General features: G+C 67.8%; 107 protein-coding genes and 2 tRNA genes (1 of these 109 running past the window's edge). 42 read left to right on the top strand and 67 right to left on the bottom strand.

Annotation, left to right across the window (positions count from 1 at the left end):
• Window positions 1-565, top strand: partial view of a class I SAM-dependent methyltransferase gene (locus D3H34_RS03355; protein ID WP_434057673.1) — the 3' portion only. The gene continues 209 nt to the left of window position 1, outside the view; 565 of the gene's 774 nt are visible here — the last part of the coding sequence; its start codon lies off the left edge, out of view; it ends in the stop codon at window positions 563-565.
• A gap of 55 nt (window positions 566-620) precedes the next feature.
• A complete protein-coding gene (rnhA, locus tag D3H34_RS03350) occupies window positions 621-1,070 on the top strand; it encodes a ribonuclease HI (RefSeq protein WP_056580165.1) in 450 nt (149 codons plus the stop codon).
• 13 nt (window positions 1,071-1,083) lie between these two features.
• On the opposite strand, the gene moeA is transcribed toward rnhA, so the two are convergent.
• The 4 genes from moeA to D3H34_RS03330 are packed head-to-tail and all read right to left on the bottom strand — an operon-like array spanning window position 1,084 to window position 5,537.
• Window positions 1,084-2,397 (bottom strand): molybdopterin molybdotransferase MoeA, encoded by a 1,314-nt coding sequence (gene moeA, locus D3H34_RS03345; protein ID WP_119552036.1) that lies wholly within the window; start codon window positions 2,395-2,397, stop codon window positions 1,084-1,086.
• Window positions 2,394-3,026: a molybdenum cofactor guanylyltransferase MobA gene (mobA, locus tag D3H34_RS03340; protein ID WP_286185413.1), complete on the bottom strand. Its 633-nt coding sequence runs from the start codon at window positions 3,024-3,026 to the stop codon at window positions 2,394-2,396. The genes moeA and mobA overlap by 4 nt, the downstream gene beginning before the upstream one ends.
• 23 nt (window positions 3,027-3,049) lie before the next feature.
• Window positions 3,050-4,189 carry a GTP 3',8-cyclase MoaA gene (moaA, locus tag D3H34_RS03335; protein WP_119552034.1) on the bottom strand — a complete coding sequence of 380 codons (1,140 nt, stop codon included), beginning with the start codon at window positions 4,187-4,189 and terminating at the stop codon, window positions 3,050-3,052.
• Between the two features lie 58 nt (window positions 4,190-4,247).
• Window positions 4,248-5,537 carry a serine hydrolase domain-containing protein gene (locus D3H34_RS03330; protein WP_119552033.1) on the bottom strand — a complete coding sequence of 430 codons (1,290 nt, stop codon included), beginning with the start codon at window positions 5,535-5,537 and terminating at the stop codon, window positions 4,248-4,250.
• A gap of 250 nt (window positions 5,538-5,787) precedes the next feature.
• Between D3H34_RS03330 and D3H34_RS03325 the strand changes: the two genes are divergently transcribed.
• Both D3H34_RS03325 and D3H34_RS03320 read left to right on the top strand, forming a co-directional pair.
• Window positions 5,788-6,423, top strand: coding sequence for a superoxide dismutase (locus D3H34_RS03325; protein WP_119552032.1), 636 nt, complete (start codon window positions 5,788-5,790; stop codon window positions 6,421-6,423).
• A 22-nt stretch (window positions 6,424-6,445) separates the two neighbouring features.
• Window positions 6,446-7,369, top strand: a complete 924-nt coding sequence (locus tag D3H34_RS03320) for a ZIP family metal transporter (protein WP_286185412.1) — start codon at window positions 6,446-6,448, stop codon at window positions 7,367-7,369.
• A gap of 121 nt (window positions 7,370-7,490) precedes the next feature.
• Here the strand turns inward: D3H34_RS03320 and D3H34_RS03310 are convergent, their stop codons facing one another.
• Together D3H34_RS03310 and D3H34_RS03305 are read right to left on the bottom strand one after the other, a co-directional pair.
• Complete coding sequence (locus D3H34_RS03310; protein ID WP_119552031.1) at window positions 7,491-8,924, bottom strand: aldehyde dehydrogenase family protein; 1,434 nt, start codon at window positions 8,922-8,924, stop codon at window positions 7,491-7,493.
• Window positions 8,925-8,979: 55 nt separating this feature from the next.
• A complete protein-coding gene (locus D3H34_RS03305) occupies window positions 8,980-9,537 on the bottom strand; it encodes a peroxiredoxin (protein ID WP_119552030.1) in 558 nt (185 codons plus the stop codon).
• Between the two features lie 124 nt (window positions 9,538-9,661).
• Here D3H34_RS03305 and D3H34_RS03300 point away from each other — a divergent pair, with 124 nt between their 5' ends.
• The 8 genes from D3H34_RS03300 to D3H34_RS03265 all read left to right on the top strand — a co-directional run bounded on the left by D3H34_RS03300 (window position 9,662) and on the right by D3H34_RS03265 (window position 17,225).
• Window positions 9,662-11,224, top strand: a complete 1,563-nt coding sequence (locus tag D3H34_RS03300) for a phospholipase D family protein (protein WP_119552029.1) — start codon at window positions 9,662-9,664, stop codon at window positions 11,222-11,224.
• A 9-nt stretch (window positions 11,225-11,233) separates the two neighbouring features.
• Window positions 11,234-12,019 carry a sterol desaturase family protein gene (locus D3H34_RS03295; protein ID WP_119552028.1) on the top strand — a complete coding sequence of 262 codons (786 nt, stop codon included), beginning with the start codon at window positions 11,234-11,236 and terminating at the stop codon, window positions 12,017-12,019.
• Window positions 12,000-12,956: a fatty acid desaturase family protein gene (locus D3H34_RS03290; RefSeq protein WP_119552027.1), complete on the top strand. Its 957-nt coding sequence runs from the start codon at window positions 12,000-12,002 to the stop codon at window positions 12,954-12,956. The genes D3H34_RS03295 and D3H34_RS03290 overlap by 20 nt, the downstream gene beginning before the upstream one ends.
• A gap of 4 nt (window positions 12,957-12,960) precedes the next feature.
• Entirely contained in the window at window positions 12,961-14,889 is a 1,929-nt protein-coding gene (locus D3H34_RS03285; RefSeq protein ID WP_119552026.1) for a StlD/DarB family beta-ketosynthase, read from the top strand.
• Entirely contained in the window at window positions 14,873-15,784 is a 912-nt protein-coding gene (locus D3H34_RS03280) for a DUF6999 family protein (RefSeq protein ID WP_119552025.1), read from the top strand. Before D3H34_RS03285 ends, D3H34_RS03280 begins: the two co-directional genes overlap by 17 nt.
• Before the next feature lie 17 nt (window positions 15,785-15,801).
• Window positions 15,802-16,152 (top strand): hypothetical protein, encoded by a 351-nt coding sequence (locus tag D3H34_RS03275; protein WP_119552024.1) that lies wholly within the window; start codon window positions 15,802-15,804, stop codon window positions 16,150-16,152.
• Between the two features lie 4 nt (window positions 16,153-16,156).
• Entirely contained in the window at window positions 16,157-16,405 is a 249-nt protein-coding gene (locus D3H34_RS03270) for a hypothetical protein (RefSeq protein WP_056580179.1), read from the top strand.
• A gap of 250 nt (window positions 16,406-16,655) precedes the next feature.
• The gene (locus D3H34_RS03265) at window positions 16,656-17,225 is read left to right on the top strand and encodes a hypothetical protein (protein WP_286185411.1); all 570 of its coding nucleotides are present in this window, start codon (window positions 16,656-16,658) and stop codon (window positions 17,223-17,225) included.
• A 12-nt stretch (window positions 17,226-17,237) separates the two neighbouring features.
• Here the strand turns inward: D3H34_RS03265 and D3H34_RS03260 are convergent, their stop codons facing one another.
• Window positions 17,238-18,074 carry a metal-dependent hydrolase gene (locus D3H34_RS03260; RefSeq protein WP_119552022.1) on the bottom strand — a complete coding sequence of 279 codons (837 nt, stop codon included), beginning with the start codon at window positions 18,072-18,074 and terminating at the stop codon, window positions 17,238-17,240.
• A 120-nt stretch (window positions 18,075-18,194) separates the two neighbouring features.
• Between D3H34_RS03260 and D3H34_RS03255 the strand changes: the two genes are divergently transcribed.
• Complete coding sequence (locus D3H34_RS03255; RefSeq protein WP_119552021.1) at window positions 18,195-18,833, top strand: TetR/AcrR family transcriptional regulator; 639 nt, start codon at window positions 18,195-18,197, stop codon at window positions 18,831-18,833.
• Here D3H34_RS03255 and D3H34_RS03250 read toward each other — a convergent pair.
• The 7 genes from D3H34_RS03250 to D3H34_RS03220 all read right to left on the bottom strand — a co-directional run bounded on the left by D3H34_RS03250 (window position 18,830) and on the right by D3H34_RS03220 (window position 27,316).
• Window positions 18,830-19,984 (bottom strand): ABC transporter permease, encoded by a 1,155-nt coding sequence (locus D3H34_RS03250; protein ID WP_119552020.1) that lies wholly within the window; start codon window positions 19,982-19,984, stop codon window positions 18,830-18,832. The genes D3H34_RS03255 and D3H34_RS03250 overlap by 4 nt on opposite strands.
• Complete coding sequence (locus D3H34_RS03245) at window positions 19,984-21,168, bottom strand: ABC transporter permease (protein ID WP_119552019.1); 1,185 nt, start codon at window positions 21,166-21,168, stop codon at window positions 19,984-19,986. The genes D3H34_RS03250 and D3H34_RS03245 overlap by 1 nt, the downstream gene beginning before the upstream one ends.
• 13 nt (window positions 21,169-21,181) lie before the next feature.
• On the bottom strand, window positions 21,182-22,168 hold the full coding sequence (locus D3H34_RS03240) for an HlyD family secretion protein (protein WP_119552018.1): 987 nt from the start codon (window positions 22,166-22,168) through the stop codon (window positions 21,182-21,184).
• Between the two features lie 2 nt (window positions 22,169-22,170).
• Window positions 22,171-23,625: a TolC family protein gene (locus tag D3H34_RS03235; RefSeq protein ID WP_286185409.1), complete on the bottom strand. Its 1,455-nt coding sequence runs from the start codon at window positions 23,623-23,625 to the stop codon at window positions 22,171-22,173.
• Window positions 23,625-24,356 (bottom strand): MerR family transcriptional regulator, encoded by a 732-nt coding sequence (locus D3H34_RS03230; protein WP_119552017.1) that lies wholly within the window; start codon window positions 24,354-24,356, stop codon window positions 23,625-23,627. The genes D3H34_RS03235 and D3H34_RS03230 overlap by 1 nt, the downstream gene beginning before the upstream one ends.
• Before the next feature lie 73 nt (window positions 24,357-24,429).
• Complete coding sequence (locus tag D3H34_RS03225) at window positions 24,430-24,798, bottom strand: nuclear transport factor 2 family protein (RefSeq protein ID WP_119552016.1); 369 nt, start codon at window positions 24,796-24,798, stop codon at window positions 24,430-24,432.
• A 1-nt stretch (window position 24,799) separates the two neighbouring features.
• A complete protein-coding gene (locus tag D3H34_RS03220; protein ID WP_119552237.1) occupies window positions 24,800-27,316 on the bottom strand; it encodes a sodium-translocating pyrophosphatase in 2,517 nt (838 codons plus the stop codon).
• A 254-nt stretch (window positions 27,317-27,570) separates the two neighbouring features.
• On the opposite strand from D3H34_RS03220, the gene ppa reads away from it, so the two are divergent.
• Window positions 27,571-28,098: an inorganic diphosphatase gene (ppa, locus tag D3H34_RS03215; RefSeq protein WP_007834256.1), complete on the top strand. Its 528-nt coding sequence runs from the start codon at window positions 27,571-27,573 to the stop codon at window positions 28,096-28,098.
• A gap of 49 nt (window positions 28,099-28,147) precedes the next feature.
• Here ppa and D3H34_RS03210 read toward each other — a convergent pair whose 3' ends face one another.
• Together D3H34_RS03210 and D3H34_RS03205 are read right to left on the bottom strand one after the other, a co-directional pair.
• Complete coding sequence (locus D3H34_RS03210; RefSeq protein ID WP_119552015.1) at window positions 28,148-28,900, bottom strand: hypothetical protein; 753 nt, start codon at window positions 28,898-28,900, stop codon at window positions 28,148-28,150.
• 74 nt (window positions 28,901-28,974) lie between these two features.
• The gene (locus D3H34_RS03205) at window positions 28,975-30,210 is read right to left on the bottom strand and encodes a GNAT family N-acetyltransferase (RefSeq protein WP_119552014.1); all 1,236 of its coding nucleotides are present in this window, start codon (window positions 30,208-30,210) and stop codon (window positions 28,975-28,977) included.
• A gap of 19 nt (window positions 30,211-30,229) precedes the next feature.
• Between D3H34_RS03205 and D3H34_RS03200 the strand changes: the two genes are divergently transcribed.
• Both D3H34_RS03200 and D3H34_RS03195 read left to right on the top strand, forming a co-directional pair.
• On the top strand, window positions 30,230-31,927 hold the full coding sequence (locus tag D3H34_RS03200) for an NAD+ synthase (protein ID WP_119552013.1): 1,698 nt from the start codon (window positions 30,230-30,232) through the stop codon (window positions 31,925-31,927).
• Entirely contained in the window at window positions 31,924-32,262 is a 339-nt protein-coding gene (locus tag D3H34_RS03195) for a P-II family nitrogen regulator (protein WP_056580191.1), read from the top strand. The genes D3H34_RS03200 and D3H34_RS03195 overlap by 4 nt, the downstream gene beginning before the upstream one ends.
• A 125-nt stretch (window positions 32,263-32,387) precedes the next feature.
• On the opposite strand, the gene D3H34_RS03190 is transcribed toward D3H34_RS03195, so the two are convergent.
• The 6 genes from D3H34_RS03190 to D3H34_RS03165 are packed head-to-tail and all read right to left on the bottom strand — an operon-like array spanning window position 32,388 to window position 35,847.
• Window positions 32,388-32,978 (bottom strand): LOG family protein, encoded by a 591-nt coding sequence (locus D3H34_RS03190; protein ID WP_119552012.1) that lies wholly within the window; start codon window positions 32,976-32,978, stop codon window positions 32,388-32,390.
• 31 nt (window positions 32,979-33,009) lie between these two features.
• Window positions 33,010-33,408 carry a diacylglycerol kinase gene (locus D3H34_RS03185; RefSeq protein WP_119552011.1) on the bottom strand — a complete coding sequence of 133 codons (399 nt, stop codon included), beginning with the start codon at window positions 33,406-33,408 and terminating at the stop codon, window positions 33,010-33,012.
• Window positions 33,405-33,971 carry an RDD family protein gene (locus tag D3H34_RS03180; RefSeq protein WP_119552010.1) on the bottom strand — a complete coding sequence of 189 codons (567 nt, stop codon included), beginning with the start codon at window positions 33,969-33,971 and terminating at the stop codon, window positions 33,405-33,407. The genes D3H34_RS03185 and D3H34_RS03180 overlap by 4 nt, the downstream gene beginning before the upstream one ends.
• A gap of 12 nt (window positions 33,972-33,983) precedes the next feature.
• Window positions 33,984-34,841, bottom strand: a complete 858-nt coding sequence (locus D3H34_RS03175) for a DUF3106 domain-containing protein (protein ID WP_119552009.1) — start codon at window positions 34,839-34,841, stop codon at window positions 33,984-33,986.
• A gap of 17 nt (window positions 34,842-34,858) precedes the next feature.
• Complete coding sequence (locus D3H34_RS03170; RefSeq protein WP_119552008.1) at window positions 34,859-35,284, bottom strand: DUF3619 family protein; 426 nt, start codon at window positions 35,282-35,284, stop codon at window positions 34,859-34,861.
• Entirely contained in the window at window positions 35,281-35,847 is a 567-nt protein-coding gene (locus D3H34_RS03165) for an RNA polymerase sigma factor (protein ID WP_062478063.1), read from the bottom strand. Before D3H34_RS03165 ends, D3H34_RS03170 begins: the two co-directional genes overlap by 4 nt.
• Before the next feature lie 284 nt (window positions 35,848-36,131).
• On the opposite strand from D3H34_RS03165, the gene D3H34_RS03160 reads away from it, so the two are divergent.
• The 7 genes from D3H34_RS03160 (at window position 36,132) to D3H34_RS03130 (ending at window position 45,508) form a co-directional block, all read left to right on the top strand.
• Entirely contained in the window at window positions 36,132-37,916 is a 1,785-nt protein-coding gene (locus D3H34_RS03160) for an acetolactate synthase 3 catalytic subunit (protein ID WP_119552236.1), read from the top strand.
• A gap of 131 nt (window positions 37,917-38,047) precedes the next feature.
• Window positions 38,048-38,539: an acetolactate synthase small subunit gene (gene ilvN / locus D3H34_RS03155; protein WP_062478068.1), complete on the top strand. Its 492-nt coding sequence runs from the start codon at window positions 38,048-38,050 to the stop codon at window positions 38,537-38,539.
• Window positions 38,540-38,687: 148 nt separating this feature from the next.
• Window positions 38,688-39,704 carry a ketol-acid reductoisomerase gene (gene ilvC, locus D3H34_RS03150; RefSeq protein ID WP_119552007.1) on the top strand — a complete coding sequence of 339 codons (1,017 nt, stop codon included), beginning with the start codon at window positions 38,688-38,690 and terminating at the stop codon, window positions 39,702-39,704.
• Between the two features lie 194 nt (window positions 39,705-39,898).
• Entirely contained in the window at window positions 39,899-40,723 is an 825-nt protein-coding gene (pssA, locus tag D3H34_RS03145) for a CDP-diacylglycerol--serine O-phosphatidyltransferase (protein ID WP_119552006.1), read from the top strand.
• Window positions 40,724-40,931: 208 nt separating this feature from the next.
• Window positions 40,932-42,635, top strand: coding sequence for a 2-isopropylmalate synthase (leuA, locus tag D3H34_RS03140; protein WP_119552005.1), 1,704 nt, complete (start codon window positions 40,932-40,934; stop codon window positions 42,633-42,635).
• 53 nt (window positions 42,636-42,688) lie between these two features.
• The gene (locus D3H34_RS03135; protein WP_119552004.1) at window positions 42,689-44,227 is read left to right on the top strand and encodes a 2-isopropylmalate synthase; all 1,539 of its coding nucleotides are present in this window, start codon (window positions 42,689-42,691) and stop codon (window positions 44,225-44,227) included.
• 117 nt (window positions 44,228-44,344) lie between these two features.
• Window positions 44,345-45,508, top strand: coding sequence for a serine hydrolase (locus D3H34_RS03130; RefSeq protein WP_119552003.1), 1,164 nt, complete (start codon window positions 44,345-44,347; stop codon window positions 45,506-45,508).
• A 101-nt stretch (window positions 45,509-45,609) separates the two neighbouring features.
• Here D3H34_RS03130 and D3H34_RS03125 read toward each other — a convergent pair whose 3' ends face one another.
• Genes D3H34_RS03125 through aat form a run of 3 tightly spaced genes read right to left on the bottom strand, consistent with a single transcriptional unit; the run spans window position 45,610 to window position 47,982 of the window.
• The gene (locus tag D3H34_RS03125; RefSeq protein ID WP_119552002.1) at window positions 45,610-46,440 is read right to left on the bottom strand and encodes an IclR family transcriptional regulator; all 831 of its coding nucleotides are present in this window, start codon (window positions 46,438-46,440) and stop codon (window positions 45,610-45,612) included.
• A 30-nt stretch (window positions 46,441-46,470) separates the two neighbouring features.
• Window positions 46,471-47,220, bottom strand: a complete 750-nt coding sequence (locus D3H34_RS03120; protein WP_119552001.1) for an arginyltransferase — start codon at window positions 47,218-47,220, stop codon at window positions 46,471-46,473.
• A gap of 6 nt (window positions 47,221-47,226) precedes the next feature.
• A complete protein-coding gene (gene aat / locus D3H34_RS03115; protein WP_119552000.1) occupies window positions 47,227-47,982 on the bottom strand; it encodes a leucyl/phenylalanyl-tRNA--protein transferase in 756 nt (251 codons plus the stop codon).
• A 227-nt stretch (window positions 47,983-48,209) separates the two neighbouring features.
• Between aat and D3H34_RS03110 the strand changes: the two genes are divergently transcribed.
• From D3H34_RS03110 to D3H34_RS03090, 5 genes are read left to right on the top strand one after another with little or no spacing between them, the layout of a single operon-like run.
• A complete protein-coding gene (locus D3H34_RS03110) occupies window positions 48,210-50,540 on the top strand; it encodes a xanthine dehydrogenase family protein molybdopterin-binding subunit (RefSeq protein ID WP_119551999.1) in 2,331 nt (776 codons plus the stop codon).
• 39 nt (window positions 50,541-50,579) lie between these two features.
• Entirely contained in the window at window positions 50,580-51,494 is a 915-nt protein-coding gene (locus tag D3H34_RS03105; RefSeq protein ID WP_119551998.1) for a helix-turn-helix domain-containing protein, read from the top strand.
• Entirely contained in the window at window positions 51,473-51,832 is a 360-nt protein-coding gene (locus D3H34_RS03100) for a VOC family protein (RefSeq protein WP_119551997.1), read from the top strand. Before D3H34_RS03105 ends, D3H34_RS03100 begins: the two co-directional genes overlap by 22 nt.
• Window positions 51,833-51,851: 19 nt before the next feature.
• Window positions 51,852-52,259: an SRPBCC family protein gene (locus D3H34_RS03095; protein ID WP_119551996.1), complete on the top strand. Its 408-nt coding sequence runs from the start codon at window positions 51,852-51,854 to the stop codon at window positions 52,257-52,259.
• Complete coding sequence (locus tag D3H34_RS03090) at window positions 52,256-52,705, top strand: nuclear transport factor 2 family protein (protein WP_119551995.1); 450 nt, start codon at window positions 52,256-52,258, stop codon at window positions 52,703-52,705. The genes D3H34_RS03095 and D3H34_RS03090 overlap by 4 nt, the downstream gene beginning before the upstream one ends.
• Here the strand turns inward: D3H34_RS03090 and pobA are convergent.
• The gene (pobA, locus tag D3H34_RS03085) at window positions 52,675-53,856 is read right to left on the bottom strand and encodes a 4-hydroxybenzoate 3-monooxygenase (RefSeq protein ID WP_119552235.1); all 1,182 of its coding nucleotides are present in this window, start codon (window positions 53,854-53,856) and stop codon (window positions 52,675-52,677) included. The genes D3H34_RS03090 and pobA overlap by 31 nt on opposite strands.
• 132 nt (window positions 53,857-53,988) lie before the next feature.
• On the opposite strand from pobA, the gene D3H34_RS03080 reads away from it, so the two are divergent.
• The 5 genes from D3H34_RS03080 to D3H34_RS03060 all read left to right on the top strand — a co-directional run bounded on the left by D3H34_RS03080 (window position 53,989) and on the right by D3H34_RS03060 (window position 58,835).
• Complete coding sequence (locus D3H34_RS03080) at window positions 53,989-54,759, top strand: IclR family transcriptional regulator domain-containing protein (RefSeq protein WP_119551994.1); 771 nt, start codon at window positions 53,989-53,991, stop codon at window positions 54,757-54,759.
• Window positions 54,760-54,819: 60 nt separating this feature from the next.
• Window positions 54,820-55,479 carry a response regulator gene (locus D3H34_RS03075; protein ID WP_119551993.1) on the top strand — a complete coding sequence of 220 codons (660 nt, stop codon included), beginning with the start codon at window positions 54,820-54,822 and terminating at the stop codon, window positions 55,477-55,479.
• Window positions 55,480-55,487: 8 nt separating this feature from the next.
• Window positions 55,488-56,840 carry an ATP-binding protein gene (locus tag D3H34_RS03070; protein ID WP_434057672.1) on the top strand — a complete coding sequence of 451 codons (1,353 nt, stop codon included), beginning with the start codon at window positions 55,488-55,490 and terminating at the stop codon, window positions 56,838-56,840.
• 77 nt (window positions 56,841-56,917) lie between these two features.
• Window positions 56,918-58,402 (top strand): DegQ family serine endoprotease, encoded by a 1,485-nt coding sequence (locus D3H34_RS03065; protein WP_119551991.1) that lies wholly within the window; start codon window positions 56,918-56,920, stop codon window positions 58,400-58,402.
• Window positions 58,403-58,532: 130 nt separating this feature from the next.
• The gene (locus D3H34_RS03060) at window positions 58,533-58,835 is read left to right on the top strand and encodes a hypothetical protein (protein WP_119551990.1); all 303 of its coding nucleotides are present in this window, start codon (window positions 58,533-58,535) and stop codon (window positions 58,833-58,835) included.
• A gap of 12 nt (window positions 58,836-58,847) precedes the next feature.
• Here D3H34_RS03060 and D3H34_RS03055 read toward each other — a convergent pair whose 3' ends face one another.
• The 3 genes from D3H34_RS03055 to D3H34_RS03045 form a co-directional block, all read right to left on the bottom strand.
• Window positions 58,848-60,737, bottom strand: coding sequence for a sensor histidine kinase (locus D3H34_RS03055; RefSeq protein ID WP_286185407.1), 1,890 nt, complete (start codon window positions 60,735-60,737; stop codon window positions 58,848-58,850).
• A gap of 4 nt (window positions 60,738-60,741) precedes the next feature.
• Window positions 60,742-61,380 carry a response regulator gene (locus D3H34_RS03050; protein WP_119551988.1) on the bottom strand — a complete coding sequence of 213 codons (639 nt, stop codon included), beginning with the start codon at window positions 61,378-61,380 and terminating at the stop codon, window positions 60,742-60,744.
• A 108-nt stretch (window positions 61,381-61,488) separates the two neighbouring features.
• Entirely contained in the window at window positions 61,489-62,466 is a 978-nt protein-coding gene (locus D3H34_RS03045) for a helix-turn-helix transcriptional regulator (protein ID WP_119551987.1), read from the bottom strand.
• Between the two features lie 90 nt (window positions 62,467-62,556).
• Here D3H34_RS03045 and D3H34_RS03040 point away from each other — a divergent pair, with 90 nt between their 5' ends.
• Window positions 62,557-62,961, top strand: coding sequence for a GFA family protein (locus D3H34_RS03040; protein WP_119551986.1), 405 nt, complete (start codon window positions 62,557-62,559; stop codon window positions 62,959-62,961).
• 15 nt (window positions 62,962-62,976) lie between these two features.
• Here the strand turns inward: D3H34_RS03040 and D3H34_RS03035 are convergent, their stop codons facing one another.
• From D3H34_RS03035 to D3H34_RS03015, 5 genes are read right to left on the bottom strand one after another with little or no spacing between them, the layout of a single operon-like run.
• A complete protein-coding gene (locus D3H34_RS03035; RefSeq protein ID WP_119551985.1) occupies window positions 62,977-63,666 on the bottom strand; it encodes a substrate-binding domain-containing protein in 690 nt (229 codons plus the stop codon).
• A gap of 15 nt (window positions 63,667-63,681) precedes the next feature.
• Complete coding sequence (locus D3H34_RS03030) at window positions 63,682-64,656, bottom strand: Bug family tripartite tricarboxylate transporter substrate binding protein (RefSeq protein ID WP_119551984.1); 975 nt, start codon at window positions 64,654-64,656, stop codon at window positions 63,682-63,684.
• Window positions 64,653-65,972 carry a gallate dioxygenase gene (locus D3H34_RS03025; RefSeq protein ID WP_119551983.1) on the bottom strand — a complete coding sequence of 440 codons (1,320 nt, stop codon included), beginning with the start codon at window positions 65,970-65,972 and terminating at the stop codon, window positions 64,653-64,655. Before D3H34_RS03025 ends, D3H34_RS03030 begins: the two co-directional genes overlap by 4 nt.
• A gap of 15 nt (window positions 65,973-65,987) precedes the next feature.
• The gene (gene ligK / locus D3H34_RS03020; protein ID WP_119551982.1) at window positions 65,988-66,683 is read right to left on the bottom strand and encodes a 4-carboxy-4-hydroxy-2-oxoadipate aldolase/oxaloacetate decarboxylase; all 696 of its coding nucleotides are present in this window, start codon (window positions 66,681-66,683) and stop codon (window positions 65,988-65,990) included.
• Window positions 66,684-66,685: 2 nt separating this feature from the next.
• Complete coding sequence (locus D3H34_RS03015) at window positions 66,686-67,714, bottom strand: amidohydrolase family protein (protein ID WP_119551981.1); 1,029 nt, start codon at window positions 67,712-67,714, stop codon at window positions 66,686-66,688.
• Window positions 67,715-67,907: 193 nt separating this feature from the next.
• Between D3H34_RS03015 and D3H34_RS03010 the strand changes: the two genes are divergently transcribed.
• Window positions 67,908-69,185 carry a LysR family transcriptional regulator gene (locus D3H34_RS03010; protein ID WP_286185406.1) on the top strand — a complete coding sequence of 426 codons (1,278 nt, stop codon included), beginning with the start codon at window positions 67,908-67,910 and terminating at the stop codon, window positions 69,183-69,185.
• Between the two features lie 52 nt (window positions 69,186-69,237).
• Window positions 69,238-69,651 (top strand): PaaI family thioesterase, encoded by a 414-nt coding sequence (locus D3H34_RS03005; RefSeq protein WP_167481110.1) that lies wholly within the window; start codon window positions 69,238-69,240, stop codon window positions 69,649-69,651.
• On the opposite strand, the gene D3H34_RS03000 is transcribed toward D3H34_RS03005, so the two are convergent.
• The 3 genes from D3H34_RS03000 to D3H34_RS02990 are packed head-to-tail and all read right to left on the bottom strand — an operon-like array spanning window position 69,648 to window position 72,020.
• Window positions 69,648-70,184: a GrpB family protein gene (locus tag D3H34_RS03000; RefSeq protein ID WP_119551978.1), complete on the bottom strand. Its 537-nt coding sequence runs from the start codon at window positions 70,182-70,184 to the stop codon at window positions 69,648-69,650. The two genes, D3H34_RS03005 and D3H34_RS03000, sit on opposite strands and share 4 nt — an antisense overlap.
• 30 nt (window positions 70,185-70,214) lie before the next feature.
• On the bottom strand, window positions 70,215-71,087 hold the full coding sequence (locus D3H34_RS02995) for an alpha/beta fold hydrolase (protein WP_119551977.1): 873 nt from the start codon (window positions 71,085-71,087) through the stop codon (window positions 70,215-70,217).
• Window positions 71,088-71,117: 30 nt separating this feature from the next.
• Window positions 71,118-72,020: a LysR family transcriptional regulator gene (locus D3H34_RS02990; RefSeq protein ID WP_119551976.1), complete on the bottom strand. Its 903-nt coding sequence runs from the start codon at window positions 72,018-72,020 to the stop codon at window positions 71,118-71,120.
• Between the two features lie 127 nt (window positions 72,021-72,147).
• Here D3H34_RS02990 and D3H34_RS02985 point away from each other — a divergent pair, with 127 nt between their 5' ends.
• Window positions 72,148-73,161, top strand: a complete 1,014-nt coding sequence (locus D3H34_RS02985) for a zinc-dependent alcohol dehydrogenase family protein (RefSeq protein ID WP_119551975.1) — start codon at window positions 72,148-72,150, stop codon at window positions 73,159-73,161.
• Window positions 73,162-73,179: 18 nt separating this feature from the next.
• On the opposite strand, the gene D3H34_RS02980 is transcribed toward D3H34_RS02985, so the two are convergent.
• A complete protein-coding gene (locus D3H34_RS02980; RefSeq protein ID WP_119551974.1) occupies window positions 73,180-74,256 on the bottom strand; it encodes an MBL fold metallo-hydrolase in 1,077 nt (358 codons plus the stop codon).
• Between the two features lie 81 nt (window positions 74,257-74,337).
• Window positions 74,338-75,225, bottom strand: coding sequence for a CsgG/HfaB family protein (locus D3H34_RS02975; protein ID WP_119551973.1), 888 nt, complete (start codon window positions 75,223-75,225; stop codon window positions 74,338-74,340).
• 179 nt (window positions 75,226-75,404) lie between these two features.
• Between D3H34_RS02975 and D3H34_RS02970 the strand changes: the two genes are divergently transcribed.
• A complete protein-coding gene (locus D3H34_RS02970) occupies window positions 75,405-75,635 on the top strand; it encodes a hypothetical protein (RefSeq protein ID WP_119551972.1) in 231 nt (76 codons plus the stop codon).
• A 48-nt stretch (window positions 75,636-75,683) separates the two neighbouring features.
• Here D3H34_RS02970 and D3H34_RS02965 read toward each other — a convergent pair whose 3' ends face one another.
• The 9 genes from D3H34_RS02965 to D3H34_RS02925 form a co-directional block, all read right to left on the bottom strand.
• A complete protein-coding gene (locus tag D3H34_RS02965) occupies window positions 75,684-76,085 on the bottom strand; it encodes a GreA/GreB family elongation factor (protein ID WP_119551971.1) in 402 nt (133 codons plus the stop codon).
• Window positions 76,086-76,421: 336 nt separating this feature from the next.
• A complete protein-coding gene (locus tag D3H34_RS02960) occupies window positions 76,422-76,859 on the bottom strand; it encodes a YXWGXW repeat-containing protein (protein ID WP_119551970.1) in 438 nt (145 codons plus the stop codon).
• A 243-nt stretch (window positions 76,860-77,102) separates the two neighbouring features.
• Window positions 77,103-77,178 (bottom strand) — tRNA-Asn (locus tag D3H34_RS02955).
• A 195-nt stretch (window positions 77,179-77,373) separates the two neighbouring features.
• Window positions 77,374-77,449, bottom strand: a tRNA-Asn gene (locus tag D3H34_RS02950).
• A gap of 83 nt (window positions 77,450-77,532) precedes the next feature.
• Window positions 77,533-79,668: a TonB-dependent siderophore receptor gene (locus D3H34_RS02945; protein WP_119551969.1), complete on the bottom strand. Its 2,136-nt coding sequence runs from the start codon at window positions 79,666-79,668 to the stop codon at window positions 77,533-77,535.
• Window positions 79,665-80,621 carry a thiamine phosphate synthase gene (thiE, locus tag D3H34_RS02940; protein WP_119551968.1) on the bottom strand — a complete coding sequence of 319 codons (957 nt, stop codon included), beginning with the start codon at window positions 80,619-80,621 and terminating at the stop codon, window positions 79,665-79,667. Before thiE ends, D3H34_RS02945 begins: the two co-directional genes overlap by 4 nt.
• A gap of 5 nt (window positions 80,622-80,626) precedes the next feature.
• A complete protein-coding gene (locus tag D3H34_RS02935; protein ID WP_205736662.1) occupies window positions 80,627-81,439 on the bottom strand; it encodes a thiazole synthase in 813 nt (270 codons plus the stop codon).
• A 45-nt stretch (window positions 81,440-81,484) separates the two neighbouring features.
• Window positions 81,485-81,682, bottom strand: coding sequence for a sulfur carrier protein ThiS (thiS, locus tag D3H34_RS02930; protein WP_062472460.1), 198 nt, complete (start codon window positions 81,680-81,682; stop codon window positions 81,485-81,487).
• Between the two features lie 14 nt (window positions 81,683-81,696).
• Entirely contained in the window at window positions 81,697-82,803 is a 1,107-nt protein-coding gene (locus tag D3H34_RS02925) for an FAD-dependent oxidoreductase (RefSeq protein WP_119551966.1), read from the bottom strand.
• A gap of 35 nt (window positions 82,804-82,838) precedes the next feature.
• On the opposite strand from D3H34_RS02925, the gene thiD reads away from it, so the two are divergent.
• Window positions 82,839-83,687, top strand: a complete 849-nt coding sequence (thiD, locus tag D3H34_RS02920) for a bifunctional hydroxymethylpyrimidine kinase/phosphomethylpyrimidine kinase (protein WP_119551965.1) — start codon at window positions 82,839-82,841, stop codon at window positions 83,685-83,687.
• Here thiD and D3H34_RS02915 read toward each other — a convergent pair.
• Window positions 83,632-84,969, bottom strand: coding sequence for a purine-cytosine permease family protein (locus tag D3H34_RS02915; RefSeq protein ID WP_119551964.1), 1,338 nt, complete (start codon window positions 84,967-84,969; stop codon window positions 83,632-83,634). The two genes, thiD and D3H34_RS02915, sit on opposite strands and share 56 nt — an antisense overlap.
• Window positions 84,970-85,263: 294 nt before the next feature.
• Between D3H34_RS02915 and D3H34_RS02910 the strand changes: the two genes are divergently transcribed.
• Complete coding sequence (locus tag D3H34_RS02910; protein WP_119551963.1) at window positions 85,264-87,189, top strand: adenylate/guanylate cyclase domain-containing protein; 1,926 nt, start codon at window positions 85,264-85,266, stop codon at window positions 87,187-87,189.
• Here D3H34_RS02910 and D3H34_RS02905 read toward each other — a convergent pair.
• Entirely contained in the window at window positions 87,165-87,917 is a 753-nt protein-coding gene (locus D3H34_RS02905) for a TetR/AcrR family transcriptional regulator (protein ID WP_119551962.1), read from the bottom strand. The genes D3H34_RS02910 and D3H34_RS02905 overlap by 25 nt on opposite strands.
• A gap of 115 nt (window positions 87,918-88,032) precedes the next feature.
• On the opposite strand from D3H34_RS02905, the gene D3H34_RS02900 reads away from it, so the two are divergent.
• Entirely contained in the window at window positions 88,033-89,343 is a 1,311-nt protein-coding gene (locus D3H34_RS02900) for an aspartate aminotransferase family protein (protein WP_286185404.1), read from the top strand.
• Here D3H34_RS02900 and D3H34_RS02895 read toward each other — a convergent pair.
• From D3H34_RS02895 to D3H34_RS02855, 9 genes are all read right to left on the bottom strand, one after another.
• Entirely contained in the window at window positions 89,330-90,415 is a 1,086-nt protein-coding gene (locus D3H34_RS02895; protein ID WP_119551960.1) for an NAD(P)/FAD-dependent oxidoreductase, read from the bottom strand. The two genes, D3H34_RS02900 and D3H34_RS02895, sit on opposite strands and share 14 nt — an antisense overlap.
• Window positions 90,373-90,702 (bottom strand): ferredoxin FdxA, encoded by a 330-nt coding sequence (gene fdxA / locus D3H34_RS02890; RefSeq protein ID WP_119551959.1) that lies wholly within the window; start codon window positions 90,700-90,702, stop codon window positions 90,373-90,375. The genes D3H34_RS02895 and fdxA overlap by 43 nt, the downstream gene beginning before the upstream one ends.
• 43 nt (window positions 90,703-90,745) lie before the next feature.
• Entirely contained in the window at window positions 90,746-92,086 is a 1,341-nt protein-coding gene (locus D3H34_RS02885) for a sulfate adenylyltransferase subunit 1 (protein WP_119551958.1), read from the bottom strand.
• 114 nt (window positions 92,087-92,200) lie between these two features.
• The gene (cysD, locus tag D3H34_RS02880) at window positions 92,201-93,154 is read right to left on the bottom strand and encodes a sulfate adenylyltransferase subunit CysD (RefSeq protein WP_119551957.1); all 954 of its coding nucleotides are present in this window, start codon (window positions 93,152-93,154) and stop codon (window positions 92,201-92,203) included.
• Window positions 93,155-93,185: 31 nt separating this feature from the next.
• On the bottom strand, window positions 93,186-93,818 hold the full coding sequence (locus D3H34_RS02875) for a phosphoadenosine phosphosulfate reductase domain-containing protein (RefSeq protein ID WP_119551956.1): 633 nt from the start codon (window positions 93,816-93,818) through the stop codon (window positions 93,186-93,188).
• Between the two features lie 17 nt (window positions 93,819-93,835).
• A complete protein-coding gene (locus tag D3H34_RS02870) occupies window positions 93,836-94,231 on the bottom strand; it encodes a DUF934 domain-containing protein (RefSeq protein ID WP_119551955.1) in 396 nt (131 codons plus the stop codon).
• Window positions 94,228-96,006, bottom strand: coding sequence for a nitrite/sulfite reductase (locus D3H34_RS02865; protein WP_119551954.1), 1,779 nt, complete (start codon window positions 96,004-96,006; stop codon window positions 94,228-94,230). Before D3H34_RS02865 ends, D3H34_RS02870 begins: the two co-directional genes overlap by 4 nt.
• A gap of 263 nt (window positions 96,007-96,269) precedes the next feature.
• Entirely contained in the window at window positions 96,270-96,590 is a 321-nt protein-coding gene (locus tag D3H34_RS02860; RefSeq protein ID WP_147400366.1) for a hypothetical protein, read from the bottom strand.
• 96 nt (window positions 96,591-96,686) lie between these two features.
• The gene (locus D3H34_RS02855; RefSeq protein ID WP_119551952.1) at window positions 96,687-97,379 is read right to left on the bottom strand and encodes a response regulator transcription factor; all 693 of its coding nucleotides are present in this window, start codon (window positions 97,377-97,379) and stop codon (window positions 96,687-96,689) included.
• Between the two features lie 98 nt (window positions 97,380-97,477).
• Here D3H34_RS02855 and D3H34_RS02850 point away from each other — a divergent pair, with 98 nt between their 5' ends.
• Window positions 97,478-99,535: a sensor histidine kinase gene (locus tag D3H34_RS02850; RefSeq protein WP_119551951.1), complete on the top strand. Its 2,058-nt coding sequence runs from the start codon at window positions 97,478-97,480 to the stop codon at window positions 99,533-99,535.
• Window positions 99,536-99,547: 12 nt separating this feature from the next.
• Here the strand turns inward: D3H34_RS02850 and D3H34_RS02845 are convergent, their stop codons facing one another.
• The 8 genes from D3H34_RS02845 to D3H34_RS02810 form a co-directional block, all read right to left on the bottom strand.
• Window positions 99,548-100,369 (bottom strand): M55 family metallopeptidase, encoded by an 822-nt coding sequence (locus tag D3H34_RS02845; protein WP_119551950.1) that lies wholly within the window; start codon window positions 100,367-100,369, stop codon window positions 99,548-99,550.
• 21 nt (window positions 100,370-100,390) lie between these two features.
• Window positions 100,391-101,452, bottom strand: coding sequence for a DmpA family aminopeptidase (locus D3H34_RS02840; RefSeq protein ID WP_119551949.1), 1,062 nt, complete (start codon window positions 101,450-101,452; stop codon window positions 100,391-100,393).
• A gap of 17 nt (window positions 101,453-101,469) precedes the next feature.
• Window positions 101,470-102,396 (bottom strand): glutathione ABC transporter permease GsiD, encoded by a 927-nt coding sequence (gsiD, locus tag D3H34_RS02835; protein ID WP_119551948.1) that lies wholly within the window; start codon window positions 102,394-102,396, stop codon window positions 101,470-101,472.
• A 10-nt stretch (window positions 102,397-102,406) separates the two neighbouring features.
• Complete coding sequence (gsiC, locus tag D3H34_RS02830; RefSeq protein ID WP_119551947.1) at window positions 102,407-103,327, bottom strand: glutathione ABC transporter permease GsiC; 921 nt, start codon at window positions 103,325-103,327, stop codon at window positions 102,407-102,409.
• 80 nt (window positions 103,328-103,407) lie between these two features.
• A complete protein-coding gene (gsiB, locus tag D3H34_RS02825; protein ID WP_095745486.1) occupies window positions 103,408-104,961 on the bottom strand; it encodes a glutathione ABC transporter substrate-binding protein GsiB in 1,554 nt (517 codons plus the stop codon).
• Between the two features lie 65 nt (window positions 104,962-105,026).
• Window positions 105,027-106,904 (bottom strand): dipeptide ABC transporter ATP-binding protein, encoded by a 1,878-nt coding sequence (locus D3H34_RS02820; protein WP_119551946.1) that lies wholly within the window; start codon window positions 106,902-106,904, stop codon window positions 105,027-105,029.
• Between the two features lie 30 nt (window positions 106,905-106,934).
• Window positions 106,935-107,894 (bottom strand): isoaspartyl peptidase/L-asparaginase family protein, encoded by a 960-nt coding sequence (locus D3H34_RS02815; protein ID WP_119551945.1) that lies wholly within the window; start codon window positions 107,892-107,894, stop codon window positions 106,935-106,937.
• Window positions 107,891-108,862, bottom strand: coding sequence for a MurR/RpiR family transcriptional regulator (locus D3H34_RS02810; protein WP_119551944.1), 972 nt, complete (start codon window positions 108,860-108,862; stop codon window positions 107,891-107,893). The genes D3H34_RS02815 and D3H34_RS02810 overlap by 4 nt, the downstream gene beginning before the upstream one ends.
• Window positions 108,863-109,331: the final 469 nt, after the last annotated feature.

Here is a 109,331-nt window from a genome sequence, read left to right as displayed (position 1 = left end):
CAAGGCCACGCTGGTGACCGATTTCGCCGCCTTGCCGTTCGCGGCCAACAGCCTCGACCTCGTGGTGCTGCCGCACGCTTTGGAACTCAGTCCCGATCCGCACGCCACGCTGCGCGAGGTGGAGCGGGTGCTGGTACCCGAGGGCCGCGTGGTGATCTGCGGCCTGAACCCGACCAGCCTCTGGGGCATGCGCCAGCGGCGCGGGCAGCTCTACCGCCGGCTGGGCCTGGGCGAGACCTTCCTGCCCGAGGCCGGCGAGTTCATCGGCTACTGGCGCATGCGCGACTGGCTGAGGCTGTTGAGCTTCGAGGTCGAGTCGGGTCGCTTCGGCATCTACCGGCCGGCCGTGCGCAGCGAAGCCTGGCTGGAGCGCTCGCGCTGGATGGACGCCGCCGGCGAGCGCTGGTGGCCGATCTTCGGCGCGGCCTACTTCCTGGTGGCCGTGAAGCGGGTGCGGGGCATGCGGATGCTGAGTGCCGACTGGCGCCGCAGCGGCGCGCGGGCGACGGCGCCCGTGCCGATCGCGGGCAAGGTGCATCGCAACGGCGACCCGGGTGGCCGTTGAACGAACAGAAACAGAGATAACGCCGAGCGTTTCGGCAGAAGAAGGAAAAGTCAGTTTGAACGAAGTCGTGATCTACACCGATGGCGCGTGCAAGGGCAACCCGGGACCGGGCGGCTGGGGCGCGTGGCTCAAGTCGGGCCCCACCGAGAAAGAGCTGTTCGGCGGTGAACTCAACACCACCAACAACCGCATGGAACTCACGGCCGTGATCGAAGGCCTGGCCGCGCTCAAGCGGCCCTGCAAGGTGCTGCTGTACCTCGACAGCCAGTACGTGCGCAAGGGCATCACCGAATGGATCCGCGGCTGGAAGGCCAAGGGTTGGGTCACTGCGAGCAAGGAGCCGGTGAAGAACGTCGAACTCTGGAAGCGTCTGGACAAGCTGGTGTCCGAAGGCGGTCACCAGATCGAATGGCGCTGGGTCAAGGGCCACTCGGGCGACCCGGGCAACGAGCGGGCCGACATGCTGGCCAACAAGGGCGTGGACAAGGCCCTGGGCCGGATCTGAAGGATCCGACCGGTTAGATCAGCCCTTCGAAGATCATCACGTCGACTTCCTGGCCGGCGTCGACATGGCCTTGATCGTGGTGCAACACCACGAGCCCGTTGGCCTCGAGCATCGAACTCAGTACGCCCGAGCCCTGGTGCGCTGCCACCAGCACCTCGGGCAGCGACCCCGGCACCTGCCTCACGAAACCGCGCTGGTACTCGGTGCGGCCCGGCTTCTTTCGGATGGGGCCGGCGCTGCGTGCGCGCAGCAGCGGCGGTGGCGCTGCCGCTGCGTCGTGGCAGCCCATGAGCCGCAACAGCGCCGGCCGCACGAAGGCCAGGAAGGCGACCATGGTCGCCACCGGATTGCCCGGCAGGCCGAACAGGACTGCGGGCGTGGTCGGGGTGTCGGGGCTCGGAATGAGCCCCACCGCCAGTGGGCGTCCCGGCCGCATCGCGACCCGCCAGAAGGCCATATCGCCCAACTGCTGCATCACATCGCGCGTGTGGTCGGCCGCGCCGGCGCTCACGCCGCCGCTGGTGATGATGGCGTCCGCCTCGCGCGCGGCGCGTTGCATCGTCGCGCCCAGCGTGGCCGGATCGTCGTGCACCAGTCCGAGGTCGACCACCTCGCAGCCCAGCCGTGTGAGCAGGCCGAACAGGGTGTAGCGGTTGCTGTCGTAGACGGCGCCTTCGCGCGGCGTCTCGCCCAGGCAGAGGATTTCGTCGCCGGTCGAGAAGTACGCCACGCGCAGCCGGCGCCGCACCGTGACGCGCGACAGGCCCAGGCTCGCAATCATGCCGAGCGCGGCCGGCGACAGGCGCTCGCCGCGTCGCAGCGCCGGCTGGCCCTGCATGAGGTCTTCGCCTGCGAGGCGGCGGTTGTCGCCGCGCCGCAGCACGCGGGCCGGAAAGCAGACCTGGTCGCCGTCGACCTTGCAGAACTCCTGCGGGATCACGGTGTCGAGGCCGGCGGGCATCATCGCGCCGGTCATGATGCGCACGGCCTCTTGCGGCCCCAGCGCGCCGCGCCAGGCCGAGCCGGCCAGTGCCGTGCCCGCCACGCGCAGCGTGAGCGAATGGTCGATGGGCGCGTCGGCCGGCAGCAGGGCGCCATCGAAGGCGTAGCCGTCCATGGCCGAGTTGTCGTGCGGCGGCACGCTCACGGGCGAGACGAGGTCGTCGGCCAGCACACGGTCGAGCGCGTCGCGCAGCGTGACCTCCTCGGTGTCGGCCACGGCCAGGGGCGCCACGAGGCGGGCGAGAAAGGCGGCGACGGTGTCGACGTCGAGGTCGCCCGCGTCGTAGTCCGCGAGGTCGGCGGCAATGGCGGCGATGCGGCTCATGGGTGTTCGAGGGCCTGCAGGTCAGCCGGCGTGTTGGCGTTGAAGAAAGCGTCGGGGGCGTCGCCCGGGCGGTCGAAGGGGACGGTCACGGCGCCATGCTGCGCGGTCCATGCACCGACCTTGCGGCCGCCGTCTTCGATGAAGCACTGCAGGCTGTCGCGCAGTTCGACATGCAGCAGGCAGAACACCGGCTGGCGGCGCAGCACCGTGAGGCCGTCGGGGCCGACTTCAGGAGCGCTGGCCATGGCGATGCGGGCATGGTCCCCGCCGTCAGCCAGGGCCGCGGCCAGCCGGGCCGCCAGGTCGGGCGGAAAGCGCGGCGTGTCGCAGGGCACGGTGAGCAGCCAGGGCGTGGCGCAGTGTTCGAGCCCGCTCAGCATGCCGGCGAGCGGGCCGGGATGGTCGGGCAGGCTGTCGGCGACCACTGGCACGCCCAGTGCCTCATAGGCCGGGAAATTCCTGTTGGCATTGACCAGCACGCGGCCGACCTGAGGGCGCAGCCGTCGGACGGCATGCGCGGCCAGCGCTTCGCCCTGGAACAGCTGCAGGCCCTTGTCGATCCCACCCATGCGGGTGCCCCGGCCACCGGCCAGCACGAGGCCCGTGATGTCGGCCCGGGCGATGGCCATTGCGGCACCCATGGCTGGCGGCCTCATCCGCCGATGTAGCTCATCTCGACGCGTCGTGGCGCCGCCGCATCGGCTGGGCCGTCGTCGGGGCCGCGCAGCGCGCGCAATTCGGAATAGCGGTCGGCGCGGCCCTGCCAGATGTGGCCGATGGCGGAGGCGATGTCGTCGTCGCTGGCTGTGCCGCGCAGCAGGGGGCGCAGGTCGTGGCCGGCGTTCGCGAACAGGCACAGGTAGAGCTTGCCTTCGGTCGACAGCCGCGCGCGGCTGCAATCGTGGCAGAAGGCCTGGGTGACGCTGCTGATCACGCCGATCTCGCCGCCGCCGCCGGCGTAGGCCCAGCGCTGGGCGGTTTCGCCGGGCGTGGTGGCCTCCAGGGGCACGAGCGGAAACTCGGCCGCGATGCGCGCGATGACCTCGGCTGACGGCAGCACCTCGTCCATGCGCCAGCCGTTGGTGGCGCCCACGTCCATGTATTCGATGAAGCGCAGCACGACCTTGCCGCCGTGGTGCTCGCGGAAGTAGCGCGCCATCGGCAGGATCTCCTGCTCGTTGGTGCCGCGCTTGACCACCATGTTGACCTTGATCGGGCCCAGGCCCGCGGCCAGCGCGGCGTCGATGCCGGCCAGCACGTCGGCCACCGGAAAGTCGACGTCGTTCATGTGGCGGAACACGGCGTCGTCCAGGCTGTCCAGGCTCACCGTCACGCGCTGCAGGCCGGCGGTACGCAGGGCGGCGGCCTTGCGCCGCAGCAGCGAGCCGTTGGTGGTCAGCGTGAGTTCCAGCGGGTCGCCATCGGGGGTGCGCAGCTCGGCCAGTTGCGCGACGAGTCCCTCGATGTGCTTGCGCAGCAGCGGCTCGCCGCCGGTCAGGCGGATCTTGCGCACGCCGTGCGAGGCAAAGAGGCGCGCCAGGCGCGTGATTTCCTCGAAGCTCAGCAGGGCGCTGTGCGGCAGGTACTGGTAGTCCTTGTCGAACACGTCCTTCGGCATGCAGTAGCTGCAGCGGAAGTTGCAGCGGTCGGTCACGCTGATGCGCAGGTCGGTCAGCGGGCGGCCGAGCCGGTCGGCCAGCAAGCCGGTGGCGGGCACGGCGACGCCCGGCGCAGTCACGACGGCGTGGCCTGCCGGGGCGATCGGAATGACGGTGCTGCTGTTGTTCTTCATGGGGCGAGGCCGATTTTGCGCCATGGCCCGCGGCTGCGCGCCTGGCGGGCTACTCCGGCTACTTCAGCACCGCCGCATAGACCATGTTGCGCGTGAGGCTTCGGTAGTGGGTGCGGTACTTGGGCGACTGCAGCATCAGCACCACGAACATCTCGTTCTTCGGATCGACCCACATGTAGGTGCCGCCCGCGCCGCCCCAGTTGTACTCGCCGCCGCCGGACGGGTAGGGCGCTTCGCCGTCGTTGCGACGCACCGCGAAGCCCAGGCCGAAGCCGTAGCCCGGACCCGGCAGGTAGAGCGGGCCGGGCACGATGCCGGCGCCGGCGTTGGAGTGGTCGCTCGTCATCAGCGCCAGCGTGCGCGGGCCGAGGTAGCGCGTGCCGTCGAGCGTGCCGCCGTTGAGCAGCATCTGCAGGAAGCGCGCGTAGTCGGACGCGGTCGACACCAGCCCGCCGCCGCCCGATTCGAGCTTGCGCACGATGCGCGGGTCGTTCAGGTCGGCGCCCACGCCGAAGCTGCGGTCGTTCGCCAGCGGCTCGGCGATGCGCGGCTGGCGCGCTGGCTCGGGCACATAGTACGTGGTGTCCTTCATGCCCAGCGGGTCGAGCAGGCGCGCTTTCTCGAACTGGTAGAGCGACTGGCCCGACACCACCTCGACCAGGCGGCCCAGGATGTCGGTCGAATAGCTGTAGTCCCAGGTCGTGCCGGGCTGGTAGGCCAGCGGCAGCTTGGCCAGGCGCTGCGAGAACTCGGCGTTGTTCGGGTCGCCGGCCCCCAGGTTGGCGACGTTGTAGGCCTGCTTGACCAGCCCCGGGCCGAAGAAGCCGTAGGTCAGGCCCGAGGTGTGGCGCATGAGGTCTTGCACGGTGATCGGGCGGCGCGCGGGCACGGTCTCGAGCACGGGCTTGCCGTCGGCGCCGGGCTTCTCGACGCCGACCGTCATGCTGGCGTACTCGGGCAGGTACATCGCGACCGGGTCGTCCAGCTTCATGCGGCCGTCTTCCACCAGCATCATCGCGGCGACGGTGGTAATGGGCTTGCTCATCGAGTAGATGCGGAAGATGCCGTCGCGCGGCATCGGGGTGCCGGCGGCCGCGTCGAGCTTGCCGACGGGTTCGAACCACGCGACCTTGCCCTGGCGCGCGACCAGCAGCACTGCGCCGGGGATCTTGCCGGCGGCCACGTCGGCCTTGAGCACGTCGGTGAGCTTCTGCAGGCGCTCGCTCGACAAGCCCACGGACTCCGGCTTGGCCGTGGGCAGCGACTGGGCGGTGGCAAGCAGCGGCAGGGCGAGGCTCAGGCCGAGCAGGGCCGTGTGCAGCAGGGCGCGGCGCTTCAGGAAGGTCATGCGTGTTGTCTCCGTCGTTGAGGGAAGGATGCAACCGGGCAGACGGTCTTGACGCCGTCCGTGCGAACCGGTCGCGGGGCAGTGTATCGGTGGTTCGACCTGGGGAGGCACACGGTCGGCTGGCCGATTGGCGTCATCTATGGCGTCGATATCTTGACGCAGACAATGCGAATTACTATCATTTGACTGCCTGAGTACGCAGCACCCGCACCACGCAAAGGGCTCTCTTCAACCAAGGAGCTTCCGAACCGTGCCGTACACCCTGCCAGCCTTGCCCTATGCCTTCGATGCGCTCGAACCCCACATCGACGCGCAGACGATGGAAATCCACCACGGCAAGCATCACCAGACCTATGTGAACAACCTGAATGCGGCGCTGAAAGACACGCCGCATGCGGACACGCCGGTCGAAGCCCTCATCGCCGGTGTCGAGGAACTGCCGGAGGCGCTGCGCGCGCCGGTGCGCAACAACGGCGGCGGCCACGCCAACCACAGCCTGTTCTGGACCGTGATGGCGCCGGTGGATCAGGGCGGTGGCGGCGCCCCGAACGGTGCGCTGGCGAAGGCGATCGATGCCGACCTGGGCGGCTTCGATGCCTTCAAGGACGCCTTCACCAAGGCCGCGCTCACGCGTTTCGGCAGCGGCTGGGCCTGGCTGGTCGTCGGCGCCGACGGCAAGCTGGCGGTGGAAAGCAGCGGCAACCAGGACAGCCCGCTGATGCGCGGCATCGGCTCGGGCAAGACCCCGATCCTGGGCCTGGACGTGTGGGAGCACGCCTACTACCTGAAGTACCAGAACCGCCGCCCCGAGTACATCGCGGCCTTCTACAACGTGGTGAACTGGGCCGAGGTGGCCCGTCGCCATGCCGCCGCGACCGGCGGCTGATGACCTGCCAAGGAGCCCGCCCATGAACGACTCGCAGCAAGGCACGATCGCGACGCAGCCGCCGCGGAAGTCGCCGCGCCCGGCACGCGAATGGATCGGCTTTGCCATCGTCGCGGCCGGCGCGCTGGCGCTGGTGTCGCAGTTCTGGTCGTTCGTGCGCGCCGACCCGTTGGTGTGGAATGCACTGCTCGGTGGCTCGGTGGCGGCGCTGGCGACCGCGCTGGGCACGCTGCCGGTGCTGTTCTCGCAGAAGCTGCCCGAACGGCTGCAGGACACGCTGTTCGGCTTCGGCGCGGGCGTGATGCTCGCAGCCTGCGCGTTCTCGCTGATCATTCCCGGGCTGGACGCCGCCCGGTCGACGGGCGTCTTCGGCGGTGGCGCCTGGGCGGCCGGCGGCGTGATCGGCACGGCCATCCTGCTGGGTGGCCTGGTGTTGATGACGATGGACCGCGTGCTGCCGCACGAGCATTTCATCAAGGGTCGCGAAGGGCAGAGCGGGCGACAACTGCGCCGCACCTGGCTCTTCGTGTTCGCGATCGCGCTGCACAACGTGCCCGAAGGCCTGGCCATCGGCGTCGGCTACGCGGCCAACAACGGCGTGCGCGCCGATGCGCTCGCCACCGGGATCGCGATCCAGGACGTGCCCGAGGGGCTGGTGGTCGCCGTGGCGCTGCTGGCGGCTGGCTACAGCCGCCTGTTCGCGGTGCTGATCGGCATGGCGTCAGGGCTGGTCGAGCCGCTGGGGGCGGTGCTCGGCGCCGCAGTGGTCGGTCATTCGGCCATGCTGTTGCCTTGGGGGCTGGGCTTTGCGGCGGGGGCGATGCTGTTCGTCATCAGCCACGAGATCATTCCCGAATCGCATCGCAAGGGGCATGAGGCCTATGCGACGAGCGGGTTGATGATCGGCTTCGTGCTGATGATGCTGCTCGATACCGCGCTGGGATAAGAGAGCTCTCCCCCAGGCTTCGCGCACTTCGTGTCGCTTCGCCAACCCCCTCACCGGGGGCGACACCAGCGGCCCGGCAAAGCCGGTTCCGCGGTGTCTCTGGAAGAGCAGCCCTCCAGACTTAGCCGTGCTTGACGGCGATGGTTTTCAGCGTCGTGAAGCCGTACAACGCCTCGAAGCCCTTTTCGCGCCCGTAGCCCGACGACTTCACGCCGCCGAACGGCAACTCGACACCGCCGCCCGCGCCGTAGTTGTTGATGAACACCTGGCCGCTCTTCACGCGCCTGGCCATGCGGAACTGCCGTGCGCCGTCGGTCGTCCAGACGCCGGCCACGAGGCCGAACTGGGTCGCGTTGGCGAGCGCCACGGCTTCGTCTTCGTCGGCGAATTGCATCGCGGCGAGCACGGGGCCGAACACTTCTTCCTGGGCGAGGCGATGGTTCACGGGCACGTCGCGCAGCAGGGTTGGGGCCTGGTAGAAGCCGGTTTCGGGCGCTTCCTCGACCACCACGCCCTGCGCCACCATCGGGATGCCGGCATGTTGCGCGTCGCTCAGGAAGTCCCACACGCGCTGCTGCTGCGTCTGGCGGATCAACGGGCCGACGTCGAGGTCCATGGCGGCGGGGCCGACGCGCAGGGCTTCGAAGGCATGGCCCAGGCGCTCGAGCAGGGGCTCGTAGATGTCGCGCTGGATCAGCACGCGCGAGCCGGCCGAGCAGGTCTGGCCGGCGTTCTGCACGATGGCGTTGATGACCACCGGGATGGCCGCATCGAGGTCGGCGTCCGCGAAGATGATCTGCGGGCTCTTGCCGCCGAGTTCGAGCGTGACTGGGCAGTGCCGTTCGGCCGCCACCTGCTGGATCAGCGTGCCGATCTTCGGGCTGCCCGTGAAGCTGATGTGGTCGATGCCTTCGTGGCGCGCGAGCGCGTCGCCCACTTCATGGCCGTAGCCCGTCACGATGTTGAGCGCGCCGGCCGGGAAACCGACCTCGGCCGCCAGTTGCGCCACGCGGATCAGCGAAAGGCACGCGTCTTCGGCCGGCTTGACCACGCACACGTTGCCGGCCGCCAGGGCACCGCCCACGCTGCGCCCGAAGATCTGCATCGGGTAGTTCCACGGAATGATGTGGCCCGTGACGCCGTGCGGCTCGCGCCAGGTGAAGACGCTGTAGCCGTCCTGGTAGGGAATGGTCTCGCCGTGCAGCTTGTCGCAGGCACCGGCGTAGAACTCGAAATAGCGCACCAGTGCCACCGCGTCGGCGCGCGCCTGCTTCACGGGTTTGCCGCAGTCGCGCTGCTCGATGAGCGCGAGTTCGTCGACGTGTTCGGCGATCTTCTGCGAGAGCTTGAATAGCAGGCGACCGCGGTCGGCGGCGCTGACCTTGTGCCACACGCCCTCGAAGCAGTCGCGCGCGGCGCGCACGGCGGCGTCGATGTCTGAGGCGTTGCTGCGCTGGATTTCGTCGAAGGGCTGGCCGTCGGAAGGGTCGATGACGGGGAGGGTGCGGCCGGAGGCGGAGGGAACGTCCGCGTTGGCGATGTAGTTGAGCTGCATGGGGCGGGATTTTGCGCGAAGGCGGCCCGGCGCGTGGCGCGCGGGGCCGTCCGCCTTACTTGGCCGCCGTGGCTTTGGGCAGCGCGCGCACCGCGTTCAGCATGCGCTCGACGTGCTTGTCGGGGTTGAGGTTCTGGTAGTAGTACGCGACCTTGCCGTCGGGCGCGATCACGTACGACAGGCGGTTGGCGAAGTCGGGCCGCGTCTGCATCAGCGCGTCGAAGCCCTGGATCACGGTCTTGCCCTGGTCGGAGGCGACCGGAAAGCGGCTCTGGCAGGACTTGACCGAGAACTTGGAGAGCGTGTCGATGTCGTCGGCCGACACACCGATCACCGTGGCGCCCAGCGCGGCGAACTGGTCGACCGCTTCGGCGAAGGCGTGGGCTTCGATGGAGCAGTCGTTCGAGTCGGCTGCCGGAAAAAAGTACAGCACCACCGGCCCCTTGGCCAGCGCCTCGGCCAGCGAGTAGCGGAAGGTCTTGCCGCCGAGCGCGGCCGTGGCCGTGAACTTGGGCACGGGGTCGCCGATGTCCAGGGCGGCGTGGGCGCAGGGTACCCCGGCGGCGAGGATTGCAGCCATCCAGACGGTGCGAAAAAGGGTCGATCGGGCCATGATGCAACTCCGGGGCGAAGTGGATCGGGTTCGCAAGTGTGCTCCGAAGCGGGCTCCGATGAAACCGGCGCGCGACGGCCGGCGTACTTCAGGCAATGGCAACCACGACGAGGAGTGATTCACCATGAACGACTGGGCCCATTCCCTGCTGCGCGCGGCGCTCGCCGGCGCTCTCCTGGTTGTGCTGGGCGCCTGTGGCTCGCTGCCGCCCGCGCGCGAACGCCCGGCCGAGCACGCGGCCGTGGCCGATCCCGGCACCGCGCTGGCGAAGATCGTCGCGGCCTCGACGCCGCCCGGCGAGCACTCGGGTTTCCGGCTGATGCCGCTGGGCGTGTACTCGCTCGACGCGCGCATCCAGCTCGCGCAGCGCGCCGAGCATTCGCTGGTGGTGCAGTACTACCAGCTCGAAAACGACGCCACCGGCCGCCTGCTGCTGCGCACGCTGCGCGAGGCGGCGGCGCGCGGCGTGAAGGTGCGGGTGCTGGTGGACGACCTGTACACCGTCAAGAGCCAGAAGCTGCTGCTGGCGCTGTCCGAGACGCCCAACGTGTCGGTGCGCCTGTTCAACCCGTTCTGCTGCGCGCGCGACGGTTTTCTCTCGCGCTTCGTGGTGTCGATCTTCGACATCCACCGGCTCAACCACCGCATGCACAACAAGCTCTTCATTGCCGACGGCGCGATGGCGGTGGTGGGCGGGCGCAACATCGCCGACGAGTATTTCGTGCTGAGCGAGGCGCAGAACTTCATCGACATGGACGCGCTGGTGGTCGGCAAGGTGGTGCAGCAGCTCGAGTCGATCTTCGATGCCTACTGGAACAGCGACCAGGTCTGGCCCATCGCCGAGATCGTGCGAGGGGAGGGCGGCGCTGGTTTCGACGAGTGGGTCGGCATGGCCGGTCCGCCGCCGAAGGTCGTGCTGCCGCCCTCGGACATCCTGGGCTACGGCCCCATCGCCGAGGAACTCGACGGCGGCCGCATGGGCCTGCTGTGGGGCGAGGCGCGCGCCATCGCCGATCCGCCTTCCAAGCCCACGACCCTGACGGCCGAAGACGCCATTGCCACCAGCGTGACCATGAAGGTCTGGGCGCTGCTGCTCGACGCCAAGACCGAGGTCGACCTGACCTCGCCCTACCTCGTGCCGGGCGAGCGCGGCATGGCCGCCTTCGAGGACCTGGCCAAGCGCAAGGTCAAGCTCACGCTGCTGACCAATTCGCTTGCCGCCAACGACGAGCCGCTGGTGCACACCGGCTATGCGCGCTACCGCGAGCGCCTGCTGAAAGGCGGCGCCGACCTGTACGAGCTGAGCCCGCAGCGCACCACCGCGAGCATGCGTTTCGGCAGCTTCGGCAACTCGCTGGGCCGGCTGCATGCCAAGACCGCCGCTATCGACAGGACGCGTATCTTCGTCGGCTCGATGAATCTCGACCCGCGCTCGGCCAGCCAGAACACCGAGATGGGCGTGGTGGTCGACAACCCGCAACTCGCGCGCGAGATGCTGCGCATCATCCACGTGAGCAAGCTGCAGAATTCGTACCGGCTGCGGCTGGCGAAGGAGGGCGGCACGCTCGAATGGCTCACGAATGACGGCGAGAAGGAGCTGATCCTCACCTCGGAACCCGAGTCGGGTTTTTTCCAGCGCCTGTACAACACCCTGATCTCTCCGCTGGTGCCCGAGATGCTGTTGTAGCCTCGGGGGATGGCGCAGACCTTCACTTCTCTTTCTGCTCCGCAGGTCATGCTGTGGGGCCTGCTGTTTTTCGGCGGCATCTACCTGGGCTTCGGCGCGCTCACCTGGCTGCTCACGAAGCGCGTGCTGCCGGCGATGGGCATCGGGCGCGCGCTCGATCCCCGGCCGCTGCAGCCCGGCCAGCTTCAGCGCGAGCTGACGCAGTCGGGCGTCTCGGTGCTGATCTTCGGTTTGGGCATGGTGTTTCCGTGGGGGCTGCTGCAGCTCGGCTGGGCGCGGCTGGAGCCTGATGCGGGCTGGCGCCGGATCGGCGTGGAAATCCTCGTGCTCGCGGTATGGAACGACGTGCATTTCTGGGTCAACCACCGCCTGCTGCACACGCGCTGGCTGCGGCGCTTTCACGGCCCGCACCACCGCTCGTTCGTGACCACGCCGTGGGCCACCTACAGCTTCCATCCGATCGAGGCGCTGATGCTCGGCAACGTGATCCTGCTGCCGATGGTGCTGCACGACTTCAGCTTCTGGTCGCTGGCGTCGGTGCCGGTCTTCAGCCTGTTCTTCAATTGCGTCGGGCATTCGAATTACGACTTCGTTCCGGGCGTGTCGTACAGCCACTGGTTTGCCGCGAGCCGCCGACACCATCTGCACCATGCCGTTCACAACGGCAACTACGGTTTTCAGTTCACCTTCATGGACCGGCTGTTCCGCACGCGCATCGCGGCCGATGCGGCCCAGCCGTTGTTCCAGGCCTTTCACAAGAAGCTCGGCAAGACGCATGGCGCCACGACAGCCTGATGCACGTCGCAGCCGGCTGCCGAGGCTGCGCCACTGGCGCGACTGGCAGAGCCTTGCCTACCTCGTCGCCTTGCCCGCGTTGGCCGCGTGGCAGTGGGTGCACGGCTTCCAGGTGGTGCTGTATGCGCTGATGCTGTTCCTCACGCTCGGCATCGGCGTGATCCATCACAACCACGTGCATCTGCGCATGTGGCGCGGTCGGCGCATGAACCGGCTGACCGACTTCTGGATCACGCTGCTGCAGGGCCACCCGACCTTTGTCTTCTGGCCCGCGCATGTGGCCAACCACCATCGCCATCGGCATGGCCCGAAGGATGCGGCGCGCACCTACCGCTTCGGCGGCGACACCAACCACCTGTGGGGCTACCTGCTGCACCCCTTCCAGGCCGTGTGGGTGCTGATGCCGCTGTTCTTCGGCTGGCTCGCGAGGTTGCACCGGCACCATCGCGGCGCCTGGCGCTACTGCATGGCGCAGTACGCGCTGTGGCTGGTCAGCTGGACCGTGCTGCTGGCGATCGACTGGCGCAAGGCCTTGCTGTTCGTAATCGTGCCCCAGCTGCACGGCCTGCATTGGCTGCTGGCCACCAACTACCTGCAGCACGCGCACGCCGACGGCCGCAAGACCCCGCGCAAGGCATCCTCGCAGGAGGCGCCGCGCGATACCGCGGGTAGCCAGCTGAACTACGCGCGCAATTTCGAGGGGCTGGTGAACCCCTTGTTGTTCAACATCGGCCTGCACACCGCACACCACGAGAACCCGCATGCCCATTGGTCCGAGCTCACGCACCTGCATCGCACGCGCTACCGCGCGCAGGTGGCGCCCGCGCTCAACGAGGGCGGGCTGGTGCCGTACATGGTGCGCGTGTTCGTGCTGGGGACCGTGTGGCCGCGTTTTCGCAGCCGCTCGCTGATGCCTCCCGATTCACCCATCTCCTGAACCCATGCCCGTTTCATTCCAACGCGTGTACCTCGAAAGCGCCGGCTACTTCATGCCCGGCGAGCCTGTTCCCAACGACCGGATGGATGCCTACATCGCGCCGCTCAATCGCATGTCGGAGCGCATCAAGCGGCGCATCCTGGCCGAGAACGGCATCCTCACGCGGCATTACGCGATCGACGAGGAGGGCGTAACGCGCCACACCAACGCGCAACTGGCGGCCGGCGCGATCCGCGACTGCCTGCAGCGTGGCGGCGCCGAGCTGTCGCGCGTGTCGCTGCTGGCCAGCGGCTCCTCGGGGGGCGACACGCTGATGCCCGGCTTCGCCAACATGATCCAGGGCGAGCTGGCGGCGCAGCCGATGGAAACGCACTCGGTGCACGGCATCTGTGCGGCCGGCGTGTCGGCGATCCAGACGGCGGCGCAGGGCATCGAGCTGGGCGCGCACCGCTCGGCGCTGGCGGTGGCCAGCGAGATGCCGTCGCGCCTGTTCAAGCGCTCGCGCTTTGCTGCGCGCGGCTACGAGACGGATTTCGACTCGCACTTCCTGCGCTGGATGCTGTCCGATGGCGCCGGTGCGCTGCTGCTGTCCGACGGCACACCTGCATTGGCCGGCAAGCCGGGGCTGCGCCTCAAGCTGAAGTGGGTGCACCAGCGCGCCTTCTCGGGCGACTACCCGGTCTGCATGCAGCTGGGCCTGACGGAGAACCGCGAAGACCACGGCCGGGGCCACCTCGATTTCGGCTCATGGGCCGAGGCCGAGGCGGCCGGCGCGCTGTCGTTGCGCCAGGACATCCGCCTGCTGCCGCACCTGTTCGACATCGGCATCCATGAATACGCAGGGCTGGTGCGCGACGGTTGGGTCGATCCGAAACGGGTCGATCACTTCCTGTGCCACTACTCGTCGGAAAAATTCATCCCGGTCGTCGAAGACCTGATGGCGAAGGCCGACCTCGCGATTCCGCGCGAACGCTGGTGGAGCAACCTCGCGTGGCGCGGCAACACCGGCGCGGCATCGATCCTCGTGATGCTGGCCGAGTTCCTGCACACCAAGGCGCTGAAGCCGGGCGAGCAGATCTTCTGCTACGTGCCGGAGTCGGGGCGCTTCATGGTGGCGTACATGCTGCTCGAGGTCGAGGCTGTCGATGCGGCGCCTGTCGTGGTCGCGCCGCGTGCCGCGGCCGTCGTGCCCGACGACGACCTCGTCATCGCGCCGCCGCACGACCCGGCCGCCGCGCCCGAAGGCCTGGGCGCCTTGCTGACCGAGCTGGCCGCCATCTGGCACGACTACCGCTCGCGCGTGTGGCGCACGCCGCTGATCCGCCAGATCCGCGAGCGCCGCTTCGCCGTGCCCGACTACCTGAACTGGATGGAGCAGTGGGTGCCGCAGGTGCGTGAAGGCAGCCTGTGGATGCGCGAAGGCGCCGCGTCGCTGAGCGAGCCGTACCGCATGCTGTCGTCGCTGATCGACGTGCATGCGGGCGAGGAACAGAACGACTTCAACATCCTCTTCAGCGACTACCGCAAGGCCGGCGGCACGGTCGAGTCGATCGACGAGCTGCGCCGCAATCCGGGCGGTGAGGCGCTCAACGCCTACCTGCACGGGCTGGCCGCCACGCGCGATCCGATCGGGTTGCTGGGCGCGATCTACATCATCGAAGGCACGGGTCAGCGCATCGTGCCGGCGCTGCTGCCGCTGCTCAAGGCCAGCCTGAAGCTGCCGCCCGATGCCTTCCGCTTCCTCGAATACCACGGCCACAACGACGAGCACCATCTGAACCGCTGGCTCGCGGCGGTCGAGATGGTGATGGCCGTGGAAGGGCAGGCCCGCGCCGCCCGCCAGATCACCGACACCGCGCGTCACACGGCCGCGCTGTACCTGATGCAGTTCCAGCACATCACGGAGCGAATGAGCAATGGACAGAACGCCTGATTTCCTGACCCAGGCACACGACGAGCGCGACCCCAGTCCGTGGCTGGCGCTGTACCTCGACCAGAGCACGCCGCTGCCCGACGACGTGAAGGCCGCATGGCTGGCCGACTCGAGTTCGGCCTCGCGCCAGTACCTGCTGCCGTTCCTGCGGCCGATTGCGCGGCTGACGATCATCCTGATCCAGATCGTGAAGGTGTTCGTGCCGCGCAACTGGTCGCACTCGGTGCTGCTGCACCGCTTCCTGGCGTGGGGGCTCAAGCGCTTCGTGTCGCCCGAGGCCAACTGGCTGATCCTGCGGCACTTTCACCTCGGCTCGCAGGTGCTGGCCTTCATCGGGCGCAACTCGCCCGCGCCCGTGGGAACGTCGCCGCTGGAGCCGGCCGACATTGACGCGCTGAAGGACGAGATGTTCCTCAAGCACGACCTGAACCTGTTCAACTTCGTGATCCGGCTGAACACGGCGTTGCGCGACAAGGGGTTGGCGCTGTGCAAGGCCGAAAGCGTCGATTTCTCGATGATCAAGTCGCCGGCGCTGCGGCTCGAAGACATGCCCCAGGGCAAGCTGAATTTCCTCGACCTGCAAAGCGCCATCGAGCTGTTCACGCCGCTGTACCAGCTGATGCTGACCGACAACGATTTCTGGCGTGCGGCCAACTCGCTGCAACTGGACGAAACCATCGGCATCTACGCGGCAACGATCCTGAATGCGCCGGAGCACCTGATCCTGGTCAACAACAAGCATCCGCTGGTGCCGCTGTCGACCTTGCGGGCCGGGCACCGGCTGGTGATTCACGGGTTGTCGACCGAAATGCTTCACAGCCTGCTCCATCGCATGCGCGCGGCGCAGGAGACCGGGGCGGCAGAGACACTGGCGCGGGACCCGCCCCTTGCATAGGGGTATGCTGTCCCCACATGCAAACCATGAATACGACCCGAAATCCGTCTCCCAAGACCGATCTGGCTGTGACCCACGTGCTGGCTCAGCTGCTGGAGAGGCTCGAGCACAGCGCTGTGCCCGTCGGTGCCGAGCAGTACCGCTCGGTGGTCGAGCACCTGGTGCATGAATTCGAAGACGTCGAACCCGGCGCCGAACTGGGCCAACTGCTCGATGCCTATCCGGCCGCCTCCGAGGTCTACGAAAATATGAATTACCAGCACGCGGGCCTTTGCCGCTCCGCGCTGGACGTTTCGCTGGCGGCCGAAGGCGCGGCCAGGGAAGCGATTGCCCGCGCGATGCGCGGTGACGAACCGAACAAGGACTAGATGCATGGCCAAGGGTGAAGTGAAAACAGCAGTGGTGGCGGACGGCCTGCGCTACAAGTCGAAGGCGCCGGGCTCTCCGTTCCGCGCCTCGGCGTCGTTCAGCGGGGCCACCATGTCCTGCTTCATGTGCGGCAAGCACCGCGTGCGCTCGCAGCTGCGCACGCGCCAGGTGCTGGGCAAGTCGCAGACCGTCTGTGCGCCTTCGTGCAAGGCACTCGACGAGGCCCTCGAGGCCGAAGCGTCGTCGAGCTGAGCGGCTAGCACAACGCCGCGTCGCGTTGGCGACATGGCCTCATCGGCATGTCGTCGATTGCCTTCCATCCCGGTCGCAATCGATATACAGTTGGACACAAATGATGCAAGTAATTGCATTTGATCTAAAGTTCTAATTTGTAGCCGATGACCACACAATTCCAGCAAGAAGGCGATCGGTGCCCCGCAGCGGGCGTGGATTTTTCTCTGCGTGGAGGGCCTGAGCTGTGAACAAGCCGCGCCACGTTGTCATGCAGGTCGTCAAGCGCTCATCGGGCAGCGCGACGCACCATGTCGAATTCCTGATGGACGACAACTTTGCCGAGCGCCTGCGCCAATTGCGCTCGCTGGTGCCGCCGCTGGGCGCTCTCAACAAGCAACGCGACCTTGTGATCGACAAGGTGCGTGTGCGCCTGCCCAACGCCATCTGGCGCTCGGGCAACGAGATCGCCATCGACGGCGGGGTGGACGGCTCCTGCATCGTGATCGCGGCCGAGGGCTCGTTCAACTGCGGCGGCAAGGACCGCCGCACGCGCGAAAAACTCGTGACCTACAACTTCTCGATCGCGCGCCTGATCGAGTTGCATGGCGAGCGCCCCGAAGGCGAAACGCTCTACATCCGCGACGGCGTGTTCGCCAACGACGAACCGGCCGAATCGCCGGCCGGCCGCTGGGTGGCCTCGATGCACGAACTCGAAGTGGTGATGCGCGTGCCCGACGCACCGTCGGATTTCGACACGCTGCACGACCTCACGATGCGCGCCGACGGCCAGCCGACCCAGGCGGGCGTGCTGAGCCCGCACCGCGCCAGCATCTACTGACCGAGGCCTGCCTCAGGCCGAGGTGGCCGCCGGCGCACCCACCGGCGTGAACTGCGCGCCGTTGTCGGCCAGCCAGCGCGCCGAGAGGCTGCTGTCCTGCTGGTCGGGGTGGAAGTCGCTGCGCAGATAGAGGCGCCAGCCCGCAAGGTTGCCCCGCAGCAGCCCGCCGCGGCCCAACAGGATGCGCGCGGCGCTCTTCCAGGTGGCCCATTTCCACAATTGCTTTTCATGCCGCAGGTTGTCGACCGTCTGGCGCATCAGGTCGCCGAGGAACATCACTGTCACGCGGCGGAACCAGCGCGTGCGCCATTCGTCGGAGCCACCTGCGGCCTTGTAGATGTCGAAGGCGACGCTCTTGTGCTCCAACTCTTCCGCGCTGTGCCACAGCCACATCGTGCGCAGCCGGGGCTCGGCGCCGTCGAGGATCTCGGGGCGGGCCAGCAGCCACTCGGCGAACATCGCCGTGAAGTGCTCGGTGGCGGCCGTCACGGCCAGGGCGTGGCGCGGATCGGCGCCGTCCATCAGTTCCATGCGCTTGCTGGCGCGCGAGGTCCAGCGGTCGACCAGGCCCTGCTGGTCGAGGTGCGCGTTGAAGAGCGAATGGATGCGCCGGTGCGTGGCCTCCTGCCCGATGAAGCCGCGCACGTCGGCGCGGTAGCGCTCCTGCACCTCGGGCGGCAGCGTGGCCATGGCGTCGCGCACGGCGTCGATGAAGAACTGCTCGCCGAAGGGAAAGCTCATCGACAGGGCGTTGAAGAAGGCTGTCGAGAAGGCATCACCCCCGCACCAGTCGCGCGAAAAGGGCGGTTGCAGGTCGATCAGCAGGCGGCGGACAACGAGTTCGGTCATGGGGTGGCAATTCCTGAGGTCGTGGACACAAGCGTTGGTACAGATTCGTACCGCATGCCGCCATGGTGCAATTGTGAACTGGTACTGTCAAGTACCGAGGCGTAGGAGAATGAAACGCACATGACTGCCACCATCGACAAATCGGCCCCGTCCGGTGCCGCCGAAAGCGCGCCGAGCGAGCACTACACGCGGCTGTTGCAGGGCATGGCGCATGCCGTGGCGGCCAAGGGCTACGCCGACACCACCATCGCCGACATCGTGCGCGAGGCGGCCGTGTCGCGGCGCACGTTCTACGAGCACTTCAGCACCAAGACCGAGTGCCTGATCGCGCTGTACGAAACGGCCAGCCGGCTCGGCCTGCAGGCCGTGAGCGAGGCTTTCGACCCGGCCCAGCCCTGGCACACGCAGGTGGAGCAGGCGATGACCGCGTACATGGACTACCTCGCCCAGGACCCGGTGCTGCTGCGCACGTTGTTCGTCGAGATCCTGGGGCTGGGCCTGCCGGGCCTGGCTGCGCGGCGCCGCGTGAACGCCGAGATCGCCAACTTCATCCAGGTGGCGATCAACAGCAGCGAGTCGGGCAATACACCCGAGGTGCCCGCGGCGCACCTCAGCAGCCAGATGGCGATGACGGTGGTCGGCGGCATCAACGAACTGGTGCTGCAGGCCATCGAGCAGGACCGCGTGGGCGACCTGCGCGAGTTGGTCGCGCCGGCCACGCGGCTGGTGCGCGCGGTGGCGGCGGACAGCCGACGCTAGGCGCGTTCGGCCGCTTCGTTCTTGCGCGGCGTGGCCGCGGCCCACAGCACGAGCAGGCCCGCAACCACCATCGCCGCCAGTGTGCCCAGGTACGGCAACACGTCGTGCAGCGGCGCACCCATCTGGTTGAGCCGCAGCGAGGCCTGGATGCCCGCCGTGCTCGGGAACAGCCAGCGCAACGCCTGCAGCGGCGCGGGCAGCGCCTCGACCGGCCACGAGAAGCCGGACAGGAACGCCATCGGCAGCGCAGTGAACAGCAGCACCTGCAAGGCTCGCTCGCGGTCGCGGAACCAGCAGCCCAGCAACAGGCCGAGCACACAGATCGCGGGCACGTAGAACAGCAGCAGCACCAGCGCACCGAGCGGATTGCCGCCGCGCGGATAGTCCTGCAGGAAGAACACCCAGCCGAAATAGAACACGCCGCTCAGCACGCCGAAGCCCGACAGCGCGCCCAGCCGCCCCAGCCACGCCCCCATGCCCGCGCGCAGGCGGCGGGCCTCTGCCCAGGTGCCGGCCAGCATCGCGGTGCCCATCAGCAGCGTCTGCTGCAGGATCAGCAGCGCCACCGCCGGCACCACGTAGCTGCCGTAGCCCTCGGTCGGGTTGAACAGCGCCACCAGCTGCGTGTTGAGCGGACTGCGGCTGCGTGCCGCCTGAATGGCGCTCTGGCCGCCGGCCTGCAGCTTGCGGATCTCGACCCCGGCCGACACCGTGCCCACCGCTTCCGAGAAGCCGTACAGCACCGCCTTGTTCAGCAGCGCATACGCGCCGTTGCCTTCGATGGTGACGACCGCCGGCGTGCCGCGCAGCACGTTGCGCTTGAGATCCTGCGGCAGCAGCGCATAGCCTTCGATCTCGCCGCGCCACAGCGCCTGCTGCGCCTCGTGCACATCGGACGTGACCATGCGCACGTCCAGGCGCGGGCTGGCCATCGCGAAGCGCGCGATCTGCCGCGAGAGCCCGCTGTGGTCCTGGTCGACCACCGCCACGGGCACGCGCGTGACGGCTTGGGTGCCATAGGGCCAGGGGTAGAAGAAGCCGTAGATGATGGGCGCGAGCAGCATGATCAGCAGCACGCCTTTGTCGCGCAGCACGGCGAGCGCGGTGTCGCGCCAGGCGGCGGCGAAGCCTTGGGTGGACGTGTTGTTCATCAGCGGCCTCCCCAGGTATCGGGCGCTGCAGCCGCACGCAACAGCAGCGTGGCCGACACGGCCAGCAACATGATCGTGCCCACCACCATCCACAGCGGCGTGGCCGCCGAGTACGCCACGGGCGCGCCCATCTGCAGCTGCTCCATCTGCACGCGGATGTAGTGCGTGTAGGGCAGCAGTCCGGCCCACAGCTGCGCGAGCAAAGGCATGGCGACCAGCGGAAAGCCCACGCCGCCGAACGCGAAGGCCGGCGCCGTGATGAAGCCGGTGGCCGACAGCGCGGTGCGCAGCGAGCGCGTGAGGCTGGCCACGAAGGCGCCCAGCGCGATCGACAGCGCGAGGAACACCATCAGCGCGAACAGCGTCCATCCCACCGAACCGACCGGATGCCAGCCCCGGCCCGCCGTGATCCACAGCATGGCCGCGATGCCCACCGCCGACAGGCTCGCGAACGGCAGCATCAGCTTGCCCGCCAGCGCGGCCAGCGCCTCGTTCCAACGCGGTGCGGCGCCGAGCCAGCCGCCGAGGCTGCGGTCGCGCAGCTCGCGGCCCACGGCCCAGGCGCCGGCCGTCATCGCGAGGATGTGCAGCAGCGCCGGAATGAGCGCGGCGCCGAGAAACTGCTCGTAGTCGGTCGAGGTGTTGAAAAGCGCCACCATGCTGGCCTTGACCGGGTCCATGCTCACGCGCGCGGCCTTCATCGATTCGCCGCGCTTGTTGCGCACCGCAAGCTCGACGCCGGCCGACATCGTGGCCACGGCGGTGCGCACGTCGCGCTGGATCAGGCTCGAATGCGTGCCCAGCTGCGCGTTGTGCAGCAACACGATCTGGCCGACACGGCCCTGCTTGACGTCGCGGCTCAGGTCGCGCGGCACCTGCACCGCCGCATCGACCGCGCCGCTGGTGAGCGCGCGCTGCATCTCGGCCTCGTCGGCGTACTGTTGCGTCACGCGCAGGCCCGGCGTGGCGTCCAGGAAGCGCGTGAGCTGGCGCGAGAGGGCGGAGTGGTCCTGGTCGAGCACGCCGATCGGCAGGCGCTCGGGCAGGCCGGCCGAGAAGATCCACCAGATCAGGAACACCGCGAGCAGCGGCACCCACGAGATCATGGCCAGGTCCCAGGGGCGTGTGCGCAGCAGCGCGAATTCGCGCCGGGCGCTGGCGGTGGAAAAGCCGCGCAGGCTCATGACAGATAGGGGCTCAGTCCACCAGCACGCTCATGCCGGGGCGCGCACCCTCGATCGGCTTGAGCGGGCGGGCGCGGACCTCGAAGGTGCGCACGTCGAAGCCGGCGCCGCCGCGCGTGGCGCGCCAGGTGGCGAAGTCGGGCAGCACGCCGCTGTAGTAGACCTTGAAGCGGGCGGTGCGCCGGTCTTCGGGCAGGGCGGGCAGGCGAGCGTCGAATTCCTTGTCGAGCGCGAAGCGGGCCAGCCGGTCTTCGCGCACGTTCAGCACCACCCACTGGTCGTTCAGGTCGACCACCGTGACCACCGCCACGCCCTGCGGCGAGAGTTCGCCGACCTTGGCGAGCACCTTGGCCACTTCGCCGGCGACCGGGCTGCGCAGTTCGGTCTCGGCCTTGGCGGCCTCCACCTCGGCCACCACGCCGGCCACCTGCCGCGCCTGCGCGCTGGCGGCGGCCTTGTCCTCGGGGCGGGCGCCGGTGCGCGCCATGTCGTACTGGGCCTTGGCCGCCACAGCGGCGTCGCGCGAGGCCTTCCAGTTGGCCTCGGCCTCGTCGCGCTTCTGGTCGGCCACGAGGCCGTCGCGCGCCAGGCCGTCGACACGGCGGAATGAGGTCTGCGCGAGCTGTGCGGCGGTTTCGGCGCGCTGCCATTGCATGCGCGCCATTTCGATCTCTTGCGGGCGGGCGCCGTTCTGCGCCTTGTCGGCCACGGCCTGCGCGGCCTGTTCGGCGGCGGTGGCCTGCGCGAGCTTGGCGCGCACCTCGGGGCTGTCCATGCGCACCAGCAGGGCGCCGGCCTGGATGCGATCGCCTTCCTTCACCGCCACTTCGGCGATGCGCGCCGTGACCTTGCCGGCCACGTCGGTTTCGCGCGCTTCCATCTGGCCCTGGAACACCTCGGGCGCTGGCTGGGCGGCGCGCCAGAAGCCCCAGACGAGCAGCACCAGCACGAGCAATGCAGCGGCGATGGCGATCAGTTTTCGGGTCTTGGCACTCATCATGGTCAGTTCACCTTCACGTCGGCGCGCGCGATGTAGTCGGAAAAAGTCTCGGACAGGCCCGCGCTCTCGAGCAGTTGCGCGAGCGCCTGCACGTAGTCGTTGGCGGCCTGCGCGCGTTCGGTCAGCACCTTGGCCTGGTTGGTCTCGGCGTCGATCAGGTCGAGCGTGGTGCTGGTGCCTTCGCGCAGCCCGGCGGTGCGCAGCTTGACCACCTCCTGCGCGAGTTCGACCGAGGCTTTCATCTCGAGGTACTGGCGGCGCGCGTTGTCCAGCGCGCGCCAGTTGCGTTCGACCAGCAGCGAGATGTCGCTGCGCGCCTGCAGGTCGGTGCGCTCGGCCTGTTCGACCTGCTTGTGCGAGGCGGCCGACAAGGCATTGCGGTCGACCGAGTCGTACAGCGTCCAGCGAACGCCGAGGCCGGCCACCCAGTCGGCGTTGCCGCTCTTGATCTCGCGCGTGCCGAACGCGATCACCTGCGGACGGCGCAAGGCTTCCTCGCCTTCGTGCAGCTGCTCGGCCTGCGCCTTCTTGGCCGCAACCTTGCCCAGGCCCGGATGCCGCGTGAGCGCCGCATCGATGAAGTGCCCGAGCGGTTCGATCGGCGCGCTGATGAGGAACAGCGGCGTCTGCGGCGTGACGCTGCCTTCGGCCCGCACGGTGTGCGCCAGCGCCACGGCCGCCAGTGCGGCGTCGTTCTCGGCCTTGCGGGCGTTGCGGCGCGCCTCTTCGTAGGCGGCGCTGGCCTGCAGCCGCTCCACGCGCGAGATCACGCCGGCCGCGAGCATCTTCTGCGCCGCCGCGTCGTGCTGGGCGATGGTGCGCTCGGCCTGCAGGCGCAACGTGGCGGCGCGCTGCGCGAGCTGGGCGCCGAAGTAGCGCTGCACGAGCAGCGTGTCGACTTCGTGGCCGGCTTGTTCGGCGTCGGCCTGCGCTTCGCGCGTCTGGGCCGAGACAAAACCGCGCACCGCATCGGTCGCGCCGCCCAGGTAGAGCGGCCACACCGCCGACACCGAGGCGTTGGCACCGGTGTCGTGGCGGTTCAGCGTGTAGCTGTTGGGCAGCTGCGGAATCGGCACGCGCGAGATGAAGCTCTGGATCGACGGCGGCAGCGACGAGCCGATCTGGCCGAGCTTCTGATTGAGCGGGTCGAGGTCGAGGTTCAGGTTCGCGTTGTACGCATAGGCCAGCCCCGAGATGCTGACCACGGGCCCCCCGAGGCGCTTGACGCCTTCGCTCTGCAGTTCCTTGGCCTCGACGGCGATGCGCGCGGCGGCCAGCTTGTCGGAGCGCTCGACCATGCGCTGGCGCGCGGCGTCGAAGCTCAGCGCCAGGGCGCTATCGCTTCGGGGCTGCTGCTGCGCAAAGGCCGCACTGCCCGCGAGGGCCGGCAGCAGCGACAACAGCAGGGTCGGAAGAAGAGCAACGTGCGGGCGAGGAGGTGGGCGTGTCATCGGCATCAGGCGGTCTTGTGCAGCAGGGCGTCGAGCTCCTGCTGCAGGATCACGGGAAAGGCGGCCTGCACCGCCCCGGTGGCCAGCGGCCGGGCTTTCTCGAGCAGCTGCGCGGCGCGGCCGGCATCGAGTGCATCGCCGGAGAGCAGGCTGTCGGCCAGTGTGCGCAGCCAGCGCCGCGCGACGGTGCGCAGCGTGCGGACCATGGTTTCCTGCATGCCGATGACCGCCTCGAGCGGCAGCCCCAGTGCGGCGAGCTGCTCGGCCACCTGCCCGAGTGCCGGGCTCAGCACCTGCACCTGGCCGTCGGGCAGCTCGCGCATGAGGCCGGCCCGGGTGGCGCGGCCGAGCAGGGCGGGTGTCATCTGGCCTTGCCACTTGGTGGCCAGCGCCTGAGCCGACACCACGACCGGCGTTTCTTCGGCGAACAGGCTGCCCGATACCGAGCGGGCCACGGCCAGCAGGTCGGGCCAGGTGGAGGCCGGTGCGCGCGCGAAGATGCGGCGGATCGCCTCGATGCCGAAGCCCTGTTCACGCAGTTCGCGGATCAGCGCCAGGCGTTGAATGTGATCGGGGCCGTACAGGCCGAGCCGGCCCTGCAGCCTTGGCGGCGGCAGCAGGCCGCCCGTCGTGTAGGCGCGGATGTTGCGCACCGTGACGCCCGTGCGCGCCGCCAGGGCCTCGATGGAGAGGTCCTGGAGGGCGGAGGAGTCGGGGGTGGCGGTGGATGCGTTCATGTGACAGTTTCAATGTTACATCGAAAATGTTGCATAAAACCAGCCCGGATCGCACGGTCCGGGCGCCGCATCCTCAGCCCGGCTTGCGCTGCGCCGGGTCGTAGAAGAACTGTTCTTCGGCGATGCGCTCGCCGTCCCAGCGCTGCCAGGCGATCTCTTCCATGCGCATCTGGCGTCCGTCCTTGAAGGCGAACTCGAAGATCCAGTGGATGGCGACGTGGTCGCCGTTCACCAGCACCGGCCGCACGCAGGTCGACACGACCGACTCGGTGCGCGCGAGCACGGCGCTTTCCTGCGCGACCAGCGTGCTGCGCCCGCGCCGCGGCTCGGCCTGGTTCTCGCGCATGGTGGCGTCTTCCGTGTAGAAGTCTTCGATCGCTTGGGCATGCGCGCCGCCTTCGACGGCGGCAATGAAGGCTTCGAGCCGGGCGGGCGAGGGCATGTCAGGACTTCACTTTCACTTCGACCCGTCGCGCTTCCGACGCTGGGCCATCGGCCTGCGACTGCTCGGGCTTGGCCAGCTCGATCTTGTCCTCGGCTGCGCCCGCCGCCTTGATGGCGTCGCGCACGGCCATGGCGCGCTGCTTGGCCAGCTCGGCGTTCTTGGCCGGGTCGCCGCTGGCGTCGTGGTAGCCGCTCACCAGCACGGTGCTGCCGCTTTGCACCGCCTTGATGACATCGGCCAGCGCCTCCTTGGCGTTGGGCGCCACCTCGGCGCTGGCGCTCGCGAAGTAGAACTTCACGACGCCGTTCTCGACCTTCACCGCCGCGGCCTCGGTGGCCCCCGCGGCTGCCGAGGCGAGGGTGGCGGCCGGCGTGGCCGCCGGTGCTGCCGCTGCGGGCGCAGTCGCCGCGGGCGGCGTCTCGACCTTGGCCGGTACCGCCGCTGCCGCATCGCCGGCGTGGAACTTGACCACCAGCGGCACGATCAGCAGCGCGACGATGTTGATGATCTTGATCAGCGGGTTCACCGCCGGGCCGGCCGTGTCCTTGTAGGGGTCGCCCACGGTGTCGCCGGTGACGGCCGCCTTGTGCGCCTCGGAGCCCTTGCCGCCGTGGTGGCCGTCCTCGATGTACTTCTTGGCGTTGTCCCATGCGCCGCCACCCGTGCACATCGAGATGGCGACGAAGAGGCCCGTGACGATGGTGCCCATCAGCAGGCCGCCCAGCGCCTTCGGTCCCAGCAGCAGGCCGACCAGGATCGGCACCACCACCGGCAGCAGCGACGGGATCATCATTTCCTTGATGGCCGCGCCGGTCAGCATGCCCACGGCCTTGCCGTACTCGGGCTTGCCTGTGCCTTCCATGATGCCGGGGATGTCGCGGAACTGGCGGCGCACTTCTTCCACCACCGCACCGGCCGCGCGGCCCACGGCCTCCATGGCCATCGCGCCGAAGAGGTAGGGAATCAGCCCGCCGATGAACAGGCCCACGATCACCATCGGGTCGCTCAGGTTGAAGCTGATGGCCTGGCCGAAGCTCTCCAGCTTGTGGGTGTAGTCGGCAAAGAGCACCAGCGAGGCAAGGCCGGCCGAGCCGATGGCGTAGCCCTTGGTCACGGCCTTGGTGGTGTTGCCCACCGCGTCGAGCGGGTCAGTGATGTCGCGCACGCTGGCGGGCAGCTCGCTCATCTCGGCGATGCCGCCTGCGTTGTCGGTGATCGGGCCGTAGGCGTCGAGCGCCACCACGATGCCGGCCATGCTCAGCATCGAGGTCGCGGCGACCGCAATGCCATAGAGGCCCGCGAGTGCGTAGGAGGCCAGGATCGCGATGCACACGAAGATCACCGGCCAGGCCGTCGAACGCATCGACACGCCCAGGCCCGCGATGATGTTGGTGCCGTGGCCCGTGGTCGAGGCCTGTGCGATGTGCTGCACGGGCTTGTACTGCGTGCCGGTGTAGTACTCGGTGACCCACACCAGCGCAGCCGTGAGCGCCAGGCCCACGAAGCAGGCGCCGAACAGCTTCAGCTGGCTGCCGCTGGCGCTGATGGCGTTGTCGGGGACGATCCAGCTCGTGACGAACCAGAACGCGATCAGCGACAGGATGCCTGCCACCGCCAGCCCCTTGTAGAGCGCCGGCATCACGTTGACCATGCCCGGGGAGGCCTTCACGAAGAAGCAGCCGATGATCGACGCGACGATCGACACGCCGCCCAGCGCGAGCGGGTACAGCACCGCGTTCAGCGGCGCGGCCGTGACCATGAGCGCGCCCAGCACCATGGTGGCGATGAGCGTCACCGCGTAGGTCTCGAACAGGTCGGCCGCCATGCCGGCGCAGTCGCCGACGTTGTCGCCCACGTTGTCGGCGATCACCGCCGGGTTGCGCGGGTCGTCTTCCGGAATGCCGGCTTCGACCTTGCCCACCAGGTCGGCGCCGACGTCGGCGCCCTTGGTGAAGATGCCGCCGCCCAGCCGCGCGAAGATCGAGATCAGCGAGGAGCCGAAGGCAAAGCCGATCAGCGGATTGAGGATGGCCGCCAGGCTGTGGTCCGCCTTGGGCGCGCTGCCGGCCAGGAACCAGTAGAAGCCCGTCACGCCCAGCAGGCCCAGGCCCACCACCAGCATGCCGGTGATGGCGCCGCCGCGGAACGCCACGTCGAGCGCCGGGCCGATGCCCTTGGTGGCGGCCTGTGCGGTGCGCACGTTGGCGCGCACGGACACGTTCATGCCGATGAAGCCGCAGGCGCCCGAAAGCACTGCGCCCACGACGAAGCCGACGGCGGTGGTCAGGTCGAGGAAAAGGGCGATGAGCACCGCGAGCACCACGCCGACCACCGCGATGGTGGTGTATTGCTTGGCAAGGTAGGCGGAGGCGCCGGCCTGGATGGCCGCGGCGATTTCCTGCATCCGGGCGTTGCCCGGGTCCTTGGCGAGAATCCAACTTCGGGCCCAGAAACCGTAGCCCACGGCCACGAGGCCGCAGACGATGGCAAGTATCAGGGGGGTGTTGCCGCTCATGCTTTGCTTCTCCATTCGTTCGTTGTGACTTGTGGAGACGGACAGCCTGGGCCCTGCGCGCAACGCGTACGGGACCATGTTCTCCGCCGCGTTGCTTCCTCGAAGCTCACTGCACCGGAGGTGCGGAGCCGATTGGCCAACGGTTGCAATTTACAGGCAAAAACACACACGCGTGCGACCGGCCCGTGACACGGAAAGTAAACTCCGGGTTTGTCCCCATCCGTCTCATACTTTTCAACTACTCGAAAAACGTCATGTCCTTCGACAAAGTCTCCCCCGGCAAGAACGTCCCCGACGCCTTCAACGTCGTGATCGAAATCCCGATGAACGCCGACCCGATCAAGTACGAAGTCGACAAGGAATCCGGCGCGATCTTCGTGGACCGCTTCATGACGACGGCCATGTACTACCCCGCCAACTACGGCTACGTGCCGCAGACCCTGTCGGGCGACGGCGACCCGGTCGACGTGCTGGTGATCGCCCCGTACCCGCTGCTGCCGGGCGTGGTCGTGCCCTGCCGCCCCCTGGGCATCCTGATGATGGAAGACGAAGCCGGCGTCGACGGCAAGGTGCTGGCCGTGCCCACCGACAAGGTGCTGCCGATCTACAGCCACTGGAAGTCGGTCGACGACGTGAACCCGATGCGCCTGAAGGCCATCAGCCACTTCTTCGAGCACTACAAGGACCTGGAAGCCGGCAAGTGGGTCAAGGTGCTGGGCTGGGAAGGCATCGACGCCGCCAAGAAGGAAGTTCTTGACGGCATCGCCGCGTACAAGAAGTAATCAGTAAGTAATTTTTCCGCTTGAAGGGCGGCCTGGATGCTCCGGGCCGTCAGCCCCGGACCGCATCGCCCGCCAGCCGCATCCACTCGCGGTTGACGGTGCGCGCATGTGAGTTCCAGTGGCGCGCGGCCTGCTGCAGCTCGTCCCATTGGCGCTGCGCGCCGGCCGTGTCGCCTTGCTGCGCCAGCCATGCGATGTAGCGGGCGCGCGTTTCCACGGTGTTGTACTTGCTCAGCGCGGTCTCGAAGGCTTCGCGCGCTTCCTGCGTGCGGCCCTCGGCGGCGAGCGCGCGGGCGCTCAGCACGGCGACCTCGTCCTTGCGGTAGTCGTCGCGCGTGGCACGCAGGGCCTGCAGGGCTTGTTGTGCCTCGCGGGCCGAGGTCGGGCTGCCTTCGGCGATCAGCGCGCTGGCCAGTCCGAACTGCAGCTCGGGGTCGGAGGCGAAGGGGCCTTTCAGCGCGTCGCGGTAGTGCCCGACGGCATCGGCTGCCTGACCGCGGTCCAGCGCGGCCTTGGCCAGCCGCAGCTTGTTCTGTGCCGTGGGCGCCAGGTCGTAGGCATCGGCGGCGGCGCGGTATTCGCGTTCGGGGTCGATGAAGCCGATCGCCGCGCTGGCCACCTTGCCGGCAGTGCGCTGCATGCGCGACGCCGGCAGGTACTCGACCACGAAGTACACGATGCTGCCGAACAGCGGAAAGCTGAAAAGGATGATCAGCCAGTACATCTGCTTGCCGTGGCGCATGGCATGCACGGCGAAGTACAGCGCGATGAGGATGTGAAGTCCCAGTCCGACGAATGGCATCGGAGCCTCCCTGTGTGTTGTGCCTGGTTGTTTGAGTGCCGGGGCTTTATAGCAGCCCCTTGCACCCCGCCTGATCAGGCAGCCTTGAACGGACTGCGCTCGCCGAGGTGGTCCAGGTAGTTCTCGATGCCCGCGCCTTCGCGCTCGAGGAAGCGCTCGACCGCGTCCGCGAACGACGGATGCGCGAGCCAGTGGGCGCTGGTGGTGCGTACTGGCATCAGTGCGCGCGCCATCTTGTGCTCGCCCTGCGCGCCGCCTTCGAAGCGCGCTGCGCCGTGCGCGATGCACCAGGCGGTCGGCTGGTAGTAGCAGGCCTCGAAGTGCAGGCAGTCGACGCGTTCCAGCGCGCCCCAGTAGCGGCCATAGGCCACCAGCGGGTGGGCTTCGTCCGCAGAGAGCGCGATCAGGCTGGTGGCGATGGGGCGTCCGTCGCGCTCCGCGACGAACAGCAGCCACGCCTCGGGCAGCGTGTCAGCCATGCGCTGGAAGAAGTCGCGCGTGAGGTAGGGCGGGTTGCCGTGTTCACGGTAGGTGCGTTCGTAGCAGCGGTAGAAGAAATCCCAGTCCGCCTTGGAGATGTCGGTGCCGCGCGACCAGCGGAAACTGACGCCGGCCTCGGCGACCTTGCGGCGCTCCTGGCGGATCTTCTTGCGCTTGTCGTGTGAAAGGCTCGCGAGGAAGGCGTCGAAGTCGGCGTAGCCGGTTTCGCCGCCGGGCCGCCCCAAGGCGAAACGCGCCCCCTCGGGGGGCAGCGAGGACACGTCAGTGCCGAGCGCGGGGGCCACATTCGTCCAATGGAACTGCACCGTGTGGCGCAGCATGAGCCCGGCTTCGGTGCACGCGGCGATGTCGGCATCGGCGCCGAACAGCAAGTGCAGAGACGAAAGTTCCTGTTCCTTGCACACGGCCACCAGCCCCTGCACCAGCAGCGTGCGGCTTTGCTCATCGCGCGCCAGCAGCCGGGCGCCGGGCACGGGTGTGAAGGGCGCTGCCACGACTGCCTTCGGGTAGTAGGCGAGCCCGTGCTGTTCGTAGGCGTTGGCCCAGGCCCAGTCGAACACGTACTCGCCGTAGGAATGGTCCTTGAGGTAGAGCGCGCAGGCGGCTTCGAGCACCTGGCCGCGCCACAGCGTGACGAACTGCGGCGTCCATCCGCGCTCGGGCGAGGCGCTGCCGCTGTCGTGCATGGCCGCGAGGTATTCGTGGCGCATGAAGGGCGAGGGCTCGGCCTGCGCGGCGAGCAGTGCGTTCCAGGCTTGCGGGTCGATGTCCGACGGCGACGCCAGAACCCGAATGACATAATCGTTCAAGCCTTTTTCTTCCTTCTGTATGACGCTCAAGCTCGCCATTGCGCAACTGAATTTTGTGGTGGGCGACCTCGTCGGCAATGCGCAGAAGATCGTCGGCGCCGCACGCGAAGCCCATGCGCAAGGCGCGCGGCTTCTGCTGACCCCCGAACTCTCCATTGCCGGCTATGCGGCGGAGGACCTGTTCCTCCGTCCCGCCTTCACCGAAGCCTGTGATGATGCCGTGAAAGGCATCGCCGCTGCGCTGGCCGATCTCAAAGACATGGTCGTGGTGGTGGGGCATCCCAGCGGCGGCAGCCTGCGCAGCCGCTCGGTGGCCGTGCAGTTGCGCCACAACGCGGCCAGCGTCATCAAGGAAGGCCGCATCCTCGAAACCTATGCCAAGCGCGAGTTGCCGAACTACCAGGTGTTCGACGAGCGCCGTTACTTCACGCCGGGGCAGGGCACCTGCGTGTTCGAGGCGGGCGGCGTGTCGGTCGGCCTGCTGATCTGCGAAGACGCGTGGTTCGACGCGCCGGCCGAACTGGCGCGCGATGGCGGCGCCGAGGTGCTGGCGGTGATCAATGCCTCGCCGTACCACGTGGGCAAGGAGGGGGAGCGCGTGGCGCGCATGGCCGACCGCGCGCGCGCCGTGGGCCTGCCGCTGGTCTACGCGCACCTGGTGGGCGGTCAGGACGAGGTGGTGTTCGACGGCGCCTCGTTCGCGCTGCAGGCCGACGGCACGCTGGTCGCGCAGGCCGAGAGCTTCCGCGAACGGCTGGTCTTCATGGAGCTCGCACGCGGGGCGCAGGGCAGTGTCGGCGTCGTGGCCGACCCTTCAGCCATTGCCGCGCCGCGCGACGCCGAGGCGCAGCTGTGGGATGCGCTGGTGCTCGGTGTGCGCGACTACATCGGCAAGAACGGTTTTCCGGGCGCGATCCTTGGGCTCTCGGGTGGTATCGACTCCGCGCTGGTGCTCGCGATCGCGGTCGACGCGCTGGGCAAGGACAAGGTCCGCGCGGTGATGATGCCGTCGCCCTACACGGCCGACATCAGCTGGATCGATGCGCGGGACATGGCCGGCCGGCTGGGCGTGCGCTACGACGAGATTTCGATCGAGCACACCTTCGAGTCCTTCAAGACCGCGCTGGCCGAGGAGTTCAAGGGTCGGCCGGAAGACACGGCCGAGGAGAACATCCAGGCCCGCATCCGCGGCACGCTGCTCATGGGGTTGTCGAACAAGTTCGGCGCGATCGTGCTGACCACCGGCAACAAGAGCGAGATGGCCACCGGCTATTGCACGCTCTACGGCGACATGGCGGGCGGCTTCGCGGTCATCAAGGACCTGCTCAAGACCACGGTGTTCGCGCTGGCACGCTGGCGCAACGCCCACGACCCCTACGGCACCGGCGCAGCGCCGATTCCCGAGCGCATCATCACGCGTCCCCCGAGCGCCGAGCTGCGCCCCGACCAGACCGACCAGGACAGCCTGCCGCCCTACGACGTGCTCGACGGCATCCTGGCACGCTACATGCAGGACGATGAGGGCATCGACGAGATCATTGCCGCGGGCTATGACCGCGCCGTGGTCGAACGGGTTGCGCGGCTCATCAGGATCAACGAATACAAGCGGCGCCAGGCGCCGGTAGGCATCCGGGTCACCCACCGAAGCTTCGGCAAGGATTGGCGTTACCCTATCACCAGCAAGTTCAACGAAACCGCCGGAGCACAAAACCCATGAAGCAGATCACCGCCATCGTCAAACCCTTCAAGCTCGAGGACGTGCGCGAAGCCTTGGCCGAAGTGGGCGTCACCGGCCTCACGGTGACCGAGGTCAAGGGCTTCGGCCGCCAGAAGGGCCACACCGAGCTGTACCGCGGCGCCGAGTACGTGGTCGATTTCCTGCCCAAGATGAAGGTCGAAGTGGTCGTCAACGAGAGCGACGTGGAGCGCTGCATCGAGGCCATCGTCAGCTCGGCACGCACGGGCAAGATCGGCGACGGCAAGATCTTCGTGACCGAGGTGGAGCGCATCGTGCGCATCCGCACCGGCGAAGAAAACGAAAACGCAGTCTGAAGCTCGCCCCCAGGCTGCGCGCACTTCGTGTCGCTTCGCCAACCCCCTGCCGGGGGCAACACCTGAGGCCCGGCGGAGCCGGTTCCTCGGTGTTTCTGGAATGAGCCCGGGGCCCGCCGTTCTGGTCAGAGGTTTTCTGACAGGCGGTCTTCGCGGGGGTGCAGGGGCACTTCCGCTCGCAGGGCGGTCAGCAGTTGCTGGACATCGGTGCCGTTGCGGACCAGGTCCATCTGCCATTCACCCATGAAGCCCTCGCGCACGCTGTGCGCCAGGAAGCTCAGCAGGCCGTCGTAGTAGCCGGCGGTGTTGAGGATGCCGGTCGGCTTGTCGTGGTAGCCGAGCTGGCGCCAGGTCCAGATCTCGAACAGTTCTTCAAAGGTGCCGATGCCGCCCGCCATCGCGAGAAAGGCGTCGGCGCGCTCGCCCATCATGGCTTTGCGCTCATGCATGGTGTCGACCACATGCAGTTCGTCGCACAGCGGGTTGGCCAGTTCCTTGTCGACCAGGGCCTTGGGGATGATGCCGACGACGCGGCCGCCAGCCATGCGCGTGGCCTCGGCCACCGTGCCCATCAGGCCGGTGCGGCCGCCGCCGTAGACCAGCTGGCCGCCGTTCTGGCCGATCCATTGGCCCACGGCCTGCGCGGCCTGGGAAAACTCGGGGCGCTCGCCGGGGCGCGAGCCGCAATACACGCAAATCGAAAATTCAGGGGTCATGCCGCGATCATGCCGCAGGCGGCAGACCCGCTCATGACACGAAGCGTTGCCACAGGGCCGCGGCCCAGATGCCGCCGCACAGCGTGAGCGACAGCAGGACAGCGGCGCTGCCCATGTCCTTTGCGCGCTTGGAGAGGTCGTGCCACTCGGGCCCGATGCGGTCGATGGCGGCTTCGACGGCGGTGTTGAGCAGCTCGACGATCATCACGAGGACGGCGCTGCCGGCAAGCAACGCCACCTCCACCCAGCTGCGCCCGAGCCAGAAGGCGGCCGGGATCATGAGCATCGACAGGATCGCTTCCTGGCGGAATGCCGGCTCGCTCCAGCCGGCGCGCAGGCCGTGCAGCGAGATCAGGGTGGCATGCCAGACGCGCTCGAAGCCCTTGCGGGCCTTCTGGGGGTTCACGGCGGGGTCGGGCAAGGCACTCATTGGCGGCTCATCGGCTTGGAGGTGATGAGCCGCGTGCCGGCCCAGGCGTCGTGCCAGAACTGGCGATCGGGGTGAAAACGGGCCAGCAGGGCCCAGACGGCGACCCAGCCGAAGATCAGCACAGTCGATTCGCCGCCCGACAGCTTGAATGGGGCGATGGCGGCGAGCGGCGGCAGGAACCAGATCCAGCTCAACAGGTAGCGCCCCAGCGCGCGGCCCTGCGTGACCGGCTGGCCATGACAGTCGACGATGCGGATGTTCCAAGTCTTCATGGCCAGCGTCTGCCCCTTGGCCCAGAACCAGACGAAGTAGACGCCGAACACCACGAAGAGAAAAGCCTGGAGCAGGTGTCGCCGCTCATCCATGGCGTCGCGCATCTGGCCCAGCGTGCTGAATAGCCAGCCGGACACGAACACGACCGCGAACAGCAACATGCCTTCATAGAGCCAGCAAGCCATGCGCCGCCACAGGCCGGGCACTGCGGCGGCGGGTGCGTTGGGAGCGGAGGCAGAGGGCGAGGCGGGCTGGCCGGGTCCCGAGGTCTCGGGAGAACTGGAAACCATCGAAACCTTCGGTCAGGGGGCAGAAGACGAAGCGGCGGGTGCCGTTGCCGCGGACGGCGCCGGCACCTGGGCTTCGGCGGGCACGGGCGGTGGCGTGAGGTTGCCCGGTGCAGAGGCGGCCGGGGCTGCTGCGGTGCCAGCCGCAGCGGGGGCGCGCTCCGGAGGGGCGGGTGGTGTGGCTGGTGAACTCACCACGACGGCTGCAGACGGCAGCACGGGCGTGGGGAGCGTCGCCGGCACGATGCGGGGTGTGTGCTGTCCAGGCGGTGTGACTGCCGGGACGGGCACGAGTTTCTGCGCCGAAACCGGCCGTACCGGCAGGGCGGCTCCGCGTGGCTTGGGCGGTGCGCGCTCGGCCAGCTTGCGCTTTTCTTCTTCGCTCAGCGCCTGGTACTGCTCCCATTTGAGCTTGCGCTCGTCGGCTGGAACGCGCTTGACCTCGGCGAAGTTCAGGCGGGCCTGCGCGCGCTGCTGGTTGCTCAGGGCTGCCCATTCGATCATGCGGCTGTGCAGCGTGACCTGGTCGTCGGCGGGCATGTTCGCGTAGTTGCGCGACAGCGCCAGCCACTTGCGCTTCTGGCCGATATTCAGTGTGTTCCAGTGAGCGGCCAGCGGCTTCAGGGACAGCTGCTGCTCGGCGGTGAGGTCGCTCCAGAGCGGCTTGGTCGTAGCGACGGCCTTGGGGCTTGCTGCACCGTGGATGGTTGTGGCGGGCGCGACGGACTTGGTGGTCTCGGACAGCGTTTGCGCGCCGGCCAGCGTCAGGCCGAAAGTGGCGGTTGCCAGCGCACTTGCCCAAACGACAACGCCCGCCTTGAGCGGGCGCAGCGGAAGCAGGGCTTCCGCACGGAAAACGGAGCGGCGGCGCATTCGGTCGAGGAGGGTGTTCAATCGGAAGCGCTGTCGGCCTTCAGGAATTGGGCGAAGCCGGGATCGGTGTAGGCCGCGGGCGGCAGGTCGCCCGTCAGCAGGGCCGAGTCGACCTCGGCGAGTTCGCTGGCGCGGTCGTCGTCCTGCATCACGCTGATGGTGATCAGGCCGGCCACCAGCGCGATCAGGGGTACCACGGAACCGATGCGGGTCCACCAACTGCCGCCCAGCGTGACTGTGTGGCCCGACTGGATCGCAACGGGCGCAGTGCGCAACTGGGGCACCTGCTTGCGCGCAGCCACGGCTTGCGCGCGGGCAATGCGCAGGCGCTCGCTGATGTCGTGCGGCAACGCTTGGTTGCCGTCCGACAGCCGGGCCGCCAGTCGTTGGCCGAAGCGATCTTCTGCAGCGTTGGATTGAGAGGTTGGAACCTTAGTGTTCATAGCGAAATTCCCTTGGCCTTGAGCGCCTTGCTCAGAGCGTGGACAGCTCGCGAACAATGGGTTTTGACGCTGCCCTCGGAGCATCCCATTGCGGCGGCCGTCTCTGCGACGTCCATTTCCTCCCAGTAACGCATCAGGAAAGCCTCGCGTTGACGGCCGGGCAACGCTGCGATCTGTTCTTCGATCTCGTGAAAGACCTGGCTGCGGCGGGTGGTGTCTTCGGCGCTCTCCGATTCCCTGGAGTCGGTTGGCGAGACAAAGTTCTCCAGCAGATCGAAATCCTCGCCGTTGTCGGCCGGTTCGAAGTCGCTGAGGTTGGAGAAAAGGGCGCGGCGGGTCTTCTGGCGGCGGAACCAGTCGAGCGTGCAGTTCGACAGGATGCGCTGGAACAGCATGGGCAGTTCCTCGGCGGGTTTGTCGCCGTAGTGCTGCGCCAGTTTCATCATGCTGTCCTGCACGATGTCCAAGGCCGCTTCTTCGTCCCGCACGTGGTAGACCGAGCGCTTGAAGGCCCGTCGTTCGACGTTTTTCAGGAAGTCGGAGAGTTCGTGTTCAGTAGCCAAGCGAGAGGGGGCGGCGGGGCGCGCCGCGTGGGGAGGATGTTTGGCGAACGCTCATGTTTTTTATGCCGCGGATTATGCCTTTGTGCCAAGACAAGGCACCTGAAGCCAGTCTGAACGCGCCGGTAGTGTCATAATCCGCCTTGCAAGTCAAAAGGCAAACGGGTCACGGTCCGGCGGAACATCAGTCCGCTCATGGCTTTGGCCTCAAGTCCTGGCGCGGCCCCACAAGGGCTGGCAAGGGGCACCCAAGGTTTTTCGTTCCCGAAAAAACACAAAGGTTGATCATGGAAATCTCGAAGGCGGAACTCGCATCCGCAGCAGCCGCGTCCTCTGGCGCCGGCAACAGCACGCAAGAACTCATGGGCGCTGAAGTGCTGGTCAAGGCACTGCAGGCCGAAGGCGTCCAGTACATCTGGGGCTACCCGGGCGGCGCGGTTCTCTACATCTACGACGCGTTCTACAAGCAGGACACCATCCAGCACGTGCTGGTGCGCCACGAGCAGGCCGCCGTTCACGCAGCCGACGGCTATGCGCGTGCGACGGGCGAAGTCGGCGTGGCGCTGGTCACTTCCGGTCCCGGCCTGACCAATGCGGTCACCGGCATCGCGACGGCGTACATGGATTCGATCCCGATGGTGATCATTTCCGGCCAAGTGCCGACGGCCGCCATCGGCCTCGATGCTTTCCAGGAGTGCGACACGGTCGGCATCACGCGTCCCATCGTCAAGCACAACTTCCTCGTCAAGGATCCGAAGGATCTGGCCATGACGATGAAGAAGGCCTTCCACATCGCACGCAGCGGCCGTCCCGGCCCTGTGGTGGTGGACGTGCCGAAGGACGTGTCCTTCAAGAAGATTCCGTACAGCGGCTACCCCGACAAAGTCGAGATGCGCTCGTACAACCCGGTGCGCAAGGGCCACGGCGGGCAGATCCGCAAGGCGCTGCAATTGCTGCTGGCGGCCAAGCGCCCGTACATCTATACCGGCGGTGGCGTTCTCCTGGGCAATGCCACGAACGAGCTGCGCACGCTGGTCGACATGCTGGGCTACCCGGTCACCAACACGCTGATGGGCCTGGGTGCCTATCCGGCGAGCGACCGCAAGTTCCTGGGCATGCTGGGCATGCACGGCACCATCGAAGCCAACAACGCGATGCAGAGCTGCGACGTGCTGCTGGCCGTGGGTGCGCGCTTCGACGACCGCGTGATCGGCAATCCGAAGCACTTTGCGCAGAACGAACGCAAGATCATCCACGTCGACATCGATCCGTCGAGCATTTCCAAGCGCGTGAAGGTCGACATCCCGATCGTCGGCGACGTGAAGGACGTGCTCACCGAGCTGATCTCGATGATCCGCGAAAGCACCACCAAGCCCGACGCCGGTGCGCTGGCCGACTGGTGGAAGACCATCGAAAGCTGGCGTTCGCGCGACTGCCTGAAGTACGACCGCGACAACAAGGACGTGATCAAGCCGCAGTACGTGGTTGAGACGCTCTGGAACATGACCAAGGACGCCGACACTTACATCACGTCGGACGTTGGTCAGCACCAGATGTGGGCTGCCCAGTACTACCGTTTCGACGAGCCGCGCCGCTGGATCAATTCGGGCGGGCTGGGCACCATGGGCGTGGGCATTCCCTACGCCATGGGCATCAAGCTCGCCAAGCCCGATTCGGAAGTGTTCACCATCACGGGTGAAGGTTCGGTGCAGATGTGCATCCAGGAGCTTTCGACCTGCCTGCAGTACAACACGCCGATCAAGATCTGCTCGCTCAACAACCGCTACCTGGGCATGGTGCGCCAGTGGCAGGAGATCGAATACTCCGGCCGCTACAGCCACAGCTACATGGACGCGCTGCCCAACTTCGTGAAGCTCGCCGAGGCCTATGGTCACGTCGGCATGCTGATCGAGCGTCCACAAGACGTGGAGCCGGCGCTGCGCGAGGCACGCAAGCTCAAGGACCGCACGGTGTTCATGGATTTCCGTACCGACCCCACCGAGAACGTGTTCCCGATGGTCAAGGCCGGCATGGGCATCACCGAGATGCTGCTGGGTTCCGAAGATCTCTGATCCGGAACATTTGTTCGCTCAACTTTTTTACTGACGAATCTATTGCCCGCCAAGCTCGCGCATTACCGTGCACGGGGGAGGGCGGCGAAAGCGAAAGCTTCCGCGCAGGCGAAAAGAGGAGTCACGCCAACATGAAACACATCATTGCAGTGCTGCTGGAGAATGAGCCGGGTGCTCTTTCCCGCGTGGTGGGCCTGTTTTCGGCCCGTGGCTACAACATCGAATCGCTGACCGTGGCGCCGACCGAGGACGCAAGCCTCTCGCGCATGACCATCGTCACGAACGGCTCGGACGACGTGATCGAACAGATCACCAAGCACCTGAACCGTCTCATCGAGGTCGTGAAGGTGGTCGATCTGACCGAAGGCGCCTACACCGAGCGCGAGCTCATGATGGTGAAGGTGCGCGCGGTCGGCAAGGAACGCGAGGAAATGATGCGCATGGCGGAAATCTTCCGCGGCCGCATCATCGACGTGACCGACAAGAGCTACACCATCGAGCTGACTGGCGACCACGGCAAGAACGACGCTTTCCTCGAAGCGATCGACCGCGGTGCCATTCTGGAGACGGTCCGCACCGGCGCCAGTGGCATCGGACGCGGCGAGCGCATCCTGCGGGTCTGACGCCATGAATCGGAGCTCAGTCGCTGCCCGTTCGGGCTGAGCTTGTCGAAGCCCCCGCGCGAGCGGGGACTGCATTGAGCCCTTCGACAGGCTCAGGACGAACGGCACAACAACACACTGCAACTCGCATATCTAGCTGGAGAACATCATGAAGGTTTATTACGACAAGGACGCGGACCTCAGCCTCATCAAGGGCAAGACCGTCGCCATCATCGGTTACGGCTCGCAAGGTCACGCGCACGCGCAAAACCTGAACGACAGCGGCGTCAAGGTCGTGGTCGGTCTGCGCAAGGGCGGCGCTTCGTGGGACAAGGTCGGCAAGGCTGGCCTGCAGGTCGCTGAAGTCGCTGACGCCGTGAAGTCGGCCGACGTCGTCATGATCCTGCTGCCCGACGAGCAGATCGCCGCCGTCTACAAGAACGACGTGGCCCCGAACATCAAGGAAGGCGCTTCGCTGGTCTTCGCGCACGGCTTCAACGTGCATTACGGCTTCGTGCAGCCGCGCGCCGACCTCGACGTGTGGATGGTCGCTCCCAAGGCCCCTGGCCACACCGTGCGTGGCACGTACACCCAGGGTGGCGGCGTGCCCCACCTCGTGGCCGTGCACCAGGACAAGTCCGGCAAGGCGCGTGACCTCGCGCTGAGCTACGCCACTGCCAACGGCGGCGGCAAGGCCGGCATCATCGAGACCAACTTCCGCGAAGAAACCGAGACCGACCTGTTCGGCGAGCAAGCGGTTCTGTGCGGTGGCACGGTCGAGCTGATCAAGGCCGGTTTCGAAACGCTGGTGGAAGCCGGCTACGCGCCCGAAATGGCGTACTTCGAATGCCTGCACGAGCTGAAGCTGATCGTCGACCTGATCTATGAAGGCGGCATCGCCAACATGAACTACTCGATCTCGAACAACGCCGAATACGGCGAGTACGTCACGGGCCCGCGCATCGTGACCGACGAGACCAAGAAGGTCATGAAGCAAGTGCTGCGTGACATCCAGACCGGCGAATACGCCAAGAGCTTCGTGCTCGAAGCTGCTGCCGGCCAGCCCGCGCTGATCAGCCGCCGTCGCCTGAACGCTGAGCACCAGATCGAAATCGTGGGCGAGAAGCTGCGCGCGATGATGCCCTGGATCAAGAAGAACAAGCTGGTCGACCAGACCCGTAACTGATCTTCAAAGGCAAAGAGCCACGAGGGTGCTTCGGCACCCTGTTTCGGAGGGCCACCCGTCGCGGTGGCCCTTTCGTTTGAAGGGGAGTGCGCGGGTCCCCTGAACTACACTGCGAAGCATGCGATTTACAGACCAAGATGCTATCGAATGGATAGCTGATCGGGCAGTTCCCACGAGGGACGGAGGCCATTTCAATGCATGACGACACGCTCCCCGACGATGTGCAGCCGCGCAAGCGTCGCAAGGGCATCTACATCCTGCCGAACCTGTTCACGCTGGCAGCGCTGTTCGGCGGCTTCTATTCGGTCGTGATGGCCATGAACGCGCGCTTCGACCTGGCTGCGCTGGGCGTGTTCGCCGCGATGATTCTCGACAGCCTGGACGGCCGCGTGGCGCGCATGACCAACACGCAGAGCGCGTTCGGCGAGCAGATGGATTCGCTGTCCGACATGGTGTCGTTCGGCGCCGCGCCCGCGCTCATCGCCTACGAATGGTCGCTCAAGGGCTTGGGGCGCTGGGGCTGGATTGCGGCCTTCGTGTATTGCGCGTGTGCAGCACTGAGGCTTGCACGCTTCAACGTCAACACCGGCGTGGTCGACAAGCGCTGGTTCCAGGGCCTGCCGTCGCCGGCGGCCGCTGCACTCGTGGCGGGCTTCATCTGGCTCGTGAACGAATGGGGCAAGCGCGGCGGTGAGGTGTTGTACCTCTCGTGGACGCAGATCACCTGGGTCACATTCGCCTTCACGCTGTATGCAGGCCTCACCATGGTCACGAACGCGCCGTTCTACAGCTTCAAGGACATCCAGATGAAGAAGAGCGTGCCCTTCGCCGTGATCGTGCTGATCGCGTTGGGCATTGCTGTCATCAATATCCATCCGCCGACGGTGCTGTTCAGCCTGTTTGTGGCCTACGGCCTGAGTGGTTACGTGGTGTACGCGTGGCGCAAGGCCAAGGGGCAGCCGGTGAGCGTGATCAGCACGTCCACCGAAGAGCCGGACGAGCGGGGGCTGCACAACTGAAGTCCCGGGCCTTCACAGGCTCGCGAAGGCTGTGCTACATTCACAACCCTCATGACCAAGATTTCGCTGCTGGCCCTACTAGCTCTCCCTCACGGGCGGAGACGGTAGCGCGCGCGCAAATCCCTCACCACGGCCCGTTCGCACCAGCAACGGGCCGTTTGTTTTTTGGGGTTGCTGGTTGAATTCCAACCATCACAGAGAAATCGACATGTTGAAGCAACCTCAAGCCAAGTACCGCGCATTCGCACCGATCGGCCTCAAGGACCGCACCTGGCCCGACGCCGTGCTGACCAAGGCCCCGATCTGGCTGTCGACGGACCTGCGCGATGGCAACCAGGCGCTGGTCGAGCCGATGGACATCGCGCGCAAGATGCGCATGTTCGAGACGCTCGTGGCCATCGGCTTCAAGGAAATCGAAGTCGGTTTTCCCTCGGCGTCGCAGGTCGAATTCGACTTCGTGCGCAAGCTCATCGAGGAAGACCGCATTCCCGACGACGTGACGATCCAGGTGCTCACGCAGGCGCGCGACCACCTCATCGAACGCACCTTCGAGGCGTTGCAAGGCGCACCGCGCGCCATCGTCCACCTCTACAACGCGGTCGCCCCCGTGATGCGCCGCGTGGTGCTCGGGATGGACGAAGACCAGATCGTCGAACTCGCCAGCACCCACGCCCGCATGTTCAACGACTTCGCCGCCAGGCAGCCGAACACGCAGTGGACCTTCCAGTACTCGCCCGAAATGTTCTCGGGTACCGATGTGGTCTTCTCCAAGCGCGTGGTCGATGCAGTCACAGCCGTGTGGGCGCCGACGCCCGAGCGCAAGTGCATCATCAATCTGCCCACGACGGTCGAGCATTCCACGCCGAACATCTTCGCGGACATGATCGAGTGGATGCACCGCAACCTCGAGCGTCGTGATTCGATCGTGCTGTGCGTGCACCCGCACAACGACCGGGGTACCGGCACTGCAGCCGGCGAACTGGCCTTGATGGCCGGCGCCGAGCGCATCGAAGGCTGCCTCTTCGGCAATGGCGAGCGCACCGGCAATCTCGACCTCGTGAACGTCGCGCTCAACCTCTACACGCAGGGTGTCTCGCCGGAACTCGATTTCTCGAACATCGACGAGATCCGTGCCACGGTCGAACACTGCAACCAGATTCCCGTACACCCGCGCCATCCGTACGTAGGCGACCTTGTCTACACCTCGTTCTCGGGCTCGCACCAGGACGCGATCAAGAAGGCCTTCGCCGCCCGCAAGGATGGCGACATCTGGGACATCCCATACCTCCCCATCGACCCGAAGGACGTGGGCCGCAGTTACGAAGCGGTGATCCGCGTGAACAGCCAGTCGGGCAAGGGCGGCATGGCCTACCTGCTCGAAAGCGAATACGGCCTCGAGATGCCGCGCCGCCTCCAGATGGAATTCATGCAGGTCGTGCAGCGCGTGATGGACGTGGGCGGCAAGGAACTCACCGCCGCCGACCTCTGGCAGATCTTCGTGAACGAGTACGGCATCGAGACCGCCAAGGCCTTGCAGCATCGCGTGATCCAGGAAGAAGGCGAGGGCGCCGAGGCCACGGTGGTGGTGCGCGGCGACCTGCCCTGGGACGGTGAAACGCGCGCCATCGAAGGCCGTGGCAACGGTCCGATCGACGCCTTCACGCAGGCGCTGAGCCAGGCCACAGGCCACACGGTGCGCGTCATGGATTACCACCAGCACGCCATCGGCGCGGGCGCCGATGCCAAGTCGGTGGCCTACCTCGAACTGCGCGTTGACGAATCGCAGACGCTGTTCGGCGTCGGCATTGACGCGAACGTGATCTCGGCCTCGCTGAAGGCGATCGTGTCGGGCGTGCAGCGGGCGCGGACCCGGGGCGCACGCAGCGCACAATCGGCGGTTGAAGTCGCCTGACGCACCGGAGCCAGCCGCACGCGCAAGGTGGAAATGAACAAAGGAGAACCACGATGACCGACCAACTCATTATTTTCGACACCACCTTGCGCGACGGCGAACAGTCGCCCGGCGCCTCGATGACGCGCGACGAGAAGTTGCGCATTGCCAAGCTGCTGGAGCGGCTCAAGGTCGACGTCATCGAAGCAGGCTTTCCTGCCAGCTCGAACGGCGATTTCGAAGCCGTGAAGGCCATCGCCAACGCGATCAAGGACTCGACGGTGTGCGGCCTCTCGCGCGCCAACGACCGCGATATCGGGCGCGCGGCCGAAGCTCTCAAGGGTGCGGCGCGCGGGCGCATTCACACCTTCATCGCGACCTCGCCGCTGCACATGGAAAAGAAGCTGCGCATGTCGCCCGACGAGGTGCATGAGCAGGCCAAGCTGGCCGTGCGCTTTGCGCGCAACCAGATCGCCGACGTGGAGTTCAGCCCCGAAGACGGCTACCGCAGCGACCCGGACTTCCTGTGCCGCGTGCTCGAGACCGTGATCAACGAGGGCGCCACCACCATCAACGTGCCCGACACCGTGGGCTACGCGATCCCTGAGCTGTACGGCAACTTCATCAAGATGCTGCGCGAGCGCATTCCGAACAGCGACAAGGCGATCTGGTCGGTGCATTGCCACAACGACCTCGGCATGGCGGTGGCGAATTCGCTGGCCGGCGTGAAGATCGGCGGCGCGCGCCAGATCGAATGCACGATCAACGGCCTGGGCGAGCGCGCGGGCAACTGCTCGCTCGAAGAAGTGGTCATGGCCGTGAAGACGCGCAAGGACTACTTCGGGCTCGACCTGAAGATCGACACCCAGCACATCGTGGCCGCGAGCCGCATGGTGAGCCAGACCACGGGCTTCGTCGTGCAGCCCAACAAGGCCGTGGTGGGCGCCAATGCGTTCGCGCACGCCTCGGGCATCCACCAGGACGGCGTGCTCAAGGCGCGCGACACCTACGAGATCATGCGGGCCGAGGACGTGGGCTGGACGGCCAACAAGATCGTGCTCGGCAAGCTCAGCGGCCGCAATGCCTTCAAGCAGCGCCTGCAGGACCTGGGCGTGGCCATGGAGAGCGAAGGCGAGATCAACGCCGCCTTCCTGCGCTTCAAGGAACTGGCTGACCGCAAGTCCGAAATTTTCGACGAAGACATCCTGGCGCTGGTCAGCGCGGAAGAGGTGTCGAACGTTGGTGAGCAGTTTGCATTTGTGTCTCTGTCCCAGCACAGCGAAACCGGCGAACGGCCCCAGGCCAGGATCGTGTTCACGGTCGACGGCAAGGAAGTCACCGGTGAATCCGATGGCAACGGGCCCGTCGACGCGTCTCTCAAGGCCATCGAGTCCCACGTCAAGAGTGGCGCCGAGATGGTTCTTTACTCTGTGAACGCCATCAGTGGCTCGACGGAAAGCCAGGGAGAAGTTACAGTCCGGTTACAAAACGCAGGGCGGGTGGTCAACGGTGTGGGTGCAGACCCCGACATCGTGGTCGCTTCGGCAAAGGCTTATTTGAGTGCGCTCAACAAGTTACAGAGCCAAGCTGAGAGAGTGGCGGCACAAGGTTAGGTTTGCAGGCGTTCCTTGGTATTCGAATGAAGAAGAGGATGCAAGTAACTGATATTGCGTGCCTTTTTTGATTTCGATACACTGCGGTCCTCGTTTGTTGCCGCTGGAGATTTATTGATGCCTGAAACCCGTCTACGTCGAGTTTCCATCCAGCGGTTTTTACCCGCCTTCAAGTTCCTCGCCGTGGCGCTGTGCGCCTCGGCGTTTTTGTTGCCTGGCGCCCAGGCCGCGAAGAAGGAAAAGCCCGCTGCCGCCAAGTCCGCTGTCGCCAAGAAGGCAAAGGCGCCCGCCGAAGCCAAGCGCAATGCGTCCGCTTCCAAGGTGGCGCGTGGTAGCCGTACCGAGCAAGCCGACAAGGTGGTGCGCGGTGGCCGCAATGTCGTCGCGACCATTCGCAAGAAGAACGGCAAGACCGTCGTTGCCGTGCAGCGCCGTTCGGTGGTGCGCGTCGAGGCACCGGCCCGTCAGTCCTTCGGCCAGATGGCCGGTCTGCACGGTACCGATGACGCACTCGACCTGAAGTCGAGCGTGGCTCTGGTGATCGACCAGGACACCCACGAAGTGCTGTTCAGCAAGAACGACCACGCCGTGCTGCCGATCGCCTCGCTCACCAAGCTCATGACGGGCCTGCTGATCAGCGAAGCCCACCTGCCGAACGACGAGCTCATCACCATCACGCAAGACGACGTCGACACCGAGAAGGGCAGCCGTTCGCGCCTGACCGTCGGTTCCACGCTGTCGCGCGGCGAACTGCTGCACCTGGCGCTGATGTCCAGCGAGAACCGCGCCGCACATGCCCTGGGTCGTACCTACCCGGGCGGCCTGACGACTTTCGTGAGCATCATGAATGCCAAGGCCCGCATGCTTGGCATGAAGGACACGCGCTACGTGGAGCCCACCGGCCTGTCGAGTCGCAACCAGTCGAGCGCGCAAGACCTGGCGCTGCTGGTCAATGCCGCCTACGCCGACGCCACCGTCCGCTCGCTGTCCACCTCGCCGGAGTACCAGGTCGAAGTCGGCAACCGCGTGCTGCAGTTCAACACCACCAACCGCCTCGTGAAGAGCCCGGAATGGGAGATTGGCCTGCAGAAGACCGGCTACATCTCCGAAGCCGGCCAGTGCCTCGTGATGCAGGCCAAGGTGGCTGGACGCAAGCTGATCATGGTGTTCCTGGATTCGGCCGGCAAGTTCAGCCGCATCGCCGATGCCGAGCGGGTTCGCCGCTGGGTCGAAGCCACGCATGCCGTGTCGGGGCCGCGCGGTTTCCAGGTTGCTGGTTGATTGAGGACGGCGGCCGCCCGGCGGCTGCCTGCAGCCCTCGTGGAGGGCCCACCGGCTGACTCGCCGGAAAAGAGAGAAAACGAGTCGGAAAAAACGGGCGCTCAGGCGCCCGTTGTCATGTTCGGGCCCGACGCAGATGCAGGCGTTGCCGCCACGCCGTCCTTGAAGCCCAATGCACCCGAGATTTCGTTGGCGGTCGCCTGCAGTTTGGGCAGCCAGCCTTCGTCGAGGCGATCGGCCGGGGCCGAGATCGACAGGCCGGCCACCAGCTTGCCCTGGTCGTCGTAGATGCCGGCTGCCATGCAGCGCACGCCCAGCTCCAGTTCTTCGTTGTCGCGGGCGATGCCGTACTGGCGTGCCTTCGACAGCTCGCGCTCGAGCGCAGGCAACTGGGTGATGCTGTTGCGGGTGTGGCCGGCCAGGCCGGTGCGCGTGGCGTAGCTGCGCACGCGCTGTGGATCGTCGGCGGCCAGGAACAGCTTGCCAGTCGAGGTGAGGTGCAGCGCCGCGCGGCCGCCGATGGCGCGCACGACCTGCATGCCGGAGCGTTCGCTGTAGGCGCGCTCGATATAGACGATCTCGTCGCCCTGGCGCATGCTGAGGTTGACCGGCTGCTGGGTGAGCTTGTGCAGCTCGCGCATCGGGCCCAGGGCCGCGTCGCGCACATTCAGCCGTCCCTTGACCAGGTTGCCCAGTTCCAGCAGGCGCATGCCGAGGCGGTAGCTGCCGGCTTCCGGTCGGTCGACGAAGCGACCGACCGCGAGGTCATTGAGGATGCGGTGGGTGGTCGACGGGTGAAGCCCCGTCTTTTCGCTGATTTCCTTCAGCGAGATCGCCTCTTCGCGCGAGGCCAAGACATCGATCAGCGAGAACATGCGCTCGATGACCTGGATGACGGGAGTGGCGGGAACGTCGGATAGGTTTTTTCTCATGGCGCAATGCGGTGATGACCGTGCGCCATTTTACCTTGTGAAATCGCTTGGTGCCTGCCAGTGGCCGTCCACCAACACTTCGTGCGGGGAAAAGCGGGCCTTGTAGTGCATCTTCGGGCTGCGCTCTATCCAGTAGCCCAGGTAGACGTGCGGCAGACCCAGCTTGCGGGCCTGCTCGATCTGCCACAGCACGCTGTAGGTGCCGTAACCGGCGCCTTCCTCAGGTTCGTAGAAGGTGTAGACGGCCGAGATGCCGTCGCTCAGCACGTCGAGGATCGACACCATCTTCAGCGCACCCGGGCTGCCGTCGGGCAGGGTTTCGCGGAACTCGACCAGCCGTGAGTTGACGCGGCTTTGCAGCAGGAACTGGGTGTACTGGTCGATGCTGTCGTGGTCCATGCCGCCGCCCGAGTGGCGGCCGGTCTGGTAGCGCAGGTAGAGCTGGTAGTGCTCAGGCACGAAACACAGCTTGAGCACGCGCGCCTGCAGGTCGGCGTGCTGCTTGGCCGTCCGTCGCTGGCTGCGGTTCGGCTGGAAGCTGTGCGCCAGCACGCGCAGCGGGATGCAGGCGCGGCAGCCGTCGCAGTAGGGCCGGTAGGTGAACATGCCGCTGCGCCGGAACCCGCTGAGCACGAGGTCGGAATAAGCGTCGTTGTGGATCAGGTGGCTGGGCGTGGCCACCTGCGAGCGGGCCTGGCGATCCGGCAGGTAGCTGCAGGGATAGGGCGCCGTCGCGTAGAACTGCAGCGTGTGAAGCGGAAGATCCTTGAGGTGCGTCACGTCACGTCACGTCGAAAGAGGAGGTCGCTCGGAAAGGAGTTCGGACCAGTATACGGGGTCGAATTGCCACTGGGGGCCCGCCTGTTTTCGGGCCCGGGCCACATGCGAGACGAAGCGCGCGCGCGGTATTTCGCGGGCACCGAGGCTGGCAAGGTGGGACGTGTTCTGCTGGCAGTCGATCATCTCGACGCCGGCGCGCCGGCACAGCGCGACCAGGCCGGCCAGCGCGATCTTCGAGGCGTCCGGCCGACGTGTGAACATCGACTCGCCGAACACCGCACGGCCCAGCGCCACGCAATACAGCCCGCCTGCAAGCTCCCCGTCGATCCATGTCTCGACGCTGTGGGCGTGCCCCGCGCGGTGCAATTGCGTATAGGCCTTCACCATGTCGGGCACGATCCACGTGCCCGACTGGCCGGCGCGCGGCGACTGCGAACACGCCTGGATCACTGTTCCAAAATCGTGATCGATCCGCAGCTCGCAGCCGGGCGTCGCGGCAAAACGGCTCAGGGTCTTGCGCAGCGAGCGATGCAGCCGGAAATCGTTCACCCGCAGCACCATGCGCGGGTCGGGGCTCCACCACAGGATGGGCTGGTCATCGCTGAACCAGGGGAAGACGCAGCGGCCATAGGCCTGCATCAGAGTATCGACATCGAGCGATCCGCCGGCCGCCAGCAGACCGGGCACGGGGTCCCTTTCGTCCCATGCCGAAGCGGGGTCGGGCAGTGTGTCTCCGGGTTCGAGCCAAGGCAGTTGTCGCATGGTTGCAGGTATACACGGCTTCTCGAAAACGTCAGCCAGTTGAGGGAAAATCCCGCTCACGCGGGAACAGTCCAAAAGGCTGCAGCCCCGGTGCCCAGCCGAAGGCACGAGAGACAACCCCACAAGACCCGTCGAAAAACCTATAGTGCACAGCTTGCTTTCGCAGTACCCACAGCGGATCCGGCAGGCACGTGCAGCGCGCCGGGGATCAGCACAAGAGGACCACGTTGACCACTGAACCCAACCCCACGCGCTTCGGCAGCGGCCAGGCGGTGCGCCGCCTCGAGGATGAAAGCCTGCTCGCAGGCGCCGGCCGCTACACAGACGACGTCACGCTCGCCGAACAGGCGCATCTCGTCTTCCTTCGCTCCCCCTATCCGCATGCGCGCATCGTGTCCGTCGACACGTCCGCGGCGGCCGCCATGCCCGGCGTGCTGCGCGTGATCACCGGTGCCGACCTGGCCGAGGCCGGCGTCAAGCCGATGCCCGGTGCCGCCGGCTTCAAGCGCGCCGACGGCAGCGACAGTGTCAGCCCGCCGCGCCGTGCCCTGGCGCACGAACGCACCCGCTTCGTGGGCGAGCCGGTTGCAGCCGTCATCGCCGGTACGGTGCAGCAGGCACGCGATGCGGCCGAAGCCGTCATGGTCGATTACGAAGAGCTCCCGATGGTGGTCGACCTCCCCGGCGCGACCGCCGACGGCGCGCCGCTCCTGTGCGAGGAAGCCACAGGCAACATCGCCGCCGAGATGCGCCACGGCAGTAGCGAGGCCGCCACCGCCGCGTTCGAGCGCGCCGCCCACGTGGTTGCCCTGGACGTGAACAACCAGCGCGTGGTGGCACTCACCATCGAGCCGCGTGCCGTGCTCGCCACGCACGACAGCAAGACAGATCGTCTCACCATCCGCATGAGCACCCAGATGCCGTCCGGCGTGCGCGATTCGGTCTGCGCGGCCATCGGCCTCGCAAAGGAAAAAGTCCGCGTGGTCGTGGGCGACGTCGGCGGCGGCTTCGGCATGAAGACCGGGGCTTACCCCGAGGACATCGCGGTCGCCTACGCGGCCCTGCAGGTGGGGCGGCCCGTGAAATGGGTGGCCGACCGCAGCGAAGAGTTTTTGTCCAGCGCGCACGGCCGCGACATCGAAGCGCGCGCCGAGATGGCGCTCGATGCCAACGGCAAGATCCTGGCCCTGCGCATCAAGACGCTCGCCAACGTGGGCGCCTACGCCACCGGCACCGGTGTCGCGATCCAGCTGCTGATCGGCCCCTGGGTGCAGACCAGCGTCTACGACATCCAGACCATCGACTTCCACTTCAAGGCGGTGCTCACCAACACCGCCCCCACCGGCGCCTACCGCGGCGCAGGCCGACCCGAAGCCATCTTCACCATCGAGCGCCTGATGGACGAGGCCGCGCGCCAGACCGGCATCGACCGCATCGCGCTGCGCCGGCGCAACTTCATCCGCCCCGAGCAGATGCCCTACAAGAACCCGATGGCACAGACCTACGACACTGGCCAGTTCGAGTCGGTGATGGACCAGGCGCTGCAGCTGGCCGACTGGCAGGGCTTCGAGGCCCGCGCGGCCGAGTCGGCGGCGCGCGGCAAGCACCGCGGGCTGGGCATCGCCACCTTCCTCGAATGGACGGGTGGCAATGTGTTCGAAGAGCGCGTCACCGTCTCGGTGCAGGCCGACGGCGTGATCGAGGTGTTCTCGGCCGTCAACGCGATGGGGCAGGGCATTGCGACCTCGCTCGCGCAGCTGGCCGTCGATGCCTTTGGCGTGCCCATCGAGAAGGTGCGCGTGGTGCTCGGCGACACCGACCGCGGCGACGGCTTCGGCAGCGCCGGCTCGCGCTCGCTCTTCACCGGCGGCTCGGCCGTGCGCATCGGTGCCGAGCGCACCATCGACAAGGCGCGCGAACTCGCCGCGCAGGAGTTCGAGGCCTCCATCGACGACATCGTCTACAGCCGCGGCACCTTCATCGTGGCCGGCACCGACCTCGAACTCGACCTGTTCACCCTGGCCGCCAAGCAGCCGGGGCGCGAGATCTTCGTCGACTCCACCAGCACCGTGGCCGGCCCGAGCTGGCCCAACGGCTGCCACATCTGCGAGATCGAACTCGATCCGCCCACCGGCGAGATCAGCGTCGTGGCCTACAGCTCCGTCAACGACGTGGGCCGCGTGGTCAACCCGATGATCGTGCGCGGCCAGCTCGAGGGCGGTGCGGTGCAGGGCATCGGGCAGGCGCTGTACGAGCAGGTGGTCTACGACACCGAGACTGGCCAGCCCGTCACCGGCAGCCTCATGGACTACGCCGCACCGCGCGCGGACATCGTCGACACCATGTTCCAGATGGAAATGGACGAATCGACGCCCTGCAAGAACAACCCGCTGGGCGTGAAGGGCGTGGGCGAGCTGGGCACCATCGGCGCCACGCCCGCCATCGTCAACGCGGTGGCCGACGCTTTCGCACGCAACGGTCTCGGGGCCCGCGCGCCTCGCTTGCACATGCCCCTGAGCCCGTCACGGGTCTGGCAGGCGATGCAAACCATCGACTGAGCGCCGCCTGCTGGTGATCGAAGGGCGACGAAAGTCATCATGCGCGTCACCACAGAACTGCAGACCGACGCGATCCGCGTCTCGACCTACCGCTGCGATGCGGGCGTCGGCGCGGCGCCTTTCACCGAGATGCACGAGACGCACTCGGTCTCGTACGTTCGCAAGGGCAGTTTCGGTTGCCGCGCGCTGGGCCGCGACTACGAACTGGTAGCCGGCTCCGTGCTGGTCGGCGCCCCGGGCGATGACTACATCTGCACCCACGAACACTTCGCCTGCGGCGACGAGTGCCTGTCGTTCCATTTCTCGCCGGGGTTCGTCGACCTGATCGGCGGCGACCGGCGCAGCTGGCGAGCCTCCGGACTGCCGCCGCTGCCCGAGCTCATGGTGCTCGGTGAGCTCGCGCAGGTCGCGGTCGAAGGCGGCAGCGACGTGGGCCTGGATGAACTGGGCATGGGCTTCGCCAGCCGTTTTCTCGACGTGGTGAAGGGGCGCGGCCAACCCGTGGCGCCGCCGTCGGCCACGCCGCGTGATCGTCGCCGCGCGGTCGAGGCCGCCACGTGGATCGAAGCCCACGCCGCAGGCGAGATCGGTCTGGAAGACGCCGCCGCCCAGGCGGGCCTGAGCGCCTTCCATTTCCTGCGTCTGTTTTCCCAGGTGCTCGGCGTCACGCCGCACCAGTACCTCGTGCGTTCCCGGCTGCGCCGCGCGGCCCGCCTGCTGGCGGACAGCGACCGCTCCGTGACCGAGGTGGCTTTCGAGGCCGGCTTTGCCGACCTGAGTAACTTCGTGCGGACCTTCCATCGCGCGGCCGGTGTGTCGCCGCGCGGGTTCCGGCTGGCGGCCAAGGGCGACCGCAAGATTTTCCAAGACCGCCTGGCCGCGCTGCTTCACGATGACCGCTTGATCCACCCTTCAAGCAGAAAGTCATCGCCATGTACGACCACATCGGACTGAAAGTCAAAGACCTCGCCGTGAGCCGGCGCTTCTACGAAGCCGCGCTCGCGCCGCTCGGCCATGTGCTGGGCTCCCACGACGACAGCTACGCCGGCATCGGGCCGGCCGGCGAACCGGCCCTGTGGCTCTATGCCGCGAAGGGCGCCAAGGGCCCGGGCACGCACATCGCCTTCCGCGCACCCGACCACGCCGCCGTCGCCGCATTCCACAAGGCCGGGTTGAAAGCCGGCGGCACCGACAACGGCGGCGCAGGGCCGCGCGCCGACTACAGCCCGACCTACTACGCGGCCTTCCTCATCGACCCCGACGGCAACAACGTCGAGGCCGTCTGTCCCTGACCTGAAAGGCATCGACCCCATGGCCTCCGTCTACAAGGAATTCATCGTCGAGCGCGATGCGGCGCAGGTGTGGGACGCGCTGCGCGACTTCGGCGCCGTCCACACGCGATTGGCACCGGGCTTTCTCACCGGGTGTGAGCTCGACGGGCAGGGCGCCCGCATCGTCCACTTTGCCAACGGCCTCGTGGCGCGCGAACTGCTCGTGGCCCTCGACGACGAGAACCGCCGCCTGGCCTACACCGTGACCGACGGCAAGGCCACGCACCACCACGCCTCGGCCCAGGTGTTCGCGCACGGCGAAGGCCGATCGCGCTTCGTCTGGATCACCGACGTGCTGCCCGACGGGCTTGCGGCGTACGTCGAGCCCATGATGGCGCACGGCGGCGCCGCGATGAAACAGGCACTGGAGAAGGCCGCCGAACGATGAACACCCCGACACCTGCTGCACCTGCTGCGGGCGAAATTCAGGCCGTCGTGCAGCGCTACGCGCAGGCCTGGGCCGCCAACGACCTGAAGGCCATCGTCGACAGCTACCACGACGAGGTCGTCTTTCACTACTTCGGCCGCAGCCCGCTCGCGGGCACGCACCGGGGCAAGGCGGCCTGTCTCGCGGTGCTCAAGCAGGTGAAGGAGCGAACGAACCGCCGGCTGGTCGCCATCCGCGATGTGCTGGCCGGCGAGCATTTCGGGCTGATCGTCGCCGTCGAGCAGTTCGAGCACCAGGGGCGCCCGATCGAACTGGAGCGCCAGCTGCGCTATGCCGTGAAGGACGGCAAGCTCAGCGAATGCTGGATCTACGACGAAGACCAGCGGTGGGTCGACGAGGTGCTGTCGTCTGACGCTCAGAAGTCTTCGAGCGGCAGTCCCACGTAGTTTTCCGCCAGCGCGGTGGACGCCGCGCGCGAATGCACGAGGTAGTCGAGTTCGGCTTCCTGGATCTTCTGGCCGAAGGCGCCCGTCTCGGGAAAGCGGTGCATCAGCGAGGTGAACCACCACGAGAAGCGTTCGGCCTTCCAGACCCGGCGCAGGCACAGGTCGGAGTAGCGGTCCAGTGCCGAGGCCGACTTCTCGTTGTAGAAGATCTCGAAGGCGCGCGAGAGGTACCCCACGTCGGCCGTTGCCAGGTTGAGGCCCTTGGCGCCGGTCGGCGGCACGATGTGCGCGGCGTCGCCGGCCAGGAACAGCGAGCCGAAGCGCATCGGCTCGGCCACGAAGCTGCGCAGCGGCGCAATGCTCTTCTCGAGCGAAGGGCCGGTCACCAGGCGCTCGCGCGCTTCGGGGTCGAGGCGCGCGCGCAGCTCGTTCCAGAAGGCCTCGTCGCTCCAGTTCTCGACCTTCTCCTCGGTCGGCACCTGCACGTAGTAGCGCGAGCGCGTGGCGCTGCGCATGCTGCACAGCGCGAAGCCGCGCTCGGTGTTGGCATAGATGAGTTCGTGCGACACCGGTGGCACATCGGCCAGCACGCCGAGCCAGCCGAAGGGGTAGACCTTCTCGTAGGTCTGGATCGCATTCGCCGGCACGCTGGCGCGACTCACGCCGTGGTAGCCGTCGCAGCCGGCGATGAAGTCGCATTCGATCTCGTGCGTCTGGCCGTCCTTCTCGTAGCGCACGCGCGGGCGGCCGGTGTCGAAGTCGCGCAGGCTCACGTTGGCCGCGCTGTAGATGGTGGTGAGGCCTTCGGCCGCGCGCGCTTCCATCAGGTCGCGCGTCACCTCGGTCTGGCCGTACACCGTGACCTGCTTGCCGCCGGTGAGGTCGTGCATGTCGATGCGGTGGCGGGCGCCCTTGAACAGCAGCTCGATCCCGTCGTGCGGCAGGCCTTCGGCCTTGGCGCGGGTGTCGACGCCCGCGCGCGCCAGCAGGTCCATCGTGACCTGCTCGAGCACGCCGGCGCGGATGCGGCCCAGCACGTAGTCGCCGCTCTGGCGCTCCACGATGATGTTGTCGATGCCTGCCTTGTGCAGGAGCTGGCCGAGCAGAAGGCCGGCGGGGCCTGCGCCGATGATGGCGACCTGGGTGCGCATGTTCGTGTCTCCGTATGGGTTTTGCGAAGCGTAGGGCGTGGCCGCCGGATTGGCGCACCGCCCGGCGAGGCTCTGTGCGATCATGCGAATGCGTGCGCGATCATCGCGCAACACTTCAGCGAACCACGACCAATGACCATCGCCCGCGCGGATTTCATCGAGGGCATCGCCAAGGGCATGGCGGTGCTCGAAAGCTTCGACACCGAGCGCCAGCGCCTGAACGCCACGCTGGCGGCCGAGCGCGCAGGCCTCACGCGCGCCGCCGCACGGCGCCACCTGCTCACGCTCGCCCACCTGGGCTACCTGGAAACCGACGGCAGCTACTTCTGGATGGCGCCGAAGGTGCTGCGCTTCTCGGGCAGCTACCTGGCCTCGTCGCGCCTGCCGCGCGCGCTGCAGCCCACGCTGAACCGGCTGGCCGCGCAGACGGGCGAGTCGTTCTCCGCCGTGGTGCTCGACGGCGAGGAGGCGGTCATCATCGCGCGCAGCGGCAGTCATACCGCGGGCACGCGGGTGCTGGCCTACGGCCTGCACCTCGGTGCGCGCCTGCCGGCCCATGCGACGTCCACCGGCCGCGTGATGCTGGCCGCGATGAGTGCCGCCCAGCTGACGCAGTGGCTCAAGGGCCGGCATCTGGCGCGGCTCACGCCGCACACCATCACGCAGGCGCGCGCGCTGCGCCAAGAGATCGCGCGCGTGCGCAAGAACGACTACTGCTTTGCCAGCGAAGGACACGAACTCGGCGTGCAGGCGCTGGCCGTGCCGCTGCGCGACATGCAGGGGCACACGGTGGCCGCGCTCAACGTGGTGCTCTCGGGCACGCGCTACCAGGAAGAGACCTTGCAGCGCGAGATGCTGCCGCTGCTGTTCGAAGCGGCGCGGGAAGTGCGCTCTCTTCTGTGATCAGGGTGCGCTGAATTTTCGGCGACAGCGCCGCCTCGAACTCCCGAAACGGACACCACCATGCGACTCCTGCTGCTCGAAGACGACGTGATGATCGGCGAGGCCGTGCTCGACCTGCTGCGGGCCGAGCAATATGCGGTCGATTGGGTGAAGGACGGCGACGCCGCGGAGTCGGCCTTGCGCACCCAGCAGTACGACCTGGTGCTGCTCGACCTGGGCGTGCCGCGCCGCGATGGCCTTGAAGTGCTGCGCGCCCTGCGTGCGCGCAAGCAGCGCATGCCGGTGCTGATCGCCACCGCGCGCGACTCGGTGCAGCAGCGCATCGAAGGGCTCGACGCCGGCGCCGACGACTACGTGCTCAAGCCTTACGACCTCGACGAACTGCTGGCGCGCATCCGCGCCTTGCTGCGGCGTGCGGCCGGACGCGCCGAGCCGGTGTACGAGCACATGGGCGTGAGCATCAACCCCGCCACGCGAGAGGTCGCAGTGAACGGGGAACCGGTGGTGCTGTCGGCGCGTGAATGGGCCGTGCTCGAGCCGCTGCTGGCCCGACCCGGCATGGTGCTCTCGCGCGCCCAGCTCGAAGAAAAGCTCTACGGCTGGAAGGACGAGATCAGCAGCAACGCGGTCGAGGTGTACGTGCACGGGCTGCGCAAGAAGCTGGGCGCTGAGTTGATCCGCAACGTCAGAGGCGTCGGTTACATGGTGCCGAAGGCATGATGCGCCACGTGACGAGGTTGTTCGGCTCGCTGCGCGCGCGGCTGCTGGTGTTCTTGCTGGCAGCCATCGTGCTCGCGGCCGGCGCGCAGGCGCTGGTGGCCTACCGCACCGTGCTCAAAGAAGCCGACGACATCTTCGATTACCACATGCAGCAGATGGCGCTGTCGTTGCGCGCAGGCTTGCCGCCGAGCGCTGCGGTGGGCGGGCTTGGCGGCGCGGAGCAGAACTTCGATTTCGTGGTCCAGGTGTGGACCATCGACGGCGTGCGCATCTTCGAATCCGCAGAGCAGGCGGCGCTGCCGCAGCTCGCGGTGTTGGGCTTTGCCGATGTGCGTGCACGCGGCACGACCTACCGCGTGTTCTCGATGCAGACGCGCGGCCTCGTGATCCAGGTGGCGCAGGACATGGCGGCGCGGCGGCACATGGCCGGCTCGCTCGCGCTGCGCACCATCGTGCCCGTGGCGTTGATGGCGCCGCTGCTGATGTTGGTCGTGTGGTGGGTGGTGAGCCTGTCGCTGGCGCCGGTGGCGCGCGTGCGCCGGCAGGTGGCCTCCCGGCAGGCCGACGACCTCTCGCCGGTGAGCGAAGAGAACCTGCCCGAAGAGGTGCGCCCGCTGGTGCAGGAACTCAACCTGCTGTTCGGTCGCGTGCGCCATGCCTTCGATGCACAGAAGCACTTCGTGGCCGATGCCGCGCATGAACTGCGTTCGCCGCTGGCCGCCCTCAAGCTGCAGGTGCAGGGCCTGCAACGCGCGCCCGACGATTCGGCGCGCACGCTCGCCGTGAGCCGGCTCTCGGCCGGCATCGACCGTGCGACGCGCCTCGTCGAGCAGATGCTGGCGCTGGCCCGGCACGAGGCCAGCATGGCTGCGGGCGCGAAGCCCGAGCCGGTCGACTTGGCCGAAGTGGCGCGCCTGGCGATCTCCGATGCGGTGGCGGGCGCGCAGGTCCGGCGCATCGACATCGGCGTGGCGCAGGCCGACGCCGGCACCACCGTGAGCGGTCAGCCCGAGGCGCTGCGCATGCTGCTGCGCAACCTGATCGACAACGCCGTGAAGTACACGCCCGAAGACGGGCGGGTCGACGTCGGCATCGTGAAGCTCGCCGACGCGGTGGAGCTGCGCGTGGACGACAGCGGCCCGGGGCTGCCCGAAGCCGAGCGCGCGCGCGTGCTCGACCGGTTCTACCGCTCGGGCGAGTCGCAGGCGCCGGGCAGCGGCCTGGGGCTGGCCATCGTGAAGTCGATTGCCGATCTGCACGGGGCCACGGTCGCGCTGGCGGCGTCGCCGAGCCTGGGCGGGCTGCAGGTGCGCGTGCGTTTTCCGACCGATCCACCGGCCGGAGCCAGCGTGGCGGCTTAAGCGACGCCTAAGCCAGGGCCGCGACATTCCTTTCATCGTGTTTGCGCTGCGGCGCATGGATTGAAAGGAATCGAAGAATGAAAGCCTCCCTGACGTCTCCCCGTGCCCTCGTGATCGCGCTGGCCAGCGCCGGCGTGATCGGTGCCGTCGGCGCCGGTGCCTACACCAGCGCCCGTGCCGTGGGGGCTCCGACCACCAACGCCGTCGCCACGGCGCCGGCCGCCATGGTCACGCTGCCCGACTTCTCCACCATCACCTCGCGCGACGGCCCGGCCGTGGTCAACATCAGCGTGACCGGCACCGAGAAGGTCTCGGACGACGACGACACCATGGCGCAGCTGCAGGGCATGGACCCGGACGATCCGATGTTCCAGTTCTTCCGCCGCTTCCAGGGGCAGATGGGACCGCGCGGCCAACAACAGCAGCGCGCCGTGCCGGTGCGTTCGCAGGGCTCGGGCTTCATCGTCGACCCGAGCGGCATCATCATGACCAACGCCCACGTGGTGAAGGACGCGAAGGAAGTCACCGTCAAGCTGACCGACCGCCGCGAGTACCGCGCCAAGGTGCTGGGCGCCGACGCCAAGACCGACATCGCGGTGCTCAAGATCGACGCCAAGAACCTGCCCGTGCTCGCGCTGGGCAACACCAAGGACCTGAAGGTCGGCGAATGGGTGCTGGCCATCGGCTCGCCCTTCGGTTTCGAGAACACCGTGACGGCCGGCGTGGTGAGCGCCAAGGGCCGCACGCTGCCCGACGACAGCTACGTGCCGTTCATCCAGACCGACGTGGCCGTGAACCCCGGCAATTCAGGCGGGCCGCTGCTCAATGCGCGCGGCGAGGTGGTGGGCATCAACTCGCAGATCTACAGCCGCAGCGGCGGCTACCAGGGCGTGTCGTTCGCCATTCCGATCGACGTGGCGGTGCAGGTGAAGGACCAGATCGTCGCCACCGGCAAGGCCACGCATGCGCGGCTGGGCGTCGCGGTGCAGGAGGTGAACCAGGCCTTCGCCGATTCGTTCAAGCTCGACAAGCCCGAGGGCGCGCTGGTCTCGAACATCGAGAAGGGCGGCCCCGGCGACAAGGCCGGCCTGAAGGCGGGCGACGTGATCCGCAAGGTCGACGGCCAAGCCATCGTGTCCTCGGGCGACCTGCCGGCCGTGATCGGCCAGCAGGCGCCGGGCAAGAAGGTCACGCTCGAGGTGTGGCGCCAGGGCGAGCGCCAGGAGCTGCAGGCCAAGCTCGGCGATGCGAGCGACAAGCCGGCCCAGGTCGCGAAGGCCGACACGACGGCGGGGCAGGGCAAGCTCGGCCTCGCACTGCGCCCGCTGCAGCCGCAGGAGCAGCGCGCAGCTTCGGTCGACGGCGGCCTGCTGATCGAGGACGTGGCCGGCCCCTCGGCGATGGCCGGGGTGCAGGCCGGCGACGTGCTGCTGGCGATCAACGGCACGCCGGCCAAGAGCCTGGAGCAGGTGCGCCAGGCGGTGGCCAAGGCCGACAAGTCGGTGGCGCTCCTGATCCAGCGCGGCGAAGACAAGATCTTTGTGCCGGTGAGGATTGGGTAAGCCCCCAGGCTTCGCGCACTTCGTGTCGCTTCGCCAACCCCCTGTCGGGGGCAGCACCTGCGGCCCGGCAAAGCCGGTTCCGCGGTACTCCACGAAAGATCCTGATTCCGAGCCTGAGCCGATATCCGACATGGCGTCTTCCGAACGGAGCCTCTCGGCCCACATCCTGCCCACGTCGGCCACGATGATCGGCGTGTGCATGACGGTGATGTCCATCGGGCATCTCGGTCCGCGCGACGACATGCGGCTTCTGATCGACCGCCTGCTGGCGGTTGACGCGCTGGTCTTCCTGGCCAGCGCGTTGCTGTCTTTCATCTCGATGCGTTCGCGCCGGTCGGGCGCACGGCTGGAGGCCTGCGGCGAGGTGGTCTTCATCGCGGGCCTCGGGCTGCTCGCGCTGGGCGCGGTGACGCTGGCGTTCGCGCTGCGCTGAAAGGGTTCGGTGTCAGGCCGGCGCGCAGGGCCAGTCGAGCCGTATGCGCGTGCCGCCGGCTGCCGCGTCCACGGTTTCGATCTGCAATCGCGCGCCGATGGACTGGGCGCGCGTGCGCATGTTGGCGATGCCGTATCCCGTGCGTGCGCCGTCGGCCGATGCCGAGGGCAGGCCGCGTCCGTTGTCCGTGAGCACGATGCGCACCAGCGGCGGTGTTTCGTCGCCGTGCCAGCTCGCGTGCATCACGATGCGCGAGGCGCGCGCGTGCTTGAGCACGTTGGTGAAGGCTTCCAGCAGGATGCGCTGCAGCTGCAGGGCCGCCTGTGCCGCGAAGGGCTCCAGCTGCGGAATCACTTCCACGTCCCACACCAGTTCGATGCCGGCGGCGTCCAGCCGCGGCTGCAGGCGGTAGCGCAGCGTGGCGAGCACGGTGGTGAGGTCGTCGTGCATGGGCTGCAGCGAATCGACGGCCATGCGCATCTCGTCGAGGGCGAGCTTCACGTGCTCCTCGACCACATCGCGGTCGGGTGCGGGCTGGTTCACCACGTTGAGCAGGCCCACCAGCTGCGAACCCACGCCGTCGTGGATCTCGCGCATGATGCGCTGGCGTTCCACCAGCACGGCCTGTTCTTCCTGCTGCTTGCGCACAGTCTCGAAGGCGCCGCGCAGTTGTTCTTCGCGCTCGGCGACGCGCGCGGCGAGGTTGGCGTTGAGCGAGCGGTAGTCGGCCACGGTGCGGCTGTAGCGCTCCACCACGAGGCCGGCCAGGATCATCACGAAGAAGAAGATCGCGTGCGAGGTGAGCGTGTAGTAGGCGCCGCCGAACAGACCCATGCGCACCAGCAGCAGGTCGTGCGCGCCCGCCAGGATGGCCAGCGTGCCTGCGGCCATCAGCACGCCCGCGATGCGACGCCGCGCCACCAGCGCGCCGTGCACCACGTAGGGCAAGCAGATGGTGCTCGTGACCTGCAGGATCGCCAGGCCCGTGGTCCACAGCACAGGCAGTGCAAAGGCAAAGGAGGCGCAGGCCAGCGCCACCGACAGCGCCAGCGAGCCGTAGATCGAGCGCACCAGCCAGGGCGGGTTGCGGTCGAGCACCAGCAGCACGAAGCGCGCGATCAGCCCGATGTGGAAGGCATAGCAGACCGCCACCACCGCGCCCCACAGCGGCCAGGGCACCAGCCCTTCGGTCAGCACGCGGTCGAGGTTGCGCGCCACGCCCGAAAGCGCGGCCAGCGCGAAGCAACCGTAGAGCGCATCGCGCTGGCGCAGCCACAACCCGGCGGCCAGGCCACCCATCAGCAGCAGGCTCACGGCGTAGACGATGGCCGAGGTGTTACGCCAGTTCTGCTGCGAACGGTGCAAAGGGGCCAGGGATGCCTCAGGGCCGTAGAGCACGCTGGCGAGTCCGCCGCCGCGCTGGCGTTGCATGGTGGCCTGGATGTGCAGCTCCTGAGCCTGACCGTTGCCGCGCCGCAGCGCCGCGGCCAGCGGAATCAGCAGGTTCGCCTTGCCGGCGTCGTAGGCCGGATCGCCGAGCGTGCCGTAGTTGGCGACCAGCGCACCGTTGAACCACACGGCCGCCTGGTTGCCCAGGCCCGACATCAGCAGCGCTTGCGCGTCGTCTGCGCGTGCAGCGTCGGCGGGCAGTTCGATGCGGTAGCTGGCCTTGCCGCCGCGCCCCGGAAACTCGTGGTCCCAGCGGAACGGCAGTTCCACCTGCCGCACCTGCGGCGGCAGGCCGTCGGGTTCGAGGCTGGCTTCGGCCCATCGGACTTCGGTGCTTCCCGGCGGGGTTCCGGCATGGGCGAAGGGGGCTGTGGCGGCCAGCCAGCACAGCAGTTGCAGGAGCAGCAGGGCGCGCAGGCGGCCAAGGCCAAGAGACGGGGCGGGACGGTTCACACGGCTAGGAAAGCCGGCCTGGAGGACGGGGCGCCAACGCTGATTCCGAGGGTGGGGGCGCATCCAGCTTGCCGTAGATGTTGCGGATATGGGTTTGAACCGTCGACGCAGAGACTCCCATCTGTGCGCCGATTTCAGCATAGGTGAAACCACGAGAGACCCGGTCGAGCACCTCGGCCTCGCGCGACGAAAGATGCCCGGGCGCGCCGTCGGAGGCCTGCCAGCGGCGCAGCAGCTGCCGCGCGATGCCCGGCGGCAGCGGGGAGCCGCCCGCGCCGAGGTGGCGCACGTGCGCGGCCAGGTCGGCCTCGGTGCCGTCCTTGAGCAGGTAGCCGCGCGCGCCGGCCTCGAAGGCCTGCACCATGTGGGTCTCGTCGCCGAAGATCGTGAGCACCATCACCGCGCAGGCCGGCTGCATGCGGCGGCACTGGCGGATCACCTGCAGGCCGGGATGGTCGGGCAGGCCGAGGTCGACCAGCAGCACGTCGACCGGGTTGTCCGTGAGCCAGTTCAGGATGTCGACCGCGTTCGAGGCGCTGAAGGCCAGCGCCAGCGACGGGTCGGCGCCGATCACGCGTGCGATGCGCTCGCGCATGCCGCTGTCGTCCTCGACCACGGCGACCTGGGTGGCGGTCAGAGGCATGGCGGGCTCCCGCAGGCGAGACCGTGGCCGAGGCGCATGGGCAGATCCGTTTCCGTTCGGAGGTTGCAAGTGCCGCAAGCCTATCGACGGGGATCGGGGGCGCCCATCCTATAGACGGGGGAGGGAGGTACCCTGGCGGCGCGCGATGGTGTCCAGACGTGTGGCGACTTGCGCCACGTGCTGCACGAGTTCGGCGGGCGACTCGATCTCGATCTCGTGGCCCAGGCAGCCGAGCCACACGGACAACGCGTCGAGCGAGCTGGCGCCGGTGACGATGCGCGTGCGGCCCGCGTCGACGACCTCGGGCACGCCGCCCACCCAGCCCAGGTGCGGCTCCAGCGCGGCGAGCGGCGCATGCACGACCACGCGCGCGTGATGCAGGTAAGGCGAGACCTTGAGCGCGTGTTCCATGTAGGCCTCGACATCGCCCAGCGGCAGGCGGCGTGCGGCAAAGCGTGCGCCCGTGGGCTCGGCGTCGACGATGCGGTCGAGGCGGAAGGTGCGCCAGTCCTGGCGCGCCATGTCCCAGGCCAGCAGGTACCAGCGCGGGCCGGTCTGCACCACGCGGTGCGGCTCCACCGTGCGCAGCGTGACCGTCTGGTGGTGGTCCTGGTAGCCGAAGCGCAGCTCGCGCCGCTCGGTGCAGGCCTCCGCGAACATCGACACCGCCTTCACGCGCACGCCCGAGGTGCCACGCATCACCGGCACCACCGAGGCGCGGACGCTGCCCAGGCGGCGCCGCAGGCGCGGCGGCATCAACTGGTCGAGCTTGGCAAGGGCGCGCATCGAGGCGTTGCCGATGTCGCCTTCGCCCGTGCCCGCGTGGCCGAGCGCCAGCGCCACCGCGATGGCCTCTTCATCTTCGAGCAGCAGCGGAGGCAGGGCACTGCCCGCGCCGAGCCGGTAGCCGCCGGCCACGCCCGAGGTGGAATCGACCGTGTAGCCGAGGCTGCGCAGCCGGTCGACGTCGCGACGCAGCGTGCGCTCGGTGATCTCCAGCCGCTCGGCCAGGGCGGCACCGGTCCATGCGCGCTGGGCCTGGAACAGCGCGAGCAGGCGAAGGAGGCGGGCGGAAGCAGACAGCATGGGCGCATCATGCCTGCGATCGAGGACAGAATCTGTCCGCAATAGGTCGTAGCCTTGGGTTTCCTCCACTCGTTTCCACGGACACCGACCATGAAGAAGACCTATCACGGCAGCTGCCACTGCGGCAAAGTGCGCTTCCAGGCGCTCATCGACCTCGCCGAGGGCACCGGCAAGTGCAATTGCTCCATCTGCATGAAGTCGCGCGGCTGGGGCACCATCGTCAAGCCGGCCGACTTCACGCTGCTCTCGGGCGAGGAAGACTTGTCGCGCTACCAGTTCGGCTCGTTCAGCGCCGAGCACCTGTTCTGCCGGCACTGCGGCGTCAAGTCCTTCGGGCGCGGCAATGTGCCGGAGATCGGCGGCGCGTACGTCAGCGTGAACGTGGCCTGCCTGGACGACGCGACGCTCGAAGAGCTGTCGACCGCGCCCGTGAACTACATGGACGGGCGCAACAACAACTGGTTCGAGGCGCCGGCCGAGGTGCGTTACCTCTGAGCGGAGGGCCGGGGTTCAGGCCGGGTCCATGCCGTGCCGGCGCTTCGAGCCGGCGCTGTCCGGCGACGTCATGAAGTCGAGCAGGGCCCGCACCGCGGCCGGCTGCGCCCATCCGATGCCTGGCGCGGCCGAGAAGGTCGTGAGGATCTGGACCTCGGGCGGCAGCGGCCCGAGCAGGTCGATGCCCTCGACGCCGATCAGCTCGCTCATCTGCTGGAAGCCCAGCGACGCATCGCCGCGCGCAACCAGCGTGCCCACCGCGACACCCGGCGGCGCTTGCACCAGGCGGTCTTGCAGCGTGTCGGCGAGACCCCAGCGTGCGAACAGCGCGCTCAGCGCGACACCGCTCGGCCCCGTCGAGTATCCGATGCGATCGGCCCCGAGCACTGCGGCGCGCAGCGCCTGGGCAGTCGAGATGACGGGCTTCGGCGCTCCTGCGCGCACCGCGACGCCCACGCCCGAACGGACGATGTCGGCCTTGCCCGACGCATCGAGCCGGCCCGCGGCGGCCAGTGCATCGATGGCGTTCGAGGCCAGCGCCACCACGTCGAAGTCTTCGCCCGACGCCACGCGCCGTGCCGCATCGACGCCACCGACGGCCTCGAAGGTCACCGGCACGCCCGTGCGTTGCGTGTGCAGGGCTCCAAGTTCTTCCAGCAGGCCACGGGTGGCCATCGAGCACAGGCCTCGGATCGGTGCGGTCATGGCGGGATCTTCGGCTCAGTCGGGCTTGATGCCGGCATCGCGGATCAGTTGTCCGTAGCGCGCCGCTTCGCTCTGGAGCAGCTTCTCGAACTGCGTGGCCGGGCCCGGCAGCGGCCCGCCACCCGCGGCGGCGAGCTGGTCGCGCACCTCGGGCGATTCGAGTGCCTTCTGCACCGCCTCGTGCAGTTTGGTGGCCACGGGTTTCGGTAGGCCGGCGGGCGCGACGAAGCCGTACCAGACGCTGGCCTCGAAGCCCGGAAAACCCGATTCGGCCACGGTCGGCACGCCCGGCAGCACCGCCGATCGTTCGGCGCTCATCACCGCCAGCACCTTCAGCTTGCCAGCTTTCGCGAGCGGCAGCACCTCGAGTGCGTTGACCGCCACCACGTCGACATGCCCGCCGAGCACGTCGGTGAGCGCCTGCGCGCCGCCCTTGTAGGGCACGTGGCGCAGCGAGATGCCGGCCGTGTGCTGGAACAGCTCCATCGCCAGGTGCGGCGTGGCGCCGTTGCCCGGTGTGGCGATCGTCACGCCGCCTGGCTTCGCCTTGGCGGCGGCGACCAGTTCGGGCAAGGACTTGATCGGCGCGCCGTCGCGCACCGCGAACACCACGGGCACTCGGCCTACCGACGCCACGGGCGTGAAGTCGCGCGCCAGGTCGTAGGGCGCGGGCTGGTACAGCGAGGGGTTCACGGCGAGCGCGTTGGCCGCGAGCAGCAGCGTGTAGCCGTCGGGCGGGCTCGAGGTCAGCGCTTTCACCGCGATGTTGGTGCCGGCGCCGGGCCTGTTCTCGACGATCACGGGCTGGCCCAGCACCGCCGACATGCGCTGGCCGACCGAGCGCGCGATGGCATCGACCGCGCCGCCGGCGCTGTAGCCGACGAGGATCTTCACGGGGCGCGACGGGTAGGCATCGGCGGCGGCTGCGGGAAGCGTGGAGAAGCCGAGCGCGAGCAGGGCGGTCAGGGTGAGAAAGCGGCGTGTGTTCATGGTGATTTCGAGGAGAGCGAGGAGGCGGGCGATGAGGTGTCCCAGGTCTGCGGCGCGGCGTCCTTGCCCGCCACCGAGTACAGCGCGCCGGGCGCGTTGCGGGTCTGCTGGAAGGCTTCCAGCGTCTGGCCGCGCATGGCGGCGTAGATGTGCAGGTTCGATACACCGATCACTGCGCCGAGCTTTTCCAGCATGAAGAAGATCACGCCGTAGTGGATGAGCCCGCGCCAGTCGCGCGCACGCACGAGTGCACGCTCGTTCGGCGTCAGGCCCGCCGCTTCGAACGCGGCTTCCTCGTCGGCGAGGAAGTGCGCGCGGTGTTCGGGGCGCGTCATGCCGTGCAGGAACCTGTTCAGGCGGTAGGCGCGCACGCTGGTCTCGAGTGTGAACGGGTGCGTGCCCTCCAGCGCCTCGATGCCGGCCAGTTGCTCTTCCACGTGGCGCTGGTGCCGCCGCACTTCGCCGGCGACCGGCGGGCTTGCCAGGTTTTCATAGATGGCGGTGGCAATGCCTGTCATTGACGGCAGGTAGTAGCTCTGGTGCGTCTTGCGCACATTGGCCGACAGCGCGCCGCGCATCACCAGCCACATGATCACTTCCGCGCCTTCCATGCCGCCGAGCGTGGCCAGCTCGGCCTGTGTCATCTCGGTGAGCCGAACGGGGTCGTTCTCGATGAGGTCGAGAAACTGCGCGTCCCATGCCGTGTTGTTGAAGCCCGCGCGCTCGCCGTGCACCTGGTGCGACAGCCCGCCAGTGGCGACGATGGCGACCTTCAGGTCTTCGGGGTAGCTTTCGATCGCGCGGCGCAGCGCCTGCCCGAGCTTGTAGCAACGCCGCGCCGACGGCACGGGCGACTGCAGCACGCCGACCTGCAACGGGATCACCGGCGTCGGCCAGTCGGGCGTGTGCGGGCACAGCAGCGACATGGGCGAGAACACGCCGTGGTCGAGTGCGCGGTCCTGGAAGAAGGACATGTCGAATTCGTCCGCCACCAGCGAGCGGCCGATGTGCTGCGCGAGCGCCGGATGGCCGGCCAGCGGTGGCAGGTCGCGTGCGCCGCCGCCTTCGTCGGCCACGGCATGCCGTTCACCCACGCCGAGCGAGAAGGCCGCGTAGTGGTCGAAGAAGAACGAACTCACATGGTCGTTGTAGATCACGAAGAGCACGTCGGGCTGGCGCTCGGCAAGCCAGCGCTGCACCGGCGCAAAGGCCTCGAAGATGGGCGCCCAGACCGGGTCCTGCTGCTTGTGCTTGTCGACTGCGAAGCCGATGGTGGGCGTGTGCGAGCACGCGACGGCGCCGATGATGCGAGCCATGACCGTGTGCTCCCGTCAGTCGATGTAGCGCAGGCCCGCCTTGGCGAGCGGTTCGCGCATGGCGTACATGTCCAGGCCGAGTTCGCCGGCGGCGAAGCGGGCGCGCTTGGCCGTCTCGTTCGCCTCGCGGGCCTCGGCCGCGTCGGCCACCGCTTGCGCACGCGCGGCGGGCACCACGACCACGCCGTCGATGTCGGCCACGATCACGTCACCCGGGTGCACCAGCGCGCCCGCGCACACCACCGGCACGTTCACCGCGCCCAGCGTGGCCTTGATCGTGCCCTTGGCATGGATGGCGCGGCTGAACACCGGAAAGCCCATCGCGTTGAGATCGCGCACGTCGCGCACGCCGCCGTCGATCACCAGGCCCCGGCAGCCGCGTGCCTTGAACGAGGTGGCGAGCAGGTCGCCGAAGAAGCCGTCGGTGCTGTCGCTGGTGCAGGCGGCCACGACGACGTCGCCGGGCTGGATCTGCTCGGCCGCCACGTGCAGCATCCAGTTGTCGCCCGGCTGCAGCAGCACCGTCACGGCGGGCCCGCAGAAGTGCGCGTCGGGGTGGATGGGGCGGATGCGCGGCTGCATCAGCCCGAGCCGGCCGAGCGCTTCGTGCACGGTCGAGACGCCGAAACGGGAGAGTTGGCCGACAGCGGCCGGATCGGCGCGCGTGATGTGGCGATGGACGACGCCCAGTTGCGGGATGGAGTGGGACATGGTCAGAGCCCTTTGGCGGTGAGTGCGCGATCGAGGCGCGGATAGACACGGCGCGCGTTGGCCTCGAACACCTGATGGCGCGTCTGCGCGTCGAGCATCGGTGTCGCGTCGATGTAGCGGCGCGTGTCGTCGAAGAAGAAGCCGGTCTCGGGATCGATGCCGCGCACCGCGCCGATCATCTCGCTGGCGAACAGGATGTTGGCGACCGGAATCACGCGCGTCAGCAGGTCGATGCCCGGCTGGTGGTAGACGCAGGTGTCGAAGAAGATGTTGTTCAGCAGATGGTCCTGCAGCAGCGGCTTCTTCAGCTCCTGTGCCAGGCCGCGAAAGCGCCCCCAGTGGTAGGGCACCGCGCCGCCGCCGTGCGGGATCACGAAACGCAGCGCCGGGAAGTCGCGGAACAGGTCGGACGTGAGGCACTGCATGAACGCGGTGGTGTCGGCGTTCAGGTAGTGCGCACCGGTCGTGTGAAAGCAGGCGTTGCAGCTCGTGCTGACGTGCACCATGGCCGGAATGTCGTGCTCGACCATCTTCTCGTAGAGCGGGTACCAGTGGCGGTCCGACAGCGGCGGCGAAGTCCAGTGCCCGCCCGACGGGTCGGGGTTGAGGTTGATCGCCACGAAGCCGTACTCGCGCACGCAGCGCTCCAGCTCGGGAATGCAGCTGCGTGGGTCCACGCCGGGCGACTGCGGCAGCATCGCTGCGCCGATGAAGCGATCGGGGAACAGCGCGCTCACGCGAAAGCAGAGTTCGTTGCAGATCGCGGCCCAGGTCGACGAAGTCTCGAAGTCGCCGACGTGGTGCGCCATGAAGCTGGCGCGCGGGCTGAAGATCGTCAGGTCGATGCCGCGCTCCTTCATCAGGCGCAGCTGGTTGCCCTCGATCGATTCGCGCAGCTCGTCGTCACTGATCTTCAGGTCGGCGACGCGGGGCCTGAGCGCGGAGTCCTTCAGGCCGGCCATCTGCTGGTTGCGCCAGGTCTCCAGCGCCTTCGGGGCGGTGGTGTAGTGGCCATGGCAGTCGATGATCATGTGCAGCCCGTGGGTCGTGTCTCGAAGTGGTCGAGTGTGGTGGCCTATGCCGGAACGTGGGCTGAGTTCGGGTTGGATTGCCATCAGACTTTTTTATCGATAAGGTTTGATCCAGGGCTTGGCCCTGCATTTCTTCCAGCTGAAGAGGGCAAAAGATCCGCGCATGGACCCAAGAGAAAAAGTTATCGAAAATGTGAATGGCAGTGCACTCGGTGGTGCGCTCGGCATCAACCTGCGGCATCTGCGCGCCTTCTCCGCGGTGGCCGCCTCCGGCAGCATCGCCAGGGCTGCCGACGAGCGGCTGTATCGGGTGGCCTCGGGCGTCACGCGTGCCATCTCCGAACTCGAGCACGCGCTCGGCCGACCGCTGTTCGAGCGCCGCGCGCGCGGCATGGCGCTGAACTCCTGCGGCGAACTGGTGCAGGTGCGCGCCCAACGGATCGAGCGTGAGTTCGAGGAGGCGCGCACGCAGCTCGTGACGCGCGGCGGCATCGGCGCGAACGCCGACCTGCCGTCGCTGTTCGCCTCGATCCTCAACGGCCGGCGGTTGGCCGTGATTGCCGGCCTTGTCGAGCAACGGAACATGCCGGCGGTGGCGCGCGAATTCGGCATCACCCAGCCGGCCATCAGCCGCGCGTTGAAAGACCTCGAAGGCGGGCTCGGCGTGGCATTGCTGGAGCGCCAGGCGCGCGGACTGCGGCCGACGCCGGCCGGCGAGATCGTGGCCTTCCATTTCAGGCGCGTGCTGGCCGAACTGCGCCACATCGGCCCGGACATCGCCGCCAGCGAGGGCTTGCTGCAAGGCAGCGTGACCGTCGGCGCGTTGCCGCTGGGCCGCACGCAGATCCTGCCGCTGGCCATTGCCGCGCTCGTTGCACGCCACCCCGGGCTGCACGTGGCGACGGTCGAGAGCCCGTACGACGCGCTGGCGGCCTCGCTGCGCAGTGGCGATGTCGACTTCATCTTCGGCGCGCTGCGCAGCCCGACGCAGGCCAGGGACCTGCAGCAGGAGCCGTTGTTCGAAGACCGCATCTCGGTGATCGCCCGCGCCGGCCACCCGCTCGCGCGGGCTGCGCGCATCGACTTCGACGCCTTGCGGCAGGCGAGCTGGGTGCTGTCGCGGCACCACACGCCCTCGCGCGAATTGCTCGAACAGTTCTTCTCGGCGGCCCGCGAGGTGCCGCCGGTTCCCACGGTCGAGACCGGCGACCTGGCCGTGCTGCGCGGGCTGCTGCTGGAGAGCGACATGCTCACCGCCATCTCGGCGCACCAGTTGCGCTACGAGATCCGCGACGGCAGCCTCGTCGTGCTCGACTTTCCGCTCGACCGGACACGTCGCGAGATCGGACTGACGCAGCGCCGGGGCGCGTTTCCGTCGCCGGGTGCGCGCGCGCTGATGGACGAGGTGCGGGCGGTGGTGGCGCGGTCTGCGGACTTCCGCGCAACCGCGTTGCCGGGCGCTACCGGGTAGCGTCCATGGTTTCGGCAGAGAATGCCCGTTGCTTCACCTGCGAATGACACCAATGAACGACGAACTGGAAGCCCGCATCCGCTCGGGCCAGGCCCTGTCCGAATCGATGGGCAACTTCCACGTGACCGGCTGGGACGCCGAGCACAAGACGCTGAAGGCCGCCTTCACCGTGCGGCGCGAGTATTGCCACACGAACGGCACGATCGCCCAAGGCGGCTTCATCACCGCCTGGCTCGACGCCGCCATGGCCCATGCCGTCATGTACGACACCGATCAGACGCAGACGGTCTTCAGCCTGGAGATCAAGGTGAGCTTCTACGAGAAGGTCGGCCCCGGTGAAGGCCGGGTCGAAGGGCGCGTGATCCGGCGCGGCAAGCGCGTGGCGTTTCTCGAGGGCGCGCTCTACAACGCCGATGGCAAGCTGGCCGCGGAGGCCACGTCGACGGGGATGCTGGCCAGCCTCTAGGCCGCCCTGGCCTGGGCCTGGATCTCCCGGATCACCGCTTCCTTTTCGCGGTTGTAGACCTGGGGATCGGCCGGGTCGATGCTGTGGGCGCGGTCCTTGGCTTCTTCGTACTTCTTGCGCAGGTCCGGACGTCGAGCGAGGACCGCCATGAACGCCAGCGAATCGGCATGCACCGGGTCGCCGCGGTGGCAGATGTGGAGGTTGACGTTGAACCTGCGACCCTCGTGGAGAACGGACGCGCAGACGTAGGGCTTCTCGTCGGTATCGACCCACACAGGGCGGCGGTGAAATCCGATGGCTTCGAATTCCGCCTGGGCCTCGCGCAGGTTCTCGCGCTGCGTGAGGGCCGCGATGTCCACCATCGGCTTTCCTCGCAAACCGACGATGGCGGTGCTTCCGATGTGCACGAGTTCCACGCCTTCGAGGCGCGATTGCGCGTGCTGCTGCACCTGCGCGAACACCTCGGCATACGCCGGGTCGTAGGGCAGGATGTGGCGCTGTTCCAGGCTTTCGTCGAAGGCGAGGAGCTTCATCGTTCGGCCTTGTCTGGTGAGCGGCTGCGCTCAGTCCTTGCGCACGATGCGCGCCAGCCAGGCCAGCAGCACGGCTACGACTTCGTCGCGGTTGGTCTCGTTCAGCGTTTCGTGGCGCGCGCCGCCGAACACATGGGATGACACGTCTTGCAGGCCCGCATCGCGGTAGCGCTGCACCAGCGGATGGAACCACTCGGCCTTGTTGCTGACCGGGTCCTGGTCGCCGATGAACAGGTACAGAGGCAACTCGGGGCGGATGCGTGTGCGCATCGCGGCGGGCGTGAGCGCGTCCAGGTTCGCGAACATGGAGCCCAGGCCCTCCGCCGACACGGTGAATCCGCACAGCGGGTCGGCGATGTACGCGTCGACCTGGGCCGGGTCGCGGCTGAGCCAGTCGAAGGGCGTGCGCACGTCTGGCAGCGCGGCGTTCATGTCTTCGAGCCTGAAGCCGCTTTGCAATGCGCTGCCCAGCAGGTCGAGTGCGCTGGTGCCGGACAGCACCGCGCCCGACAGCAGCTCGCTGTGTTGGGTCAGGTAGTACTGCGTGGCGAACGAGCCCATGCTGTGGCCGATGAGGATGAGCGGCAGGCCCGGGTGCGCGGCTTGCGCGTGGCGGCTGAGCAGGGCCATGTCGTCCACGAGACCTGCGAATCCACGCGGACCGAACTCGCCGAGTTCACCGCGCGCCGCAGCGCCTTTGCCATGGCCGCGGTGCTCGTTCGCGTAGACGACGTAGCCGGCCTGCGTCAGCGCGTCGGCCAGCGGCCGGTAGCGCAGCGAATGCTCGCCCATGCCATGCGCCAGCTGGACGATGGCCCGTGGCGTGGTGCCCTGCCAGCGGTGGGCTTCTATCGGATGGCCGTCGTTGGCGGTCAGTTCGAAGTGGGTCTCGGTGCTCGACATGCAGTGGTCTCCATGGAAGTGAAGTCCATCCTAATCGTTGGCAGCCCGCAGCATGGCCTTGCGCAACCACACTTGTGCGGGGTCCTTGTCGGTCACCGCGCGCCAAGCCATGCGCAGCTGGTAGTCCGGGCTGTCGAAGGGCAGGGGCTCGCAGCGCAAGCCGCCTTGCGCCGACAGTGCCAGCGCCACATGCTCGGGCACCGTGGCCAGCAGATCGGTGCCGGCCAGCACGGCGGGCAGGCTGCCGAATTGCGGCACCGAGAAGACCACGTCGCGCTGCCGACCGAGTTCGCCGAGCGTCTCGTCGACGGTGCCGCACAGGTCGCCGGCATAGGTCACAAGCACGTGGCGTCGCCGGCAGTAGTCGTCCAGCGACAGCTTTCCCGGCGCTGTGTCGGCGCGCAGCAGGGCAAAGCGCGCGGTGCGGACCTTGCGCACCTTGGCATCGGCGGGCAGGTCCTTCAGGAAGGACATCACTGCGCTGACGCGGCCCTGGTCGAGGTAGCGCATGGCGTTGCGGTAGCAGACAGTGAGCGTCACCAGCTTGGCACCGGGCACTTCGGCGGCGAGGGCGCGCAGCAGCCGGGGCAGCATCGCGATCTGCAGGTCGTCGGTCAGGCCGATGCGAAACACCGGCGCAGCGCGGGCCGGCTCGAAGTCGGCCTGCGCGCGGAAGGTGGCTTCGATCTGCGCGAGCGCGGGGCCCAGGCCCTGCATCAGGGCCAGTGCCCGTGCGGTGGGCTCCATCACCCGGCCCTGGCGCACCAGCAGCGGATCGCCGGTGAGTTCGCGCAGCCGCGCCAGCGCATGGCTCACCGCGGGCTGGCCGAGGTTCAGCCGCTCGGCGGCACGGCTGACGTGACGCTCGCGCATGAGCGCGGCCAGCACGGTGAGCAGGTTCAGGTCGATGCGGTTGAGTTCGACGGGTTTCATCGGAGTCCTGGCGTGATCGATGGTGTGCATAGCGACTATCCCGCGAATCGATTTCCTTGATGCTGCTGCGGCCTCTAGATTGAAGCCATCGGTCATTCAATCCATATCCATCGGAAGGAGAGTTTTCATGCGCAGGATGGTTCGTTTCCATGCGTTCGGCGGTGCCGAGGTGTTGAAAGTCGAAGAGGTCGGGACGCCCGAACCCGGCACGGGTGAAGTGCGTATCGCGGTAGAGGCCATCGGCCTGAACCGCGCCGATGCACTGTGGCGCGAGAACCTGTACGTTGAAGACGCGACGCTGCCGGCGGGGCTCGGCAACGAGGCGGCCGGAGTCATCGAGGCGGTGGGGGAAGGGGGCGACGGGCTCAACGTGGGAGATCGGGTCGCCGTGCTGCCGGGTGCGAGCCAGGGGCTGTATCCGACCTATGGCGACAGCATCCTCTTTCCGGCCGCGCATGTGGTGCGGTATCCGGGCAACCTGTCAGCCGCGCAGGCCGCGGGTGCCTACATGGCCTATCTGACCGGCTATTTCCCGATGTTCGAGATGGCGCGGCTGAAGCCCGGGCAGGTGATGCTCGTTACCGGCGCTTCATCGGGCACCGGCATCGCAGCGCTGCAGATGGCGCGCGCGACGGGCATCGTCGCCATCGCCGTCACGCGCGTGGCCGTCAAGCGCGACGCGCTGCGGGAGGCGGGTGCGACGCATGTCGTGGTGACGGACGACGAAGACGTGGTCGAGCGCGTGCTGGCGCTGACCGAAGGGCGTGGCGTCGACCTCGTGTACGACGGCGTGGGCGGCGCGCAGGTCGAGCGGCTCGGCGATGTCGTGGCGCATCGCGGCTGGTATGTGCTGTACGGGTTGTCGGGCGGCGCCGAATTCAGGTTCCCGGTGATTGCCCAGTTCCGCAAGAGCTGGCGCTTCCACGTCTACAAGGTGCTGGAGCACACCGGTGCGGCCACCATGGGGCTGCCGCGCGACGAGGCCGCGCTGGGCCGTGCGCTGGCGTTCATCGATGCCGGTCTGGCCGATGGCTCGCTGCGGGTGCGCATCGACCGGGCCTTCGCGCTCGACGACGTGGTGCAGGCCCACCGGTACCTCGAGCGCGCCGGACACATCGGCAAGGTCGTGCTCGAGGTCTGAGCAAGATCTGGGCGAGGTTCAGGCGGTGGATGCCAGGCGATACCAGGCCACGCCGTCGTCGGCGATGTCGCAGGCGATCTCGCCGCGATGCCGCAGGTAGTTGAGGCAGGCAAGGCTTTCCCCCGTCGCCATGCCGAGCAGCGGCACGTCGGACTCGGCGATGCTGCGGGCGAAGAGGCTCGTGAACACGTCGACTGCGCGCTTGGGCGTCTTCAAGGAATTGCGCAAGCGGTCGAGCGAACGTTCCTGCCCATGCTGCAGCCGGTCGATGCGCGCATGCAGGCCGCGGAAGCACTCGTTGTGCGAGGGCAGCACCAGCACGTCGTCGGGCACTTCGCGCTTGAGCTTGGCGAGCGACGACAGCCAGTCGGCCATCGGGTCGGCGTCGGGCTCCACGGGCGAAACCGAGACGTTGGACGAGATGCGCGGCAGGATCTGGTCGCCCGAGATCAGCACCTTCAGGTCGGGGCAGTACAGGCACGCATGCTCGGGCGAGTGGCCGTTGCCGGTGACGATGCGCCAGTCGTGCGCGCCGATGCGCAGCACCTCGCCGTCGCGCACGCGCCGGAAGCTGTCGGGCAGCGGATGGATGTGCTTGCCGAAGTTGCCGAAGCGCGTGCGGTAGGTCTCGATGGCCGGCTCGCCCCAGCCCGCGCGCCGGTAGAAGGCGATGGCGTCGTCGGGGGCTTCGCGTCCGGTGTCGGACACCATGACGCGGCACATGAGGTACTCGGAGCGGGTCATCCACAGCCGCACGCCGAACTTGCGCGTGAGCCAGCCGGCCATGCCGATGTGGTCGGGGTGCATGTGCGTCACGAAGACGCGGGTGAGGCCGCGCGTGTCGGGCGAATTGGCGAACAGCTCGCGCCAGACGGCCACCGTTTCCTCGGTGCGCACGCCGGTGTCCACCACGGCCCAGCCGTCGCCGTCGTCCAGCGCCCACAGGTTGATGTGGTCGAGCGAATAGGGCAGCGGCATGCGGATCCAGTGGACGCCCTTGGCGACCTCGATCGACTTGCCGCGTGGCGGTAGCTCCGCAAAGGGATAGACGAGCTTGCCCTTGGCTGCTTCCGCCGATTCTTCCAAACCATCCATCGTGTTCACCTCCAGAAGGGTGAATTGTGAACCCGGCCGCCATCCGGGCCGGGTCGCGTCGACGACGATGGACGATCGCGCTTACTTGCGGCGTGCGCGGGGGGCGCCTGGCGCCGAGGTCTGCGACGGGGCTGCTCCGCCATCGACGCCCAGGCGGCCGCCGCCACCGAGGCCCTGGCCGCGCACGGTCTGCGCCTTGTAGTTGCGCAGCGAACGGACCATCTGGTTGAAGGCGTCCATGAAGGCCGCCGCGATCACCTTGCCTTGCGCGGTGTTCGTGTAGCCGCCGATGCCGCCGGCACCGCTGCGGCCACCGAGGCCGCCGAAGCCCGCGAAGTCGGTCTTGGAGGCGCTGCCTTCGGCCGCTGCAACCTGCACGCCCGAGCGGTTGTCGATCAGCGTCAGCAGCGCGCTGGCTTCCTTGGTCTGCAGGCTGGCGCCGACCGCCGCGATGGCGCGGCCACGGCCGCCGCCCACGAGGCCGCCAAGGGCACCGCCGATACCGCCGGCGTCGTTGTTGCTGAACACGATCTCGGGCGACAGGCCGTAGTCGGAGGCCACCATCTGGCCGCGGCCGAAGTTGCTGCCGCCGCGCATCTCGCCCGACTGCATCAGCGCGCGCTCGCGCGTCATGGCGTTCATGCCGGCCGCGCCGCGCTCGACCACCACGAAGCAGTTGGATTGCTGCACCAGCAGGCGCAGCAGGTTGGCCGTGGGCGGCAGGCGGTATTCGCCCGTGAGGATGGTGTACCAGCCGGCGTTGACGTTCTCGATCAGCGAGACGGTGCCCAGCGGGGAGTCGCAACGTTCGAGCTGGCTGCTCTCACCCGAGGTGGCGCCGCCGGCGGCGCTGCCCGTGGCCGTGGTCTTGGCTGCCGGGGCGCCCATCTGCATGTCCATGGTCTGGCAACCGGAAAGCGCCAGCAGGCCCGCGAGTGCGCTGGCGAGAGTGAGTTTGGAAAAAGGCATGGTCCCTGTCCGTCAAATGAAAACGATGCGGCATCCGCCCCTCCGGTCGGCGCCGCGCCGGCGCGACGATACGAGGCGGCTGATGACGATGCCAGTGTCGAAAGTCACTCGGCCAGGAACATTTGTGATGTTTGTTGGCGCTTGGTTACAGTCTGAATTCCATTCGCAGGAGTTTTCAGATGACCGCAAAGAAGAGAAATATCGTGGGAGAAGCCGCTGTCGAGTTGACGACCCAGCAGGTCGCGCAGGCCCTGGCCATTGCGCAGGCGTCGGGCTTCAGCGGCAGCGCCGACCCGTCGTTCGTGGGCTCGGTGCTGGTGGCGCTGGCGGTCAACACGAGCGCTGTCAGCGCGACCATCGACAGCGCGAAGGACAGGGGCCGGGGCGTCGTCGGCGTCATGCAGCACTGAGAAGGTGTGAGCGGCGGGCCGACGGCGCCGGCCTGAACCGGCGCACTGTCAGGTCGTGTAGTCGCCGCTGGCTTCCGGCTGGAACAGGATGGCGATCACGCGGGCGCTGTGCTCGCCACCATCGGGCGTGCGCCAGCGCGCGACCGCGCCGGTCTTCTGGCCGAGCAGGCCGATGCCGACGGGCGACAGCACCGAGATGTAACCCGTGGTCGGTTCCGCATCGGCGGGATAGCAGATCACGATCTTGTGCTGCTGCCCGCCGGGCAGGTCTTCGATTTCCACCTGCGTGTACATCGTCACGATGTCCGAGGGCATTTCCCGCGAGGGCAGGATGTCGGCCGTGTCGAGCAGGTCGACCAGCGCCGGGGGAAGAGGGGCGTCCGCGAATTTGCTGAGACGGACGTAATCGAGTTCGGTGAGCGTGCGCTCCCCGTGAACGGTTGAAACCATGAAGCACTCCAGATGAACGCAACCCGCCTTTCAGACAGGCAGGGTCGCTACCGCGCGGTGTGGTGCCCGGCGGTCAAGGTGTGCGCATCAAGAAGAAGGTAGCGGACCGCCGGGCTCAGGAATGTGCGGACGTGCGTCGGAGGACCGACGTGGCCGCCGCGACGACGCCCACGCGACGACGGGCCGCTGCCAGGGGCAGGGCTGCGTGTGCAGGGAGTAGACGGGGCGAATGCAGAGCCATGGGGCGCGAGTGTAGGGGGTTCCTGTCAGGTTGACCATTCAAGACCCCGTGAGTTCCCCGCGATGTGGCGGAGCGCGACGAGGTCACCCGCCCGATCAGCAACGGCCCTTCTTGGCCTGGCCGGGCGGGCAATGACCGCCGCCGCGGTGATCGTCGTCATGGTCGTAGCGGTCGTGGTCATGGCGGCGATGACGGTCGCCACGGCGATCTTCGCGGCGCTCGGCGCGGCGCCAGTCGCCTTCACGCCAGCGCCAGCCGCCATCGGCGCGGACCCAGCCACCGGGGGCATACGCGTAGTCGGGGCGGGCCGCCACGTAGTAGCCCGGGCGCCATGCGTAGGCACGATCGTTCCACTGCCAGTGGCCGGGCACCCAGACCTGACCGCTGCGCGGCCTGGGTACGGGCTCATAACGCGGCGCGGGCGGTGCAACCTGGATCAGGCCCGGCACATTGATGTTGACGGAGACCTGCGCCACGGCGGGCAAGGTGGCGGCGGCCACGGTGGCAGCCAGAAGAATTCGCGTGAGTTTCATCGTGAAGCCCTTGATGGTTGTTATGAGTGACTGAGCCCGAACAACGTCCGACCGTCGGATCGCGTGCACGGGGTTGCCCTGGGCGGGGCCGCAGAAGTTGTTAACAAAGAGGGAGTTTTGCACGCATTCTGGGGCGTCCGTGTCGGACAGGCCCGCGTGCCGCACTGCGGCGAGTGATCGATGCGTGCGGCGCAGAAAGCGAAAAGGCCCGTTACCTTGCGGGTAACGGGCCTTCAGCATGGGTGGCTCCTCGACCTGGGCTCGAACCAGGGACCTACGGATTAACAGTCCGGCGCTCTACCGACTGAGCTATCGAGGAACAAGCCTCTGATTATATTCAATGGATTCGCCGTTCTGCGCGGCGACCATCAATTTTTGATGCACAAACGCAGAAAGCGAAGGATTCTTTCTTGCACCCGCCGCATCGTCGTCATTCACGCCAGCGATGCTGCGCAAATGAAAAGGCCCGCTACCTTGTGAGTAGCGGGCCTTCCAGAGGCCTTGCGGCTTTGTTTGGCTCCTCGACCTGGGCTCGAACCAGGGACCTACGGATTAACAGTCCGGCGCTCTACCGACTGAGCTATCGAGGAACAAGCCTTAGATTATAGCGTGATTTTTGAGGCTTCCGAAACGCCGAGGCACGAACGCAACGAATTCGTGACGGCGCCATGCATCACATCGCGATGCTCACGCCCAATCGCAGCGTGCGCGGCGCACCCGGGAACAGATAGACATGGCTGAACTGGTAGGGCGACTCCTTCCAGTAGCGGCGGTCGAACAGGTTGTCGACAGCGAGGGTCCAGCTGGTGTTCATGCCGCCCAGCTTCGTGTCGTAGCGCAGCACCGCATCGAGGCGCGTCCACGACGGCAGCCGGATGGAGCTGTCGGGCAGCACGTTGCGGCGGCCTTCGTACGACAGTTGTCCCGCGAGTTCGAGGCCCGGCACCGAGGCGAAGCGGTACGCGGCCTGTGCGCGCAGCACCTGCTTGGGCACGTTGGTGGGGGCCTGTCCATTGAGTTCGGGTGCGGTCGTGCTGCCGCGCCGCTTGGCGTCGATCAGCGCCAGGCTGCCGCCCAGGCGCCAGGGGCCACCGCTCCACTGCGCGCCGGCCTCGAGGCCGCGATGCACCGCACGTCCGTCGTTGCGCACCGTGCAGAACTCGCCGCACAGGTCGAGGTTGGTCATCGGGCGCGAGATGTCGAACCACGCCACCTGCCAGTTGAACGCCGTGTCGCCGCCCTTGAGACCGAGTTCCCACTGGCGCGACTGCAGCGCGGGCAGCGCCTCGCCCGCATTCGCGTACTGCGAACTCTTGTTGGGCACGACCTGCGATTCGACGCCCTTGCCCCAGCTCGCATAGGCGAGCAGCCCGGGCTGGATCGTGTAGCTGGCCGCGATCCACGGCGTGGTGATGCTGTCGCTGTAGCCGGTGGGGCGCGAGCCGTCGGTGCGGATGCTGTCGCGCGACAGTCGCGTGTGCCGCGCGCCGATCCAGGTCGTGAAGCGGTCGTTCCAGCGGATCGCGTCCTGCACCGACAGCTCGGTCGAGCGCTCGTTGCGGTTGGTGTTGGCGTCCGTCAGTCGCGGGTCGGCCGGCGTCATCGCGGTCGCCCAGATGTTGCCGGTACCGACGTAGTTGTAGGCCTGGTCCTGGAAGCGGTTGCGCACGCGGCTTTGCAGCAGCCCGAAGCCCAGCTCGTGCCGCACGCTGCCCGTCATGACGTTGCCCCTGAGGTTCAGGCTGCCCGCGGTCTGCGTGCGGCGCTCGTTCTCGCTGCGGAAGTCGTACACGTCGAAGGTGCCGTCGGAGCAGTAGCGGTCGTAGTTGCCTTCGGCGCCGCAGCCGAAGGCGTAGGCCAGCCGGTCGTCGGTCTTCAGGCGCTGCTGGCCGATCTGCGCGCTCCAGCGCCAGTCGGCGTTCAGCGCCTGCGAGAAGCGCACAGTGCCGGTCAGCGCCTTGAACACCGAGGGCTGCGACCACGGCTGGTTGTTGAGGTTGATGCGCGGATCGACCGGCGCGGGCAGGGTGTTGCCCAGCAGGCTGAAGCCGTTCTGGCTCGGCTGTTGCTTCTGGCTCTGTTCGACTTCGAACTCGAGCACCGAATCGCGCGTGATGCGCCAGTCGGCCGCGAGCGAGAAGATGCGGCGGCTGCCGTCGAGGTTGTGCGTGAGCGGGTTGAGCTTCTCGCCGGCGACGTTGAGCCGGTAGCCGAACTGGCGGTTTTCGCCGAAGCGCCCACCGAGGTCGAGCGCGCTGAGCACGCTGCCGCGGCTCGTGGTTTCGAGGCGGATGGTGCGCAGGTCCTGTTCGGTCGGGCGCTTGACCACGTAGTTGACGAGCCCGCCCGGCGCGCTGGTGCCGGCCTGGATGCCGCTGGTGCCGCGCAGGATCTCGATGCGCTCCTTGTTGTCGAGCGGAATCGCCGTCTCGGCGCTGATCGGCAGGCCTTCGCGGCGGTAGTTGAAGCGGTTGTCGAGCACGAAGCCGCGCACCGTGAGGTAGTCCCAGTAGCCGGCGGAGTTGTAGGCGTCGGTGACCGAGGCATCGAACTGCGTCAGGTCGGCGAGGCGACGCGCGCCGCTGGTGCGCAGCTGCTGGCTGTCGATCACCGTGGCCGACAGCGGCAGCTCGCGCAGCGGCACGTCGCCGAAGCCGCTGATGTCGGCTTGTGGCGCGGCGGCGCCGTCGTTCACGGTGACCTCCGGCAGGGCTTGCGACTGTGCATGTGCGCCACAGGCGCCGAAGGTCAGCAGGGCCGCGGCAAGCGCGCGAGAGAGCGGGGAGTGCGAGAAAAGTCGAGCGTTCATTCTGTGCGTTCAGGGGAAACCGGGGCAGCCTGCATCGCCGCCATCCATTGCGCGGCCGTGGCCTCGGGGTCGTCGGCGGCCACCAGCGCGCGCACCACGGCGACCGAGCCGACGCCGGTGGCGAGCACGTCGGGTAACCGCACGGCATCGACGCCGCCGATACCCACCTGCGGGTAGCCGCGCAGCAGGCGCGCGTAGGCCGAGAGCCGCGCCACGCCTTGCGGCGCGGTCGCCATCTTCTTGAGCGTGGTCGGGTAGATGGCACCCATCGCGATGTAGCTCGGGCTCACCGCGTCGGCGCGCACCATCTCGGCGTAGCCGTGCGTGCTCACGCCGAGCCGTGCGCCAGAGGCGCGCAGTTGCTGCAACTCTTGAGGCGACAGTGCGTCGAGGTCTTCCTGTCCGAGATGGATGCCGTAGGCGCCGGCCGCGATGGCGACCTGCCAGTGGTCGTTGATGAAAAGCAGGGCGTTCGTGCCGTGCACCGCTTCGACCGCGGCCTGCACCTCGTGTGCGACGGCGGCTGCATCGTCCGACTTGAAGCGCAGCTGCACCGTCGGCACACCGGCACGCGCCATTCGACCGACCCAGGCGGCATCGGGCAGGACGGCATAGAGACCGAGGCGCTCGGGGCAGGGCGGAAAGGCGTCGGCGCGTGCAGCCGGCGGAAACGCGCCCATGCCGAAATCGACCGGCGCATCGGGCCATGCCGACGCGTCGAACTGGCTGAGCCTTTCGGTCTGCGCGCGCCACGCGTGGGCGAGGCATTCGGCGTCGATCTCGATGAAGCCGAGCGCGCTGCAGGCCTGCTTCGCGCCGCGGTAGACGGCGTCGTCCGACGAAAAGTGAGGCGCGCTCACGGCGGTAGACGTGGCCGCGCCGAAGCGCAGGCCGTGGGCCGCGACGATGGCTTGCGCCACGGCGCGGGCGTTGGAGGTGTCGATGGCGTTCATGGTGTTCAGGGCGCGTGGTGCCAGAAGGGCGTGCCGAGCACGGGCGTGCTGGGCTGCGCGGCGTCCTGCGCGGTCATCGCGCCGGCGCGCCAGGCGGTGCGGCCGGCCTGCACTGCGTCGGCAAAGGCCCCGGCCATCGCGACCGGTTCCTGCGCGAGCGCCACGGCCGTGTTGAGCAGTACGCCGTCGTAACCCCACTCCATCACCTGGCAGGCGTGCGAAGGCAGGCCGAGGCCGGCATCCACCAGCATCGGCACGTTCAGACGTTCGCGCAGCAGGCGCAGCGCATACGGGTTGACCGGCCCGCGCCCCGTGCCGATGGGCGCGGCCCAGGGCATCACGGCCTGGCAGCCGACGTCGACGAGGCGCTGGCACAGCACGAGGTCTTCGGTGCAGTACGGCAGCACATGGAAGCCGTCGCGGATCAGCCGCGACGCCGCATCGACGAGGTTCAGCGTGTCGGGCTGCAGCGTGTAGTCGTCACCGATGAGTTCGAGCTTGATCCAGGGCGTGTCGAACAGCTCGCGCGCCATCTGTGCGGTGGCGATCACCTCCTGCACGCTGTGGCAGCCGGCGGTGTTGGGCAGCACCGGCACGGCCAGCTTGCGCAGCAGTTCCCAGAAGCCGTTGCCGAGGTCGCTGTTGCCGGAGCCCTGGTTGGCGGTCTGGCGGCGCAGCGAGGCAGTCAGCATCGCGGGTTTGGCGCGCTGCACGGCAGCCTCGAGCACGTCGGGCGACGGGTAGCGCGCGGTGCCCAGCAGCAGGCGGCTGTGGAAGGTCTGGCCGTAGAGGACCAGCGGGTCGGCGGGATTGGTCATGGGCGTTGTCTCCATCGTCTTGTCGTCGTGTCTCTGTGTGTTCGTTCAGCCGCCGGTCACGGGGCGGATCACCTCGACGCGGTCGTCGGCGTGCAGCGGGTGCGTGGCGTAGGCCGAGCGCGGCACGAACTCGCGGTTCACCGCCACCGCAAAGGGCGGCACCGCCTGCAGCACGGCCAGTGCGTCGGCGAGCAGGGCGCCTTCGGGCAGCGTGCAGGGCTTGTCGTTGATCAGGATGTTCATCGTCGATGTCGTCGTCATGCGTCGGGCGCTTCCATGCCGAGTCCGCGCGCGAGCGTGGAGCGGCCGTGCACCAGCAGTTCCATCGCCGCGTCGAGCAGCGCGGGCGCGATCATGAAACCGTGGCGGTACAGGCCGTTGATCTGCAGCACGCGTGGCTGCGGTTGGCGGATGGCTGGCAGGTTGTCGGGCAGGGTGGGGCGGCATTGCGTCGCGATCTCGACGATGCGTGCCTCGGCAAAGCCGCTGTGCACCGCGTAGGCGGCACTCAGCAGTTCGAGCGTGGAGCGCACGCTGGCGGGCGACATGTCGTCGGACTCGATCTCGGTCGCACCGATCACGAACAGGTGGTCGGGCTTGGGCGCGATGTACAGCGGGTAGCGCGGATGCACGAGCCGCGTCGGGCGCTGCAGCGTGACCTCGGGCGCATGCACGCGGATCACCTCGCCGCGCACGCCGCGCAGGGCGTTCCATTGCGGCTTGGCACCGAGACCGCGGCAGTCGATCACCCAGTCGGGCTGGCCGGCCGTGCCGGGCGAGAAGTCGGTGGGCGCGCGCGGCGACTGCCAGTGCAGCGTCACGCGCGCATCGGCTTCCAGGGTGGTGAGCAGCGACGCCAGCAGCGCGCGGTTGTCGAGCTGGCCTTCGCCCGGCAGGTACAGACCACGGGCAAAGCGCGTGCCCAGCGCGGGCTCCAGCGCGGCGATGGCTGCGGGGGTGTCGAGCGACTGCATCGGCGCCAGCTCGGGCACCTGCGCGCCGGTGCGGGCCAACACGCCGGCGAGCCGCGATGCTTCGGCCGCGTCCTGCCGGTGCCACAGCACCAGCGTGCCTTCGCGCTGGAAGAACACGGGCCGGGCCAGCGGCGCCAGCAGCTCGGGCCAGCGCGACAGCGCATGCTGGCCCATGCGCACCACCGACACCGGCGCCACGGCCGATTCGGCCAGCGGTGCGAGCATGGCCGCGGCCACGCGCGCGGCTGCGCCTTCGGCCTCGGGGCTGCCGGCTTCGTACAGGTCGATGCAGCAGCCGGCGCGTGCCAGCTCGACCGCGAGCAGGCGCCCCATCAGGCCCGCGCCGAGGATCGCCGCCGAGCCGAAAGGCAGGGGTTGCGACGTGCTCATGCGAAGCCTCCATCGGCTCGCCGATAATTTTCGACATGACCCAAGGACCCACCCAGCGCTACGCGCGCGTGCTTTCCATCGCCGGCTCGGACAGCGGCGGCGGCGCCGGCATCCAGGCCGACCTCAAGACCTTCGCGGCCCTCGGCTGCTACGGCATGACGGCCATCACCGCGCTCACCGCGCAGAACACGCTTGGCGTCTCGGGCATCCACGGCGTGCCGCCCGATTTCCTGAAGGCGCAGATCCAGGCCGTGGTCGAAGACATCGGCGTCGACGCGGTCAAGCTCGGCATGCTGCATGCGCCCGAGGTGGTGGAAGTGGTGGCCTGGGCCATCGACCGCTACCAGCTGAAGAACGTGGTGCTCGACCCCGTGATGATCGCCACCAGCGGCGACCGCCTGATCGCCGCAGAGACGGTGCAGGTGCTGGTGCGCGAGCTGTTTCCGCGCGCCGTGGTGGTCACGCCCAACCTCGACGAGGCCGCCTTGCTGGTCGGCCATGCCATCGGCGGCATCGATGCGCTCGACGGCGCGGCGGACGAACTGCTCGCGCTCGGCGCGAAGGCCGTGCTGCTCAAGGGCGGCCACCTGCCCGGCGACGAGGTGGTCGACGTGCTGCTGGAGCGCAACGGCGCACGCAAGCGGCTCGCGTCGCAGCGCATCGCCAGCCGCAACCTGCACGGCACGGGCTGCACGCTTTCGTCGGCCATCGCCGCGCACCTGGCGCTGGGACTGGCATTGCCCGACGCGGTCGAGCGCGCTCGCACGTACATCCTCGGCGCAATGAGCGCCGGTGCGAGCGTGCTGGTGGGCGCGGGCCATGGACCGCTCAACCACGGCTTTGCGCCAGTGCCGACCCACCGGCTGCCGCTGCAGGCCGGCTGATCCACGCCAGCACGAAAGTCGCCGCCAGCGTCGGCAAGGCCGAGCCGAACTGCGGCGCCCACTTGGCGAGCGCGTGGTAGGCCGCGATGCCCGCGAGCCAGATCAGCGCCGCACCCCAATCAATGGTGCGCGCACCGCCAGCCGTGACCGCGTTTCCGCTGCCCAGGCGCCCCAGGATCACGCCGTACAGCGGCACGAACACCGAACTGAGCAGCAACAGGAACGGTTCGAGCGTGTGCATCGGCAGCACCAGCGCGAGCCCGATGCACAGCACCGCCAGCAGCAGGCCCCAGCGTTTCACGCTCCAGCGCGGCAGCAGGCTGTGGGTGGAGACCGAGCCCGAGTACACGTCGCCATAGGCGTTGTCGAGTTCGTCGATGAGGATCAGGCCCAGCGCCACCAGGCCGCCCTGTGCCAGCAGCAGCGCCGTGACGAGGCTCGTGCCCGGCTCGGCCACGCTCACCACCATCACACCCAGCGCGTAGCACCAGATGTTGGCGAGCGCGTAGCCGATCCAGGTGCCGCTGAACGCGCTGCCCAATCCGCCACCCGCGCTGCGCTTGCCGTGGCGCGCGTAGTCGGCCACCAGCGGCAGCCACGACACGGGCATCGCGATCACGAGGTCGAGCGCGCTGAACATGCCCATGCTGCCGTTGCCCGGCCGCGCCCAGAAGGCATCGAGTCCCTTGGCGTGCAGCTGCGTCGCGAACTGCCAGCTGAGCCACAGCAGCGACAGCACCACCAGCGGCAGGCCGAAGCGGCTCACGAAGCGGCGCACCAGCTTGACCATCGAGCCAGCGAGCAGCGCCAGCAGCACCGCGCCCCAAAGCAGCGTGGTCAGCACGCCACCCCAGACCGTGCCCAGCGCAGGGCCGAAAGCCTGCTGGCCGATGGCCTGCGTGCCCTCGCGCATGATCACCAGCTCGAAGGTGGTCCAGCCCACCAGTTGCACGATGTTGAGCAGCACTGGCAGCCGCGCGAAGGCGCTGCCGTAGGTGGCGTGCATCAGGCCGGCACTGGCCAGCCCGGTTTCGCAGCCCAGCCGCGCGGTCCAGGCCAGCAGCCCGGCGCCAAGCAGCGAGCCCAGCACGATCGCCAGCGCCGCGTCGCGCGTGCCCACGGCCGGCACCAGGTAGGCCCCGATCTGCATCACCAGCAGCCCGACGCCGAGGCTGAACCACAGCGAGGCGTGGTCGTGCCAGCCGAAGACGCGCCGGGACGCGGGCAGGGGCGTGAGCGCTTCGTTCGCGGAAGCGGAAGATTCGATGTGGTCGTGTGCCATCCGTTTGCTCCAGTGCAAAAGGTTTGGCAGGTGGGCGAGGCTCCAGCGGCGCTGCTGTCACGCGAGACAACGCGACAGGCCACCGGACCAGCTTCCCTGCGCGAGGATTACCTCAGTCAGGTTCAAAGGGACTCTCTCAGTCAGCCCCGGACGGATCCGGTTCGACACCCCTAGCGATGCACCCCAGCGAACTGCGGCGCGGGGCGGATTTTATCCCCGCGCGGAAGACCGGCGCAGACGCATGAAAATCCGCGTCGCGAGGGCTGTTTCGAGTGCCCTGGGGAACCACGACACATGGCAGACGATTTGAAGCACCCGGAACCGGCCTCGGCGCCACCTGCGCAATCACCGCGCACCCGCCTGCGCCGCTTCCGGGTCGATGTCGGCACCATCATCTGCGCGGTCGCGCTGCTGCAGTCGCTGCTGCTGGTGGCTTTCGGCTACTGGGGCGCCGAGAAGCTGGTGTCGAAGGTCGGCGAGTCGGCGCACAAGGTCAACCACGACCGGGTCGAGGACAACGTCCTCGCCTTCCTTTCCAAGACCGAGGGGCTGGTCCGTGCCATCGCCCACACGCCCGACCTGCATCCGGCGGGCCATGACGGCGAACAGACGGCCGAACTGCTCTGGGCCGCGCTGGAGCAGACGCCCGAAATCGACAGCATCGGGGTGGGCAGCGACGACGGCCACCTGCTGATGGCCATGCGCCACCCCGCGCCGGTGGTGCGGCAGGTTGAGCGCGACGGGCGTTTCGCCACCGAGACCTGGGAGTACAAGTCGCCGCCCGACAACGACAGCGACGAAGACCCGAGGCGGCGCTACGAGACGATCCGCATCGAGGCCTTTCGCAGCGAGGACGATCCGGTGCACCAGGACTGGTTCACGCAGGCCGACAAGGCGCGGCGTGCCGTGTGGACCGCACCTTTCGTGTTGCCCTCGATGAAGGAGCTCGGCGTCAGCCACGCGCGGCCGAGCCGTCGGCGGGACGAGGAGGGCGCCGAGCGGACGCTGGTGGCGGTCGCCAGCGTCTCGCTGGGGCATCTCTCCAGCCTGGTGCGCCTGTTCGGCGGCACGGGCCACGGCCACAGCGCCTTGCTGAGCGCCGACCACCACGTGATCGCACGCAGCGACAACCCGCATTCCGTGCGCAAGCTCGAAGATCCCGACGATGGCGTGCTCGGCGCGCTGCACGCCCACATGCTGGCCAACGGCAGTCGCGGCTGGACCGAAGACATGGCCTTTCCGCTCCTGCACGAGGGCATGCACTACCAGGTGCAGACCTCGCTCATTCCGGCCACGGGATGGCGGCTGGTCAGCTGGGAGCCCGAAGAGGCCTTGATGGGCGCACTGCATCGCAACGTGCTGTGGTCGTTGCTGCTGGTGCTGGCCTTCCTGGCGATCGCGCTCTTCATTTCGCTGCGCCTGTCGAAGCTGGTGACCGCGCCGATCGAAAGCCTCTCGCGCACAGCGCGGCGCATCGGGCGGCTAGAACTCGACGACCTGCCGCGAGAGTCGAGCCGCGTGCTCGAGATCCAACACCTGAACCAGGCGCTGGACGAGTCCGCGCGCAGCCTGCAGGCCTTTCGCAAGTTCGTGCCCGTCGATGTGATCCGGCAGCTCATTGCCGAGGGGCATGCCCTCGAGCCCAACGGGTCGCCGCGCCGCGTCACGGTGATGTTCACCGATGTGGAAGGCTTCACCGGCATCTCGGAATCGATGCCGGCCGACGTGCTGATGCGGCAGCTGACCGACTACTTCAACCTCGCGACCCGCGTGTTCGCGCGCCACGGCGGCGTGATCGACAAGTTCATGGGCGACGGGATCATGGTGCTGTGGGGCGCGCCCACCGAGCTGCCCGATGCCGAATACCGCGCCTGCGTGGCGTCGCTCGAACTGCATGCCGAGATGAAGGAGCTCAACCGCCGGTGGCAGTCCGAGGGCCTGCAACCCTTCCGCACACGCATCGGCATCCACACCGGGGTCGTGATCGCCGGGGTGCTCGGCTCGAGCGACCGGCTCTCGTACACCGCGCTGGGCGATGTGATCAATGCAGCGAGCCGCATCGAAGGCATCAACAAGCAGCTGGGCACGCGCACGCTGATGTCCGAGACGACATTCGAGGGGCTGGGCGGGCAGCTGGCCACCCGGCGCATCGAGGAACAGGTGGAACTGCGCGGGCGGCAGACGCGGATGGTGCTCTACGAGCTGCTTGACGCGGCCTGAGCCACGCGGCGCGCGAAAGCCTCCAGCCCGTCGATCGTGATCTGGATGTGCCGCTCGAAGCTGCTGTCCAGCGGCACGGTGGTGCCGTTGTCCCAGCGCAGGATGAAGGCCCTGTTCGCCAGCTGCGGCAGGTGGCGCGTGAGCACCGGATGGTCGAGCGGACGGATCGTGTGGACGCGCTCGCGCAGCTCTTCGGCCCAGGCCTGCGTGTTGTCGGCGGGCAGCGGCGAGAACTCCATCGTGAGGAAACCCAGCATCGCGGCGATCACGCAGTTGTAGGCCTCCAGCAGCGGTTCGCCGTCGAAGCCTGCTTCGGTGAGTGCTGCCAGCACGCCTTCGACCAATTCGGTCGGAAGACTGCCGTTCGACACCAGCTGCGCCCCGAGCAGCTGCGCCACGTTCGGGTGCTGCCGCACCGCCGTGCGGCAGCGGCGGAACAGCTCGGCGATCCATGCCTGCCAGCCGAGCGTGCCTTTGGGCGGCGTGACCTGCGCCATGACCGTGGCCGCAACTTCGGCGAGCAGGGCTTCGCGCGTGCTGACGTGCCAGTGCACGGTGGCCGGGTACACGCCGAGCTGCGCCGCGATCTCCCGCATGCTGAAGGCGCCGAGGCCGAATGCGTCGATGTGCGCCAGCGCGGCTTCGGCGATGCGCTGCTTCGACAACGCCGCGCCGCCGGCGGGGCGGCCTGCGCTTCGGGGGCGGGGCTCGGGGGCTTTTTTCTTCATGGATGCGGCCGTTGTGCAGCGATGGAATTGATTGTATAAATATTATTAATTGAGCATCGATCAATTAAAAGAATAGATGCTCCCGACACGTTTCCACCCTTGAAGGATGTGTTCCATGACGACCCCTGCCGATACCGCCGTCGACCAGGCCCTTGCCGACGCCCATCAGCGCTTCACCGACGCCAACCCCGCGAGCCTCAGCCGCTTCGAGGCGCAGACGCGCTACATGCCCGGCGCCAACAGCCGCTCAGTGCTGTTCTACGCACCGTTCCCGCTCACCATCGCCAAGGGCGAAGGCGCGATGCTCTGGGACGCGGACGGCCACCGCTACACCGACTTCATCGCCGAGTACACGGCCGGCGTGTACGGCCACTCGGCCCCCGAGATCCGCGAAGCCGTCATCGAGGCCATGCAGGGCGGCATCAACCTCACGGGCCACAACCTGCTCGAAGGCCGGCTCGCGCAGACGATCTGCGAGCGCTTCCCGCAGGTCGAGCAATTGCGCTTCACCAATTCGGGCACCGAGGCCAACCTGATGGCGCTCACGGCCGCACTGCGCTTCACCGGGCGGCGCAAGATCGTGGTGTTCTCGGGCGGCTACCACGGCGGTGTGCTGGGCTTCGGCGACCAGCCCTCGCCAACGACCGTGCCCTTCGACTTCCTGGTGCTGCCCTACAACGACACGGACACGGCGCGCGCGCAGATCGACGCGCACGGCGCCGACATCGCGGCCATCCTCGTCGAGCCGATGCAGGGCGCGAGCGGCTGCATCCCCGGGCGACGCGACTTCCTGCAGGCGCTGCGTGACGGCGCCACGCGGGTCGGCGCGCTGCTGGTCTTCGACGAGGTCATGACCTCGCGGCTCGGGCCGCACGGCCTGGCGCAGGGTCTGGGCATCTGTTCCGATCTCACGACGCTGGGCAAGTACATCGGCGGGGGCATGTCCTTCGGCGCCTTCGGCGGGCGGGCGGACGTGATGGCGCAGTTCGACCCGCGCACCGGGGCGCTCGCGCATTCGGGCACCTTCAACAACAACGTGATGACGATGGCGGCGGGGTATGCGGGCCTCACGCAGCTGTTCACGCCCGAGGCGGCCGGTGCGCTGGCCGAGCGCGGCGAGGCGATGCGGTCACGGCTGAACGCGCTGTGCGAGCGCGAAGGCGTCGCCATGCAGTTCACCGGCATGGGCTCGCTCATGAATGCGCATTTCTTGCGCGGCGAGGTGCGGCGCGTGGCCGACCTGGCGGCTGTGGACGGGCGCTTGCGACAGTTGCTGTTCTTCCACTTGCTGGGGCAGGGCATCTACACCTCGCCGCGTGGATTTGTCGTGCTCTCGTTGCCGTTGTCGGCGGAGGATATCGACCGCTATGTCGCTGCCGTGGGCAGCTTCATCGGGACGTACCGGACGCTGCTCAGCGCGGCGTAGTGCCTGTCACGCCGGCCACGCCCAGCAGTTCGTGCAGACGCGTGCTGGTGGTCGTGTATTGCAGCGGAATCGCCTTGCCCGGGAACACCCGGGCCGCGGCGCCCCAGGACGCCAGCGTGGCTTCATGGAAGCCGCAGACGATGAGCTTCTTCTTGCCCGGGTAGGTGTTGATGTCGCCCACCGCGAACACGCCGGGTTCGCGGGTTTCGTACTTCTCGGTGTCGACCGGCACCTGCTTGCGTTCGAGCTCGAAACCCCAGTCGGCGATGGGGCCGAGGCGAGGTGAAATGCCCAGGCAGGCAACCAGCGCGTCGAGTGGCAGGTCGACCGTGGTGGCGTCGGGCGTGGTGATCTGCAGCAGCCTGCCGTCGAAGGCGCTCGGCTGGCCGACGCGAAAGGCCAGCTTGCCGTCGGCCACGAGGGTGCGCATGGCGGCCACGTTCGCCTCGTCGGCCTGGAAGCCGTCGCGTCGGTGGACCAGCGTCACCTGCCTGGCCAGGGCCGTGAGCGCGATGGCGGTTTCGAGCGCGACGTCGTCGCCGCCGTTGACAACCACGGTCTGTCCGGCAAAGCGGTCGAGCGAATCGGGGTGATAGAAGAGCGTCGAGCCCTCGAACTGTGCGATGCCTTCGACGGCAATGCGCTTGGGCACGAAGGCGCCGACACCGGCCGCGATGAACACCGTCTTCGCGAGGAAGGCCGTGCCGGCCGAGGTGGTCAGCAGCAGCCGGTCATCGGGCTGGCGGGCCAGGGTAGAAACCTGCTCGCCGAAGTGGAATTGCGGCTTGAAAGGCGCCACCTGCTGCAGCAGCGACTGCGCAAGATCGCGCCCGCTGGTGACCGGGGTGCCGGGAATGTCGTAGATCGGCTTGTGGCCGTACAGCGCCACGCACTGGCCGCCCGCGGCGGGCAGTGCATCGACGATGTGGCAGGAAATTTCGAGCAGGCCCAGCTGGAAGGCCTGGAACAGGCCGACCGGACCGGCGCCGATGATGAGCGCGTCGGTCTCGATCGGTGCGGGAGAGTGGCTCAGCGCACGAGCTCCGAGAGCTTGCCCGTCTTGTCTTTCCACTCTTCGTGGTCGGGCAGGGCGGGCTTGCGCTTGGTGATGCTCTTCCAGCCGTCGGCCACGGCCAGCTCGGCGTTCAGCTTGATGAAGGCGATCTGGTCGGCCGGCAGGTCTTCCTCGGCGTAGATTGCGTTGACCGGGCATTCGGGGATGCAGACGGCGCAGTCGATGCATTCGTCCGGGTCGATCACCAGCATGTTGGGACCTTCGCGGAAACAGTCGACGGGGCAAACGTCCACGCAGTCGGTGTATTTGCAACGGATGCAGGCTTCGGAGACGACGTGGGTCATTTGTCTTGTAGCGTCAGGAGAAGGGGCTGGAAAACCCTAGATTTTAGGCCTTTGCGGCGGACGGCTGCACGAGCACGGCGGCGCAGGTGCGATGGGAGGCCGTATCGACCAGCACCAGCGACCCCAGGGCGCGCGATTGGGCGAAGGGCAGGACGGCCAGCGGCTGCTGCAGCGCGAGCACCACATCACCGATGGCGTTGGCTTCGAGCTGGCTCGCCGGCTCGGATTCGAGGGTGGTGATGTTCACGCGATCGACGATGCGCGCGACCTTGGCCTTGACCCAGCGATGGCCTTGCAGCGCCCAGTACACGCGGCCCGCGACCAGCGGCTCGTCGTCGAGCCAGGCCACGGTGGCGGTGATCTCGCGCACCGGCTCGAAGGCGTCGGGTGCGAGCAGCCAGTCGCCGCGCGACACGTCGAGCTCGCGGTCGAGCACGATGCCGGCACTGTGGCCTGCATGCACGCTCTTCGGTTGGCGCGTGTGGCTCAGCACCTGGGCCACGGTGGCGGTCTGGTTGCTCGGCAGCACGGTCACGCGCTGGCCCGGCTCCACATGGCCCGAGGCGACGCGGCCCCAGAACACGCGGCGGCCCTGCGAGGTGTCGGCGGACGACGAGAATTTCTCGACCCATTGCACGGGGAAGGCGAAGGGCACGGCCTCGTCCTGCGCGGTCACGGGCAGGTCTTCGAGCAGCTCGAGCAGGCTCGGGCCTTCGTAGCCGACCCAGTCGGCATGGCGCGTGGCCACGTTCCAGCCCTTGAGGGCCGAGATCGGCACGATGGCCGAGACTTTCACGCCGGCGGCTTCGGCAAAGGCGTTCAGCGCGGTCGAAATGCGCTCGAAGGCCAGGGCGGCGTCGTCGATGGCGTCGAGCTTGTTGACCGCGAACACGATCGACTGCACGCGCAGCAGATGGGCCAGCAGCGTGTGACGGCGCGTCTGCGGCAGCAGTTCGCGCTTGACCACCGTGCCGTCTTCCACTTCGGCGGCCCAGGCCAGCTTGGTGGCATCGACCAGCACCACGGCCGCGTCGGCGGCCGAGACGGCCGTGACCATGTTGCGCGTGTACTGCTCGTGGCCCGGCGCGTCGCCGATGATGAACTTGCGCTTGGCGGTCGAGAAGTAGCGGTACGCCACGTCGATCGTGATGCCTTGCTCGCGCTCGGCCGAGAGACCGTCGGTCAGCAGGGCCAGGTCAGTCTCGCCGCCGCGCTGCACGCCGGCGAGCTGGTCTTGCAGCACGGTCTTGCTGTCGACCAGCAGGCGGCCGATGAGCGTGCTCTTGCCGTCGTCGACCGAGCCGCAGGTGATGAAGCGCAGGGCGGTGCCGGTGTCGCCATGGACATCGGTGGGCGAGGCGTTGGAAATGACAGCAGCGTTCATTGAGTGGTTCTCCGATTCATGGAACACCGCGGAACCGGCTTTGCCGGGCCGCAGGTGTTGCCCCCTTGAGGGGGTTGGCATAGCGACACGAAGTGCGCGAAGCCTGGGGGTGGGTCAGAAGTACCCGTCTTTCTTGCGCTTCTCCATCGAAGCTTCCGAAGTCATGTCGTCCATGCGCGTCGCGCCGCGTTCGCTGACGTCGACCGACAGCGTCTCGATCACCACGTCGCCCGCGCCCGCGGCCAAGCTCTCGACCGGGCAGGTGGTCGTGATGTCGCCCACGGTGCGAAAGCGCACGTCGCGCACCTGCACGGTCTCGCCGTCGCGCGGCGGGGTGAGTTCGGTCACCGGCACCAGCAGGCCGCGGCGCTCGACCACTTCGCGCTTGTGCGTGTAGTAGATCGACGGCAGGCCGACGTTCTCGCGCTCGATGTATTGCCACACGTCGAGCTCGGTCCAGTTGGAGATCGGGAACACGCGGAAGTGCTCGCCGGGGGCCAGGCGCGTGTTGAACAGCGTCCACAGTTCGGGGCGCTGGTCCTTGGGCTGCCACTGGCCGAAGCTGTCGCGGTGCGAAAAGATGCGCTCCTTGGCGCGCGCCTTTTCCTCGTCGCGGCGGGCGCCGCCGATGAGCGCATCGAAGCGGAATTCTTCAATCGCCTCGAGCAGCGTCACCGACTGGTGCGCGTTGCGCGATTCGCCCGGGTGCGCCAGGCGCACGGTGCCGCGCTTCATCGAATCCTCGACGCTGCGCACGATGAGCTCGGCGCCCAGTTCCTTGGCGCGCTGGTCGCGGTAGGCCGTCACTTCGGGGAAGTTGTGGCCCGTGTCGATCATCAGCAGCGGGTAGGGAATGCGGCCGACGCCGAAGGCCTTCTCGGCGCACTTGAGCAGCACCAGCGAATCCTTGCCGCCCGAGAACAGCAGGGTGGGGCGCTCGAAGGCGGCGGCCACTTCGCGCAGGATGAAAATGGTTTCTTCTTCCAGCGCGTCGAGGTGCGTGTTGGACAGGTTCGCGGGTGAATGCATGGGGGGCTGCAGCAGGTCGGCTTCGGTACGGGCGTTCATCGGGTGGGTCCTGGGTGCGGAGATCGATCGTTCAGTGCGAGAGGTGCAACCCGCATTCGCGGTTGTCTTCGCCCTTGGTCGGGTCCACGTAGTCGAAGTTGTTGGGCAGGCCGTTCGCTTCGCAGTATTCGTACAGGTCCTTGGACGACCAGTGCAGCAGCGGCGCGACCTTGATGAGGCCGTCCGGGTTGACGCTGACCGGGTCCATCTGCGCGCGCACGGCCGTGTCGGTCGCCCGCAGCGCAGTGAACCAGACCTTCGGCGCTGTCTCGCGCAGCGCGCGGGCAAAGGGCTCCAGCTTCACTTCCTCGGTGAAGGCGGCGTGGCGCGGATCGTCGAGCGCCGGCGTCGGGCCTTCCACCGCCTCGCGGTGCGCGCGCGAGCGGCGCGGCAGGTAGATGTGCAGGTCCAGGCCCAGTTGCTTCGTCACTTCGTCGGCGAAGCGGTAGGTGGCTTCGGTGTTGTAGCCGTTGTCCATCCAGATCACCGGCACATCGCGCTTCGCACGCGTGACCATGTGAAGGATCACGGCCTCGAACGGGCGGAAGTTGGTGGTGACGATCGTGGGCTGGCCCAGGCCGATCGCCCAGTCCACCAGGCCCTCGGCGTTGCGGCCGAGGTCGGTGTTGATGCGTGCGAGGTCGATGTCCGTGGCGATGCTCATGGGGGTCTCTTGTCTGCTCAGTTGCCGGTGGCGAAGTGCGGCGCGGTCTTCACCGCATCGCCCTGGTAGAACGAGGCGAAGCGGTCGAACTGGCGCTGTGCGTCGGAGGCGTCCACGCCTTCCTTCAACACGGCGCTCGAGAAGCCGGTGCGTTCCATCTGCACCAACTGGTCGATCAGCACATCGCCCGTGGCGCGGATGTCGCCCGTGAAGCCCAGGCGGCGGCGCAGCAGGAAGGCCTGGCTGTAGGCGCGGCCGTCGGTGAACTTCGGAAAGTTCAGGTCGATGCGCTCGATGTCGGCCAGGCACACCTCGATGGCGAGCGGGTCGGCGTCGTTGGCCAGTTGCAGCACCTTCGGGTCGCCGTCGTCGATGTGTTCTTCCGCCGAGAGAATGTTGAGCGTCCTTTTCATGCTGCTTCCTCCACCTTGAATCGCGCACCGTTGGCGGCGGCCTTGAACGGGTCGTGGCCCACGCGGCGCAGGGTGTCGATGAAGGTTTCGCCGTTTTCTCGGGTGTCGCGGTAGGTGGTGAGCACGGCCTCGATCACGCCCGGCACTTCGGCCGCCGAGAACGAGGGGCCCACGGCCTTGCCGGCCTGCGGCGCACCGCTGAGGGCGGAGCCGTCGGAGCCACCGAGGGTGACCTGGTACCACTCCTTGCCGTCCTTGTCGACGCCCAGGATGCCGATGTGGCCGCTGTGGTGGTGACCACACGAGTTGATGCAGCCGCTGATGTGCAGGTCGATCTCGCCCAGGTCGTCGAGCTCGTCGAGGTCCTGATAGCGCTCGGTGATGGCTTCGGCGACGGGAATGGAGCGGGCGTTGGCCAGCGAGCAGAAGTCGCCGCCGGGGCAGGCGATCATGTCGGTCAGCAGCTGCACGTTGGCGCTGGCAAAGCCGGCGGCGCGGGCGGCGAGCCACAGCGCGTGCAGGTCTTCGGCATGCACCCAGGGCAGCACGATGTTCTGGTCGTGCGTCACGCGGGCTTCGCCGGCGGAGAAGCGATCGGCCAGTTCGGCGACGGTATCGAGCTGGTCACCCGAGGCATCGCCGGGGGCCTGCTTCAGGCGCTTGAACGACAACGTGACGGCGCGCAGCGCGGGGTTCTTGTGCGCGTCGACGTTGCGGGCCAGCCAGCGCGCGAACATCACGTCGTCGGCGGCGTAGGCGCGCAGTTCGGCGTCGGTCTTCTCGGCGCTTTGCAGCACGCGGGTGGCCAGCGTCGGCGGCACGAAGGAGGCGGCCACACGGTCGTACTCGGCCTGCGTGATGGTGTGCGGCGCGCCGTCGTGCTCGAGGATCTGCTTGTACTCGGCCTCGACGTCGTCGATGTAGCGCTGGCCTTCGGCCTTCACCAGGATCTTGATGCGCGCCTTGTAGATGTTGTCGCGGCGGCCGTAGCGGTTGTAGACCCGGATCACCGCTTCGAGGTAATTCATGATCTGCTGCCAGGGCAGGAACTCGCGCAGCACGGTGCCGATGATGGGCGTGCGGCCCATGCCGCCGCCCACCTGCACGCGGAAGCCGACTTCGCCGGCTTCGTTCTTCACCACGTGCAGGCCCACGTCGTGCCAGCCGGTGGCGGCGCGGTCTTCGGTGGCGCCGGTGATGGCGATCTTGAACTTGCGCGGCAGGAAGGCGAACTCAGGGTGCAGCGTGCTCCACTGGCGCATGATTTCCGCGAACGGACGCGGATCGGCGATCTCGTCGACGGCAATGCCGGCGCGCTCGTCGCTCGTGATGTTGCGGATGCAGTTGCCGCTGGTCTGGATGCCGTGCATGTCGACCGAGGCCAGCAGGTCCATCACGTCGGCCGACTTGGCCAGCGGAATCCAGTTGTACTGGACGTTCTGGCGCGTCGTGAAGTGGGCGTAGTGGGTGGGCAGCTTGTGGCTGCCGAGCAGGCCCTGGGTCTCGATGGCCTTGCGGTAGACCTCGGCTTCGGGTTCGTCGTACTCGCGGGCGATGCGGGCCAGCACGCGCAGCTGCTTGCTCGACAGCTCGCCGTACGGCACCGCCACGCGCAGCATCGGCGCGTAGCGCTGCACGTACCAGCCGTTTTGCAGGCGCAGGGGGCGGAACTCGTCCTCGGGCAGGCGGCCCTTCTGCCAGCGTTCGAGCTGGTCGCGGAATTGGGCAGCGCGTTGGTGAACGAACTGGCGGTCGAAGTCTGTGTATTGGTACATCGTGTGATTCTTGAAGTGCAGTGCGTCCAGCGCCCCAGCAAGAAGAAGCCGGGATTCTGTGAGCCTGCCTTATGGAAACAAACTATTTTTTGGTTCGCGCCTTATGCGGATAAGCTTATTCACCAGCATCCATGCGGGTTGCGAGGCGGTTGGTTGCTTATTCCGGATAAGGCGCGGACGCCGGCGCGGGGTCGCCGGACCGGTGGATTCTAGGAACCCGGGGGGCGCGGTGCAGGCGGGCGCGGGGGCGCCTGCGGTGCCGGCTATCTCAGCTTGAAATCGAAACTCAGGGTCTGCGGCGAGCTCAGCAGCTGCCGGGCGACCTTGTCGGCCTGATGCTGCGCATTGAGCCATTCCCGGGCCAGCCTGGCTTCCGAGCGGTTCAGCTTCTCGATGCCGTGGCGCAGTTCCTTCGACCAGGCCTCGAAGCAGCGGACAACCCGCACCGGATCGCCGATCTGCTCTTCGATCCGCAGCCGGTAGATGTCGGCGGCCACCATGACATCCTTCAAGGTGAAGTTCTGGCCTTTCACGTGGACCACGTAGGGGACCACAAAGGGAGTTGTCCTGGCGAGATCGCTCATGCCTTCATCCGTGCCTCAAGTCGCTGCCTGCGTCGCAGGTTAGCGCCGGAGATACAAATGAAACTGAGCGTTTCTGAGCGCCGGGCCGGCGCAGACTCAGCGCCGGATGAGCGCCTGGGCGTGGAAGCGATAGCCGGCGTTGCGCGCCGTGTTGATCGGCAGCACCAGGCCCGTGGCCTCGCTGACCTTGCGCCGCAGGCGGCGGATCTGGGTGTCGAGGCGGCGCTGGTCGTAGCTCAGGTAGTGCTCGCCCAGGGCCTGCACGATCTGCTGGCGGCTGGCGATCTCGCCGGCGCTGCGCATCAGTTCGTGGAGCACCGTGAGGTCCTGTTCCGACAGTGCAATGGGGGCGAAGCCCGGCGGTGACAGCCGGCGCGGGCCCAGCTCCAGCACCCAGGTGTCGGCCGGCACCGCCGCGGGCGAATCGCCCAGGCGCCGCGACAACGCCGTCAGCGTGGCCGCCAGTTCATCGAGGTCGGTGGTCTTCGACAGGTAGTAGTCCGCGCCGATGTCCAGCCCCGTCACGCGGTCGCGGGCGCCGCCGCGCGCCGTCAACACGACGATGCCCAGGCGCTCGCCGCGTTCGCGCAGCTCGCGGATCAGCGACAGGCCATCGCCGTCGGGCAATCCCAGGTCCACCAGCGCGATGCCGTGGCGGGCCGGGTCGTAAGTGCGCCGGAAGCCTTCGAGTGACGCCTCGGCATCGACCCGGTAGCCGCTGCCGGCCAGGAACTCGCTCAACTCTTCGCGCAGCACGGCTTCATCTTCCAACAGGATCACATCACGCATGGGAACAGGGTAGGGGCTGGCGGCCGGGGGAATCTGAGCGTTTCTAAGCACTGCGAAGGGCGCAACAATTTTAGGTGCGGCATCGATAATCCGCGCCCATGAAACGCCTTGCTCGGTGCCTGTGGCTGTGCGGTTGTCTTGCCGTGCTGGGCCTCTTCCTTTCCACCGCGGCCAGGGCCGGCGTGCTTCGGCTCGATCCGCTCGCGAGCGTCGACAGCCACGGCCAGTTGTCCATCCTGCGCGACCCCGAAGGCCGCCTGAGCGCCGACGAAGCCGCTGCGGCGCCGGGTTGGAAGGCCGTGCCCGGCGCCGTGAACGCGGGGTTCACCCACGACGCCGTGTGGATCCGGCTCCAGGTGCAGCGCCCCGCCGGCGTGCCGCAGCAACGCTGGCTGGCGCAGTTCAGGAATGCGCTGCTCGACGACGTGCGGCTGTACCGCCAGGACGAGGCCGGCCGCTGGCACCTCGCCGTGCATTCGGGCGAAGACATCGGCCGCGAGAACTGGCCCATCGACGCGCGTAACGTGCAGCTGCCGCTGACCCTGGAGAGCACCGCGCCCACGCCGCTGCTGCTGCGCCTGCAGTCCCGCAACGCCATGTCGACCACCATCGGCTTCGCCGCGCCCGAGGTCTACGCGGGCACCGCGCGGCGCGAGTACCTCTTCTACGGCCTGGGCTTCGGCTTCGGCCTGATGCTGCTCGCCTTCCACACGCTGTTCTGGCAGATGACGCGCGAGCGATTGAGCGCCTGGTACCTGGTCTATGTCGCGAACGCGCTGCTGGTCGAGTTCCTGTCGGCGGGGCTGCCGCAGCAGCTGTTCGCGATGCCCGCGCGGCTGTCCGACATGTTGCTCAGCCTGTCCATCTGCGCCGGCGTGGCGATCGGCATCCGCTTCGCCATCATGCAGCTGGGGGCCGACCTGCAGTGGCCGCGCTTTTGCCGCGTGGTGGTGCGGGTGGTCGGCCTGGTGAGCGCCGTGTCGGTGGCGCTGGTGCTGGGCGGCGCCAACGGCCTGGGCATGCAGGCGGTGCAGGGGACGGCGATGCTGTGCATCGTGGGCCTGATCGGCGGCGCGCTGTGGCTGCTGCCGCGCGACCAGGGCCAGGCGCGGGCCTTCCTTGTCATCTTCGGCATCTACTACGCGGGCGTGATGGTGAGCTTCCTGCGCAACCAGGGCTGGCTGCCGGCCGGTGCGTGGACCGACAACGCAACGGCGGTGGGCACGCTGCTGCACCTGCTGCTGATGAGCATGCGGCTGAACCGCCGCTACGACCAGCTGCGCCGCGAGAAGGAAGCCGCGCAGGCGCGACTGGTGCATGTGATCGGGCGCCAGAACGACCGGCTCGAAGAGGAGGTGCGCCGGCGCACGGCCGACCTGCGCGGCGAGATCGAGCAGCGCCAGCGCCTGGAGGTCGACCTGCGCGCGGCGCTGGAGACCGAGCGCCGCGCCAAGCAGTCGCAGGTGGACTTCGTCGCGATGGTGTCGCACGAATTCCGCACGCCGCTGGCCATCATCCACACCACCGCGCAGCAGATCGCCAAGAACCTCGACGCGGCGCGTGAGAAGACCCTGTCGCGCTGCAAGAACCTGCGCGCCGCCGCGCAGCGCATGACCGCGCTGGTGGACGAATACCTCACCGCCGACCGCATGGAAGCCGGCCAGACGCCGTTTCAGCCGCGTGCCTGCGAGCGCGAAGAACTGCTGGAGCTGTTCGAAGACCTCGTGGCCGACTGGCCCGACGGTCGCGTGGTGTGGCACGAAGGGCAACTGCCGCAGCAACTGGTGTGCGACCCCGGCCTGCTGCGCGTGGCGCTGCGCAACCTGCTGGCCAACGCCGACCGCCACACGCCGGCGGGCCAGGCCATCGTGCTGGACGTGGTGCCGGCCCAAGTGGGCGAGGTGGGTGGGGCCGATGGCGCAGGTGGAGTGGATGGCCTGAACATCCGCGTGAGCAACCCCGGCGACGCGATCCCGCACGACGAGGTGGCGCGGCTGTTCGAGAAGTACTTTCGCGGCCGTCAGGCGGCGCGCTCACCGGGCGCCGGGCTGGGGCTGTACCTGGTGCACCAGATTGCCGAACTGCATCGCGGCGAAGCCCGGCTCGAAAGCGACGGGCAGGATGGGCACATGCGTTTCAGTCTCGCACTGCCCTGAAAAGCTGGCGCCTCAGCGCAGCATCGCCGACATCGCCGAGCAGCAGTTCAGCATGCGCACGGCCGACTCCACCGTGTCAGCGGTGAAGCGCAGCGTGACACCGTCGACGCGCTCGAAGCTCGGCCACTGGCAGAACAGGTCGGCCATCATCGGCGACTGGGTGCGCAGCGTGACCACCTGCGGGCCCTTGAAGACCAGGGGACGTGCTGCACCTCGCGCGGCCAGCGCCTCGATCATGCCGGCACGGATCGCCTGGCGCGATTGCTCCGGCGAGAGCGACACGCCGCTGTTGAAACCGGTCGCCTTCTTGGTCTGCACGAAGGTCGCATGCGGAAAGAGCGCCCGGTTCTCGGAGATGAACACGTCGTCGCCGCTGGCCATCACCACGGGCACACCGTACTCGCCGGCGAGCGCGCCGTAGATGCCGGCCTCGCCGAGTTCCTGGTCGCCCAGCCGGATGGCCGCAAAGGCGAAGCTGTTGATCGTGTGCGCAAGGATGCCGCGCCCCTGCGCGCGCGAGTGGTAGCCGACCATGCAGACCGCCTCCACGCCTTCTTCCTCTACGCCCGCCACCATGCTCAGGTAGCGCGGCTTGCCCTGCACCACGCGCGCACGCGCATCGAGCACGTCGGGCGGCATGTTGCGAAAGCCGCCGTGCGAGTCGTTCACCAGCACCTCGGTGGCACCCGCGTCGAAGGCGCCGGCGATCGCGGCGTTGGCCTCCTGCGCCATCAGCACGCGGGCGCGTTCGTATTCGGGGTTGCCCTGGCGTGCCTGCTCGTGGTGGTAGACGCCGGCAACGCCTTCGATGTCGGTGGAGATCAGGACTTTCATGAGCGTGGGTTTCAGACCTTTTCAGGCCAGAGGTGAAAGGGACGACGCCGGAAGCAGTTCGCCGAGCGCGGCGCGGTGGTTGCCGTCGCGGCCGGTGACGGGCGTGGCGCGCCACAGTGCATGAAGAATGGCCTGCTCGGTGCTGTCGGCCGCGGCCTGGAACAGTCCGTCGAGCAGGGCGTCGTGCAGCATCGCCACGGCCGGCATCGGCCGGTCGGCGCGGTCGGGCACGGTGTAGGCGGTGGAAAAGGCCAGCACGATGTCGCCGCTGCCGTGGCCGAAGACCGAGCCGGTGCGCGCCAGCCCCGCGCCTGCGCGCAGGGCCAGGCGGCGCAACTGTCGCGCGTCGAGCGGCGCATCGGTGGCGATGACGATGATGATCGAGCCCTTCTCGGGCTCACGCGGCTCCGCCGATGCCTGCAGGGCCGCGAGCCGTTCGCCCACTGCGTGACCGGCCAGCACCAGCTGCGGCTGACGCCCGTAGTTCGCCAGCACCAGCGCACCGACCGTGTACGGCGTGCCGTCGGTCACCGTGGTGCGACGCGATGCGCTGCCGATGCCGCCCTTCAGCTGGAAGCTCGACATGCCGCGCCCCGCGCCGACCGAGCCTTGTGCGAAGTCCGCATCGGTGCTGGCCAGCGCCTGCAGGTAGTCGGCCTCGGTCACGGCCAGCCGCTGGATGTCGTTGAGAAAACCGTCGTTGCACTCGAAGACCAGCGGGTTCACCGTGGGCAGCGCGCGGCCGGTCTCGGGGTTGGCGGCCACGCAGTCGCGGATCTGCGCCGTGGCGACGGTGCCGACCGAGAAGGTGTTGGTCAGCGCGATCGGCGTTTCCAGCACGCCGAGTTCGGCCAGCTGCACCAGTCCCACGCTCTTGCCGAAGCCGTTGAGCACCACGGCCGCGGCCGGCACCTTGTCGCGGAACGGGTCGCCGGCGTGGGGTCGGATCACCGTCACGCCGGTCTGCACCGGGCCGTCGGCCAGCGTGCGATGGCCGACCGTGACACCCGCGACGTCGGTGATGGCGTCGCGCATGCCCGTGGGCAGGGTGCCGATGAAGGGCAGGGAGGTCGTCGAGGCCATGGGGAAGAAAGAAGAACTTACTGCCGGTCGATCTTCGGATCGAGCGCGTCGCGCAGGGCGTCGCCCAGCAGGTTGAAGGCGAGCACCGTGAAGAAGATCGCCAGGCTGGGGAACAGCGCCACGTGCGGCGAGGTCACCATGTCGGCGCGTGCTTCGTTGAGCATCGCGCCCCACTCGGGCGTCGGCGGCTGCGCACCCATGCCCAGGAACGACAGGCTGGCCGCCGTGATGATCGAGGTGCCCACGCGCATCGAGAAGTACACGACGATCGACGAGATCGTGCCCGGCAGGATGTGCCGCACGATGATGGTCCAGTCCGACGCGCCGATGCTGCGCTCGGCCTCGATGTAGGTCTGCTGCTTGAGCACCAGCGTGTTGCCGCGCACGAGACGCGCGAAGGCCGGCACGCTGAACACCGACACGGCGACCACCACGTTGGTCATGCTGCTGCCCAGGATGGCGACCACGCCCAGCGCCAGCAGGATGCCGGGGAAGGCGAACAGCACGTCCGAGATGCGCATCACGATGCGGTCCCACCAGCCTTCGTAGTAGCCCGCCAGCAGGCCGAAGGCCGTGCCAATGATGCCGCCTACCAGCACCGACAGGAAGCCGGCCGCCAGCGAGATGCGTGTGCCCGCCAGGATACGGCTGAAGATGTCGCGCCCGAGCGGATCGACGCCGAACCAGTGCGTGGCCGAGGGGCCCGTGTTCAGCATGTCGTAGTCGAAGAAGTTCTCGGGATCGAAGGGCACGATCCAAGGCGCGAACACCGCGACGACCACCAGCAGCAGCACGAACAGCGCCGCGACGATGCCCACGGGCTGCTTCTTGAAACGGCGCCAGCATTCGCCCCAGGGCGTGCGGACCTTGCCCGCGGTTTGCACCACGGCCACAGGAGAAAGAGGAACGATGGATTCGGCAGACACGCCGGAAGCTTGCGTCATGGCTGCGTGCTCACTTGTAGCGAATGGTCGGGTTGATGTAGCCGTAGAGCACATCGACGATCAGGTTGATCAGGATGAATTCGAGCGAGAACAGCAGCACCAGCGTCTGGATGACGGGGTAGTCGCGCATCTGCACGGCATCGACCAGCAGGCGGCCCAGGCCCGGCCAGTTGAACACCGCTTCGACCAGGATCGAGCCGCCCAACAGGAAGCCGAACTGCAGGCCCATCATCGTGACGACCGGGATCAGCGCGTTGCGCAGGCAGTGCTTGATGATCACCGTGCGCTCGCGCACGCCCTTGGCGCGCGCGGTGCGCACGAAGTCTTCCTGGATCACCTCGACGAAGGAGGCGCGCGTGAAGCGGGCCATCACAGCGGCCACGGCTGCACCGAGCGTGATCGAGGGCAGGATATAGTGCTGCCAGGTCGCGGCGCCCACCGTGGGGAGCCAGCCAAGCTGGACCGAGAAGATCTGCATGAGCAGCATGCCCAATGCAAATGCAGGAAAGGAGATGCCCGACACCGCCAGCGTCATGCCGATGCGGTCGGGCCATTGGTTGCGGAACACCGCCGAGATGATCCCGATGCCCATGCCGAAAATCACCGCCCACACCATGCTGGTAATGGTGAGCATCACCGTCGGGAAGAAGCGCTCGGCAATCTCCGTCGACACGGGTCGCCGCGTGCGGATCGACGTGCCGAAGTCGCCTTGCACCATGTGGGTGAAGAAGCTCACGAACTGCTGGGGCAGCGGCTTGTCCAGCCCGAGCTCCGAGCGCACCATGGCCACGGTCTGCTCGTCGGCATCCTGGCCGGCAGCAAGGCGGGCCGGGTCGCCGGGCAGCATGTGGACGAACAGGAACACCAGCACTGCCACGATGAGCAGCGTGGGGATCAGGCCCAACAGTCGTTTGAGGAAGTAATTCAGCATGGGGTACGGTTGTCGCGAGCGGGTGGTGGCGCAGTGCCACCGCCCGTCGGACAGTCAGTCAGGAAACGAAGGAGCCGCGATCAGTTCGACACCGACATGGCGTCGATGTTGATGTTCGCGTCGGGCATCACGAACACACCGGACAGGCGCTTGGCGTGCGCCGACAGGTTCTGCTCCGTGACCAGCGGCACGCGCGGCAGGTCCTTGCGGATCTCGTCCTGCGCGGTCTTGTACAGCGCGGCCTTTTCCTTGTCGTCCACCGTCACGAGCGCCTTGGCGATGGCGGCGTCGACCACGTCGCTCTTGTAGAACGACATGTTGTTGAGCTTCGGTGCCCACGACTCGGAAGCGAACAGCGGACGCAGGCCCCAGTCGGCTTCACCGGTCGACGACGACCAGCCCGTGTAGTACATGCGGACCTTGGCCGTCTTCGGATCGGGCCAGGCATCGACCTGTTCGGTGCGCTGGCCCACTTCGAGCGCCTGCACCTGCAGCTTGATGCCGACCTGTGCGAGCTGCTGCTGCACGAACTGGATGGTCTTCTGGCTGGTCGTGTTGTTGTAGGCGCTCCACAGCACCGACTCGAAGCCGTTCGGGTAGCCGGCTTCGGCCAGCAGCGCCTTGGCCTTCTTCACGTCGTAGGGAATGGGCGCCATCTTCTCGGCGAACTTCACGCCCTGGGGCATCACGCCCTGCGCGGGGAAGGCATAGCCGCCGAAGGCCACCTTCGACAGCGCTTCCTTGTTGATGGCATAGCCGATGGCTTCGCGCACCTTCGGGTTGTCATACGGCTTTTGCAGCATGTTGAAGGCCAGGAAGCGCGTGATGATCGAGGGCGAGGCCACCACTTCGAGCTTGTCGCTCTTCTTCAGCAGCTCGGCCTGCTCGTAGGGAATCGGGAACGCGAAGTCGGCTTCGCCGGTCTGCAGCATCGCGGCGCGCGTGTTGTTCTCGAGCACCGGCTTCCATTGCAGGTTGTCGACCTTCGGGTAGCCCTTCTTCCAGTAGCCGTCGAACTTCTTGGCCTTCACGGCGTCGGTCTGCTTCCACTCGACGAATTCGAAGGGGCCGGTGCCCACGGGGTGGAAGGCGATGTCCTTGTTGCCCCACTTCTTCAGCGCGGTGGGCGAGATCATGGCGGCCGAGGCGTGGGCCAGCGAGTTGATGAAGGGGCCGAAGGGCTCCTTCAGCGTGATGCGCACGGTGGTCGGGTTCACCGCCTCGACCTTGCCGACGCGGTTGAACTGGTTGTAGCGCAGCAGCTTGTTGTCCTGGTTCAGCACGCGGTCCAGCGTGACCTTCACGGCTTCGGCGTTGAAGTCGGTGCCGTCGTGGAACTTGACGCCGCTGCGCAGCTTGATGGTGTAGACCAGGCCGTCCTTGGACACGTCGTAGCTCTCGGCGAGCACGTTCTGCACCTTCAGGTCCTTGTCGAACTGGAACAGGCCTTCATAGAAGGTCTTCGTCACGGCCGTGGTGATGGTCGTGTTGGTGTTGTACGGGTCCAGCGTTTCCGGCTGGTAGCCGATGGCCAGCACCACGTCTTTGGCAGCCAGTGCCGAGCCCGAGGCGGCCAGCGCGGCCAGGCCCAACAGTGCGGATGCCCATCGCAGGGAGGAAGAAGATTGCTTCATGGAAGAACTCCAGTCGGTTCGTGGAAAAAATGCAGGGGGCCTGCGGGGGAAAAAACGGTTCGGAATCAGAAGGCGCCGCCGATGGCATGCCGTGCGACGAAATGGCCGGGCGCGACCTGCACCAGCGGCGGCACATCGGGCTCGTCGCCCACGGCACGGATCGGGCTGGGAATCTCGCCCTCGAGCAGCGCGCGCGGCTTGTGGCGACGCGACGGGTCGGCCACCGGCACCGCGCTCATCAGCTTGCGGGTGTAGGCGTGCTGCGGGTCTTCGAACACCGCGCGGCGCGGGCCGATCTCGACGATCTGGCCCAGGTACATCACGGCCACGCGGTGGCTGATGCGCTCCACCACGGCCATGTCGTGCGAGATGAAGAGGAAGGCCACACCCAGCTCGCGCTGCAGGTCGAGCATGAGGTTGACGATCTGCGCCTGGATCGACACGTCGAGCGCCGACACCGATTCATCGGCCACCACCACCTTCGGGTTGAGCGCGAGGGCGCGCGCAATCGCGATGCGCTGGCGCTGGCCGCCCGAGAACTCGTGCGGATAGCGCTGTGCCACCTCGGGCGGCAGGCCGACCTTCTGCAGCAGCCAGTCGACGCGCTGCTGTGCTTCGGCGCCCTTGGCGATGCCGTGGATCAGCAGCGGCTCCATGATCGAGAAGCCCACCGTCACGCGCGGATCGAGCGAGGCGAACGGGTCCTGGAAGATGAACTGGATGTTGCGGCGCAGGGCCTGCAGCTCGCGCGTGGGCAGCTCGCGGATGTTCTTGCCGCCGAATTCGATCGCGCCGCTCTGGCTCTCGACCAGGCGCAGCAGCGAGCGACCGGTGGTCGACTTGCCGCAGCCCGATTCGCCGACCAGCGCCAGCGTTTCGCCGGGGTACAGGTCGAAGCTGATCTTTTCCACCGCATGCACGCGGCGCTTCACGCGGCCGAAGAGGCCGCTGCGCACGTCGAAGCGCGTCACGAGGTTGCGCACGCGCAGGATCGGACCGGCGTCTTCGCGCACGGTGGTCTGCGGCGTGGTGTGGGTGCAGGGCACGGTGTCGGTGCTGCCTTCGGTGCGCAGCAGGTCGAACTTGGCCGGAAGGTCGGTGCCCTGCATTGCGCCGAGCTTCGGCACGGCCGACAGCAGCGCCTTGGTGTACGGGTGCTGCGGCGAAGCGAACACGGTGTCGGAACTGCCGGCTTCGACCTTGTCGCCGCGGTACATCACGAGCACGCGGTCGGCAATTTCGGCCACCACGCCCATGTCGTGCGTGATGAAGAGCACGCCCATGCGCATCTCTTTCTGCAGCTCGCGGATGAGCTGGAGGATCTGCGCCTGGATCGTCACGTCGAGCGCGGTGGTGGGCTCGTCGGCAATCAGCAGCTGCGGTTTGCACGACAGCGCCATCGCGATCATCACGCGCTGGCGCATGCCGCCCGACAGCTGATGCGGGAAGCGGTCGAGCACGTTGCGCGCTTCGGGAATGCGCACGAGTTCGAGCATGCGCAGCGCCTCGGCGCGCGCGGCTGAATTGCTCTTGCCCTGGTGGATGCGGATGGCCTCGGCGATCTGGTCGCCAGCGGTGAACACCGGGTTCAGCGAGGTCATCGGTTCCTGGAAGATCATCGCGATGTCCGCGCCGCGGATGCCGCGCATCGTGGTGTCGCGCGCCTGGGCCAGGTCGAGCACCTCGCCGTTGCGACGGCGGAAGGTCATGCGGCCGTCGAGGATGCGCCCGCCGCCGTGCTCCACCAGCCGCATCAGCGCCAGCGATGTGACCGACTTGCCCGACCCCGATTCACCCACCACCGCGAGCGTTTCGCCGTGGTCGACGTGGAAGGAGAGCTTCTTGACGGCGTCCACGGTGCGCTCCGACGTCGAGAAGCGCACGGTGAGGTCGTCGACGGCGAGAACGCGGCCGTCCGGGAGATTGAGGGCAGGGGTGGACATGGGAATGCGAAGAAAAGAGGGCGCGTGCTGTCAGGCGAAGATGGCGGTGACCGGCGTTTCATCGCCGCGCGCGTGGCCGCGGTACATGCCTTCGGTGTTGAAGGCCAGGCTCAGGTTGCCGTGGCGGTCGACGGCGATCAGCCCGCCGGTGCCGCCGATGGCGGGCAGCGACTCGTGCACCACGGCATGCGTGGCCGCTTCGAGCGTGGCGCCGCCGTAGGCCATGCGCGCGCAGATGTCGTGGGCAGCCGCGACGCGGATGAACATTTCGCCGCTACCGGTGCACGAGATGGCGGCGGTGCGGTCGTCGGCGTAGGTGCCCGAGCCGATGAGCGGCGAATCGCCGACGCGGCCGACGCGCTTGTTGGTCATGCCACCGGTGGAGGTGGCGGCGGCCAGGTGGCCGTGCATGTCGAGCGCCACGGCGCCGACGGTGCCGAACTTCTTGTCTTCGTCCAGCGGCGGCTTGGTCATGGCGGCGCCTTCGTGGTCGGTGACCACGCGGCCGGTGTCGCGCACGCGGTACAGCTGCTGGCGGCGCGCATCGGTCGAGAAGAAGAAAGGCTCGACCATCTCCAGGCCGCGGTCGCGTGCGAAAGCCTCGGCGCCGGCACCGGCCAGCAGCACATGAGCACCGTCCTCCAGCACGGCGCGCGCTGCGCGCACCGGGCGACGCACATGGCTCACGCCGGCGATGGCGCCGGCCGCGAGCGTGGCGCCGTCCATCACGGCCGCGTCGAGCTCGTGCGTTTCTTCGTGCGTGAACACCGCGCCGTAGCCGGCATTGAAGAGCGGGCAGTCTTCGAGCATCTCGACCGCGAGGCAGGTGGCGTCGAGCGCGGACATGCCCTTGAGCAGCGCCGCCTGCGCGGTGCGCACGATGTTCTGCAGCGCGTCGTGGTACGCCTGCGCCTGCGCGGCGTCGGTCGTGGCCGCGCTGATGGTGCCGGCGCCGCCGTGGATGGCGATGACGGGGGTGACGTTCTTCATCGGGAAGCTTTCTTCTTTTTCTTGCCGGCGTCGGATGCGACGGCGGCAGGGAGGGAGGGCATGGAGACTTCGCCGCGTGCATGGCCCTGGCCCAGCCCGCCATGCAGCCACGGGCGCACCGCCTGCAGGATGCGGCCGGCCGATTGCGCTGCGCCGGGCGCACGCAGGGCGACCGCGCTGGTCAGTGCCTCGATCAGCGCGAGCACGCTGGTCTCGCAGTTGGGGCGGTAGCTGGTTTCGGTCTGGCAATACAGCACCACGTCGGCCAGCGGCGCGATCGGCGAGCTGGGGCGATCGGTCAGCGCGAGCACCGCGCAGCCCTGGCTGCGCGCGATCTGCGCCAGCGCCACCGTGTCGGTGAGGTAGCGCGGAAAAGTCAGGCCGATGAACAGGTCCTGCGGCCCCGAATGCATCAGCGTGCGCGCCGCGTGGGTGATGCCGCTCACGCTGGCGAGCATGCGCACGTCGTTGCACGAACCATCCAGGCCGTGCTGCAGCAGCCCCGCGAGCCAGGCGCTGGCGCCGAAACCGCCGATGTAGATCGAGCGCGCCTTCAGGATGCGCTGCACCGCGGCTTCGCAAGCGGCGTAATCGAGCGACTGGCGCGTGGCTTCGATGTTGCGGCGGCTCTCGTCGAGCGCCGTGGCGAACACCTCGGCGACCGTCGTCGGCCGCTCCAGGTTGCCGCGCAGCCGCTCGACCGGCGCCACCAGCGACTCGAAGCCGCGAACGAGTTCGGCGCGGAAGGCGGCGTAGCCGTCGAAGTCCAACGCCCGCGCGAAGCGGTTGGCCGTGGCGACCGACACGCCCGCCGCTGCCGCCAGCTCGTCGATGGGCAAGGTCGCGACCTGCAGCGGGTGCTCGAGCACGAAGTCGGCCACCTGCCGGTGCGAACGCGTCAGCCGCGGCAGCGCCTGCGCAATGCGCTGGGCCACGGTGGTGCCTGGGGTGTCGACGTTGGTGCTCATGGGGCGGGCGATGCACCTCGAAGGGTGCGCGTGATGAAAATGAATTTACAAATATATGACAGTTAAGAAAATTTTCTGTCATTTTCGAACGAGATTGCAAGTAGCGGGCCAGCCGCGAGGGGCTTTGGCGGGGGTGGGAAGACGTGTGTTTCCCTTGTGGAGCGGCGTCTGCGGGGCCGCTGGGGCACAACGTTCAGGGATTACCCTGATGTTGTCTTTTCATCCCTTGGGCGGGATGGGCGGAAGGTCGGGACGTTGAAAACGAACGAATTAAGCGCAATCACCGCATCGCATGGCGAGATTGACGGCCTTGTAGCCAGCCCCGAGTATCCCGTGCGGTGCGATCGGCACCGGGGAACGAGGAACCACGACATGAGACAGGAATGGCTTCGCCGCGCGCTCGCGGTGATGGGTAGCGTTGTGCTGATCGCGGCTGTGTCCGCATGCGGCGGTGGGGGCGGAGGAGGCG

It is taken from the genome of Acidovorax cavernicola (assembly GCF_003581445.1).
This window is presented reverse-complemented; position numbering and strand designations above follow the sequence as displayed.

What these genes read in the sequence shown, in the direction of transcription:
- D3H34_RS03240 (WP_119552018.1), bottom strand. Translation starts at nt 22,168, where the DNA reads ATGATGAGTGCCAAGACCCGAAAACTGATCGCCATCGCCGCTGCATTG.
- D3H34_RS02865 (WP_119551954.1), bottom strand. Translation starts at nt 96,006, where the DNA reads ATGTACCAATACACAGACTTCGACCGCCAGTTCGTTCACCAACGCGCT.
- D3H34_RS03130 (WP_119552003.1), top strand. Translation starts at nt 44,345, where the DNA reads ATGCCTGAAACCCGTCTACGTCGAGTTTCCATCCAGCGGTTTTTACCC.
- D3H34_RS03285 (WP_119552026.1), top strand. Translation starts at nt 12,961, where the DNA reads ATGCCCGTTTCATTCCAACGCGTGTACCTCGAAAGCGCCGGCTACTTC.
- gsiD (WP_119551948.1), bottom strand. Translation starts at nt 102,396, where the DNA reads ATGACGCAAGCTTCCGGCGTGTCTGCCGAATCCATCGTTCCTCTTTCT.
- D3H34_RS03305 (WP_119552030.1), bottom strand. Translation starts at nt 9,537, where the DNA reads ATGGCCCGATCGACCCTTTTTCGCACCGTCTGGATGGCTGCAATCCTC.
- gsiB (WP_095745486.1), bottom strand. Translation starts at nt 104,961, where the DNA reads ATGAAGCAATCTTCTTCCTCCCTGCGATGGGCATCCGCACTGTTGGGC.
- D3H34_RS03260 (WP_119552022.1), bottom strand. Translation starts at nt 18,074, where the DNA reads ATGACCGAACTCGTTGTCCGCCGCCTGCTGATCGACCTGCAACCGCCC.
- D3H34_RS02970 (WP_119551972.1), top strand. Translation starts at nt 75,405, where the DNA reads ATGACCGCAAAGAAGAGAAATATCGTGGGAGAAGCCGCTGTCGAGTTG.
- D3H34_RS03185 (WP_119552011.1), bottom strand. Translation starts at nt 33,408, where the DNA reads ATGAGTGCCTTGCCCGACCCCGCCGTGAACCCCCAGAAGGCCCGCAAG.
- D3H34_RS03230 (WP_119552017.1), bottom strand. Translation starts at nt 24,356, where the DNA reads ATGAACGCATCCACCGCCACCCCCGACTCCTCCGCCCTCCAGGACCTC.
- D3H34_RS02885 (WP_119551958.1), bottom strand. Translation starts at nt 92,086, where the DNA reads ATGAACGCTGCTGTCATTTCCAACGCCTCGCCCACCGATGTCCATGGC.
- pssA (WP_119552006.1), top strand. Translation starts at nt 39,899, where the DNA reads ATGCATGACGACACGCTCCCCGACGATGTGCAGCCGCGCAAGCGTCGC.
- D3H34_RS03210 (WP_119552015.1), bottom strand. Translation starts at nt 28,900, where the DNA reads ATGCCATTCGTCGGACTGGGACTTCACATCCTCATCGCGCTGTACTTC.
- ligK (WP_119551982.1), bottom strand. Translation starts at nt 66,683, where the DNA reads ATGTCCCACTCCATCCCGCAACTGGGCGTCGTCCATCGCCACATCACG.
- thiD (WP_119551965.1), top strand. Translation starts at nt 82,839, where the DNA reads ATGACCCAAGGACCCACCCAGCGCTACGCGCGCGTGCTTTCCATCGCC.
- D3H34_RS03045 (WP_119551987.1), bottom strand. Translation starts at nt 62,466, where the DNA reads ATGCTGTCTGCTTCCGCCCGCCTCCTTCGCCTGCTCGCGCTGTTCCAG.
- D3H34_RS03290 (WP_119552027.1), top strand. Translation starts at nt 12,000, where the DNA reads ATGGCGCCACGACAGCCTGATGCACGTCGCAGCCGGCTGCCGAGGCTG.
- D3H34_RS03180 (WP_119552010.1), bottom strand. Translation starts at nt 33,971, where the DNA reads ATGGTTTCCAGTTCTCCCGAGACCTCGGGACCCGGCCAGCCCGCCTCG.
- ilvN (WP_062478068.1), top strand. Translation starts at nt 38,048, where the DNA reads ATGAAACACATCATTGCAGTGCTGCTGGAGAATGAGCCGGGTGCTCTT.
- moaA (WP_119552034.1), bottom strand. Translation starts at nt 4,189, where the DNA reads ATGAAGAACAACAGCAGCACCGTCATTCCGATCGCCCCGGCAGGCCAC.
- D3H34_RS03225 (WP_119552016.1), bottom strand. Translation starts at nt 24,798, where the DNA reads ATGCCCTCGCCCGCCCGGCTCGAAGCCTTCATTGCCGCCGTCGAAGGC.
- D3H34_RS02820 (WP_119551946.1), bottom strand. Translation starts at nt 106,904, where the DNA reads ATGTCCACCCCTGCCCTCAATCTCCCGGACGGCCGCGTTCTCGCCGTC.
- D3H34_RS02900 (WP_286185404.1), top strand. Translation starts at nt 88,033, where the DNA reads ATGACGACCCCTGCCGATACCGCCGTCGACCAGGCCCTTGCCGACGCC.
- D3H34_RS03255 (WP_119552021.1), top strand. Translation starts at nt 18,195, where the DNA reads ATGACTGCCACCATCGACAAATCGGCCCCGTCCGGTGCCGCCGAAAGC.
- D3H34_RS02905 (WP_119551962.1), bottom strand. Translation starts at nt 87,917, where the DNA reads ATGAAGAAAAAAGCCCCCGAGCCCCGCCCCCGAAGCGCAGGCCGCCCC.
- D3H34_RS03300 (WP_119552029.1), top strand. Translation starts at nt 9,662, where the DNA reads ATGAACGACTGGGCCCATTCCCTGCTGCGCGCGGCGCTCGCCGGCGCT.
- D3H34_RS02810 (WP_119551944.1), bottom strand. Translation starts at nt 108,862, where the DNA reads ATGAGCACCAACGTCGACACCCCAGGCACCACCGTGGCCCAGCGCATT.
- cysD (WP_119551957.1), bottom strand. Translation starts at nt 93,154, where the DNA reads ATGAACGCCCGTACCGAAGCCGACCTGCTGCAGCCCCCCATGCATTCA.
- D3H34_RS02815 (WP_119551945.1), bottom strand. Translation starts at nt 107,894, where the DNA reads ATGAAGAACGTCACCCCCGTCATCGCCATCCACGGCGGCGCCGGCACC.
- D3H34_RS03135 (WP_119552004.1), top strand. Translation starts at nt 42,689, where the DNA reads ATGACCGACCAACTCATTATTTTCGACACCACCTTGCGCGACGGCGAA.
- D3H34_RS03035 (WP_119551985.1), bottom strand. Translation starts at nt 63,666, where the DNA reads ATGACCGCACCGATCCGAGGCCTGTGCTCGATGGCCACCCGTGGCCTG.
- D3H34_RS03250 (WP_119552020.1), bottom strand. Translation starts at nt 19,984, where the DNA reads ATGAACAACACGTCCACCCAAGGCTTCGCCGCCGCCTGGCGCGACACC.
- ppa (WP_007834256.1), top strand. Translation starts at nt 27,571, where the DNA reads ATGTCCTTCGACAAAGTCTCCCCCGGCAAGAACGTCCCCGACGCCTTC.
- D3H34_RS03275 (WP_119552024.1), top strand. Translation starts at nt 15,802, where the DNA reads ATGCAAACCATGAATACGACCCGAAATCCGTCTCCCAAGACCGATCTG.
- D3H34_RS03295 (WP_119552028.1), top strand. Translation starts at nt 11,234, where the DNA reads ATGGCGCAGACCTTCACTTCTCTTTCTGCTCCGCAGGTCATGCTGTGG.
- aat (WP_119552000.1), bottom strand. Translation starts at nt 47,982, where the DNA reads ATGCGACAACTGCCTTGGCTCGAACCCGGAGACACACTGCCCGACCCC.
- D3H34_RS02945 (WP_119551969.1), bottom strand. Translation starts at nt 79,668, where the DNA reads ATGAACGCTCGACTTTTCTCGCACTCCCCGCTCTCTCGCGCGCTTGCC.
- D3H34_RS02975 (WP_119551973.1), bottom strand. Translation starts at nt 75,225, where the DNA reads ATGCCTTTTTCCAAACTCACTCTCGCCAGCGCACTCGCGGGCCTGCTG.
- D3H34_RS03320 (WP_286185412.1), top strand. Translation starts at nt 6,446, where the DNA reads ATGAACGACTCGCAGCAAGGCACGATCGCGACGCAGCCGCCGCGGAAG.
- D3H34_RS02935 (WP_205736662.1), bottom strand. Translation starts at nt 81,439, where the DNA reads ATGACCAATCCCGCCGACCCGCTGGTCCTCTACGGCCAGACCTTCCAC.
- D3H34_RS03030 (WP_119551984.1), bottom strand. Translation starts at nt 64,656, where the DNA reads ATGAACACACGCCGCTTTCTCACCCTGACCGCCCTGCTCGCGCTCGGC.
- fdxA (WP_119551959.1), bottom strand. Translation starts at nt 90,702, where the DNA reads ATGACCCACGTCGTCTCCGAAGCCTGCATCCGTTGCAAATACACCGAC.
- D3H34_RS03005 (WP_167481110.1), top strand. Translation starts at nt 69,238, where the DNA reads ATGAACGACGAACTGGAAGCCCGCATCCGCTCGGGCCAGGCCCTGTCC.
- D3H34_RS03170 (WP_119552008.1), bottom strand. Translation starts at nt 35,284, where the DNA reads ATGAACACTAAGGTTCCAACCTCTCAATCCAACGCTGCAGAAGATCGC.
- D3H34_RS03015 (WP_119551981.1), bottom strand. Translation starts at nt 67,714, where the DNA reads ATGATCATCGACTGCCATGGCCACTACACCACCGCCCCGAAGGCGCTG.
- D3H34_RS03075 (WP_119551993.1), top strand. Translation starts at nt 54,820, where the DNA reads ATGCGACTCCTGCTGCTCGAAGACGACGTGATGATCGGCGAGGCCGTG.
- D3H34_RS03095 (WP_119551996.1), top strand. Translation starts at nt 51,852, where the DNA reads ATGGCCTCCGTCTACAAGGAATTCATCGTCGAGCGCGATGCGGCGCAG.
- D3H34_RS02980 (WP_119551974.1), bottom strand. Translation starts at nt 74,256, where the DNA reads ATGGATGGTTTGGAAGAATCGGCGGAAGCAGCCAAGGGCAAGCTCGTC.
- D3H34_RS02985 (WP_119551975.1), top strand. Translation starts at nt 72,148, where the DNA reads ATGCGCAGGATGGTTCGTTTCCATGCGTTCGGCGGTGCCGAGGTGTTG.
- D3H34_RS03200 (WP_119552013.1), top strand. Translation starts at nt 30,230, where the DNA reads ATGACGCTCAAGCTCGCCATTGCGCAACTGAATTTTGTGGTGGGCGAC.
- thiS (WP_062472460.1), bottom strand. Translation starts at nt 81,682, where the DNA reads ATGAACATCCTGATCAACGACAAGCCCTGCACGCTGCCCGAAGGCGCC.
- D3H34_RS03175 (WP_119552009.1), bottom strand. Translation starts at nt 34,841, where the DNA reads ATGCGCCGCCGCTCCGTTTTCCGTGCGGAAGCCCTGCTTCCGCTGCGC.
- D3H34_RS02840 (WP_119551949.1), bottom strand. Translation starts at nt 101,452, where the DNA reads ATGGCCTCGACGACCTCCCTGCCCTTCATCGGCACCCTGCCCACGGGC.
- gsiC (WP_119551947.1), bottom strand. Translation starts at nt 103,327, where the DNA reads ATGCTGAATTACTTCCTCAAACGACTGTTGGGCCTGATCCCCACGCTG.
- D3H34_RS03245 (WP_119552019.1), bottom strand. Translation starts at nt 21,168, where the DNA reads ATGAGCCTGCGCGGCTTTTCCACCGCCAGCGCCCGGCGCGAATTCGCG.
- D3H34_RS03125 (WP_119552002.1), bottom strand. Translation starts at nt 46,440, where the DNA reads ATGAGAAAAAACCTATCCGACGTTCCCGCCACTCCCGTCATCCAGGTC.
- D3H34_RS03195 (WP_056580191.1), top strand. Translation starts at nt 31,924, where the DNA reads ATGAAGCAGATCACCGCCATCGTCAAACCCTTCAAGCTCGAGGACGTG.
- D3H34_RS03040 (WP_119551986.1), top strand. Translation starts at nt 62,557, where the DNA reads ATGAAGAAGACCTATCACGGCAGCTGCCACTGCGGCAAAGTGCGCTTC.
- D3H34_RS03265 (WP_286185411.1), top strand. Translation starts at nt 16,656, where the DNA reads ATGCAGGTCGTCAAGCGCTCATCGGGCAGCGCGACGCACCATGTCGAA.
- pobA (WP_119552235.1), bottom strand. Translation starts at nt 53,856, where the DNA reads ATGCGCACCCAGGTCGCCATCATCGGCGCAGGCCCCGCCGGCCTTCTG.
- mobA (WP_286185413.1), bottom strand. Translation starts at nt 3,026, where the DNA reads ATGGCCATCGCCCGGGCCGACATCACGGGCCTCGTGCTGGCCGGTGGC.
- D3H34_RS02960 (WP_119551970.1), bottom strand. Translation starts at nt 76,859, where the DNA reads ATGAAACTCACGCGAATTCTTCTGGCTGCCACCGTGGCCGCCGCCACC.
- D3H34_RS02875 (WP_119551956.1), bottom strand. Translation starts at nt 93,818, where the DNA reads ATGAGCATCGCCACGGACATCGACCTCGCACGCATCAACACCGACCTC.
- leuA (WP_119552005.1), top strand. Translation starts at nt 40,932, where the DNA reads ATGTTGAAGCAACCTCAAGCCAAGTACCGCGCATTCGCACCGATCGGC.
- D3H34_RS03090 (WP_119551995.1), top strand. Translation starts at nt 52,256, where the DNA reads ATGAACACCCCGACACCTGCTGCACCTGCTGCGGGCGAAATTCAGGCC.
- D3H34_RS03160 (WP_119552236.1), top strand. Translation starts at nt 36,132, where the DNA reads ATGGAAATCTCGAAGGCGGAACTCGCATCCGCAGCAGCCGCGTCCTCT.
- D3H34_RS02855 (WP_119551952.1), bottom strand. Translation starts at nt 97,379, where the DNA reads ATGCGTGATGTGATCCTGTTGGAAGATGAAGCCGTGCTGCGCGAAGAG.
- D3H34_RS03000 (WP_119551978.1), bottom strand. Translation starts at nt 70,184, where the DNA reads ATGAAGCTCCTCGCCTTCGACGAAAGCCTGGAACAGCGCCACATCCTG.
- D3H34_RS02995 (WP_119551977.1), bottom strand. Translation starts at nt 71,087, where the DNA reads ATGTCGAGCACCGAGACCCACTTCGAACTGACCGCCAACGACGGCCAT.
- D3H34_RS03220 (WP_119552237.1), bottom strand. Translation starts at nt 27,316, where the DNA reads ATGAGCGGCAACACCCCCCTGATACTTGCCATCGTCTGCGGCCTCGTG.
- D3H34_RS02860 (WP_147400366.1), bottom strand. Translation starts at nt 96,590, where the DNA reads ATGAGCGATCTCGCCAGGACAACTCCCTTTGTGGTCCCCTACGTGGTC.
- D3H34_RS02915 (WP_119551964.1), bottom strand. Translation starts at nt 84,969, where the DNA reads ATGGCACACGACCACATCGAATCTTCCGCTTCCGCGAACGAAGCGCTC.
- D3H34_RS03270 (WP_056580179.1), top strand. Translation starts at nt 16,157, where the DNA reads ATGGCCAAGGGTGAAGTGAAAACAGCAGTGGTGGCGGACGGCCTGCGC.
- D3H34_RS03100 (WP_119551997.1), top strand. Translation starts at nt 51,473, where the DNA reads ATGTACGACCACATCGGACTGAAAGTCAAAGACCTCGCCGTGAGCCGG.
- D3H34_RS03065 (WP_119551991.1), top strand. Translation starts at nt 56,918, where the DNA reads ATGAAAGCCTCCCTGACGTCTCCCCGTGCCCTCGTGATCGCGCTGGCC.
- D3H34_RS03235 (WP_286185409.1), bottom strand. Translation starts at nt 23,625, where the DNA reads ATGCCGATGACACGCCCACCTCCTCGCCCGCACGTTGCTCTTCTTCCG.
- D3H34_RS02850 (WP_119551951.1), top strand. Translation starts at nt 97,478, where the DNA reads ATGAAACGCCTTGCTCGGTGCCTGTGGCTGTGCGGTTGTCTTGCCGTG.
- D3H34_RS02845 (WP_119551950.1), bottom strand. Translation starts at nt 100,369, where the DNA reads ATGAAAGTCCTGATCTCCACCGACATCGAAGGCGTTGCCGGCGTCTAC.
- ilvC (WP_119552007.1), top strand. Translation starts at nt 38,688, where the DNA reads ATGAAGGTTTATTACGACAAGGACGCGGACCTCAGCCTCATCAAGGGC.
- thiE (WP_119551968.1), bottom strand. Translation starts at nt 80,621, where the DNA reads ATGAACGCCATCGACACCTCCAACGCCCGCGCCGTGGCGCAAGCCATC.
- D3H34_RS03105 (WP_119551998.1), top strand. Translation starts at nt 50,580, where the DNA reads ATGCGCGTCACCACAGAACTGCAGACCGACGCGATCCGCGTCTCGACC.
- moeA (WP_119552036.1), bottom strand. Translation starts at nt 2,397, where the DNA reads ATGAGCCGCATCGCCGCCATTGCCGCCGACCTCGCGGACTACGACGCG.
- D3H34_RS03050 (WP_119551988.1), bottom strand. Translation starts at nt 61,380, where the DNA reads ATGCCTCTGACCGCCACCCAGGTCGCCGTGGTCGAGGACGACAGCGGC.
- D3H34_RS02925 (WP_119551966.1), bottom strand. Translation starts at nt 82,803, where the DNA reads ATGAGCACGTCGCAACCCCTGCCTTTCGGCTCGGCGGCGATCCTCGGC.
- D3H34_RS03280 (WP_119552025.1), top strand. Translation starts at nt 14,873, where the DNA reads ATGGACAGAACGCCTGATTTCCTGACCCAGGCACACGACGAGCGCGAC.
- D3H34_RS03025 (WP_119551983.1), bottom strand. Translation starts at nt 65,972, where the DNA reads ATGGCTCGCATCATCGGCGCCGTCGCGTGCTCGCACACGCCCACCATC.
- D3H34_RS02870 (WP_119551955.1), bottom strand. Translation starts at nt 94,231, where the DNA reads ATGAAAAGGACGCTCAACATTCTCTCGGCGGAAGAACACATCGACGAC.
- D3H34_RS03310 (WP_119552031.1), bottom strand. Translation starts at nt 8,924, where the DNA reads ATGCAGCTCAACTACATCGCCAACGCGGACGTTCCCTCCGCCTCCGGC.
- D3H34_RS03190 (WP_119552012.1), bottom strand. Translation starts at nt 32,978, where the DNA reads ATGACCCCTGAATTTTCGATTTGCGTGTATTGCGGCTCGCGCCCCGGC.
- D3H34_RS02965 (WP_119551971.1), bottom strand. Translation starts at nt 76,085, where the DNA reads ATGGTTTCAACCGTTCACGGGGAGCGCACGCTCACCGAACTCGATTAC.
- D3H34_RS02910 (WP_119551963.1), top strand. Translation starts at nt 85,264, where the DNA reads ATGGCAGACGATTTGAAGCACCCGGAACCGGCCTCGGCGCCACCTGCG.
- D3H34_RS03060 (WP_119551990.1), top strand. Translation starts at nt 58,533, where the DNA reads ATGGCGTCTTCCGAACGGAGCCTCTCGGCCCACATCCTGCCCACGTCG.
- D3H34_RS02990 (WP_119551976.1), bottom strand. Translation starts at nt 72,020, where the DNA reads ATGAAACCCGTCGAACTCAACCGCATCGACCTGAACCTGCTCACCGTG.
- D3H34_RS03330 (WP_119552033.1), bottom strand. Translation starts at nt 5,537, where the DNA reads ATGACCTTCCTGAAGCGCCGCGCCCTGCTGCACACGGCCCTGCTCGGC.
- D3H34_RS03080 (WP_119551994.1), top strand. Translation starts at nt 53,989, where the DNA reads ATGACCATCGCCCGCGCGGATTTCATCGAGGGCATCGCCAAGGGCATG.